We start from the raw sequence: 115,343 nt of genomic DNA, 5'->3' as shown, positions 1-115,343 counted from the left end.
GTATAAATCAATACGGTTAAATGCATAATACAATAAAAGACCAACTTGGAAGAACTACGGTTTTACCTAGTTGGCCTTTTCGTATTATATCATTAGTACCATCCGAAACTGAAACACTTGTAGATTTAGGTTTGGAAGAATACTTGGTCGGAATCACCCGATTTTGTGTTCATCCGGGCTACTTAAAAAAAACGAAAACCATTGTTGGGGGAACCAAAAAAGTATCATTTGATAAAATTGCCAAATTAAACCCCAATATTATCCTCTGTAACAAAGAAGAAAACACAAAAGAAATTGTTGAGACCCTTGAAAAAAAGTACGCAGTTCATGTCTCTGACGTAAACAATATAAAGAACGCTTTACAACTAATAAGACAATACGGAATCTTGTTCAATTGCCCAGATAAATCGGCCATTATGGTTTCAGGGATCGAACGAAAACAAAAAAGTTTTGAAGCCTTCATTCTTCATAAACCCAAAAAACGAGTACTTTATTTTATTTGGCAAAAGCCATGGATGCTTGCCGGAAAAGGTACATTCATAGACTATTTATTACAATTGAATGGCTTTATCAACATGAGCCCAGAAAACCCTCGATACCCCTTAATTGACAACGATTATCTAACTAAAACCAAAGTAGATCTGGCCTTGCTTTCTTCTGAACCGTTTCCTTTTAAAGAGCAACATATCAATGATATTGAAAATACCGGCATAGAAGGAAAGGGAATCCTTGTGGATGGCGAATATTTTTCCTGGTACGGGTCCCGTCTATCATTGGCCTTTGAGTACTTTAAAAGCCTACATTAACACTTTTCACAAACCTTTTAGATTGGCATCATTTGGCTTCCAAGCTTCAAAGTAAATATTTACCTTTGCAACTTATGATTATAGTCAAAACACCCGAAGAAATAGAGTTAATGCGAGAAAGCGCATTGATCGTTTCAAAAACTCTTGGTATGCTTGCATCAGAGGTTAAGCCAGGAGTAACAACATTGTATTTAGATAAATTAGCAGAGGATTTTATTAGAGACCATGGGGCTGTCCCCGGTTTTTTAGGACTATATGATTTTCCTAATTCTCTATGTATGAGTCCAAATGCCCAAGTGGTACATGGTATACCTAACGATACCCCATTAGTTGAAGGCGATATAATTTCAATTGATTGCGGTGCCTTGAAAAACAATTATTACGGAGACCACGCCTATACTTTTGAAGTAGGGGAAGTTACTCCTGAAGTCAAGAAGTTACTCGAGGTAACCAAACAATCTTTATACATAGGAATTAAAGAATTTAAAATTGGTAACCGAGTCGGAGATGTAGGTTATGCCATTCAAAAATTCACCGAAGCCCATGGTTATGGCGTGGTACGTGAGCTCGTAGGTCATGGTTTAGGGCAAAAAATGCATGAAGACCCTGAAATGCCAAATTATGGCAGAAGAGGCCGAGGCAAAAAATTCGTTGAAGGTATGGTTGTTGCCATTGAGCCTATGACCAATATGGGCACCAAAAGAATTAAACAGCTTAAGGATGGATGGACCATTCTTACGGCAGACGGAAAACCAAGCGCCCACTTTGAGCATGATGTTGCCCTTGTTAATGGAAAACCGGAATTACTTTCCACTTTCAAATATATTTATGACGCTTTAGGTATAGTGAGTGATGAAGAGGATGAATTTCGTCAAAAAGAAATTCAATTGTAGGTTAAATCTAACTGTTCAATCGTTCCTGTAGAAAATCAGTATAGGTTCTTCCGGAAGTGATCTTATGAAAAAAATATTCAAATTTTTCCTAAACGCCATTCCGAGACCTTTGCTTATAAAGTTAAGTTATTGGGTAAGACCTTTAGTGGCCTTATGGCTTAGTGGAAAAAGATATACCGACCCGATTGATGGAAAACAATTCAGGGCTTTTTTACCCTACGGATATGAAAACCCCAGGGAAAATGTGCTGTCCCCTTCTACCCTATCACTGGAAAGACACCGATTATTATGGTTGTTCCTTCAGAAGGAAACTGATTTTTTTACGTCGAACTTAAAGGTTTTGCATTTTGCACCTGAGCAGGCTTTCTACAAAAGATTCAGGAACCTTGATAACATTGACTATACTACCACGGATTTAAACTCCCCATTGGCCGATGTCAAAGCCGATATATGTAACCTCCCCTTTGATGATGATTCCTATGACGTGATTCTCTGTAACCATGTTTTGGAACATATACCTGAGGATGTCAAAGCCATGCAAGAATTATACCGTGTAATGAAATCTGGAGGATGGGGCATATTTCAAATACCCCAGGACCTGAAAAGGGAAAAGACTTTTGAGGACAACAGTATTACCGACCGAAAAGAACGGGCCAAGATATTTGGACAATATGACCATGTACGAATTTATGGGAGGGATTATTTTGACAAACTCCGCGATATAGGCTTCGAGGTCGAAGAAGTAGATTTCAACAAAAACCTGACGTCTGAAGAAATAGATACATATAGATTGGCCAGCACGGAAATTATCCCCTTGGTACGAAAGTCTTAGTTTACGACCAATTTCTGAAACCCTTGGGTCATGAATTCCTGGGTGTTCCCTTCTTCGTCCAAATAAATTATATAAGCCTCCAACGCCTTCTCAGCTTCCAATACTTCTTTGACCTTATCTAAGGGCATAGCCATAAATGCCGTGGCAAAGGCATCTGCCGTAGCACATGCATCGGCCAAAACGGTAACCCCCAAAGTGCTGGAATTCTTTGTAAAACCGGTTTTAGGGTCAATGGTATGTACATATTTTTTACCCGTTACTGAATCTATCCTGAACTTGCGATAATTCCCGGAAGAAGCCAAGGCCTTATCCTCTAACTGAATTAAAATCTTTAGCCTTCTACCCGTTTCGGCCTGTGGATCATCAATACCAACAACCCAAGGTTTTTGCTTTATTCGGTTAATCCCTTTTCCTACTAATTCCCCTCCGACTTCCAATAGATAGTCCTTGACCCCTTTTTCGTCCATCATTCTGGCCAAACGATCTATGGCATATCCTTTTGCGATGGCATTAAAATCCAAATAGGTATTGGGATATTGTTTTTCTATACGGTTTTCAGGAGTTATACTCACTTTATCCAATCCAACGAATTGCATCAGGCTATCTACCGTTACACTATCCATCTCCACTTTCTTCCCTGGACCAAATCCCCAAGCATTGACCATGATACCCACCGTTGGATCAAAGTAACCCTCGGTATGGGCGTTTATTTCTTTGGATAGATCAAATACCTCACGAAACATTTCTTCGACAGTTACACCGGTTTCCCCTTTATTTATTCTTGAAATATCAGAAGTTGGGATATAGGTGGATAATGATTGGTTAACTACTGCGAAAACCGAATCGATTTCTTTTTGATAATCCAATGGCCTGTCAGCTATATAAATAATACTGTAAGAGGTGCCTAAGGCCCCACCTGCATTGGAATTCTTCACATACTTCTCTGGAGTTTGACCACAAGAAATGAAGCCCAAAACAAAAATAATAGCGCATGAAAAAATAACAGATTTCCTTAACTGGAAAAACATTGCTGTTCTTTGCGGTCCCAAACTACTAAATTTCAATAAGTCCATCATATTCAACTAAATATTCCTCATTTAAGTATACAGGTAAACTGCGGTCTGACGCGTTATACAAACCTACACCTGCATAATAGACCTTTGCTTTATGCTTCTCGGCATGGTCTTTCATGTTTTGCATTAAACCCAAGTCATAAATTTTTGGGTCTTCAGGAAAAACCACATTGCGTACCACGACAAAATGCAATTCCTTATTTTTTAAACATACAAATTGGGGGTTCTTTTTAGGTTTACTGTTGACGCCCATAAATTCATAACCCTCAGCTTCGAGCTGCCGTCCCACGATGTTCATCGCCAGATTATGTAATTCTTGTGCAGTAAGAGCTTTCATGAATATACCGGTTAAATTAAAAAAACCTGACAGCTTTTGGAAACTGTCAGGTTCGGGTTTTATTTTTAAGATTCAAAGATTATGGACATTATCCTCCAAAATCATCAAATCTGATATTCTCATCTGGGATACCGAAATCCTCACCCATTTTCTGAACAGCCTTGTTCATCAACGGAGGACCACAGAAATATAATTCTATATCCTCTGGAGACTCGTGCTTGCTTAAGTAATTGTCTATAACACAATTATGGATAAACCCTACAAAACCATCCCCAGGTGCATCAATATCAGCTTTTACTTTCCAATTGTCCTCTTCCATAGGTTCGGAAAGTGCCAAATAGAATTTGAAATTAGGGAATTCCCTTTCCAACTCATAAAAATGCTCTAGGTAGAACAATTCCCTTTTGGAACGACCACCATACCAATAGGTAACTTTACGGTCGGTTTTAAGGGTTTTGAAAAGGTGATATAAATGTGAACGCATCGGTGCCATACCTGCTCCACCACCTACATATAACATTTCGGCATCGGATTCATTGATAAAGAACTCACCGTAAGGTCCTGATATAATAACCTTATCACCAGGTTTTCTTGAGAAAATATAGGAAGAAGCAATACCAGGATTCACATTCATCCAACCATTGGCTGAACGATCCCATGGTGGTGTGGCGATCCTTACGTTCAGCATGATCTCACGACCTTCCGCTGGGTAAGAAGCCATTGAATAGGCCCTTTCTACGGTCTCTGGATTTTTCATCACTAATGGCCATAGGTTGAATTTGTCCCATTCTGCCTGGAATTTATCCGGAGTCTCATGTTCCTCTGGGTGTGCCGTAATATCAATATCCGAATATTTGATCTCACATTGTGGAATCTCTATCTGGATATAACCTCCGGCTTTATAATTCATATCTTCAGGAATCTCGACAACGAATTCCTTGATAAAAGAAGCAACGTTATAATTACGTACCACGGTACCTTCCCACTTCTTAATACCGAAAACCTCTTCAGGAATGGTAATTTCCATATCCTGCTTAACTTTTACCTGACAGGCCAATCGCGCACCTTCATTCAATTCCCTTTTCGAGAAATGAGGTGTTTCCGTTGGCAAGGCTTCCCCACCACCGGACAGGACATGGCACTCACATTGTATACAGGTACCCCCCCCACCACATGCTGAAGGAAGGAATATTTTTTGATTACCAAGTGTTGAAAGTAAAGATCCACCGGATCCAACTTCAATTTTTTTCTCCCCATTAATGGTAATGGTTACCGGTCCTGAAGGTGAAAGTTTTTGCTTGGCAAACAATAGGATTGCGACCAAAGCCAATAATAGAATAAGGAACGAGATTACCGTAATAAGAATTGTTCCGCCTGTACTTGTAGCTAAAATCATTTTTACTTGTTTATAGCGTCATTATATGAGATCTCTTTTTCATCGATCTCCTTTTTATTTTCTTTTTTCCCTACTTCTTCGGTTTTAGCAGCAGTCGTTGTTTCCTCAACAGCGGCCTCTTCTTCGCTACCACCGGTCAACATACCACCAAAACTCTGGAAACCGATACCCATTAAACCGGTAATAATAAAGGTTATCCCCAATCCCCTCAGTGGGGCAGGAACATTTGAATACCTGATCTTTTCACGTATTGCAGCAATCGCCAAGATGGCCAAGAACCACCCTATACCAGAACTGACACCGTAATTAAATGCCAATCCCAATGTAGCGATCTCCCTAGACTGCATAAACAATGAACCACCTAAAATTGCACAGTTAACGGCAATCAATGGCAAAAAGATACCCAATGAGTTATATAATGAAGGTGAGAATTTCTCAACTACGATTTCCACCAATTGTACCATGGTCGCTATAGTAGCGATAAAAAGGATAAAGGATAAAAAGCTTAGGTTATAATCCGCATATTCAGGTCCCAACCAGGCCAAAGCCCCATCGCGAAGTAAATACTGATCCAATAACCAGTTCATAGGCACAGTAACGGCCAATACAAAAATAACGGCAGCTCCCAAACCTACTGCAGTTGCCACTTTTTTCGATACAGCCAAATAGGAACACATTCCCAAGAATACTGCAAACACCATATTATCGATGAATATGGATCTAAAAAATAATTCTATATGCTCTAACATGATATTATTTTTTTAAACTTATTAGTTGTCTTCTATTAACGCTTTGTTCCTAGAACGTTGTACCCAGATAATAATACCCACAACGATCAATGCCGCTGGAGGAATAATCATGAATCCGTTGTTTTCATAACCAAAGGCATATAGTCCGGTTTTGTTGATCGGGTTACCCAATACAGGAAAACCAAATAAAGTACCTGAACCTAAAAGTTCCCTAAAGAAACCTACGATTACCAAAATAATACCATAACCAAGGGCATTTCCTATACCATCTAGAAAAGACCTCCATGGTCCATTACCAAGTGCAAAAGCCTCGAAACGTCCCATAATGATACAGTTGGTAATGATCAACCCGACAAATACCGAAAGCGTCTTACTTAATTCATAAGCAAAAGCCTTTAAAACCTGATCTACTATAATCACCAAAGTGGCAACTACGATAAGCTGTACAATGATCCTTATTTTTGATGGAATGATATTTCGCATTAAGGATATAACCACGTTACCTATGCCCAATACAAAGAGAACTGAAATAGCCATTACAACCGAAGCCTTTAACTCAGCCGTAATTGCCAAGGCAGAACAGATACCCAATACCTGAATGGTAATAGGGTTATTATCCGCTAACGGGTCCTTAATTAAATTCGCATCTTTTTTTGAAAGTAGTGCCATATTATTTAACTCTAATCGTTTCTAAATAGTCCTTATAAAGATTTACACTTTCACTGATCATTGCAGATACTCCATTACCTGTGATCGTAGCCCCGGCAAGTGCATCGACTTCATTATCGTCCTTGGTTTCGTTCAAAGGATCATTATTACCCTTTGCCACGGCAATGCCCGCATATTTAGTACCATTCAAAATGGTTTCCCCAGCAAAATCATCCATGAAATAACGTTGCTTAATATTGGCTCCTAGACCAGGTGTTTCACCTGCATGATCAAAATAAACCCCTTGTACTACCATTTGGTCATCTAAGGCTACGAATCCCCAAATGGCATCCCAAAGTCCTTTTCCGCGCATTGGTATGATATAGAAAGTCTTTCCGTCTTTATCGCCAATGAACAAAGGTAATTTCCTTGTTTTACCTTCTTTGGCAGCAGTTGCTTGTTTTTTAAGGTCTATCAAATAAGCCTGATCATCTTTGGTTATCTTGTCCCCTTCTATAATCAATTGTTCTTTGATATATTTTGAAAACTCACCGGCAACCTTATCCGTAGGTACAAAGCTAACACTACCTTCGCCGACATTCTCATTGACCCCCATGGCATAAAGAATGTTCTGTTGCTTTTCCAAGCGTTTATTCTCATCGATCTTTCCACTCAAGGAAGAGGATAAATAGGCCAAAATCGTACCGACGATAACAACCATTATGGCTGCAAAAATTACCGTGTAACTGTTCTTTTCTGTATTAATTGCCATGACTAAACTGTTTCTGCTTTTAGTTCTTCCGCTTTTCCATCTGAATCCTTTGGTAAAATGGTAGCGTTCTTAAATCGTTTTAAACGTTTGTTGATATTGGCTTTAACCACATAGTGATCAATGGTCGGAGCAAATACGTTCATCAATAAAATGGCCAAGAACACCCCTTCTGGATATGCCGGATTGAAAACGCGTATCATAACTGACATAAAACCAATCAAGAAACCATAGATCCATTTTCCTTTATTGGTTTGTGAACCCGTAACCGGGTCGGTAGCCATATAGACAATACCAAAGGCCAGGCCACCTACCAATAAATGTTTCCAATATTCAAAACTCATTAAACCGTAGAAATTACTGGCTTCGGAAATGATTCCAAAATCAACTACAAGGTTAAAAATGTAACCCATAACCAAAGAACCTATAACGGCACTCAACATTATACGCCAACTTGCTATTTTACTAAATATCAAGAACAACCCTCCTAAAAGAATCAAGAATGTTGAGGTCTCCCCTACTGATCCCGGTATAAAACCAAAGAACATATCGGATATGGAATAATTTAGTTCAGCAAGATTGTTTTGGGCCAAAGCCCCTAATACCGTTTCACCGGAAATAGCATCCGCAGTCCCGGTTCTTTCAACCGCTTGGTATACCCAGACCTTGTCTCCACTCATCCATGTGGGATATGCGAAAAACAAAAAGGCACGTATAGTCAATGCCGGATTTAAAATGTTCATTCCGGTACCTCCAAAAACTTCTTTCCCTATAACCACACCGAATATAACGGCAACAGCCAACATCCATAACGGTGTATCAATAGGAACGATCAAAGGAACCAGCATCCCGGTAACCAAATACCCTTCTTCAACTTCATGGCCCTTGATGACCGCAAAAATAAATTCAACCAATAAACCTACGCCGTAAGAAACAACCACCAATGGTAGAACCTTGATGATTCCTATCCAAAAATTATCCCAGGTCAGGAAATTGCCCCAAACCGATAATTCACGTGGCACATTATTGGCAGCGTCAATTGCCGCATAATATTGATACCCAGCATTGAACATTGAAAAAAGCAACACTGGAATCAATGCCATGATCACCATATTCATAGTTCGCTTCAAATCATCCGCACCACGCACGTGGGCACCTGAATGTGTTGTATCATCCGGAGAGAACAAGAACGTATGAATCGCGTTGAACGCAGGTGCCATCTTCTTATCCCTGTAATGATGCTTTAGTATGTGCAGTCTTTTTTTAAAGGTCAGTCTTTTATCACTCATCTCTTAGCCTATTTCTTTATATAATAAATCCAATCCCTCACGAATGATTTTCTGATGGGGCTGCTTGGAAATGCAAATAAATTCAGTTAAAGCAAAATCTTCCGGAGCCACTTCGTAAAGCCCCAGTTGTTCCATTTCATCAAGATCTTTGATCATGCACGCCTTAAGCAATTGCATAGGAAAAATATCCAATGGGAAAACTTCTTCATATTGCCCCGTTACGACAAATGCCCGATGCTCACCATTGGTATTGGTATTTAGATCATATTTCTTTTTAGGGTTTAACCATGAGAATGTCAATGCCCTTGTAGTGGACACCTTATTGAAAACAGGTAGCGCCCATCCGAACATCTCATAATCGTCTCCTTCAGGAATGGCGGTTACGGTGTTGTTGTAATATCCTAAATGCCCGTCCGGTTTACTTTTGGCACCTGTCAATACATCGCCGTTGATTACCCTAAAATTATCATTGTTCACTCCACTACTATATAAGAAAGTAGAGATCTCCGCCCCTATTTTCGTTGTGTAGTATTTTGGGGACTTTACAGACGAGCCACCAAGCGCAACGATACGCTCCGCATTGAACTTTCCGGTCAAAAGCAGCTCCCCGATCATAACCAGATCCTGTGGCGAAACCGTCCAAACAACTTCACCCTTGTTGATAGGGTCCAATTTATTTATCTGGGTACCCACCAACCCTGCAGGGTGCGGACCTGAAACTTTATGTAATTCTATACCGTTCAATCCTGCCAATGGCGAATTTGAACTTGCCCCAACCGAAACATGCACTTTTCCCGGGGTTAATTTACCCAATGCAGTAATGGCAGCCTGCAGCTCTTTTTCCTTACCTTTTAAAACATAGTCACTATCAGCAGCCAAAGGGGCCGTAGTATAACCTGAAATGAAAATCGACTTTGGGTTCGCATCAGGATTCGCTATGATATCGTAAGGTCTTTGCTTAATAAACGGCCAACATCCTGTTTTTAACAAATGTGCCTTAACCTCGGCTGAGCTTGCCTTCCCGGCATCAAAAGTTCCGTGTTCAACGATTGCCTGTGTTTTATCGGCAAGTATCTTAAGAGAAAGTATTTTTCGCCTTGCCCCACGTTCAATCTCAACTAACTCACCACTAACCGGGGATACGAACAACATCACCTCATTCGCTTTATTGTAGAACAAAGGTTCGCCAGCTTTAACCTCAGCACCTTGTTTTACCAGCATTTTGGGTGTTATTCCGTGAAAATCTTCCAGGTGTATGGCATAAACGTTGCTTAAAACCGCCTTGGCTGTAGTTTGTTCGGCAGCACCGACCAAGTTAATGTTTAAGCCCTTTCGTATTCTGATGTCTTTAGACATAAATTGTAGACCTTAGGTTAACAAAATTTCGGGCAAAAATAGCATTTAATGGAAAGTAATCATAATTATCTCCTATAAATTTGGGCAATTCATCGATGTAAATTTGCTAGGTATGGTTTTTGTTTACCTTTACCATAAAATACATTGACTAATGCAGCTTTTTCTTAAACGATCCATACTACTGCTAATTACCCCATTTATGTTCGGCCAAACCATGGAGGAAGTCAATCCTCCCGAGAACATAAAATCGATCATTTTCAAAGGGGAAAACGATGACCAGTTCCCTGTTGTTCAAATCGGCGAATCCATTTTTTTGGAATTTGACGACTTATTGGCCAATGAACAGGATTATTACTATAAAATAATTCATTGTGATTATGACTGGAAACCTTCTAGGCTATTAAAATCCCAATATCTAAAAGGCATAGACAACCAACGTATCCTGGACTATGAAAACAGCTACACAACATTACAACCGTATTCCAATTACAAATTGACCATACCCAATGAAAATGTGGGGGTAAAGGTCAGCGGCAATTTTATCCTAGAAGTATACAATAGTGGCAACGACCTGCAGTTCTCAAGAAAGTTCGTAGTCTACAAAGACCTTGTTACCGTAAGTGGGGTCATAAAACGTTCAAGGGATTTTACTTTCCTCAATGAAAAACAGGTAGTTCAGTTTAATTTAAATCCCGGTAGCTTTAAATTGGTCAACCCTAAAAATGAAGTCAAAGTGGCCATCCTTCAAAACTACCATTGGCCAACGGCATTGTTCAACATAGCCCCACAATTTACCATGGGCACTGAACTTGTTTATAAATACGATCAGGAAACCGCTTTTTTTGGAGGGAACGAATATTTGAATTTCGACACAAAGGACCTTAGGGTATCAAGTTCGGAAATATCACATATTGAAATCGGCGATCTATACCAGCATTACCTTTTTCCCGATACGTTCAGGGCAGACAAACCTTACACTTACTACCCGGACATTAATGGCGATTTCGTTGTTCGTGCCCTACAAGGGGATGATTCATCACGAGAGGCCGAATACACCGAGGTTCATTTCAGCGTACCCTATAACCCTGTCGTTGGATTGGACAATGTGTATATCTACGGTAAATTCAATAATTATGCATTGACCCCTGAAAATAAAATGACCTATAACGAGAACAATGGTATGATGGAGGGCATTTTAAAGTTGAAACAAGGATTCTATAACTACAAATATGTTGTTGAACGGGATGATGAAACCGTTGACCTGAATCCTATGTCGGGTAATTTTCATGTTACGGAAAACACCTACCTCATCTTGGTTTACTACCGTAACTTCGGGGATATCTTTGATAGCATTATAGGAGTGGGGTCTACCAATTCCCAAAATATCAGCAATTGATGTATATTTATCAACTTGAGTGTTGAATATGGGCAATAAACTGATTTCTTTTACAAAAAAAAGAGACGAACTTAAATACAGGGGAACCACCTGTAAAAATTGCGGGCACCCACTTGAACTTAGTGACAAGTTCTGTCCTAACTGCTCACAAGCGAACAGTGTTAAGAAGTTGACCCTTCGTGATTTTTTCGATGAATTTTTCGCAAGTGTCATTTCATACGACTCTAAACTCCTAAAAACCCTCTCTGCCCTTTTATGCCGACCAGGAAGAATAACAAAGGATTATGTTAACGGCAAAAGGGTATCCTATACCAATCCGTTCCGGTTTTTATTGAGTTTGGCCATCATCTATTTTTTAGCCATAAGTTTTAATAGCGATTTTTCGCAGTTGGACGACTATGCCATTGACGAAAAAGCCTCTTCGTTCATTGGTGACAACGGAACCCTTAATTTAAATTTTGGGGACAACGAACAACAAAACGAGTTGTCACAAGTAATGGATTCTTTGAAAATAGCGGACAATATCCTTAAGATCTCCGAACGGATAAAGAAAAGGGACTCTATTATTCTGAGCCACCCAACGAGTAGTTTCAACACCTACCAGGACAGTACTTTTGGGAATCGTTTTTCCGGAAAGTATAAAGTCATCAGCCTCCTTATCAATCAAAAAGAGGTAAAATCGTACAGCAAGTTATTGGATGAATACGATATTGAGGACACCAATGAAAACAAGATCGTTTTCAATACGGCCAAGAGCGTAAGCAAGTTTTCCAAGCAACCAGGAAGCTTTTTGAACGAGCTGATTTCAAAACTGCCTTTCGCAACTTTTTTCTTTTTACCGCTATTTGCCATCTTCATTTGGCTGGTTTACATCAGAAAAAAATATACTTATACCGATCATCTCATCTTTAGCTTTCATAATCAGTCTTTGTTATTTATCTTGCTCATTATTAGTTTCTTGGTAGACTCTGTTTTTAAGGTGGACAGCAACGGGATCTTTATTACCATTTTTTCCGTCTATCTCTTTATGGCAATGAAAAGATTCTACGAACAAGGAACTCTTAAAACAATAGTTAAATATCTTTTTTTGAACACTATTTTTTTTATTTTAGCTGGCATTTCAGTAATTCTACTGTTCACTGGGAGCTTAATAACATATTAGAATGAGGACGATAACACAAGTAACGAAAGGCATAAAAATATCAGTGAACACAAGTTTTGAAGGTACGTTCTTCAAAAATTACAAAATGCATTTCGCTTTCGGGTATACCATTACCATTGAAAACCAAAGCAAGGACCTTGTTCAATTGAATTCCCGCCATTGGCAAATCTACGATTCCTTGAATGAGATCGAAATATTGGATGGCGAAGGAGTCATCGGCGAAAAACCAGTAATAAAACCAGGAGAGTCGCACACATACAATTCAGGATGTTTATTGGCCTCGACCATCGGAGCCATGAAAGGACATTACAACATGATGAACCTAGAATCTTCCGAAGAGTTCAGGGTTTACATACCCACTTTTAAATTCAGCGCACCTTTTGCCTTGAATTGATTCTCTTTTTACAGAATATTTAGTTTTTTATCCATTCCCAAATAAGTACCTTTGGGCAGTTTTCAATTTAAAAAATACAACTATGGGTAAAGGTTTTTTTCAGGTTCCAACGGCCATTAATGAGCCGATCAAAAGTTATTCTCCCGGAAGTCCGGAAAGAAAAGAAGTACTGGAACAGTATAAAACATATTATAACGGAAACGAGGATATTCCATTTTACATAGGCGACTTAGAAATCAAAACAGGGAAGACCAGAACTATTTCCCCACCACATGATCATAAGCATATTGTTGGCCAATATCATTTGGCAGAAAAACAACATGTTGAAAAGGCCATAAAAAATGCGTTGGCTTCACGTAAAGCATGGGCCGACCTTACTTGGGAGCAAAGAGCGGCAATATTCTTAAAAGCCGCAGAATTGATTGCCGGGCCTTACAGGGCAAAGATCAACGCCGCCACTATGATCGCCCAATCAAAAACTATACACCAAGCGGAAATCGACGCAGCTTGCGAGCTTATTGATTTTCTTAGGTTCAATGTGGAATATATGTCCCAAATCTATGAGGAACAACCAGATTCTGCCGAAGGTATTTGGAACCGTGTTGAATATCGACCATTAGAGGGATTCGTTTATGCCATAACACCATTCAATTTTACGGCTATTGCGGGTAATTTACCGGCAAGTGCCGCCATGATGGGTAACGTTGTCGTTTGGAAACCTAGTGATAGTCAAATTTTTTCGGCTAAAGTTGTGATGGATGTATTCAAGGAAGCCGGTGTACCTGACGGTGTCATTAATATGGTATATGGCGACCCTGTCATGATCTCAAAAACAATAATCGACAGTCCTGATTTCTCCGGACTTCATTTTACGGGATCCACCTATGTTTTCAAAGAATTATGGAAACAGATCGGAAACAACATCCACACTTATAAAACCTACCCAAGAATCGTAGGTGAAACAGGTGGTAAGGACTTTATCCTCGCCCATCCGACAGCAAAACCCCAACAAGTTGCAACGGCAATTACACGAGGAGCATTTGAATTCCAAGGCCAAAAATGTAGTGCGGCCTCTAGGGTATATCTTCCAAAATCAACATCGAAGGAAATTTTGGAATTGGTAAAAAAAGATGTGAATACTTTCAACAAACCCGGTTCTCCTGAAGATATGACCAACTTTATTACCGCGGTAATACATGAAGGCTCGTTCGATAAGTTGGCGAAATATATTGACCAAGCCAAAAAGGACAAAGAAGCGGAAATCGTCGTTGGGGGCAATTATGACAAATCAAAAGGTTACTTTATAGAACCTACGGTAATACTGACTACTGACCCACATTACACAACCATGGAAACCGAATTGTTCGGCCCTGTCGTAACCGTGTACGTCTATGACGATAATGATTGGTCAGAAACATTGGAGTTAATTGATAACACCTCTGAGTATGCCTTAACAGGTGCCGTTCTATCAAAAGACCGTTACGCTATTGAAGAAGCAACGAAAGCCCTGCAAAATTGCGCCGGAAACTTTTACATAAACGACAAACCAACAGGGGCAGTTGTTGGCCAGCAACCTTTTGGAGGTGCCCGCGCATCAGGTACGAACGATAAAGCAGGTTCTGCCCAAAATCTACTTCGATGGGTCTCACCTAGACTGATCAAAGAAACCTTTGTGACCCCAGAAGACTATAGATATCCATTTTTGGGATAACACCCTATAATTATATCAACAAAAAATCCCTTACCAGTAAAATCAGTAAGGGATTTTTTTTATTCCCGTTTCCCATCTTTCGAAGGGAAGAAACCGAAAAATTTAAAAAAAGGCTACAATACCTTAAATCACCAAAACACATTTTATAATCATCAGTATATCAGTTAATTAAAAATGTTTTTATAACATTTATTTGGAACTAGGACAATTTGTATGTAAATTTAACGTTAAGTAATTGTAAATTAATAGCATTTTCAATGCGATCTAACTTAAAAATGGAATTATGAAGAGAGATAATAACAATACAGCAACCTCTACAGAAAACATGTTCTCTTATTTAAGTAGAGTACAACGATACATGAAAAAATATGCGGAAAATTGCCGTTATTCTTTCAACTCCATGTTATCGATTTAAAAAATCAGCCTTTAAACTTCATAGGTAAGTATACCACCTTCTTCGTATCATAGAATTCTTCGGTAAAATAATCGGACAATTCAAATATCTCTGCATTTCTGTAGTCTTTCAGCTCCTCTGATAAATCACCACCTTTTAAATAAAGGATACCGTTACGCCTTTCGTGTACGGATTCTTTCTTTATGCGTCCTTTTACCCAATGAACAAAGGTCGGCATAGCGGCAACGGCCCTACTCACAATAAAATCGAATTGGGCGTTCAATTCCTCAACCCTACTGTTAATAGGCGTTACGTTCTGCAATTGGAGACCCTCAACGACCTCTTCAACGACTTTGATCTTCTTTCCAATCGAATCTACCAGTGTAAATTTTGATTCTGGAAAAAGAATGGCCAAAGGGATTCCCGGGAACCCCCCACCGGTGCCAACATCCAATATTTCACTACCGGGTTTAAACGATTGAACTTTAGCAATACCCAATGAATGTAGTACATGCCGCAAGTATAATTCTTCGATATCCTTCCGGGATACCACATTGATCTTTAGGTTCCAATCTTTATACAATTCTTCCAATTGCACAAACTGATGTTGCTGATTATCAGATAAATTGGGAAAATATTTAAATACTATCTCAGCTTTCATGCTTATCTTTGTATTTGGCAAAAATAGTACTTAAAGAATTCCTAATTAACCAAAAGATTATAATTAATCTATTATCATTGCCTTATATTTACGAAAAGCTTACAACAAATGGATACAAAAACATTGCGATTCTCAAGAAAAGATTCCACCCAATTTTTCAAAACTTTAAACAAGAGAGTAAACGAATATTTCAAGGAAAACCATAAGAAAAAAACCGGCGACTGGCGATTACATCTAAAAACATTGGTCATGTTCGCTATGTTCCTTACACCTTATTTTTTAATATTGACATTAGGGCTTCCCAATTGGGCCAACTTACTATTGACCGTTGTTATGGGAACCGGAATGGCCGGAGTAGGAATGAATGTTATGCACGATGGAAATCATGGATCGTATTCTTCAAAAAAATGGATCAATAAAATTATGGGAGGTAGTATATACATCCTTGCCGGAAATGTCTATAACTGGCAGGTTCAACATAATGTTCTACACCATACATACACCAACATCCACGAACATGATGAAGATCTTGAAGCAGGACGCATCTTACGATTTTCCAAACATGCGGAATGGCATAAATACCACAAATTTCAACACTACTATTCCATTTTCCTTTACGGTCTATTGACCTTCAACTGGGCCATTACCACCGACTTTCAGCAAATGTACCGATATATGAAACGTAAACTTTCTTTTGGAAAGTTCCCGAATCCGGTGATCAACTGGAGTACCTTGGTCATTACCAAGACCATTTATGTAACCATTTGGATCGTATTACCCATGCTTATTTTGGATATTGCTTGGTGGAAAATCCTGATTGGATTTTTTGTTATGCATTACGTGGCCGGTGTAATATTGAGTGTGGTTTTCCAATTGGCACATGTCGTTGATGAAGCGGAAACCCCATTGCCCGATGAAAATGGCACTATGAAAAACACTTGGGCCATTCATCAATTGTTCACTACGGTTAATTTTGGAACCAAAAACCGTATCGTGAACTGGTTTACCGGCGGACTTAACCATCAGGTTGAGCACCATATTTTTCCGAATATCAGTCATATACATTACACAAATATTTCGAAAATTGTTAAACAAACTGCAAAAGAGTTCAATTTGCCTTATAATGAATATAAAACTACTAGAAAAGCTATAATTTCGCATTTCAAACACCTGAGGGAGTTGGGAAGAAACCCCAACTTACAGATACAGTAAATTTATACATTAGATGAACAACCATTTATCAGACAGAATTAACAATATGGCCACATCGGCCACATTGGCGATGGCTGCAAAAGCCAGGGAATTAAGAGGCCAAGGCAAGGATATTATTGGATTGAGTTTGGGTGAGCCCGACTTTAACATTCCCGATTTTATCAAAGATGCAGCAAAAAAGGCAATTGACGAGAATTACAGCAGTTATTCACCGGTCGACGGTTATGCTGACTTAAAACAAGCCATATCCAACAAATTCAAACGGGACAATAATCTTGAGTATGGGCTAAACCAAATCGTTGTATCCACAGGGGCCAAACAATCCTTGGCGAATATAGCCATGATAATGTTGAATAAAGGGGACGAAGTTGTTTTACCGGCACCTTATTGGGTCAGTTACAGCGATATCGTGAAACTTGCCGAAGGCGTACCAGTGGAAGTACCTACCAGTATAGACACCGATTTTAAAATGACGCCCGAACAACTTGAGGCTGCCATTACGCCCAAAACCAAAATGATGTGGTTCAGCTCGCCTTGTAACCCTAGTGGTTCTGTGTACAGTGAGGAAGAGCTCAAAGGATTGGCTGAAGTTCTTAAGAAACATCCAAATATTTATGTGGTATCGGATGAAATCTACGAACATATCAACTTTAGGGGTGGCCATGTAAGTATTGCAGGCATTGAAGGTATGTACGACCGTACCATAACAGTAAATGGGGTTTCCAAGGCATTTGCAATGACCGGATGGCGTATTGGATATATCGGAGCTCCCGAATGGATCGCCAAGGCCTGTACTAAATTTCAAGGTCAGAACACCAGTGGCGCCAATGCCATTGCCCAAAGAGCTACGATTACCGCTTTGGAAGCACCAGTGAGTAAAATACAGTTTATGATCGATGAGTTTCATAAACGAAGAGATTTGGTTCTTGGACTATTAGGGGAAATAGAAGGTTTCAACCTCAATGTTCCTGAAGGGGCCTTTTATGTATTCCCTGATATTTCCAGTTTCTTTGGAAAAACCTTGAACGGTACTAAAATCAACGATGCATCGGATTTTGCACTTTATTTATTGGAAAATGCGAATGTCGCCACAGTAACCGGTGCCGCTTTTGGTAACCCTAACTGTATTCGAATATCTTATGCCGCTTCAGAAGACGAATTAAAGGAAGCTATCTCAAGAATAAAAGCGGTCTTATAGAAATACAATCAATATATCTACAAAAAAACAACCCGCTAATGCGGGTTGTTTTTTTATACGTCTTTCCAAAAATACGGAGTCAAGATAATCAGTACGGTAAAAAGTTCCAATCTTCCTAAAAGCATTAGAAAACCGCACCACCATTTTCCCAACATCGGTAATCCGTTAAAATTACTTAGAGGGTGTAGTGACCCCAAAGCAGGACCTACATTACCCAATGATGAAGCCGCGCCACCCACAGATGATTCAAAATCCAACCCCAAGAAACTCAATCCCAAGGAACCAATGATGAACAATAACATATACAACACAAAAAATGCGATTACATTATAAACGATATGCTCCCTCACCGTCTTGTTGTTATAGCGTACGGGAATTACCGCATTGGAATGCAAGGTTCTCTTAAACTCCAGCAAACCGTTCTTTATAATCAAAAGGTGTCGCATTACTTTTATACCACCGGCAGTTGATCCTGCGGAACCACCAAGGAAAAACAAACCAAAAAAGAAAACTTTTACAAATGGGGTCCAGTTCGTGAAATCCGCCGTAACGAAACCAGTTGTGGTAATGACGGAAACCACTTGGAAAAGAGCGTGCCTAAAAGAACTTTCCGCTTCTCCATAAGGCATAGGATGATACTCGGAAACCGGAATATTGGCCTTAAAATAAACCACTAAGGCAACAACTATTGAAAACAATACTATAAAACCGAAATAGAATTTGAATTCTTCATCCCTAAGGACTCGCTGCACCTTTCCCTTAAATGCAAAATAGCTAAGTACAAAGTTGCTTCCTGCCAAAAACATAAAGAAAATAACAATATATTGTATTAGCGGCTCATTGTTCCAATAGGCCAAACTAGCATTTTTGGTTGAAAACCCGCCGGTGGACAGGGTGGCCAAGGAATGGTTCAAAGCATCGAAAAACGACATTCCGGCCAATTTCAACAAGATGGTTTCCGCGATGGTATACCCAACATAAATATACCACAAGCGTTTCGCGGTATCGGTAATTCTAGGGTGCAGTTTATCAGCACTTGGGCCGGGTGCTTCGGCCGCGAACAACTGCATGCCCCCAATACCCAATAACGGAAGTATGGCTATCGCCAATACAATGATTCCCATTCCCCCGATCCAATGGGTTAGGCTCCGCCAAACAAGAATACCTTCCGGCAAGACCTCGATATCATCCAAAATCGTAGCCCCTGTTGTGGTATAACCCGATATGGTCTCGAAAAAAGCATTGGTAACATCAGGTATAGCTCCTGAGAACAAGTAAGGCAACATTCCGGAAATCGACATTACGATCCAACCAAAGGTTACGATAATGTACCCTTCTTTTCGTTTTACCTCCTTCTTGTGATTTCTGGTAAAGTACATAGCCGTGGTACCAACGAACATAGATGTAATCGATGCCAAGGCAATATCCAAAGTTGCCCCATCCTTATACACCCCACTCATTATGGCAGCAAAGAGCATAAAAAGACCATTAAAGAGCAACAGTAGCCCCATTAAATGGAAAATAATTTTGGAATTCAACGACATATTAAAGGAATAAACGTTCAATTTTAGGTATAGCCTCAGGAAGACTACAAACCACTACCCTATCACCTGCCATTATCTTGAACCCTCCAAGGGCAATGATCCCTTTCCCGTTTCTTACAATACCTCCGATAGTAGCTTCACGGGGAAAATCAATTTCCCGTATTACCTTTCCGGCCACCCTCGAAGATGGTTTTACCTCGAATTCAAGAATTTCGGAATTGATATTGTTCAGTCTCATAAGCTCAACGACCTCCCCTTTTCGAATATGCCTGAAAATATGGTTCGCGGCCAATAGTTTTTTATTGATTAATGTATCGATACCAATTGAGTGCGAAAGCTGAAAATAATCCATATTCTCAACCAAAGCTATGGTTTTCTTAATGTTTTTGGATTTGGCAACCAGACAGGACATGATATTGGTTTCCGAGTTACCTGTTACGGCCACAAAGGCATCCATAGAATCCAAACTTTCTTCTTCCAACAACTCAACATTTCTACCATCCCCATTAATAACAAGTGCATTGGGCAGGTCATCGGCGAGATCAAAAGCCTTTTCCTTGTTCTTTTCTATAACTTTAACATTGAACTTCTTGGCACACAAGTCCCTTGCCGTTTTAAAACCAACCTTGCTACCGCCAAGTATCATCACGTTCCTGATTTCTTCTTTCTTTTTATTGGTCAGTTTATACAATTCATCAACGCCCTCCGGAGTTGTAATGAAATACACTTGATCACCTTCCTTGAAGACAGTATCCCCTCGGGGAATTACCGTAAACTGTGTACCCAATCGTTGTAGGGCAATTGGCATAAAATGAAGCTCTGGGAATATTTGGGCCGCTTCCTTGACCATTTTACCTACAAAGGGTGCCTTTTTCTGTAAAGAGACCCCAATCATGATCAATTCGCCCCCCTCAAACTCATAGGTATCATTAAAAGCCGACTTATTCAATAACAATTGAATCTCCGAAGCAGCTAGCTGTTCCGGGGATATCAACTCATCTATTCCCAATTCGGTAAAACGAATAAGGTCTTTATTATGGATAAACTCAGTATTCGAAATCCTTGCGATGGTTCGTTTGCATCCTAACTGTTTGGCCAACATACAAAAAGTAATATTGGTCGTTTCCGAAGAAGTAACGCCTATAACCAATTCAGATTGATGAACCTCTGCTTCCTGCAATAATGAAATCGACGTAGCATCACCCCTCAACACCTTAATATCCAGATGGTTATCAGCATACATTAAACTCTCTTTCTCCGTATCTATCAGCGTTATGTTCTGAGATTCGTAGGAGAGTAATTTAGCTAAGTGAAAACCCACTTCACCTGCACCGGCAATAATAATTTTCATTGATTACATGTATTGATTTCACAGTTAAGAACATCATATCTTAATTGCTTTTCAAATAGAAATATTTTAAGAAGTAATACGCCTAACAAACAGCCCATTGAATAAATATATGCATAAAATGCGCGACAAAATTACATTTTTTTTAGGTTCATCCCCATTTTAAAGGTTGAATAGTTTAACACCTATACGGTTTCATAATAAAATAAAAGCCAAACTATTACCTAAATCGTATCTTTGCCCAAATTTTTTCAATGACCAAAAAAGTAACTCCATATCAAGATTCAGAACTTGGGAAAAAAGAGCAGGTAACCCAAATGTTCGATAAAATTTCGGGAAATTATGACGGACTGAACCGTGTCATTTCATTTGGAATAGATATTAAATGGCGTAAAAGGGTAGTGGCCATCCTGAAGAAGAAAAAACCGAATATGTTATTGGATATAGCAACAGGAACAGGGGACTTGGCCATTAATCTTGTCGATACCGGTGCAAAAAAAATTATTGGTTTGGACATTTCTCCAGGAATGTTAGAAGTAGGCAAGCAAAAAGTACTGGATAAAAAACTGGCCAAAACCATTGAAATGATAGTGGGCGATAGCGAAAACCTTCCTTTTGAGGATAATACTTTTGATGCGGTTACTGTCGCTTTCGGGGTTAGAAATTTCGAAACCCTTGAAAAAGGCCTTGAAGAAATTCGTCGGGTACTGAAACCTAAGGGCACATTCGTTATCTTGGAAACCTCGGTCCCTACCAAAACACCTTACAAGCAAGGGTATGGTCTTTACACAAAATACATACTGCCCAAGATAGGTAGAATATTCTCGAAAGATGATTCTGCCTATGCGTATCTTAGTAAATCAGCCTCAGTTTTTCCACATGGACAAGAGTTCAACAATATTTTACGTAAAATCGGGTTTATAGATGTAGTGAACAAACCGCAAACCTTTGGGGTTGCATCTATTTACATAGCCACAAAATAAACTATGAAAAAATTTATATTGATCCTGATCGGAATGACTTTCCTGAGTCAACCGATAATGGCGCAATTTAATGAGGATCCCATCATAAATTTGGAGAATGAGGATGAACCTTTCTTAAATTGGGGATATTATTTAGGTTTTAACCAATACGATTTCAAATTTGATTATAAGAATGATGCCAAACACATTTTGGTCGATAAATCATTTGGATTCAATGTGGGGCTTATTGGCGAAATGCGCATCAACGAATTCTTGGATGTTCGTTTTGAACCGGGACTATTATACAACACCAGAACTTTAGGTTTTCCGGGGTTCACCGAAGAAAGTGATGCGATCAGGGAGGTTAAATCTACCTACATCAATTTTCCTTTACTTCTGAAAGTCAACACCAGAAGATTAGGGAACTGGAAGCCATTTTTAATCGGAGGCGCTTCAGCTTCCATGAATTTAGGGAGTAACGAGGATAGCTTGGATGACAACTCGACCGGTACGTTCCGAATGAAAAAAATGGTCTACAATTATGAATTGGGTTTCGGAATAGATTTTTACTTGGAATACTTTAAGTTTACACCGTCTATAAGAGGTGTCTTCGCCATTACCGACGAACTTGTTCCCGATAACGACCCTGATAGCCCATGGACAAGTAATTTGAACGGCATTCGAACCAGAGGATTATTTATCAACTTCACTTTTGAGTAATGGTGATTATCAGAAAAGACAACTGGCCGATTTGACACCAAATCCCCCCATCACTTTTCCGATCTTCTTATTTCATTCAAAAAGATGGCAGTAGCGGTGGCCACGTTAAGACTCTCCGTTTTTTGACCACCGAATTGTGGAATGGTTATTTTATGGTTTACCAAATCTGCGATTTCCTTAGAGATACCGTTCGCCTCATTTCCCATTACCAAAATCCCTTTTTCGGGCATTTTTGTTACATGTACATTTTCCCCATCCATAAATGTACCATAAACCGGTAGTTCGGAAGATTTTATAAATTGGAGTAAATCGGTATACACTATATTGACCCGGGTAATGGAACCCATCGTTGCCTGTAATACTTTTGGGTTAAAACAATCGACCGTATTTTCCGAACACACCAGTTGCCTAACTCCGAACCAATCACAAAGCCTAATTATCGTTCCCAAATTTCCCGGGTCGCGAACATCATCCAAGGCCAAAATCCATCCTTGTTCTTCTATTGGTTTTACCAAGGGAAATTTAAATACCCCAAGAACTTTATTCGGGTTCTTCAGGTTACTTATACGTTTAAGATCGGCCTCCGAAACCAACTCAACATTTACTTGTTCGGCACTGACCAGATCATTGTCAATTGTATACACTTTATGGGCCTCGAAATTGGAGCCCAAAAGCTCCCTAACCGTCTTAATACCCTCTACCACGAACATTCCATGTTGAATTCGGTACTTTTTTTGCTGTAAGCTTTTTATAAACTTTATTTGGCTTTTACCAACCATTGAAATAATGTATTTTTGATTTCTATGAGAATAGTGTTTCGTATTAAAAACCCCAGCGCTAAAATAAGCCTATTATTTTTTGCCATAGCACTTGCCTCATGTAATACCTTGAAGCGGGTAGACGAAAATGAACTGCTTCTTACCAAGAACAATATTTATGCGGATGATGAAAAAGTGAACAATGAGGATATACATAGCCTTATAATCCAGAATCCTAACAGCACTTTATTAGGCTACCCATTAAGATTGAACCTCTATAATCTCGCAAAACAAGATCCAGATTCATCCTTTCAAAATTGGTTATATAAAAAAGAAAAAAGAAAGGACCGGTTGGTACGATTACTTTCCGAAAAACAAGTCGATAGACTAGGCGAATCTTTTTTGGTCAAAGGATTGAGCGAATGGCTTAAAAACATTGGGGAACCTCCTTCTATCATAGACACCTCCAATACCAGAAGGTCTTTGGAAAGACTAAAGGCCTATTACAGTAGCAAGGGGTACTTCAACAACAATACCACCTATGAAATCGATACACTTAGACGCTCCAAAAGAGCGGAAGTCGATTATAAGGTCACCCTGGGCAACCCATACATGATCGATGGTATAACGAATAAAATATCCTCGAAAACCATTGATTCCATTTATCAATTACATAAATCCGAATCTTTAATAAAGGACGGAGAACAATTCGACCTTGTTGATTTTGAGAATGAACGCCAAAGATTGACCTCGATTTTCAGAAATACGGGAATACGAAATTTTCAGGAAAGCTCTATCAATTATGCCATTACCAGAGACTCCACTAAGGCAGGGAACGACCAGAAAATGAGTGTCGATATGAATATTGACAACCTAAGACTTAGAAACAACAATAATGTCTCTACTTCTGAATATAAGATAGAAAAGTTCAAAAAAATAAACATTTATACCGACTTTATACTCAATGGCGAAGAAACAGGTAACAATGTTATCGACTATGACGGGTATACCATTTATTATAAAGATAAATTAAGGTATAAACCCAAAACATTGGCCGATGCCATCTTTTTTGAAAAGGACAGTATATATAGGGAAATGAACCGGTCAAGAACCTATAGACAAATTACGAACCTGAACGTTTTCAAGTACCCCTCAATAGCCTTTGAGACCGATAGTACACAAACTGGGCTTACGGCCAATATATATTTGACCGAGCGGCCCAAGTACTCCCTGGGTATGGATTTGGACGTTTCCCATTCCAACATTCAACAAGTCGGTTTAGCTTTTAGTCCGTCATTACAGGCCAGAAACCTTTTTAAAGGGGCTGAAAACCTAAGTTTAACAGGAAGGTTGAATGTAGGATCGTCTAATGATGAAAGTATAACCGCAACAGATAACCGTTTTTTAAATCTTTTGGAGTTTGGCGCAGACATCAACCTAACCATTCCCCGAATATGGTTCCCTTTTATCAATACCAATAAAATAATCCCGAATTACTCCCTACCCCAAACCAGACTCTCCCTTGGGACCAGTTTCCAGAAAAATATTGGGCTGGACAAACAAACCTTGAATAGTATTTTAGGATATAATTGGTCTCCCAACGACCTTAAGAAACATAGCATTGAACTTCTGAACATACAATATGTGAAAAATGTAAACCCGGATAGGTTTTTCTATGTTTACGAAAACACCTATGAAAGTTTGGACGAAATTGCCGATTCCTATGATGATGCGGACGAATACCCAGAACTTACGACATATTTTGAGACTTCTGACGACAGTGATGACCCCGAATTGACCATACCCAATGGAGCCAATGATTTTATAGACGCAATTATTGATGGCGATATCTCTTCTTCGAGTGATGACTATGACGATGTTAGAGGTATTAAAGAAAGAAGGGACCGACTTACGGAAAACAACCTGATTTTCGCTACGAATTATACCTACAACACGAATAATAAAGCTGGGATTACCGACAATAGTTTTCATCGGTTTCGCTGGAAAGTCGAAAGTGCCGGAAACTTCCTTTCAGCATTGACCAACATTATTCCTTTCAACGAAAACAGTGATGGGGACCGGTTGGTTTTCAGCGTGCCCTTCTCCCAATACATTAAAACTGAATTCGACTATATTAAATATTGGGACCTAAGGCAATCTAAGGTGTTGGCCTTTAGAAGTTTCTTTGGTATCGCCATACCATATGGCAATTCTGACAATATTCCCTTTGTTCGTAGTTATTTTGCCGGGGGATCCAATGACAACAGGGCATGGAACCCGTATTCCCTTGGTCCTGGAAAAACCGATGAAACCAATGATTTTAATGAAGCTAACCTAAAGTTGGCCTTGAACCTGGAATATAGGTTCCCTGTAGTAGGTGACATTAAAGGGGCGATTTTTGCCGATGCGGGAAATATATGGAACGTTTTGGACAGTGAGGATGACCCAGACAAAACTTTCAACGGTATTGAATCCTTGGCCGATATTGCCTTGGGTACCGGTTTTGGTATTCGATATGATTTTACATACTTCTTGATTCGTGTAGATTTAGGCTTTAAAACCTATAACCCTGCCGAAGAAATTTCAAAAAGATGGTTCAGGGATTATAATTTTGCAAATTCCGTACTACAAATAGGCATAAACTATCCCTTTTAGACCTAATTATTTATTACTTTTGCACTTCACTTTTTAAGAAATCTAAATACTATATAATTATGGCCCATAACATAAAGCCAGGTGTAGCCACCGGAGATCAAGTTCAGGAAATTTTTAATTATGCAAAGGAAAAAGGATTTGCCATACCAGGCGTTAACGTTATAGGTTCTGACACCATTAACGGCGTATTGGAGACCGCAGCAGAGTTAAACTCACCGGTTATCGTTCAATTCTCTAACGGTGGTGCCCAGTTCAACGCAGGAAAAGGATTATCAAACGAAAATCAACGTGCTGCTGTCCTAGGTGCAGTTGCCGGAGCAAAACACGTACATCAATTGGCCGAAGCATATGGTGCTACCGTTATTCTGCATACCGATCACTGTGCAAAAAAATTATTGCCTTGGATCGATGGTATGTTAGATGCCAGTGAAAAACATTTTGCCGAAACTGGAAAACCTTTGTTCAGCTCACATATGATCGACCTTTCCGAAGAACCTATTGAAGAAAATATCGAAATCTGCAAAGGGTACCTTGAAAGAATGAGCAAAATGGGAATGACCTTGGAGATAGAATTGGGAATTACCGGAGGTGAAGAGGATGGTGTTGACAATTCAGACGTTGACGATTCCAAACTATACACCCAACCAGAGGAAGTAGCTTACGCTTATGAAGAGCTTTCTAAAGTTAGCCCTAGATTTACGATTGCTGCCGCTTTTGGCAACGTACATGGTGTTTACAAGCCCGGTAACGTAAAATTGACTCCGAAAATCCTTAAGAACTCCCAAGAATATATCACCAAAAAATACGGTGTTGAACACAATCATATCGACTTCGTTTTCCACGGCGGTTCAGGATCTTCAGTTGAAGAAATTAGGGAAGCAATCGGTTATGGTGTAATTAAAATGAATATCGATACCGATTTACAATATGCATTCTTATCCGGGGTTAGGGATTATGTTCAAGATAAAAAAGACTATCTTCAATCCCAGATCGGCAACCCTGAAGGTGCAGATGAGCCAAACAAAAAATATTATGACCCAAGGGTATGGCTACGTGAAGGGGAAAAAACCTTTGTTGCCCGATTGAAAAAAGCGTTCGAAGATTTAAACAATGTAAATACTTTATAAAAGTAGTTCAACCCAATATGGAAGATATGTCGTTGTGGTTTAAAAGAAAGGAAAAAGGAATTCAGACAGCTACTGAACAAAAAAAGGACACACCAAAGGGCTTGTGGTACAAGTCCCCAACAGGTAAGATAGTTGAATCCGAAGAATTGGCAAAGAATTATTACGTCAGTCCTGAAGATGATTATCATGTTCGAATCGGTAGTAAAGAATATTTCGAAATTCTTTTCGACGACAATAAATTCACCGAATTGGATGCCAAATTACATGCAAAGGACCCTCTTAAATTTACGGATACCAAAAAGTACACGGATCGCTTAAAAGCGGCCCAAAAGAAAACCGGTCTTAAAGATGCAGTTCGTACGGGGTATGGCAAATCCTTAGGAAAGGATATCGTCATCTCTTGTATGGACTTCAACTTTATCGGAGGTTCAATGGGAAGTGTTGTTGGTGAGAAAATAGCAAGAGGGATCGATTATGCCATTAAGAAGAAAGTTCCTTTTGTCATGATCTCGAAATCAGGTGGCGCCAGAATGATGGAAGCTGCCATTTCTTTGATGCAAATGGCAAAGACCTCGGTGAAATTAGCACAATTGGCAGAGGCTAAGCTTCCATATATATCTTTGTGTACAGATCCAACGACCGGTGGTACCACCGCATCGTACGCGATGTTGGGTGACATCAACATTTCAGAACCCGGTGCATTGATCGCTTTTGCAGGTCCACGTGTAGTCAAGGAAGCCACAGGTAAAGATTTACCTGAGGATTTCCAAACTGCCGAATTTGTTCAAGAACATGGTTTCCTGGATTTTATAACGCATAGAAGGGATTTAAAGAAAAAAATAAATCTTTATATCGATTTGATTCAGAACAATCCAGTTCGTAAATAAAAAACCTTTTTTAACCGAAAATATTATTATCTTTGCGCCCTGATTGAAAATCAATCGGATACATAAAAATCATTAAAAACAATATTGGAATGTATTTAACGAAAGAGATTAAGGCCGAGATTTTTAAAAAACACGGCGGTAAAGAGGAGAACACAGGTTCTACGGAAGGTCAAATTGCTTTGTTCACACATCGCATCAACCATTTGACAGGTCACCTTAAGAAAAACCACAAAGATTATAATACCGAACGTTCATTGGTAAGACTGGTAGGTAAAAGACGAAGTCTTTTGGATTACTTGAAAAAGAAAGATATTGTAAAATATCGTGAGCTTATCAAGGAGTTAGGCATTAGAAAATAAAAATCAAGGGGGAAGCTAGGCTTCCCCTTTTTTATAAAACTGAATTTATTTCAGTACTTATTACCCAAAATCCCTGAATTGAAATCAGGGTAATACAAAAAGCTGCACACAGTTTTTCATTGGTCAAGACACAACAACACAACAAATCCGGCCAGAAAGAATGTCGGATAGACCATTGTATAATAAACCTGAAAGAATCAGGTTTTAAATCGAATTTATGATTCCAAAAGTATTTAAAGAGGTCATTGACCTTGGTGACGGTAGGGAAATTTCTATCGAAACCGGAAAATTGGCAAAACAGGCCCATGGCTCTGTTGTTGTACAATCAGGAAAATGTATGTTACTATGTACGGTAGTATCAAATTACAAACAATCTGATGTTGATTTCCTACCCCTAACGGTAGATTATCGTGAAAAGTTTGCCGCTGCTGGTCGTTATCCAGGCGGATTCTTTAAAAGGGAAGCCAGACCCAGTGACGGTGAAGTATTGACCATGAGGTTGGTAGACCGGGTATTGCGTCCACTTTTCCCAAAGGATTATCATTCTGAAACCCAGGTAATGATCCAGTTAATGTCCCATGACGATGAAGTTATGCCAGATGCCATGGCCGGTTTGGCAGCATCTGCCGCAATTCAATTATCTGATTTTCCTTTTGAATGTGCTATTTCAGAAGCAAGGGTAGGTCGTGTTAACGGTGAATTCATCATTAACCCTACAAGGGCACAATTAGAAGAAAGTGACATTGACATGATGATCGGTGCATCTGCCGATTCTGTCATGATGGTAGAAGGTGAAATGGGAGAGATTTCTGAAGAAGAAATGGTCGAAGCCATTAAATTCGCCCATGAAGCCATCAAAGTACAATGTGCCGCTCAAATAAAGCTAGCAGAAGCATTTGGCAAAAAAGAAGTTCGTGAGTACGAACCTGAAAGAGAAGATGAGGAATTGGCCAAGAAAATACATGATATGGCCTATGATAAGGTTTATGCCGTGGCCAAAGCCGGTTCTTCAAAACATGAAAGAAGTGCTGCTTTCGCAGAAATCAAAGAAGAAATCAAAGCTTCATTCTCAGAGGAAGAATTGGAAGATTTCGGTGGATTGGTATCCAAATATTATAGCAAAGCCGAAAAAGCCGCTGTTCGTGACCTTACCTTAAAAGAAGGTCTACGTCTAGATGGAAGAAAAACCGACGAGATCAGACCTATCTGGTGTGAAGTTGATTATTTACCTTCTACCCACGGTTCATCAATCTTTACCCGTGGTGAGACCCAAGCTTTGGCGACCGTTACTTTGGGAACTTCAAGAGAAGCTAACCAAATAGACATGCCTTCCTATGAAGGCGAAGAGACATTCTACCTTCATTATAACTTCCCTCCTTTCTCAACAGGTGAAGCAAGACCTATCAGAGGTACTTCACGTAGAGAGGTAGGTCATGGTAATTTGGCCCAACGTGCCTTAAAAGGTATGATTCCTGCTGATTGTCCTTACACCGTAAGAGTAGTATCAGAAGTTTTGGAATCTAACGGTTCCTCTTCAATGGCTACGGTTTGTGCCGGTACAATGGCGTTGATGGATGCTGGAGTTCAAATGAAAAAACCGGTTTCCGGTATTGCTATGGGATTAATTTCCGATAGTGAATCTGGCGACTATGCCGTTCTTTCCGATATTTTGGGTGATGAAGATCACTTAGGAGATATGGATTTTAAAGTTACAGGAACCGCAGACGGTATCACAGCTTGCCAAATGGACATCAAAGTAAAAGGACTATCCTATGAAATTCTTGTAAAGGCTTTAAAACAAGCCCAAGCAGGTCGTTTGCATATTTTATCCTTGCTTACCGATACCATTGCAACTCCGAATGCGGATGTTAAAGGACACGCTCCAAAAATGGTGACACGTGTTATACCTAATGAGTTTATCGGTGCTTTGATCGGCCCAGGTGGTAAGGTTATCCAAGAATTACAGAAAGCTACCAATACAACTATAGTTATCAATGAAGATCCCGTTACCGAAGAAGGAATCGTGGAGATTTTAGGTACGGGTCAAGAAGGAATCGATGCTGTATTGGCAAAAATAGACTCCTTATTGTTCAAACCTGAAGTAGGTAGCGTATATGAAGTGAAAGTAATCAAAATGTTAGATTTTGGTGCTGTTGTTGAATATATGGATGCCCCAGGAAATGAAGTATTGTTACATGTTTCCGAATTGGCTTGGGAACGCACGGAAAATGTCAGCGATGTAGTGAACATGGGTGATGTTTTTGATGTAAAATACTTCGGTATTGACCCAAGAACACGTAAGGAAAAAGTTTCTCGAAAAGCCCTTTTACCAAAACCGGAAGGTTATGTAGAAAGACCGCCTCGTAGTAACGACCGTAATCGTGGAAGGGATGATCGTCGCGGAAGGGACAACAGAGATCGTAAACCCAGAAGAGATTAATCGATAAATCGATGTAATACCAAGCCCTGACGATACAGTCAGGGCTTTTTTTATGCATTTTGGTAAATAATTTGAACCCTTTTGTAACATTTGAATCTTTTTTACGTATAAGTATATGCAGTCTATGCAAATTGAACTTAAATACAGTAGATGAGACAGCTTAAGATTACAAAACAGGTTACCAATAGGGAAACCGCATCTTTGGACAAGTACTTGCAAGAAATCGGCAAAGTGGATTTGATTACAGCAGATGAAGAAGTAGAATTGGCACAACGCATCAAGGCAGGCGACCAGATCGCTCTTGAAAAACTCACAAAGGCCAATCTTCGATTCGTGGTATCGGTCGCCAAACAGTACCAGAACCAAGGACTTACGCTACCCGATTTGATCAATGAAGGAAACTTAGGATTGATCAAAGCGGCACAACGATTTGACGAAACGCGTGGATTTAAATTTATCTCATACGCCGTATGGTGGATTCGTCAATCCATATTACAAGCACTGGCAGAACAATCCCGTATCGTTCGTTTGCCTTTGAACAAAATCGGATCTATTAACAAAATAAACAAAACCTTTGCATTTTTGGAGCAGGCGCATGAAAGAATGCCTTCTGCCGAAGAAATTGCCAAGGAATTGGATATGACCGTTGAGGATGTTAAACAATCCTTGAAAAACTCAGGTCGCCACGTATCAATGGATGCCCCATTGATCGCTGGTGAGGATTCTAACTTATACGATGTACTTCGTAGTGGGGAATCCCCAAATCCTGACAGGGAACTATTGCACGAGTCTTTACGGACCGAAATAGAGCGTGCTTTGGAAACCTTAACACCAAGGGAAGCCGATGTCATTCGTCTTTACTTTGGTTTGGCAGGGCAACATTCAATGACCTTGGAAGAAATCGGTGAAACCTTTGACCTTACTAGGGAAAGGGTGCGTCAAATCAAGGAAAAAGCGATTAGACGCCTAAAACACACTTCAAGAAGTAAAATCCTAAAAACCTATTTAGGATAAACAATTGCAATGCATACTATGTTAAATTCTCCTTAAATTGGAAAGTTGGCATATATATTGTAATTTTATAGTTAACAACAGTTTATCATGACTGTTCGTTTTTTGATTGATGAATAAACTCCGGCTGATTACCGGAGTTTTTTCATTTTACACCATTTCTCAAATCATTTCTTAGCCCAATTAACCTTGATGTCATTTTACACCCTCCCTCCATTGTTAATGAATTCATAAATCACATTTTATGTAACATTAGTAGCTTTTTACAAGCTCGCTTAGCGGCTACCTTTAAATTCAATTTTTAGTAATCCAATAAAATATATAAGAAATGGAAGAACAAATGGAACAAGCTATCAGCATGCCAAGAATTGGCGATGCAGCTCCAGAATTTAAAGCGATCACCACACAAGGCGAAATCAATTTCCCAGCTGATTATAAAGGGAATTGGGTCATACTTTTTAGTCACCCTGCAGATTTCACCCCTGTTTGCACATCAGAATTCATGACGTTCGCAACAATGGAGGAAAAATTCAATGAAGCGAATTGCAAACTTGTAGGTCTTTCTATTGATGGCCTTTATAGCCATATAGCATGGCTGCGCACAATAAAAGAAAAAATAGAATACAAGGGAATGAAGGATGTCGAGGTCAATTTTCCATTGATCGAGGATATTACCATGGATGTCGCCAAAAAATATGGAATGATCCAACCTAATGAAGATTCAACGAAAGCGGTAAGAGCCGTGTTCTTCATTGACCCCAAAGGAATCATCAGAACCATTATTTATTACCCATTAAGCCTAGGAAGGAATTTTGATGAACTTTATAGGGTAATCATAGCACTACAGACCGCTGATGAGTTCGATGTTGCCACACCTGCGGATTGGTACCCAGGAGATGATGTAATCATTGGGCCAGCCGGTTCATGCGGCACGGCCAAGGATAGAATGGAAGATGGTGATATCGACTGTAAAGACTGGTTCTTCTGTACTAAAAAAATGGATAAGGATATGGTGTTGAACAGAGTTCTTAAAAAGTAAAAAACACCATTTTATCTTAACAAACATAAGGCAACCGCTAATATTTCGGTTGCCTTTCTGTTTTCTTAAAAATAATACAATTGGATTTCGTGGGTTGAATCGCCCCTGATGGGTTTCATTTTGTACAACAAACCACTACATTTGTCTTAATCAGTCAATAAAAATGAGTAACGAGCAACCCAACAACCCCTTACACGGTGTAAAACTAACGGACATCCTAGAACATCTTACCAAAAATTATACATGGGAAGAGCTGGCCAACCAAATAAACATCAATTGCTTTAAAAACAACCCGACCATCAAATCATCACTGCGTTTTTTGCGCAGAACGCCTTGGGCCAGGGAAAAGGTCGAACGTTTTTACTTACACTCAATTCGAAAATAAATGCCATTCAATATTGTTCTTATAGAACCTGAAATCCCCAATAACACCGGAAACATTGGTCGTTTGGCCTTGGCTTCGGGCTCAAACCTCCATTTGGTAAAACCCTTCGGATTCGAAATTGATGACAAAAGATTAAAACGGGCAGGTTTGGATTATTGGCCCCATATTGCCCTCTATATTTATGATAGCATAGAAGATTTTTACAAAAAACACAACGATAAAAACCTCGTTTACTTATCCAGCCACGGCACCAAAGACCATTGGTCCATAGAATATGAAGATGACATGTTCTTTGTATTCGGAAAGGAATCGGTAGGTCTTCCTGATTCCATAACCAAAAACAATATCGACAAACTATACAGAATACCACTTTACAGTCCGCATGTCAGAAGCCTTAATTTAGCCAACGCTGTTAGCATAACCGTCTATGAAGGTTTAAAACACATATAATCCGCAACTAAAGTAAATCCTCCCAAATTAAAATAGCTGAAAAACAAGGCGATCGTTTAATTCACAAAACAATCCTAATTTAAGATAATGAAGCCCTTGTTGAATACCATGGCAAATCCTTACTTTTGCATAAATCCTTGCATAACGTATTATGAGCAACATAAAAATAGCCCCCTCTCTTTTAGCTGCCGATTTTGGCAACTTGCAACGCGACGTTGAAATGGTTAACGAAAGTGAAGCCGACTGGCATCACATAGATATAATGGACGGGGTTTTCGTACCAAATATCTCTTACGGAATGCCCGTTGTCAAAGCGATTAAGGAACACGCTACAAAACCATTGGATGTTCATTTAATGATCGTTGACCCTGACAGGTATATAAAAACCTTTGCCGAATTAGGGGCAAGTGTGCTTACCGTACATTATGAGGCCTGCAATCATCTTCATCGCACATTACAGGCCATAAAGGCCGAAGGGATGAAAGCCGGAGTTGCCATTAATCCGCATACCAATATAAGTTTATTGGAAGACACCATAAAAGACATTGACGTAGTATGCCTAATGAGTGTGAACCCTGGTTTCGGCGGACAGTCTTTCATCGAAAATACTTACGAAAAAATCAGGTCATTAAAGGCCATGATTCTAGGAAAAAGGGCAAAAACAAAGATTGAAATAGATGGAGGCGTTACCTCTAAAAATGCCAAAGCCCTCGTTAATGCCGGAGCCGATATATTAGTGGCCGGGAGTTTTGTGTTCAAAAGTGACAACCCAACACAAACCATACATGAACTTAAGGAAATCGTACACGAATGAACCATTATGATATAGTAATTGTAGGTGGCGGACCTATAGGTATTGCCTGTGGATTGGAAGCGAAAAAGAATGGGTTGAATTTCCTTATCATCGAAAAGGGACCCATTGTAAATTCCCTTTTCAACTACCCTGTTAACATGCAATTTTTTTCTTCTTCGGATTTATTGGAGATTGATGGTATTCCGTTTATCAGTAACGAAGCCAAACCGAAAAGAAATGAAGCCTTGGAATACTATCGTCGTATCGTTACGAGCAACGACCTTAATATGCACCTTTTTGAAAAAGTGGATAATGTAACCAAAACCAATGATGGTTTTAAGGTACGAACCGATAAAAATACATATACATCTTCACAGGTAATCATAGCTACCGGTTTTTATGACATACCCAATTTATTGGGAATTCCCGGGGAAGAACTTAATAAGGTTTCCCATTATTACAAAGACCCTCATTTCTACGCCAATCAAAAATTAGCCGTAATCGGAGCAAGTAACTCCGCCATCGATGCAGCATTGGAATGTTATCGAAAAGGTTCGGAAGTTACACTGATCATACGACAGAATGAAGTTGGACAACGCGTAAAATACTGGGTACGACCAGATATCATCAACCGAATTGAGGAAGGAAGTATAAAAGCTTATTTTAACTCAAGCGTTCAAGAAATAAAACCTGGATCGCTAATCGTAGATACTCCCGAAGGCACGATTGAGTTGGAAAATGATTTTGTTTTGGCACTTACCGGATACCAACCAAATTTCAGTTTTCTTGAAAAATTAGGTGTTCAACTTTCCGATGATGAAAAAAAGCTTCCTCAATACAATAAGGAGACCATGGAAACGAATGTAGAAGGACTTTATCTTGCCGGGGTCATTTGTGGCGGTATGGAAACACATAAATGGTTTATAGAAAACTCGAGGATACATGCACCGATGATCATAAAATCCATCTTGGCAAAAACAAAAATTTGAAATATATAGATTGACTTGATGGTGCCTTCCTCTAGTAAAATTCAAACACTTCTCGATAGATATCTTGGCTCTTAGCCATTAGCCATTAGCCATTAGCCGTTAGCCGTTAGCCGTTAGCCGTTAGCCGTTAGCCGTTAGCCGTTAAAATCAATAAAATTAGAATTTGGAATTGGCTCCCGCCCTTCCCTACAAGACTCCGCCTTGAAAGTCAAAAAGCCACAAAATCATACCGGGATTGGCTCCCGCCCTTCCCTACAAGGCTCCGCCTTGAAAGTCAAAAAGCCACAAAATCATACCGGGATTGGCTCCCGCCCTTCCCTACAAGGCTCCGTCTTGAAAGTCAAAAAGCCACAAAATCATACCGGGATTGGCTCCCGCCCTTCCCTACAAGGCTCCGCCTTGAAAGTCAAAAAGCCACAAAATCAAAAAAGCAAGCTTTATGATTTTGCTTGCTTTTTGACTTATTCGTGACCCCGGAGGGATTCAAACCCCCAACCCTCAGAGCCGAAATCTGATGCGCTATTCAGTTGCGCCACGGAGCCAGTAATTATTTAGTACTCGGTTAAGAGCGCGCTAAGATAGTTTATTTTTTACAATAGTAGAAATGGTTTTTCCATCTGCTTGTCCCGCCAATTCCTTTGACACCATTCCCATGACTTTACCCATATCCTTCATACTTTGTGCGCCAATGGAATCAATGGTTTGTACAACCACTTTTTCTATTTCCTCTTCGGTCAATTGCTCAGGTAAAAATTGTTCTATTATCGCAGCTTGCGCCAATTCCGGTTCAGCAAGGTCCTCACGACCTTGTTCCGTAAAGATAGCCGCGCTGTCCTTTCTTTGTTTAACCAATTTTTGAACCAACTTGGTTTCTTCAACTTCAGAAAGTTCACCTCCCGAACCTCCACTGGTCTGTTCTAAAAGTATCGCGGATTTAATAGCCCGTAATGATTCCAAAGCTACCGTATCTTTCGCTTTCATAGCAGCTTTCATCTTTTCCATTACCTGTGTTTGCAAACTCATAATCTAAAGTTTTTTAAGAGTACGAAGATAAAAAATAAACCCGAAAATATGAGCTATTTTCGGGTTTAAAGCAGGTTATTCAATTGGTGGGTTAATCCACATTATCATGTAAAAAAGAGTTATTGGAACGCAATTGTATCTCGTCATTGCTGTCCTCGCTCAAAGTAGTCCTGGATACTTTTTTCTGTACCGGATTTTCATTAAGGTTAACCCCATGTCGCTTATAAGCTGGTTCCTTTTCGATTTCATCGATATTGCTCAGGTTATTTTGAAACTTATAATTGAAATCTTTCAACTTTCTTCTACGCTCATCAGCACGTTGTTTTAATAATTCTTCTATCGGGCTATCCATCGGATCAACTTCCTCCGTTTGTTGTTCTGCCCTTTTTACCGGCTGCTGCACTGTTTTCTTTTCAAAGACCAATTCATCCTCAACGATCTTAGGCTCAAATTCCTCTGCTTTTGATTTGGCCCCTGTAAGTTGGTTTTCCAACTCCATATAATCGTCTAAACTGTAACGGGTCTCACCTTCCTTGTTATATTCCAAGACTGGGATTACTTCTACATGCTCGTTCACATCCATATCCTTAACCTCATCTTCAAGGTTAAAAGTAATGACGTTCTCCTTTTCCTCTTTTTTATTGTTCAAAGGCATGTCAAAACTAAATGCGAATTGATCTTCATCTGCCTGAGTTGGTGAAACCACTTCTTGATCTACAACCTCAATATCCTTTATCCTATCCTTGGTCTCGAAAATGACGAAATCATCTTCGGAAACGTTTTCTGCAACGACTTCGTCATAGAAAACATTGAAGTTCCTGATATAATTCGTTGTTGGAATCAAATCCAAACCATCAATTTCTTCCAATTTCGATTTTACGACCAACTCGGCAATTTCTTCCTCATCTTCCACTAATTGATGTACAACATTCTGGGGTGTTAAATCCTGAACTGCTTTTTGTTCATCTTCGAGTGTATGGATTATCTTTTTTGATTCCGTATTTACGATATCATCCTGTTGATCAATATTAAAACCCGTGGCAATAACGGTTACGGCAATGGCTTCACCTAAAGATTCATCCTCACCAACTCCCATAATGATGTTGGCACCGTATCCAGCTTCAGTCTGAATATGGTCATTGATCTCACCAATTTCATCAATGGTGATTTCCTGTGATCCGGAAACGATCAACAACAATACATTTTTGGCCCCTGCTATCTTATTATCGTTCAACAATGGCGAATCCAAAGCTTTCATTATAGCTTCATTGGCCCTTGATGAACCAGATGCCATGGCAGACCCCATAATAGCGGTACCACTATTGGAAAGAACGGTTTTAGCGTCACGTAAATCTATATTCTGTGTGTAATGATGGGTAATAACTTCCGCAATTCCACGAGCAGCGGTCGCCAACACTTCATCAGCTTTGGAAAAACCTGCCTTAAAACCTAGATTACCATAAACCTCCCTTAACTTATTATTATTGATGACTATGAGCGAGTCAACATTGGCACGTAGTTTCTCTATTCCCTGTTGGGCTTGATCACAACGCATTTTTCCTTCAAATTGAAAAGGCATGGTTACGATACCGACGGTAAGAACATCCATTTCTTTTGCTTGCTTGGCAATAACAGGGGCAGCACCAGTACCTGTTCCCCCGCCCATACCAGCAGTAATGAATATCATTTTCGTGGTGGTATCCAACATAGATTTTATGTCTTCCATACTCTCAATCGCCGCCTGTTCACCAACTTCGGGATTCGCCCCCGCACCCAAACCTTCGGTCAGGGATACACCAAGTTGTATTTTATTGGGAACCGGACTATTGTCCAAAGCTTGCGAATCGGTATTGCAGATAACGAAATCAACTCCATTTATTCCTGCCTGGAACATATGGTTTATTGCGTTGCTTCCCCCTCCTCCAACACCAATGACTTTTATCACATTGCTTTGGTTCTTCGGTAAGTCAAAAGAGATACTTTCCATTTCAGTGTTCTTGCTCATACTGTTTTTATTACTGGTTTTTATAAGTGTTCATATTTTACGCGCCGATTATTCAGCGTTGTCCAAGAAATCTTTCAATTTTTCGGACCATTTATCAAATACTGATTTCCGTTCCCCTTTATGGGTCGGTGTACTGGTTGTTTGATCATGATCGACCATTACCATTTCTTCCTGTTCTTCCACTTGTTTATGGGAAACCAAATCCTTACGATCATTTTTGACGGCATTCATCAACAAACCTACGGCTGTAGCATATAACGGACTAGCAACCTCATCATCGGAATCACCCGCCAGATGCTCGTTGGGATATCCGATCCTAGTATCCATTCCGGTTATATACTCGACCAATTGTTTCAAATGTTTTAATTGACTTCCGCCACCTGTAAGCACTATACCCGCGATCAATTTTTTCTTTTGCTCGTCATGGCCATAGTTCTTTATTTCAACATAAACCTGCTCAATGATCTCAACAACCCTGGCATGTATGATCTTTGAAAGGTTCTTCAATGTAATTTCCTTGGGCTCACGGCCTCTTAATCCAGGTATGGAGACGATCTCATTATCTTTATTTTCACCCGGCCACGCAGAACCGAACTTGATTTTCAACAATTCTGCCTGCTTTTCGATGATCGAACAACCCTCTTTTATATCTTCGGTAATTACCCCGCCACCAAACGGAATTACCGCTGTATGCCTGATTATTCCATCTTTGAAAATGGCCAAATCGGTAGTACCACCTCCTATATCTATTAATGCGACTCCCGCCTCTTTTTCTTCCTGACTTAAAACCGCATCTGAGGAAGCCAATGGTTCCAAAGTTATTTTACCCAAGTCAAGACCGGCACTTTTTATACATCTTCCGACATTCTTTATAGAAGATACCTGCCCAACGACAACATGAAAGTTCGCTTCGAGCCTTCCACCGTACATACCTATGGGTTCTTTAATTTCCGCTTGTCCGTCTACTTTGTATTCTTGGGGCAGAACATGAATGATTTCCTCTCCGGGAAGCATCACCAATTTATACACCTGATTACAAAGCCTATCCAAATCATCTTCATTGATCACTTCTTCAGAATCGGCCCTAGTGATATAATCACTATGTTGAAGGCTACGTATATGTTGACCCGCGATACCAACCACCACAGATCCGATTTTTAAACCTGAATTGATCTCGGCCTCTTCTACGGCTTGTTGAATGGATTTTATGGTTTGTGTAATATTATTGACCACACCACGGTGTACACCTAAACTTTTTGACCTTCCGATACCCAAAATTTCAATTTTCCCATATTCGTTTTCCTTACCGATTATGGCGACAATTTTGGTAGTTCCGATATCTAACCCAACTGAATAATTACCCTGTTCCATTTCCATACTTATATTTTGGTGCACACTACTTGATTGTTAAACTCTAGACTTACAACATTATAATCTTCCAAGGTTTCATCCTTGTTCGCTTTTGTATAAAATGCCTTGAAGTTGTTGAATTTTTCATCTAAACCATCTACACCCCCCAAGTTCACTACAAACTGTTCCATACGAAACTTTAATTGGTATTTCCCTTCATCCGCAATATGGATACCAATTACGTTCTTACGTAAAAAGTCATCATTGTTTATGTATTTTAAAATCTCATAAACATCTTCGAGACTTTTTCCCGTCACCTTTCCTGTAATTATAGGTACCCTAGCAGAATGACTCACGGAAAACGGCATACGTCTCCCATCTTCATCCAGATAAAACTTAGAATCCCCTTCTATTCTTCCGATTGGCCTACGCTGCTCGATTTTTGTCGTAAGCTCCCCATTTACAGTAAGATACACTTGGGCACTTTTCACCATTTCATTGGCCTCAATGACCTTCTCTATAGTATTCAAAACTAATTTTTCTTTAGGCTCATTTGTAAGGGGGCCATATTTTTGTATTAACAATTTATTAACCATGCCCTGAGTGATATACAAATTGTTATCACCAACGAATTCTATGTTCAACCCATTGACCGATCTTTGCTCACTTCTTACATTTGAAAACGCATAAAGTCCTGTTACAATAAACAGTAGAGCTATCAGTTTTATGTAGTCCCAATTAATGCGCATTTTCCAGTTCTTTTTTGATTTTTGACACTTCTAACCCAATATCCCCGGCTCCCATAGTCACCAGTACATCAGGACTTTGTGATTTTATCTCAGTTATAAGCTCTTCTTTACTTACTAATTTTTTCTTCGGATTTGTTATTTTCCCCAACAACCAAGAAGAATTGACACCTGCCAATGGCTCTTCCCTTGCCGGATAGATATCCAACAAAAGGATACTATCGAATTTTGACAAACTTTCGGCAAAAGCGTCTACGAAATCCCTCGTCCTAGAGAATAAGTGGGGTTGAAAAACAGCCAATACTTTTTTATTCGGATGCATCTCGGAAATCGCTTGATAAACAGCATTTATTTCTGTAGGATGATGTGCATAATCATCAATAAAAACAAAGCCTCCTTCTTTTATCTTATAAGAAAACCTTCGCTGCACACCTTTAAAAGTTTCCAATCCCTTTGCCAATATAGTTGGCGAAGAACCTGATTCTATCGCCATAGCAAAAGCCACAAGTCCGTTCAATAGATTATGTTCCCCCGGTTTATTGAACTTAACACCCATCAACGTTGTTTCCGGGGTTTTCAAATCAAAAATATAGGTCCCATGCTGTATTTTAAGGTTCTCGATACAATAATCGGAACCATCCTCAATACCGTATGTCAACCCACCAATCGGCAATCCTTTACGCACGAACAACTTACCATTAGGCTTTGTTTTATCAGCAAATTCTTCGAAAGATCTTACCATTTCATCATTGGTTCCGTAAATATCCAAATGATCGGCATCCATAGAGGTAATGCAAGCTACATCGGGAAACAACCTTAGAAACGAACGGTCATATTCATCAGCTTCAACAACAGAATACTCAGAACCTTTAAATAAAAAGTTACTGTTGAAATCTTCTGAAACCCCTCCTAAAAATGCGGTAAACGGAGTTCCCGACTCATTGAGCAAATGTGCCAAAATACTCGAAGTGGTTGTTTTACCATGCGTACCGGCAACTGCGAAACAAAATGTATCTTTTGTAATTATACCCAATACCTCAGAACGTTTTTTTACGGTAAAACCATTTTGTAAAAAGTACTGATATTCCGAATGACTATCGGGTACAGCCGGCGTATAAACTACCAAGGTCTTACGGGAATCCATAAAGCGCCCATCAATAGCCTTGACGTCATCGCTATAATGAATATGTATGCCCAATTCAGAAAGCTCTTCTGTTAACGGGGTCTTAGTTTTATCATAGCCTGCCACATTCTTCTTAATATACACAAAATAACGCGCCAGGGCAGACATACCAATGCCCCCTATCCCTATAAAATAAACGTTATGTATTTGTTTAAGATCCATCTATTCAGCTACCAATTTTTCAATTTCATCAACAATAGAAGCCGTCGCATTTGGCATGGCCAACTTCTTTATATTAAGCCCTAATTTTTCTTGTTTTTCTTTTGAACCGAACATCCCGGAGAAAACGGCCTCGAAACTTTCGTCCAAATCTTTTTCTTTTACCATTATCGCTGCATCCTCATTCACCAAAGCCATGGCATTCTTGGTTTGATGGTCCTCAGCGACATTGGGCGAAGGGATAAACAATACCGGTTTACCTACTATACACAGTTCGGATACTGAACTTGCACCAGCCCTGGATATGATAAAATCACTTGCGGTGTATGCATGGTCCATCCTATTCAGAAAATCGAGCACTTTTACATTTTCAGAGTTGAACTTTTCATATTCTTCGAAATAAAGTTTTCCGCATTGCCAGATTAATTGAATTCCCAAATCTTTAAAGTAATCTAGTTTTTGAGCGATCAATTGGTTAACTCTTCTTGCCCCAAGGCTTCCGCCCAATACCAACAATGTGGGCTGGTCTGCTTGCAATCCGAAAAAGTCCAAAGCCTCTTTTTTATCTTTTCCTTTGGCAACCAAATCACCTCTTACGGGGTTTCCCGTTTTCACGATTTTATCGGATGGAAAAAATGCCTCCATTCCGTCATAAGCCACACAGATCTTAGCCACCTTATCCTTCAACAATTTATTGGTTATGCCCGCATAAGAATTCTGTTCCTGTAAAACACACGGTATTCCCCTGCCTGAAGCAACCTTTAACAAAGGGCCACTTGCAAATCCGCCCGTACCAACTACGGCATGTGGCTTGAATTTCGATACTATTTTACCTGCTTTGAACAAACTACTTATCAATTTTATCGGAAACATTAAATTTTTAAGGGTCAGTTTCCTTTGCAACCCAGAAATCCATAACCCTTCGATCTTGTACCCAGCTTGGGGTACTTTCTCCATCTCCATCCTATCCTTTGCCCCTACGAACAGGAACTCAGCATTCGGATATCTTTTTTTTAATTCATTGGCGATAGCTATTGCCGGATAAATATGTCCGCCAGTACCACCACCGGAAAGGATAAACCGAAGAACTTGATCAGGGTTCTTCCCATCTGTCATAGACTGTTCTTTTGAGTTCATATCCTTTTTATAATTGTCCGCTTAATATCTCTAAGGGATTGGCGTCATCCATTTCAATATGTTTCTCCTCTATCTCTTCACTCTTTCTACTTGCACTTAGTATTATCCCGATGGCCAAACAAGTCATCCAACTAGAAGTACCACCACTACTAATTAATGGCAAGGTTTGCCCCGTTACCGGAAACAATTCTACCGCCACTGCCATATTGATCATGGCCTGGAACACGATGGGCAAGCCCACCCCTAATACCAACAACTTGCCAAATATGGTACGATTGGCATTGGCGACCACCACGATACGGAACAATAACAACATATAGAAAAACATAAGCACAAAGCCTCCAACTAATCCATATTCCTCAACAATTATGGCATAGATGAAATCCGAAGAACTTTGTGGTAAAAAATTCTTTTGAACACTTTTTCCGGCCCCCTTACCAAAAACACCACCTGATGCTACGGCAATTTTGGCCCTTTCAATCTGATAATCGGCTTCCGTATCCTCAGGATTAGCAAAATTCTCAACCCTACTTATCCAAGTATCCACGCGGTTAGGAAACAAGTCCGGAGCCGCTTTCGCCGTTAAAACAAAGAGGGTTAGGCATAATATGCCCGTACCGATTATGCCTATTAAATATTTTATGGGATACCCACCTAAGAAACACAACAACAATACCATGGAAAACATGATTGCGGCCGTAGAAAAGTTAGCAGGTAAAATCAATATTATGACAAGAAAAACCGGAAACCATAGTGGAAGGATACTCTCTTGAAAAGTAATTTCACTGTCCTTGATCTTGGTTAAGTAACGAGCAACATATATCATTAAAACAACCGCCGCAAGATTAGAGGTCTGAAAAGTAAAACCCACTAAGGGAATCCGAATCCATCTACTTGCATTGGCACCATCTATCGTAGTACCCTGAGCCATGGTGAATATCAGCAAAACCAAAACGATAGGCATGGCAATCAAAGAAAGACCCTTAAAGAAATGCACCGGTATTTTATGCACCCCGTAAATAATACCGAAACCTAAAAACAACAGAAAGGCATGTTTTACCAAATGCCCTCCGGTAGTACCGTTACCAACTACATAGACCAAATTACTACTGGCACTATAGACCGGCAAAAACGAAAACAAGGCCAACAGTGCCACAACGGCCCAAATGGCTTTATCCCCTTCGATATTTTTTAAAAATTTAAGCACTTCTATAAATTTTTAATGGCTTCTTTAAATTGATTACCCCTGTCTTCATAATTCTTGAACAGGTCAAAACTTGCACAGGCCGGTGACAACAATACGGTATCCCCGCGTTCTGCGATTTTATAGGCAACTTTTACCGCCTCTTCCATAGCATATGTTTCTACCAAAAGATCTACAACATTACCAAAAGCATCCACGATTTTGGAATTATCGCTACCTAGGCAGATAATGGCCTTTACCTTTTCACGCACCAAAGGCATCAACTCTTTATAATTGTTCCCTTTATCAACCCCACCTACGATCCAAACCGTTGGCGCGCTCATGCTGTCCAAGGCAAAATAGGTAGCATTGACATTCGTTGCCTTGGAGTCATTGATATACTGAACGTGTTGTATTTTCAACACCTTCTCCAATCTGTGTTCGGCGCCTTGGAAATTGGCGACACACTCACGAATGGTCTGCTTTCGGATTCCGACAAGTTTGGCCGCCAATGATGAAGCCATTGTATTCTTTACATTGTGTTTTCCTTCCAGTGCCAGTGTGCTCTCTTTCATTTTTATTGTCTCGTTATTAATCTTTAATACTATTTCCCCATTCTTTAAAAATGCCCCTTGCCCCATTTCCTTTTCAATAGAAAATGGCATTAATATGGATTTAACCGGGTGCTTTGCCAACCAATTCACGATTACTTCGTCATCGGCGTCATAAATAAGATAATCGTCCGACTCTTGGTTCTCCGTTATCCTGAACTTAGATGCTACATAGTTTTCGAATTTATAATCGTAGCGATCCAAATGGTCTGGTGTAATATTCGTTATAATGGCCACATGTGGTTTAAAATCCACTATACCGTCCAGCTGAAAACTACTTATCTCCAAAACATAATTTCCATACTCCTTTTCAGCCACCATCTTTGCGAAACTATCCCCAATATTACCCGCCATACCAACGCTCAGCCCACCTTCTTTCAAAATGTGGTTGGTAAGCATGGTCGTAGTGGTTTTACCGTTACTCCCCGTAATCCCAATGATTCGTGCATCGGTAAACCGCGCCGCAAATTCAATCTCGGAGATTACAGGAACCCCCTTCTCCTTCAATAAAAGAACCAAAGGAACCGTGTCAGGTATCCCTGGACTTTTCATGACCACATCCGCATTTAAGATCTTTGCTTCGGTATGTACTTTTTCTTCCCAATCAATCCCATAATGTTCAAGAACTTTTTTATACTTTTCCTTTATTTCCCCTTTATCGGAAACAAAGACCCCATATCCTTTTTTCAACCCTAAAATGGCAGTACCTACTCCACTTTCACCTCCTCCAAGGATAACCAAGCGTGCCATTTATCTTACTTTAAGGGTAACAATCGTTATAATTGCCAGCATAATACCTACAATCCAGAAACGGGTTACTATTTTGCTTTCATGATATCCCCTTTTCTGATAATGATGATGTAATGGTGCCATTAAGAACACCCTTTTGCCTTCCCCTAACTTTTTCTTGGTGTATTTGAAATACCCGACTTGCAACATTACCGAGATCGATTCGGCAAAGAAGATTCCACATAAAACGGGTATCAATAATTCTTTTCGTATAATAATGGCAATTACCGCAATTACACCCCCGATGGTCAAACTTCCCGTATCGCCCATAAAAACGGTTGCCGGGAAAGCGTTATACCATAAAAAGCCTACCAAGGCCCCTACAAATGCCGTTACGAATACCAGCAACTCGCCAACCCCAGTGATATACATGATATCGAGATAATCGGAAAAAATAATATTACCCGAGACCCAAGTGAAAATACCCAAGGTAAAAACGATTATTGCCGAGGTACCTGCCGCCAAACCATCTATGCCATCGGTTAGATTTGCGCCGTTCGATACTGCCGTAACGATCAAAATGATCATAGGAATGAAAATCAACCACACATAATCCTTGGCGCCTTCACCTGCCCAAGCTATGAGGTTACCATAATCGAATTCATTGTTCTTTATAAAAGGAACCGTTGTCCTAGTAGATTTAATATCCGCTCCCTTCACCTGTTCAACCTGATACTCTTTAGTGATAACGGTTTTATCATGGTCGCGCATCGTTACCTGGGGATGAAAGTATAAGGTAGCCCCAACGATGAGCCCCAAAACCACTTGACCTAGGATCTTAAACCTTCCTTTTAAACCTTCTTTATCCTTTTTAAAGGTCTTGATATAGTCATCAATAAAACCGATAACCCCCATCCAGACAGTCGTTACGATCAAAAGAATGATATAAATATTCAATATATCGGCAAATAACAACACCGGAATCAAAGTAGCCATGATGATGATAAGGCCACCCATCGTAGGCGTACCTGCTTTTTGCTCTTGTCCTTGCAAGCCCAAATCCCTAATGCTTTCACCGATTTGCTTTCGTTGTAACAATAAAATCACCTTTTTACCGTAAACAGTGGCAATGATCAAAGAAAACAGAATGGCCATAGCCGCCCGAAAGGTGGTGAAACCAAATAGGCTTGCCCCTGGCAACTGGTATTCTTTTTCTAAAAATTCAAACAGATAATATAGCATTCCTATTGGTCGTTATATCTTTTATTTATCTAGTGTTTTTAATACTTCCCTTACTATTTTGAAATCGTCAAAATCTACACGCTCGCCATTAGTTTCCTGATACGTTTCGTGCCCTTTACCGGCAATAAGGATAATATCATTGGGCATGGCCAGTTGACAAGCTGTCTTAATCGCCTGTTTACGATTTTCTATAGACAATACTTTTTTCACATTTTGGGGTTCTACCCCAACTTCCATTTCCTCAATAATCACAGCAGGTGATTCCGACCTTGGATTATCCGAGGTAAAAATGACCTTGCTACTCATTTGGGTAGCGATTTTACCCATTACCGGACGCTTAGACTTGTCTCTATCGCCACCACACCCCACAACGGTGATGACGTTTTCATTTCCAGTCCTCAATGTTCCGATTGTCTCGAGTACATTTTGTAAAGCATCCGGCGTATGGGCATAATCTACTATTGCCGTTATTTTTTCTTTTGATATATGGTATTGGAACCTTCCGTCAACGTTATCCAATTCACTGAGCAAACGAAGGGTCTCCAATTTTTCTAGCCCCAAAATATCTGCCGTAGCATAAATGGCCAAAACGTTGTAAGCATTGAAACTACCTATCAATTTGGTCCATAATTGATCGTCATCAATCCTTAATAATTGTCCGTCAAATTGATTCTCAAGAATCTGCCCCCTGTAATCTGCATATGATTTCAAGGCATAGGTAAACTTTCTTGCCTTTGTATTCTGTAACATGACCAAACCATTCTTGTCATCGATATTCGTTAACGCAAAAGCATTTTTCGGTAAATTATCGAACAACGTTTTTTTGGTATCCCTGTAATCTGCAAAGGTTTTATGATAATCTAAATGATCATGGGTGAGATTCGTGAAAATCGCCCCTTCGAACAACAGGCCCTCCGTCCTTTTTTGATGAATGCCATGGGAACTCACCTCCATAAAGCAATATTCTACACCTTCTTCACTCATCAAGGCCAAGTGCCTATTAATGGTCAAAGCATCTGGTGTGGTATGTGTTGTTTGGTATTCTTTATCATCGACCATGATTTTTATGGTGGATATCAATCCTACCTTAAAACCGGCTTTTTTGAACAATTGAAACAAAAGACTACTAATGGTAGTCTTACCATTGGTACCCGTAATACCTACCAACTTCAGGTTTCGTGATGGATTACCGTAATAATTGGAAGCCATGATAGCCAAGGCTTTATTCCCATTATCAACTTCAACATAAGTTACCCCGTCTACCAATTGTCCTGGCATGGTTTCACAAACAATGCAGACCGCCCCCGAATCTATGGCTTTTTCAATATACTTATGACCATCTGTCAATGTTCCCTTTATTGCAACAAAGACATCATCAAAAGCCACTTTTCGCGAATCGAAAGTTATGGTATTGACCATAATAGTGGTAGAACCACTAACCGCGGATAGGCTAACCCCGAATAATATGTCTTTTAATAAATTCACGAAAGTTCCAATATTATCTTTTCAACTTTATTTATGTCCGTTCCTTGGGAAATGGACTGTTTTTTAACCTTGCCGTTACCCTTAACCTCTACCTTTATCCCAAGGTTTTCAAGAATGGAAACGGCATCCATTCCGCTCATCCCTTTTACATTGGGCACTTTGTTGTATTTTTTTTGTGCTTCGGCAAAGTACTTTTGATACGATTGCTCCAATCGACCATCATTACCCCCCATCATTTCCACTTCATCGATCAAAGGATTGGTAGCATATACTTTTTGGGCAACGGATTTAAATACAGGTCCAGAAACATCTGCCCCATAATACCCAACACTTTTATCGGGCTCGTGTATGACTACAATACAGGAGTACTTAGGCTGTTCAGCCGGAAAATATCCTGCAAAGGTTGAAATATACCTTAGTTTATCAGGGTCCTTGGAAACGTAATTCTTTTGTGCCGTACCGGTTTTACCTGCCATGGAAAAATTCGGCGAATACAACCGATGTCCTGTCCCATGTTTTTTCTCTACCACATCTTTCAACAACTGCTGTACTTTTTTAACCGTTTCCTTAGAACATATTGACGGATTGATCACCTCTTTCTCAAATTTCAAAACCGTCCTATCCCATTCCTTTACCTCTTTGATCAACCTAGGTTTCACCATTTCCCCGTCATTGGCAATGGCATTGTAAAAGGTTAACACCTGTAAAGGTGTCATGGACACCTCATAGCCATAAGCCATCTGTGCCAAGGAAAGACCCGACCAACCCTTATCTCCTGGAGAACGCAATACCGGTTTCCCTTCACCTTTGATAGGAAGGCCGATTTCATTGCCAATCCCCATACGTAACAAACGATTTACATATTTCGAAGGCTCATCTTTATAACCATTGTGAATGGTCTTTGCAAATGCGGTATTCGAGGAAACCTCAAAAGCTTTTGCCATTGAAATTTTGCCGTACCCCCCGTGTTTGGAATCCCTGACCCTATGGTTATATATTTTCCAATACCCTTTCTCCGTATCTATTACGGAGCTGGTATCTATTACTTTATCTTCCAATGCAGCAACCAAACTCATTAGTTTAAATGTAGATCCCGGCTCATGGGATTCACCAATGGCATAGTTCAATCGCTCATAATATTTACCTTCCTTCGTTCTTCCTAAATTGGAAATTGCCTTGACTTCACCCGTTTTTGTTTCCATAACGATTACGGTTCCGTGTTCGGCCTTATAGTGTTCCAATTGTCGCAACAAGGCGTGATGGGCAATGTCCTGGATATTGATATCTATGGTTGAGATCACATCGTATCCATCTTTTGGCTCTACAATGTTATCCATTCCTATAGGTTTCCATTGGCCCTTAGCTATTTTCTGCTTTAATCGCTTACCTTCAACCCCTCTTAAATATTGGCCAAAAGCACCCTCTAACCCTACTCTGGTGTAATAACCGTTTTCATCTTTACGCTCGTAACCAACGCTACGCTCGGCAATTTTACCCAAAGGATGTTCCCGAACCGTTTTTTGTTCTACGATCAAACCTCCTTTATACGGACCTTTACGCAACAGTGGAAAATCCTTCACATCCATATAATCGGAATAATCAAGATTTCTCACCAAAAGGGTGTATCTGTTTTTATTGGCCTTGGCTTTTCGCAAGAGCTGTTGGTAATGGGAAGAAGTTTTCCCCGTAAGTTTCGACAAAGCTTCGGCCAAGGGTTTTACATTTGCCTTAAAATCGGCATCACTTACGGTCACAGCATCAAAACGAATCGTATACTTTGAAACCGAAGTGGCCAAAAGACTACCGTCATCGGAATACAGATTACCACGGTTTGGAGCAATAGTGAACATTTTTTCCGTTCTTTTATGCGCCAAATCACGATATTTATTGCCGTCGACCATCTGTATGCTTACCAGTTTAAAGAGCACGGCACATGCGAACAGGAATAGGAATCCCGCCACAACATATAACCTGTTCAATATTCTCTTTTCGGTAACCGCCATTACTCCTTAATTGATTTTACTTTTATTTTTTTTGGTGGTGTTTCTGAAGGATACAAACCCTTCCCTTCAACAATTTTTGTTATCGTAGATTCCAATTTTAAACGCTGAACATCTGACCTAAGGTCAACGAATTCGCTACGCAATTCTTTTACTTCTTCATTCAAAGCGGCTATCTGATGTACTTTTTTATCGGCACTATGCGAACTTCCTATCATCACCGTTGCCAAAAACGAGACGAATATTATGAACAACCAGTGTTTTGGGGCGTCCCCGCTCACCAAAAACTTACCTTTCAGTACATCTAATATTCCTTTTCTCATCGTATTGTTATATGCGTTCCGCTATTCGCAATTTTGCACTTCGCGCCCTATTATTCGTTGCAATTTCTTCTTTCGACGGCACTATTAATCCCCCTACTTTTTTCAAGGGCACATCTACATTCCCATAAAAATCCTTTTCCGGCTCCCCTTCGAACAACCCCGACCTAATGAAACGTTTCACCAATCGGTCCTCCAAAGAATGATAACTAATAACACTTAGCCTTCCACCTGGATTCAACAACTCAGGCACCTGCATCAAAAACTCCTTTATGACCTCGATCTCTTGGTTCACCTCAATACGGATGGCCTGATAAATTTGCGCCAGGATCTTATGCTCCTTATGCTTTGGCAAAAACCTTCCTAATACCTCCTTTAATTGGGCCGATGTCTTAATCGGAGCCTCTTCCCTACTCATTATAATGGTATTGGCCATGGCATTTGCGTTACGTAAATCACCATATTGAAACAATACCCTTCTTAGATCATCATAGGAGTAGGAATTCACCACATCATAGGCCGAAACAATTCCTTTTTGACTCATCCTCATATCCAAATCAGCATCAAAACGAGTGGAAAACCCTCGCTCAGCCTTATCGAACTGATGTGACGAAACCCCAAAATCAGCTAGGATACCATCTACTTTCCGAATGCCATAGAACTTTAAAAACTGCTTTATATATCTAAAATTCTCGTTGATAAGCGTTAACCTATCATCATCGACCTTATTTTCCAAAGCCTCTTCATCCTGATCAAAGGCGAACAACCTACCTTTTGGTCCCAATCTTTTCAATATCTCTTTCGAATGGCCCCCACCTCCGTAGGTGACATCTACATAAACGCCATCGGCCTTCATTCCAAGCCCATCAACGGATGCTTTTAGAAGTACGGGATTATGATACATCGGGAATGTTTTCATCAAAGCCACCCATCACATCCTCTGCCAAGACCTCGAATTCCTCATCTGTAATCTCAATAGCCTTTTCATAACTATCCTTATCCCATATTTCAATAATATCAACAGACGGACTCAAAGCGATCTCTTTCACTATACCCGCTATCGACATTAAACTTTTAGGAATCAACAACCTTCCCGCACTATCGATCTCTACCTCTTTGACCCCTGCCATGAAAATGCGTATGAAATCATTGTTCTTTTTAACAAAGCGATTTAACTTTTTGATCTTCAGCATCATCTCGTCCCATTGGGACATTGGCCAAAGCTCCAAACAGGCACCACTGACCGAACGCTTTAATACAAAGCCCTCTTTTAAAACAGGTAACAGCCTATTTTTAAGGGCAGACGGTATCATTACCCTACCTTTGGCATCAGCTTTACAATAATATGCTTCGTTAAAATTTATCACCCTAAACGGTTGGTTTTCCTATATAGAACTCAAATATATAGAATTTATTACCACAATTTACCACTATTTACCACTTTGTTAATAAATTCATTCCATTCAGAGCCATTTACAGTTAGGAGCTTACACAATTCCCCTACAAGTATTCAAAAAAACCTTTAGGCATTCTGCCTTTGGAACAACTAATTACTAGTGCAATCAATAGACAAATCAATAAGGAATTGCCTATATTTGTCAATTCAGACCAGAAGTATTCTCAATGGAAGAAAAGATTATCACAGAAGGCAAATACCGATATATTGAGAAAGGGGAAGGAACCCCAATTATTATTTTACACGGTCTTATGGGAGGGTTGAGCAATTTCAAAGGGGTTTCCGAGCATTTCCCTAAGAAAGGCTACAAGGTATTGATTCCGGAGCTCCCTATATATAGGATGCCCTTACTGAAAACCACCGTAAAAAGTTTTGCCAAATACCTTGAAAATTTTATAGAGTTCAAAGGCCTGAAAGATGTAATCCTCTTAGGAAATTCTTTAGGCGGGCACATAGGGCTGCTACACACAAAAATGTACCCAGAAATGGTCAAGGCCCTAGTAATTACCGGAAGTTCGGGACTTTACGAAAGCGCCATGGGAGACGGTTACCCTAAACGTGGCGATTATGAATTCATAAAGAAAAAGGCACAAGATGTATTCTATGATCCCGCGGTTGCCACCAAAGAAATCGTAGATGAAGTTTTCGAAACGGTCAATGACCGGGTAAAACTTGTAAAAACATTGGCAATCGCCAAAAGTGCGATTCGTCACAATATGTCAAAAGACCTGCCCAAGATGAACACTCCTACCTGTATCATCTGGGGGGAAAACGATTCGGTGACCCCACCGAATGTAGCTAAGGAATTTCACGAACTACTGCCCGACTCCGATTTATTCTGGATCAAGAAATGTGGACACGCCCCGATGATGGAGCATCCCGACGAGTTCAATGAAGTACTCGATGCCTGGTTAGAAAAACGGAACTTTTAAACCCGATTTAAATGAAAATAAAGTCTGCCGACTTTGTGATGAGCAATTCCGATGTTGCCAAATGCCCAAATGAGCCGTTACCAGAGTACGCGTTCATTGGACGATCCAATGTTGGAAAATCCTCTCTGATCAATATGTTGACTGAACGTAAGAGCTTGGCCAAAACTTCTGGCAGACCCGGAAAAACACAACTTATCAACCATTTTAAAATCAATGAAAATTGGTTTTTGGTAGATTTACCCGGATATGGTTACGCCCGTGTTTCTAAAAAGGATAAAAAAACCTTTCAAAAATATATTACCGATTACTTTTTAAAGCGCAAACAATTAGTAAGTGCCTTTGTTTTGGTCGATGTGCGCCATGCCCCTCAGAAAATAGACATGGAGTTCATGGAATACCTAGGTGAAAACATGATTCCTTTCAGCATCGTTTTTACCAAAGCGGACAAACTAAAACCGAAAGCAATTGAAAAAAATGTTACCGACTATTTAAATGAACTAATGACGGGAGCTTGGGAAGAAGCCCCAAACCATTTTGTCACCTCATCATCTAAAAATATTGGACGGGACGAACTTCTAGCGCATATTGATGAAGTTAACCAACTATATTTCGAAGAGAACAAATCATAATTTAATCCGTTTATTGACCAGTTGGATCAATTCCTCCGGTTTTTCCAAACCTTCAAGTTCTTCTTTGGAAATGAATACCTCAAAATTTTCATTTGAAGCGATCAATATCACTGGATATTCGAACGCATATACGAATTTTGAAGCATAATTTTTTTGAAATTCATCTTTGTGCAAGAACTCCATTTCACAGGATGCTTTTTCCCTGAAATCTTTCCAAATCTTCCTTTCGCCAAATACACCAAACGTTATGCCGCAAAGTTTACAATCATAAGTTCCAGGACTTAAGATTTTATGCGCACTGTCGATAATTGCATTTCGAATACCGGAATCGGCATTGTAAACGAACACAAGTTTTTCTTGATTTGATTCCCCTTTAAATGAAGTCTTCAACACTATGTTTCTTTTCTTTTTTTTGTCTTTATGAAACCGAAAAGCTTACATAATGAAGTATGGGTAGATCGCAGTACCGACCGATATTTAAATCATATGTAAATACCGGTCCGTAATACTTTATTGAAAATTACCTCATCTCGAAAGGTTGCCCGGTACTCTCCAAGGCAGCGAACCAAAATCCACCCTCCATATTTATTTTCTTACGTGAGGATGTCACTGCAGAAATGGGCAGATACACATATTGGTTGTTTACCCGGCCTACAACGAACTTCGTTTTACCGGCCATAGCCCCATGTAATGCATGGTAAGCCAAACCACTACAGAATACGCTATCTCCAGGATTCGCAGGTGCACTTCTGATAATATAACTAGGGTCAATGTATTTGATGGTCACTTCATAATCCTTTTTCTTAAAGAATTCAGCGATTTCATTCTTCAACAACAAACCTATATCATCATGTTGAACATTTCCTGATGCATCGGTGACCTTTTCCTTACCTTCTTTATTGAATAAATTTTGACCGGCCCCTTCAGCAACCACGATAACCGCATGCTGTTTGGCATCTAATCGTTTTTTAAGGGTTTCCAAAAATCCATTTTCACCTTCAAGTTCAAAATGCATTTCAGGTACCAAAACAAAGTTGACCACCGGCATTGAGATTGCAGCTGAGGCTGCGATAAATCCGCTATCGCGACCCATAAGTTTTACAATTGCGATACCGTTATACGCTCCCGTAGCTTCATTATGGGCATCCCTGATTATTGGGTTGGCCACATGATATGCGGTTTCAAAACCGAATGTTTTATCTATGATACTCACATCATTATCAATGGTCTTAGGAATACCAATTACTGAAATATTCAAACCTCTTTTAGCAATTTCATCACCAATGGCATTGGCACCCTTAAGCGTACCGTCACCACCAATGGCAAACAACATATCTATTCCGTTATTGTATAATGTATCGACCATTTCGCCGACATCTTGACCTCCTCTTGAAGAACCTAAGATCGTTCCTCCAAATTGATGTATATCTTTTACATACTCGGGAGTTAAATCTACAAAACCATGCCCGTATGAAGGAATTAACCCCTCGTAACCATATCGCACACCAAGTATCTCTTTGACCTCATAAAAATAATGAAGGCCCATGACCAAACTACGGATCACATTATTGATTCCGGGACACAAGCCCCCACATGTGACTATGGCCGCTTTTGTTTTTTTAGTATTAAAGTATATCTTTTCCCTAGGGCCCGCTTTCTCAAGTGCTACAGGTTCTTGTTCTCCCTTTACACAATTATTATGGTCATTCAAGGAAATGTACCGTAAAACCCTATCTTTATCGGTAACAAAATTGAAAATATCATCACCTTTTCTTTTACTTAAACCTAAAGGTGAATCATATAAAGCCTCACCTAAAACATCGATATCAAATTTCTCTACGTCTTCCATATTTCGATTGTTTATTGTTGTAACTAAAACAAGCCTCAAAAGTACTACAATTACTTAAAATTCACATACTGAATCAAGTCAATCTTATATTAAATTTTGCTATTTTTTAAGGTTTTTGGTAAGATTGGATTTACATTTCGAAAACGCTTTAGGCCTATTGTCTCTTTATGAACCTCGAAATCACCCAAACTTATTATGGGATCATTTATTCAATTCCAACTTTTCAGCAAAATACGCACAAAAATCTTTCATGGTAGCTGTCATTTTTTCATCTTGGGTGGCTTTCATAAAGGTATCTGACATGGAGACCAAGGTTTGGTGGAAAAACACCTTCATTTCATCAACGGGCATATCTTTTGTCCATAAATCAATCTTCAAGGATTCCTGGTTCTTACTATCCCATACAGAAAGCATCATTGCCTTTGCCTCTTCATTATCAATACCGCCGTCCTCAGCTGACCACGTTAGTCTTTCAGGTACCCGATTCTCATCCAACCCCACTTTTAAACTTATCTCCGATGTATGTAATTTTGCCATTTATTTATTTGGTTTGTAATTGGATTTCTTAAAAATTTCCTCTGCAGAGAGGTTCAACAGTTGTTGTAAGGACACGTCGTTGCGATCCATAAAGGAACGTATGATCTGCCAACCTAAATAACGCCCTAATCGTCCTGGGGATTCATTATCAAGTTCCAATCCGAATTTAGAAAACGGAGCAGGGTCCAAAAATCGTAATGCCAACTTATTGTCGGTACTGTAAAGTAGTTCCCTTTCTATAAAATATCTCCACATAGGCTCTTCGTTAGCATGCGCCCATGCCAATTGATCTTCTGAGTAACCTATTTTTCGACTATCGGATTGAAAAGGCATTATCTTATCCTTTAGGTACAAGATCTTACCATAGTAAATTACCTGATCCAAAAAAGTTCTTCCCCTAGGCCTTGGCACCACTTTATTGGCAAATGCATTTGCGATGTCACTTACCATAAAATCCCGATTCATGGCCGCAGCAATATATTTTTGCATTCCCGTATAATACTTATGATCGGGTCCTAAATAATTATCTAACCCCACAAGCAATAAACTATCGGCCAAAATAATGCGGTTCTCATAATCCACATCATTGGTAACGGTAATCAAAGTAGGCACCTCACTTTTAGGGAAGTAATATTTTATATACTTGAACAGCATTTCAATATCCGTTAGCTCCGCATCAAAATCACTAAACTCATTCATCACTTCCCCCCTTAGCTCTATCTGTAGGGAATCTTGTAATTTAGCTACCCAAACACTATCGGGCGCAGGAAATAAATAAGGATACGTTTTTCTTAATTTTGGAATATCGGCGGGTGTTGCTTTCGCAAATTCACTATCGAATCTGGATACCTTGAGCTGCAATGGTATTTTATTAACAGCTTCCGCTATTTTGTCCTCATTTTTGCAACCCATGAAAGTTAAGGCCAGCATCAACGATAAAAAAAATGGTTTTTTCATATAAAAAATTATCCTTTAAATTTTAATACAAAACAGTAAGGCTCTATTTTTCATCGGCAAAGTTAATTGTTTTAACCAAATAATATCCCCTTGTGAAAATCGAAAAGGTATTTGAGTATGCCCCCGACAAGTAATGAACCCCGCATGACCATATAAGTGGAACCTGATAATTTGTAATAGGCGTACCGAGAGGAATTGACCCAATGACCATAGTCGCATATCAAGACCCTTAGCATTTGACAACGCCCATTTAGCCCAACATTGTAATTGCGCACGCCAACTATGTGCCAAATACCATAGGGAACGAGCAACAAAAGAAAGGTAATCGACAATTATTGCGATACAAAAGAGGTATTTTCCCAAACAAACAAAAGTAGATTCCGTCCTCCAATTTTATTTGAAATCTTTACCCATTTACCTTAAACCAAGCCTACAAAAACAACCGCTTAACTAATAATCAAGCACATAAGACGAGTAAAATACCATATTTTCTCAAATAAATTCAAATTTGCTTATTGAATTACAGGATTTAGCCCTACATTGTGTGTCATAATTTAAATACACCTAAATGGGCAGAATTTCTCGAAAAAAAGTAACAAGATGATTAAAGTGTTAATTGCTGACAACCATCCAATTATAAGAATGGGAGTTAAACAAGTATTGAACAATGCAAGTGGATTTGAAGTTATCGATGATGTTTCAACTACCTCCGAGCTTTTCAAAAAGCTAGAAACAACTTCCCCTGATGTGGTTATGTTGGAAATGGACATCCCGGAAATAAATGGTATAGCCACTTTAAGGAGAATGAAAAAAGAATATCCTGATGTAAGGGTTTTAATGTACAGTGGACAATCTGAAGATGTCTATGCCTTAAGTACAATTAGGGCCGGTGCATTCGGCTACCTTTCAAAAGCTTCTGACATCGACTACATAATATCCGCAGTCAAGAAGGTAAGTGAAGGCAATATGTTCATTACCAACGAACTAGCTCAACGTTTAGCATTTGACGAAGGCACCCAAAAACCACGTAGATTCTTTAGAAAATTATCTACAAGGGAAGTCGAGGTCCTTAAATTATTGGCCAGCGGAAAACGTAACAAAGATGTTGCCGAAGGTCTTAACCTTAACGAAAAAACCGTTAGCACCTATAAAGCCCGTTTAATGAAAAAGTTAAATGTGGACAATATGGTCGATTTATTGCAACAAGCCAAAGCTCTGGAGTTGTATTAAATTCAAAAAAATCATAAAACTGAAAAAACCTGACCGATCGGTCAGGTTTTTTTTATCCTTACACCCTTATTCTTTTTTTAAGTTTAGGACAGCACCCTGTTCAATTTTTTATTCAACAGTTTATTCAGTTGCAAATAATTCATGATCTCTTCCAACGTCTCACTGTTATCGGTGGTATTTTCCTCCGTGCTATTTTGCAGGGCCTCCATTCTTTTCTTGATCAAGTAACAGCGTAGGGTCAATATGGTTTCGCTTACCAATTGGGATATACCGATATTTTTATCTTTGGGATATATGTCTTTACTTTCCCAATTATGTAAGGTATACTTCTCCTCTTCCATTAAAATAGAAGATATTTCAATCACCATTTCTTGATCAAGTTCAGCAATAAAGGTATTGACCGTAAAATCCTCGGCTTGGTTTAATTCCTCAATCAATTTGTAGTAAATATTCTTGAAATTCGGATTCGTCAATTCTATTTCATCATCTTGAAGATCTAAATAGATTTTCTCAAAAACCCTGGCCTCTACCGACTCGGGCTCTAAAACAAGATCACCCTCCTCATTTTCCTTCAATATCAAATCCTCAAATTTCTCTTGGTTCTTGCCGTATAACAACAACAACTCTATAATCTTCCGCTCCAATTCATATTGTACATCAACTTTTTGGGGTACGGGATCATTCTTGACTACATCGAAAGCCTTTTGTTCCTGTTTTACTTTTTTCGTGGCATCTGCAATATCCTTTTTACTGATCTGCGCCAAGGTATTGAACAGAACAGCTTCCGAAATGTTCATTATCTGGGCACATTCCTGAATATAGATCTCTTTTTGTATACGATCGGGAATCTTGGAAATACTATGTACAATATCCCTAACCGTATCGGCCCTTTTTATGGGATCATTGGCCGCTTCTTTAACCAATAATGATGCTTTAAACTGAATAAAGTCCTTGGAATTATCTTGCAGATACTGACTAAGTTCCTCTAAATCATTGTTCTTGGCAAAACTATCCGGGTCTTCCCCTTCTGGAAAAGTACAGACCTTCACGTTCATCCCCTGTTCAAGAATAAGATCTATACCCCTGAGAGATGCCCTTAGACCTGCCGCATCCCCATCAAAAAGGACCGTTATATTTTTTGTGAGCCGATTAATAAGTCGAATCTGTTCGGGAGTTAAAGCCGTGCCACTGGAAGCCACCACATTATGAATGCCCCTTTGATAAAATTGGATCACATCGGTATACCCCTCGACCAAATAACAATTATCTTCTTTGGCAATGGCCTGTTTGGCGTAATAAATGCCATAAAGCACCTTGCTCTTATGGTAAATATCACTTTCAGGGGAATTTAAATATTTGGCCGCTTTTTTATCATTGGTCAAAATTCGACCTCCAAAACCCAACACCCGTCCGCTCATGGAATGTATCGGAAACATTACCCGCCCTTTAAAACGATCGAATTTTCGTGGATTGTTAGGGTTATTGGCATCTTCTTTAACAATGGTAAGTCCCGTTTTCTCCAAATAGTGGAGTTTATACCCTTTATCCAAAGCGGCATTGGTAAAGCCATCCCATTGGTCCAGACAATATCCCAATCCGAATTTCTTGATGGTCCCATCGGTAAATCCCCTTTCTTTAAAGTAGGTCATACCTATAGCTTTCCCAAGCTCGGACTCCCATAGCATTTCCGAAAAATGGGCCTGGGCAAATTCAGAAACCAAATACATACTCTCCCGTTCATTAGCTTCTTGCTTTTGTTCATCGGTACGTTCTGTTTCCTCTATCTCGATATTGTATTTTCTGGCCAAATACTTTATGGCTTCGGGATAGGTAAAATGCTCATGCTCCATTAGAAAGGCAACAACATTACCCCCTTTACCGCTACTGAAATCTTTCCAAATCTGTTTTACGGGCGATACCATGAAACTCGGCGTACGCTCATCGGAGAACGGACTTAGCCCCTTAAAATTGGACCCCGATTTTTTTAACTGCACAAAATCACCGATCACCTCCTCTAAACGGGCACTTTCATATACTTTGTCTATGGTCGATTTTGAAATCATTCGCTGAATAAAATAGCCAATAAAAATAGGCAATTTTTAGCTTATCTTAGACATTCAATCCTACGCATATGATTCTATTCTTCGGTACCCGCCCCGGAAAGGAGCAAATACGAAAACTTACCAATGTAAAATGTAGTTTTTGCGAACAGACCAATACCCTTACCGCTTATATCCGCTCCAATTACTTTCACCTATTTTGGATCAAGCTTTTTAAAATTTCCACAAGCGAGGTTATCGAATGTTCCCATTGTAAACGAGTATATTATAAAGAGGAGTTTACAGAGGAAATGAAAGATGCTTTAAACCGAAAAGCCCTTATAGAATAAATATCGCAATTAACGGGCCAGTAAAAAAAAGCCCTTTCCGCAAAAGCTTCTAGGGCCGATTTTAATTAAAGGTCGAAACGAAGGCCAAGGGATATATTGTGCTGATCCACCAAGGCATCCTTGAATAGAGGGTTCAGATCATATTTTGCATATAATAACACCCCTTCCACACCGGCATAGGCACTTAGACCATACACCAGATCATTGGTATTGTACCCTCTTTTTAATTTGTCCTTTACACTATCCCCATTACGATTATATTTCAATTTTTGACGGGTACCCAGATTAAATCCGCCGTAAGCACCGACCCCTAAACGGAACTGGTTCCTTAAAGAATATCGTATGGTTTTATCTGTTTTATGAAGTTTTGATGGGCCGAATTCCAAATGGACCGGAAATACAAGGTTATCCATTCTCAATTTGGATTTCTTTAAATCATATTCAAACTCCTGTAATTCAACCTGCCCATTTTCCGCTACGAAATATTGATTGTCTTTAGGCTTTAATCCGTTGAATTGAAAAGAAAACCCATAATTCAATCGCACAAAATTGGTGTTTTTAAAAACCCTTGTGCGCCAAGACCAGCCCATTTCAAAAAACCGGCTGCCTCCTATTTTATATGGGGAGTCGTTTATCGACTGCCCATCGATTAGGGCATTGTTGAGACCAATTGCCAATACAAAATCGGAATAGGTTCGTCTATCATATTTCAATTCTTTCTTTATTCTTTTGTGTCTTTCCCAAATCATTGAAGACCCATCACTTCTTTTAAGGTCAAATTTAATTTCAAACGCACTAACACCAGAGCTGTCAACCACTTCTGTTTCAAGTACAACGCCATCATTCCGCTCCAATAGGAGAATTTCGTTATCCACGATCGCCATGCGGTTTTCTATGTTCAATGCCCTCTTTTTAGCTACGGACTCCTTTAGGATTTTAGCCTCTTCATAGCTTATTTGATTTTTTTCGTACCGTTTGTTGATTTCTTCAACCTCGATCTTTAATGCCTCCTTTTCCTGTTGGCCAATTTGCTCTTTTTTGGCTTTCAGCATTTCAATCTTGTGTTGATAATCCCCATTTTCCTGAGCAGCGACTTTCTGAACTGCAAAAGCGGCAAACCACACTACTAAATAGATAATAATAACTCTCATACTGATTTTGATTTTTGGACCTTCCTCTCCTGCCCCCATGGATAGAGGGCAGGCTAAAGAAGATCGTTGATTGATTGATGAATATTAATTGTTACGATCGGCGACCGCTGTTCTTACTTTAAGGAATCCCGTTTTCAAGGATTCAAAAATCTGTTCCCTGAATGTTTGGTCGAGCTCGTTTTCAACCTCATCTAATAACGCCATAGCATCGACCTTGCCCTTTTCATTGAATATTTTATCGGCTAAGATCTCCCGTTGGGCCTTCCGTAGCAAGGAATCTACCTCCGCATCTGTCACCTGAATGTCGGCACCCTCCAAAAATTGGACCTGGGTTGCCAATTCCGCGATTTTAGCATCTATAAGTTCTTCGGTTTTTGTTTTTACCTTATCTGAACTTTCATTGGTGATTTTATCTTTATCCAAAACGGCGAATTTGGGCTCATCTTTTATCGCTGTTTTCGATAGAACTTCAATGGGGGCCTTGGCTTTTTTGATTTCACTCTTTTTTACCACAACCAACTTATCCTCTTCTTTCATCGGAACCATCACATCCCTATCATTTTCAGGAACATTGATTTCTTGCGACTTTTCAACAACTTCAATTGGCATTTCGGTAGGTGCCTGATTTCTTTTGACATAAAGCGTTGATACGATCAACACCCCAATAAATGCGGCCGCCACGCTATACCAAAGGAATTTATTTTTTTTCTTCGCCCCAGCCTTTGGCAACTGTTCGGACAATGTATCCCATGCTCTTTCAGAAGGGGAAATTTCCCTTTCTTTCAAATGTTTTTTTATATGTTTTTCAAATTTATCGACTTCCATAACCTATTATATTTTGCTGTTGCAATTGTTCTTGCAACATTTTCCGTGCCTTGAACAACTGGGATTTCGAGGTGTTTTCCGAGATTTGAAGAAGCTCTGCGATTTCCTGATGTTTGTATCCTTCAACCACATATAGTACAAAAACCACTTTATACCCTTCGGGCAAGGCATCTATAAGCATTTGGATATGCTCAACATCCATATCAGTTGAAATGGTATTCCCTTCAAGCTCATTTCTTTCATATAATTCGTCATCATACACAACAAACTGTTGCTTTCTTATATACGAAATACTTTCCCGTATCATGATCTTACGAATCCACCCCTCAAAACTCCCATGAAACCCAAAGGACCCCAAGTTTTTAAAAACCTTAAGAAAACCACTGATCATCACGTCTTCGGCAAAGTGCAGGTCCTTCACATATTGCCTGCAAACCCCCAACATTTTAGGGGCGAACTTATCATAAAGTCGCTTCTGCGCTTCCGGATTACCGGCAGTTGCTTTCTTTATGAGTTGTTTCTCGTTGTTGTATATGGTTATGATCTTCAAAATGATTTAATTGGCTTCTATAAAGATAGACGCATTAAAAGAAGAGATAGTTGCCTGGAAAAAAAATATTTTCTAAAAATTACTTCAATTACTTGATTTACAGTTTATTGAAAATTATTTTTTTCTATCAACCACATAATTGACCATAAGCTCCAGGGAGTCCCGATAATTTGTTTGGGGATAGGTTAGTAGAATATCCAAAGCTAGTCGTTTAAATTCGTGCATTTTGTTTTCGGCATAATCCAATCCCCCTTGCTCTTTTACAAATTGAATTACCTCCCTCACCCTTTTTTTATCACGATTGTGGTTTTTGACCGAATTGATCAACCATTTTTTTTCAGCTTTTGAGCAGGTATTGAGTACATGGATCAAGGGCAAGGTCATTTTCTGCTCTTTTATATCAATACCCGTGGGTTTCCCGATTTGCCGATCACCATAATCAAAAAGGTCGTCTTTTATCTGAAAGGCCATACCGCAATATTCCCCGAACTTTCGAAAAGTTTCAACTTCTTCGGAATCCGGTTTTACAGAGCAGGCACCCATACTACAGCACGCCGCAATGAGCGTTGCGGTTTTTTGTCGAATTATATCATAATAGACGTCTTCAACAATATCCAATCTACGGGCTTTCTCAATTTGTAGCAATTCACCTTCGCTCATTTCACGAACGGCGACTGAGATAATTCGAAGTAAATCAAAATCGCTGTGATCCAAGGACAATAACAATCCTTTTGAAAATAGATAATCACCGACGAGTACGGCAATTTTATTCTTCCAAAGGGCATTTATAGAGAAAAATCCACGTCGTTTGTTGCTTTCATCAACAACATCATCGTGAACCAGACTTGCCGTATGTATAAGTTCGATAATCGATGCCCCACGATACGTACGCTCGTTAACCTCCCCGTTATTGAGTAATTTGGCCGTCAAAAACACGAACATTGGCCTCATCTGCTTACCTTTACGGTTTACGATGTAATAAGTGATCCGGTTCAATAGAGCAACTTTCGAAGACATGGAATCCCGGAACTTATTTTCAAAAAGTTCCATTTCCTGATTTACGGGATCCTTTATTTGGGCTACTATTTTCAAGAATTCGGTTTATTGTCTTACCTGGTTCGGTGGATAAATTTAGGCAAAATTTCGGGGTAAACTCAGAATTCGGAATTTTGACATCAAAATTGTTATGACTTATTGGCCAATTGACCACAGGCAGCATCAATATCCTTACCTCTGGATCGGCGAACGGTTACCGTAATACCCTTTCTTTCCAAAGTGGTCACGTACATTTCAATGGCCTTGTCATTTGCCTGTTGAAACTCACCATCATCTATAGGGTTATACTCGATCAAATTTACTTTTGAAGGAGCAAAACGACAAAATTGAACCAAAGCATCGGCATCTTTCTGTGAATCATTGATTCCTTTCCACACCACATATTCATAGGTAATCCTATTTTTGGTCTTTCCATACCAATATTGCAATGCTTCCCTTAGATCGGCCAAATTCATTTTGGCATTAAATGGCATTATCGAAGTACGTATCTCGTCAATGGCAGAATGTAAGGAAACCGCCAAATTGAACTTTACACCCTCATCGGCCATTTTTCTGATCATTTTTGGCACACCTGAAGTAGATACGGTGATTCTTTTAGGAGACATGCCCAAACCGTCGGGTGAAGTTATTTTTTCTATGGCCTGCAAAACATTGTTGTAATTCATCAATGGCTCTCCCATACCCATGAAAACAATGTTACTTAAAGGACGGTCAAAATACAAGCGGCTTTCATTATCGATCGCAACTACTTGGTCATAGATTTCATCGGGATTCAAATTACGCATACGTTTTAGCCTGGCCGTTGCACAGAACTTACAGTCCAAACTACAACCTACCTGACTGGAAACACAGGCCGTTGTTCTTGTTTTGGTAGGAATCAATACCGACTCGACCACTAAATCATCATGCAGACGAACAGCGTTCTTTATGGTCCCATCCGAGCTTCTTTGCATTAAATCTACCTTGATATGATTGATTACAAAATTGGCAGCCAGCAAATCCCGGGTTTCTTTTGAAATATTGGTCATAACCTCAAAAGTATGGGCAGATTTTTGCCATAGCCATTCATAGACCTGATTTCCCCTGAACGCTTTGTCACCACTTTGCACGAAAAAATCGCGGAGCTGTTCCAGGGTCAATGCCCTAATATCCTTTTTAGTTGTTTTTTCCTCCATTTCATTTAGGCAATAAAAAAATCCCACATTCAATACAAATCGATAAAGTGGGATTTTTCATTTCGGTAATTTCAATATTTCCTTCTAAACGGAAATAATTATATCGCTATAAGATCAACATGGCATCACCATAAGAATAGAACTTATAGTTTTCCAATATCGCTTCTTTATATGCCCTTTTCATCAAATCGTGACCTATAAAAGCAGAGACCATCATCAACAATGTAGATTTTGGCAAATGGAAATTGGTAATCATACATGTTGCTATACTGAACTCGTAAGGAGGGAAAATGAATTTATTCGTCCACCCATTAAAGGTATTCAGTGTATGTTCGGATGAAACCGCACTCTCTAACCCACGCATGGCCGTAGTACCAACGGCACATACCTTTCTTTTATTGGCTTTTGCCGCATTTACTATTTCAGTCGCTTTTTCATCAATGATCAACTCCTCACTATCCATCTTATGCTTGGAAAGATCCTCAACCTCAACAGGATTAAAAGTACCAAGCCCAACATGTAAGGTCACCTCGGCAAAATCGACCCCTTTAATCTCCAATCTCTTTAATAAGTGTCTGGAGAAGTGCAATCCGGCAGTTGGCGCTGCAACAGCACCTTCATGTTTTGCATAAATGGTTTGGTAACGATCCTCATCTTCGGGTGTAACTTCCCTCTTGATGTATTTAGGCAATGGGGTTTCCCCTAATTCACGAAGTTTTCTCCTAAAATCAGAATAAGACCCGTCATATAAAAAACGTAATGTTCTACCTCTTGAGGTTGTGTTATCAATAACTTCAGCTACCAAACTTTCATCTTCCCCGAAATAAAGTTTGTTTCCAATACGTATTTTACGTGCAGGATCGACCAAAACATCCCATAGACGTTGCTCCTCATTAAGTTCCCTTAGAAGGAAAACCTCGATACGCGCTCCGGTTTTTTCTTTGTTACCATATAATCTTGCAGGGAAAACCTTGGTATTGTTCAAGACCATTACATCACCTTCATCAAAATAATCGATAAGATCTTTGAACATTTTATGCTCGATCTTTCCGGTTTCCCGGTGAATGACCATTAATTTGGATTCGTCCCTGTTTTCCGCAGGATACTCGGCCAATAATTCTTTTGGAAGTTCAAAATTGAAGTGTGATAATTTCATATGGTGTACGTATTGTAAGTTTTATTAGCAAAATTTTGCGGCTGCAAATATACGACCTCGAGATAGGGGTTGTCAAGTAAAACGATGATTAAATGACAATTATAACTCTTTGGACCGAAAACCCAACTTTTTAAGGTCTTCCCAAAAATCTGGATAGGATTTTGAAACCACCTCGGCATCATTGACCACAAAAGATGTTTTCAATGCCAAAGGGGCAAAGGCCATAGCCATTCTATGATCATTATAGGTATCTACGGCCACTTCGGATTTTAATCCGTTAGAAGGCTCCAACAACAATGACCTGTCGGTTACTTGAACCTTGGCCCCGAATTTTGATAGTTCGGCATGCATGGCCAATAATCTATCTGTTTCTTTGATTTTTAGCGTATGCAATCCGGTCAACTCACAACCCATTCCCAATCCTAGGCAAGTAACCGCAATGGTCTGGGCAATATCAGGGGCGTTGGCCAAATCGCACTCCAAAATGGTCAGCTTTGGAATCCGTTCTTTTTTTAAAACAACTTTGTTCCTTTGAAAAGATGTTTCAACGCCAAAACTTTTATAAATATCCGCAAGAACACTATCACCTTGCAAACTGTCTTTTTTATAGGACCCCAATTCTATTTTGGACCCGACCTCACATAATGCAACGATACTATAGAAATAAGAAGCTGAACTCCAGTCCGACTCAACAACCAACTTAACTGGGGCAACCTGTTTTTTGGATGAAACCTTTATCGTATTACCTACAAACGAGGAGGCGACCCCGATTTGACCTAGTAAACTTAAGGTCATTTTTATATATGGGACAGAGGTGATTTTCCCGATCAACTCCATTTCAATACCATTTTCCAAACTGGGGGCAATCAAAAGCAAAGAAGAAATATATTGACTACTTATATTGGCCGGAAGACTCACTTTGTTCTCAGTAAGTTTCTTACCCTTTATTTTAATCGGAGGATACCCTTCTTCATTTACATATTCAATATCGGCCCCTAAACTACGTAAGGCTTCGACCAAAACCTTCACAGGCCTTTCGGTCATTCGCTTTGAACCGGTCAATATTACATCTTTACCTTCTTGGGAGGCAAAATACCCCGTTAAGAAACGCATTGCGGTACCTGCATGGTGAATATCCACTTCGCCTTTACTGATTTTCAGGCCTTTTTGCATCACCCTCGCATCATCAGAATTAGATAGGTTTTGAATTGAAATGGTAGGATACAAAGCCTGTAACAATAGCGACCTGTTCGATTCACTCTTAGAACCGGTTATCTGTATATTAAATGTTAATAAATGTTCTGACGGACCAGTTAGGTGTAGCTTCAACTTGATTGTTTTTTTAAAGAAGACCCAAATATACTATTATTTGAGTTTTTCGTTGTTTTGGTGCCTATCGTGGTCCCGCTTTGTTTTTATATCCATTTTCTTATTAAAAGCCGCTTCTAGATCTATCCCTGTTTGGTTTGCCAGACACAGTACCACAAAAAGTACATCGGCGAGCTCCTCCCCAAGATCCTTATCCTTATCCGATTCCTTTTCGCTCTGCTCGCCATATCTACGGGCAATGATACGTGCCACTTCCCCTACCTCTTCGGTAAGTTGGGCCATATTGGTCAGTTCATTAAAATAACGTACCCCATGCTCCTTGATCCAATTATCTACCTCCTGTTGTGCTTTCTGTATTCCCATTGCCATTTATTTTTGACAAAACTACTTTTTCTAACTGTTTTTCAATAACCGATTTATAATAATTCTTGAGAATTGGATAGTTACCAGCTTGAACAATGGGAACATTCACTTGTTCTACTGCCGAAACTTGGATGATATTCCCATTAAGCACACCTAATGCATATTTAAAACTAGCTTGTTTTTGAGGCATTACAAGAGTGATAGGTTCTGGTAAAAAATCTACCTTATAACCATCGGGAATCTTTATTTTAAACATGTATTTATTCTTGGTTGGATAAGTGAAATCTATAGGATATGTACGTTCATCCAAAGTAAATGGATTTTCCGCAGTGGTAAACCAGAGCATTGGCGACATATAAATATTATCACCTATGAACTCAACTAAATCCTCTCCATAGAAATCAAAATTTTCAACTATCGGTTTACCTATATTGAGTTTGTTTTTAATCATATATTCCTCAATCTCTATTCCGTCATACTTCTCCTCTAACTTTCCAAGATAACTATCTTCATCCATAGCTTCATATATATTCCTGAACACATAGGCCGCATAATCATCTTCCAATACCCTTCTTATTTTCCCGTTCAATTCTCCTGAATCCGATAATTCGGCATCAAGCATAACTATCTTACCAGCCCTTATTTTAGGCATTAATGAAAGTTCTTTGGAAGCTCCATTTTCAGCAACAATTCGCCCAGACCAATTTAATGCCCTGGTCGGGAGCAAGTCGGGTTTTGCAAATTTATTAGAAGCATCAAGTAAGATAGTATTACCATCAATGTTTACAGAGGCTGCAACGTAATTAAAACCTTCCAGCGTGGGGAATAAAGGTATACCATGGTTTCTGGTACTAATTAGAACTGGGTTCACTTTTAAGTTTGCCGCTCGCAGCATTCCTACCAAAATCAAATTAATATCGGCAATATTACCGGTTTTAGACTCATAAGCTTTTTTAACCCCTTCATCTGAGGTATAACCATAGTTATTATTCCAGTTCATTCTCTCTTTCACAAATTGATAAATGGCCAACATTTTATCTTGACTGGTCGCTTTACCTTGGAGAACCGTATTTAAATCATCCTTAAAATATTTGGATTTGTTCAATTGACCTCCGAAAGACTCGTGATCATAGATTTTCTTTACAACCTTTTCCCAATTACTTGTATAATTCTTTATAGACGAATTTGGGAATTTGGTGTACTGCAATTCTAATTTTAATGAGCTTCTATAATTATTTATATTATTAATGAACGGTTCAGGTTTCAAAGCCGGAACGTCTTTCATTCTAATATCAGATTCTTTTGTAAGATAATCAATCGACGAGCTTGACATTGAAGTCCGTTGAGGTTGCAAACCACTACCTGACGTTTTATTAGTAGACAAAAAGGCAATACTTCCCGAATCACTTGACCTCTTGATATCAAAATGCAAATACCCTTTAGTACGCTCTTTAAAAACAAAGTATTCGGGTATAGAGACTTTTATTTCTTGTTGTACAATAGGAATATCATACTGTAACACGATTTCATCTATGTTATAGTTAAAAGGAGAAGAAATCCCATATTTATATTCAATAACACTGCCCGCCTTTAAATTGGGCATGGTGAACTTTTTTCGAAGCCTATGCTTATTTACCTCCTCTTCGAAAATATCCCCTTTAGCCAATTTAGACTTCACGATCTTACCATTCTCTAAATTATAGGTGATTGCCTTAATAGCCCCTATGGTTTCCCTATCCGATCCCGACTTATACAAATTCTCTGAGATTGTTCCATATTTAAAACCTTCGGAAGAATATATTTTCATACGTTCATGGATATTTGTAAGTACCTTAAACCCTACCCCTTTAACGTATTCATAGGTAATGGAAACTTTACGGTAGGTTACCACGGCAGATGCCGTGGTGTCCAGGGCATATTCCTTTTGCGTCAGCTCTTCTTTGGTTATGTTACCGAATTTTGGTTCTTGTGCTAAAATATTAGTTAAAAAAAGTCCTGTGAAAACTAAAATGAAATTGATACGCATATTGTAATTAATTTTGCCTTACTAATTGTTCTTAACCAATGCCACTTTCCCCTTTTCAAGTTTGGCGACACTTTTTCTGAAATTTCTATAATCGTTATATTTATTGGGAGGGTAAACCCCTGACTTCAGTGAAAAAGTTCTAGTGTATTGAATGTTTTCTTCATCTTTTAAATCTACAGAAATAGTATAGGAACCAAATTCAGAGTTCACCTCCTTATTACCGGGTATAGCCTCAACGCTATAACCATTGGGTAATTTAACGTTGTACACTTCTTTATCTACGTATCCCCGCTGAATCTCGAAAGGCCTTATTCTTTCACGATATCTTTTAGGTATGTAGTCTATTCTATTGAACGCATTCAATTCAAAAATCATTCGATTATTACTTATAGCACCATAATTTTTTGCATTCAAGACCACTTTCTCTTGGAATGAAATCTCGTTCTTATCATTCATAAATTCGTAAGACTCTATATTAAGGTTATTAATATTACTCCAATAGTCCTTATAATGCTTTTCAACATTTTCACTAGTTTCTTTTTCTAAATGAAATCTATTATCATATTGGATACCTGTGGTTTGAATCTTCGCTTCACCGATAATCGTCCCCTCAGAAGATATTTCATAAGCAGCTTTTGTCGTTTGTTTATTTTGTTCGTTCAAATAAGATGTGGTCTTAACAATTTCACCACCACCTGGCTTAACTACCAAAACATTTCTATCATCGGTAAAATCCCCAATAAACCCAAAAGGATGAACTTGCGAGGTGCAATCAATCCAATAATACTCATCTTGGTAAGGAACGGCCAAAATAACGTGGTTCCCCTGAAGCACGGAAAAATCCTTATCAAAATCAAACTTTGTATTTCCCGCTTGTACCACGGTATAATAAGCTTCAACCCCTACTTCTTTCAAAAGAGCTTTAGTATAATTTGACAAACCTTTACAATCACCATACTTCACTTTATCTACCTCGATGGCACTTATAGGCTGCCAACCCCCTATCCCGATTTGAACACTTATATACCTAGTATTGTCTTGCACAAATTGATAAACGATTTTCGCTTTTTCAAGCGTATCATCTACCCCTCTGACCAACTCTCTAATTTTGTTTATAGTTTCCTCAGGAAGCCCATCTTGCCCTTTTAATAACTTATTATCCATCCACGCCCCTAAATCATTCCAATCAGCAACGTTGGCCTCAACCCCTTTTAGAGTAAAATTCCTTAACCTTACCTTCAATCTTGGTGCTATATCAACAAACGAAGGCCCTAATTGTTCATATTTAAAAGCAGGGATATTCTCCGCTTTATAAACGACTTTTCCTGGCGTAATGTCTTTTTGAAAATCAAATCCATCAAGGTTATACTCCTTTATCTCCGGCTTTGAGCCTTCATTTGAATAAACAATTTCATAATGGCTTTTTTCAACACTTACCTCGTATCCCGAAATAAAATACCATGGTGGAAAAAAGCCCGTATCACTGGTTTCTACTTTATATTCGTACACCAATGTATAAGGATATTGTACAGGGGTATAACGATAATACAATAACCTATCATCGTTATAAAGTGAAAAACCATCCGCTGCACTTAAATCCTGAAAATCCTTTTTTTTGATTCGCTTTATTTCTTTCCCATTTTTATCATAAACAAGCGCTTCAATACTTTTGATTCTCCTTTCCTTATCATAATACAATTGTGTCCTTGCATCACTATTACCCTCTTTATTCAAAACAGTAACCACCTGCTTAACTTCGTAAACCATTAAGTCATTGGCCAATACCTCGACCTTCATTTCGTCCAAGCGCACAACGGCGTTGGCATTTTTGGTCAAAAGCGGGTTAATTTTAGAAATTTGATAACTATTTTCTTGAGGATAGAGAGAGGTATATGCCATAAAGGCACATAGCATTAATAGAAAGCGCATTGGTTTAGTATGGTTAAATTACTACACCTCCAATTTACTAATTTTCTTACATTTATTTAAGAAGATTTTAAGAAAGTTGCTATTCTTTCGATTTAGTGTCGATAATGATCGTTACAGGACCATCATTCAATAAATCAACTTTCATATCTGCGCCGAAAACACCTGTACCCACTTCCTTTCCAAGATCTTTCTGTATGGTTTTAACAAATCCCTCGTACAAAGGGATGGAAATGTCGGGCTTGGCCGCTTTAATATAAGAAGGCCTATTTCCTTTCTTTGTTGAAGCCTGTAGAGTAAACTGGCTAACTACAATGGCATCTCCCCCGTTTTCAAGCAGAGACTTGTTCATAACCCCGTTTTCATCATTGAAAATTCGAAGATTCACGATTTTCCGGGAAAGCCATTCAATATCTTTTTCATCATCCCCATTCCCTATCCCTAATAAAATAAGTAATCCATTCCCAATATTCGAAATGAGTTCCCCCTCTACGGTAACACTGGCCTTAGAAACCCTTTGTATAACAGCTTTCATGACAATTCCGTTCTAAATAATTTAAGGTTTCTCAAAAATATCAATTCTATAGGTATCGTCATCACCGGTAACCATTTGAACATAACTTTTGTATCTGCTCCAGGCCACCTCATCATTTTCCAGCGCTTCCTTCACTGCGCATTTAGGCTCATCCAAATGCAGGCAGTTATTGAATTTGCATCCGCCTTTCAACTTGAAGAATTCAGGGAAATAGTCACCTATTTCATCTTTCTCCATATCGAAAATACCAAAGCCACGAATCCCAGGGGTATCTATTATCTGGGCATCGAAACTTAAATCGAACATTTCAGCGAAAGTCGTGGTATGTTGCCCTTGAAGATGTTGTTCGGAAATTTCAGTGGTCTTAATCTGTAATGAAGGCTCCAAAGCGTTGATCAGGGTTGATTTTCCCACTCCCGAATTTCCTGAGAACATACTGGTTTTCCCTATCATTAATTCCTTTACCTTATCAACGTTTTTGCCTGTCGTTGCAGAAATCCCGATGCAGGTATACCCGATTTTACGATAAAGGGCCGCCAAATACTTAACCTCGAGCAACTCATTTTCATCATAACTGTCTATCTTATTAAAAAGTAAAATGGCCGGAATGTCATAGGCCTCGGCAGTAACCAAAAAACGATCAATGAAAATCGTATAGGTCTTGGGGTTCTTAATGGTGACCAACAGGAAAACCTGATCCAGATTAGATGCGATTATATGTGTCTGCTTCGAAAGTTTAACCGATTTTCGAACAATATAATTCTTACGATCTTCGATTTCGGTAATAATCCCAATGGTCTTTTCGTCGGCATTCTCAACTTCGAATATAACGTGATCCCCTACAGCGACGGGATTTGTGCTTTTTATCCCTTTTATACGAAACTTGCCTTTTATGCGACATTCGTAAAAATCCCCATCTTCCGATTTAACGGTATACCAACTCCCTGTCGACTTATAAACTATGCCTTTCATTAATGAACAAATTTCACGATTTTACAAAGTAACTGTTTTTATTAACATAAAATACTATAAATTTGGCTCAGTTCCCATTAACACAATAACCAATAAACAAAGCAAAAATGAATCTAGTAAAGAAAACTATTTATCTCTTATTATTTACCTTTTCGGGCGTATTGGTGGCGCAAGAAACCATTACCAACGAATCTGTGGTACAGATGATGGAACTTGGTTTCGATGATTATATGATCATCGACAAGATCAATACCTCAGATGTGAAATTCGACGCTTCTATTTCAGCATTGGGCAATTTAAAAAAAGCCGGTGTTTCTTCCGAGGTCATTTCGTTGATCATGGATAAATCCAAACAAAATACAAAATCGAAAACCGGTATATATTACTTGGCAGAAAATGGAGAGGATAAGTTAATACATCCAAGTGTTTTTTCAGGTTCAAACTCAAATGCAGTTGCCCAAAAATTGGTCTCTGGATTAATCAATTCAAAGAAAAAAGCACAACTACCAGGTGTTCACTCGAACAATGTGCTTAAAACCAATTCACCTGAATTCACTTTTATATTCGACCCAAGTGTAACGGAAGTTGACAATATGCAGAACAACCAAGGTGGAGATACCGGCATTTTCAATTGGTGGTTTAGAATGGCCAGCAACCCTAATGAATTCGTTCTGGTTAAACTAACGGTTAAGGAGCGTAAAAATTTAAGGGAAGTAATTACAGGTAAGGATAGTTGGATTACAAGCAGTAGTGGTATCGACCCTAAATATGCCCTTAACTTTTCAATGGAAGAAATAGAAGGAAATAAATTCAAAGTGACTCCAGATGCCTTAGAGCCAGGGGAGTATTGCTTTATTTACCAAGGGCAAGTACCGCAAGGAAGGGAAAATCAATCTGTTTTTGATTTCTCTATTCAATAACCCGGATACTTAAATGATTTTTAACTTAGACCCAGCTAAACAGTTGGGTCTTTTTGTTTTGAACAACCCGGACACCCAATTAAAAAAATATCAATCCAAAACCTTAAAAACACGTATTATGAAAAAACCAGTAGTATTAGTTTGTCTTCTTTTAAGTCTAATCTCTTTAGACCTAAGTGCACAAGAGTACACCGTAATCACAAGCGTTGAATCAATTGTTCCCAGTGGCATCGGAAGGTCTCGTTTGATCAGCACCTTGGAAGAAAAAGATTATAAGGAATTCACAAGTGTACAATCTGAAGAGGACAAGACACGAAATAAATCTAAACGGGATGAAATCAGGGTGAAGAATTTTGAAGAGACCAAACTATTGAACTTTTTCAATATTGGTGGAATCCGTTTTCAGAACATCGCTGCAAATGATGCTGTAATCACTTCGAAATTGAATGCCATGGTTGCCGAGGGATGGGAACTGGCTTTCGTGACCAGTGCCGTGGAAAGCGATGGCGGCAAAGGTGATGGGCAGGGCATATTCATTACCCGCTACATTTTTAAGCGATAAAAAAAGCCGGTCTTGGACCGGGTTTTTTTATTTTCAATCTATTATATGAACCCTGCCACCGGCCAGGGTTTTTTTATTGACTTCCCGTGGATTACCATAGACATAAACATCGCCACCGGCCCTCACTTTGATATCTACTTTTTCAGAGGCAAAGACCTCGGCCTCACCTGCTGCGGTAATTTTAACATCTGTATACGATGTTTGCAATTCCTTTCCTTCAAAAATACCACCAGTATTCAATACGATCCATTGGTTTTTTGCCAAACCTGAAGCTTCCACGATTCCTCCGGTCACTGCCCTGACCTCCAAATCAACGACATTCAATCCTGCCTTTATCTGGGCCCCTTCTTGGGAACGGATTTCAAGATGGTCTTGCTCTATCAATTCATTACAAACGATCTTGGCACCTTCGTTACCATCAATAACGTCTAAATGTTTGTAAAACACTTCAATAAAGGTATCTTCCCCGGTGAATTTTTTCTCCAATTGCATTCGTAATTTCAAAGTACCATCCGTATTTACAAATTTGATATCATAAACATTCTCACCTTTAATGATAATCCTATTTTCGTCGGATTTTATAAGATTCACCTCTATAAGATCAAAAACCTTTATTTTATTGAAGTCCCCGACTTCCTTGTCTATCATTCTTTGGGCCGATGCCGTAATGGAACCCATTACCACTAAAAGGAAAAGTATTTTCTTCATCATTACTCGTTTAGATTTATCTAAAGATGGTAAACAAATAAAAGTGTTACAGTTTTCAAAAAAAAATCCCGATTTAAATCGGGATTTTAATTCTAGCCTTGCATTATCTTTTCTTGATGATTGATTGACTCTTGGTGAATCGCTTTGAACATCCGAAGTATAAACTCCTCGCTCAACCCTTTAGATTCCCCTTCTAGGATCATACTTCCTAAAATCGAATTCCATCGATTACTTTGAAGTATAGCCACGTTCTTTTGTTTCTTAAGACTGCCAATACCATCAGAAATCTTCATTCTCTTACCTAACATATCGATCAATTGATTATCTATGATATCAATTTGTGTCCTTAGGTTACTCAATTTACTATTGAATTCCGCTTCTTCATCGGTTTCTTTACGTATACGAAGATCTTTCATGATCTGCACCAGGGTCTTTGGTGTTACCTGCTGGGCAGCATCACTCCAGGCATTATCTGGATCAAAATGGGTCTCAACAATGAGTCCGTCAAAATTAAGATCCAATGCGGTTTGGGAAACATCAAAGATCATGTCCCTATTGCCTGTAATATGCGATGGATCGTTGATCAATGGTAAATCAGGGAATTTGGTCTGTAATTCAATGGCCAATTGCCATTCCGGAATATTTCTATATTTAGATTTTTCATAGGTTGAAAATCCCCTATGGATAACACCCAACTTCTTGATATTCTTGCTATGCAGTCTTTCTACAGCCCCTAACCATAAAGATAAATCCGGATTTACCGGGTTCTTCACCAATACGATTTTATCGGTACCTTCCAAAGCATCTGCGATTTCCTGTACTATGAACGGACTAACCGTTGAACGGGCACCGATCCACAATAGATCGATGTCATGTTCCAAAGCCAATTCCACATGGGCCTTATTGGCCACTTCGGTCGCGGTCTTCAATCCTGTTTCTTCCTTTACCCTCTGTAACCATTTAAGGCCCAAAGCACCAACACCTTCAAAATTACCTGGGCGTGTTCTTGGTTTCCAGATACCTGCCCTAAAGTAATTAACATCTGTGTCTTTTAGCTCATGGGCTATTTTCATGACCTGCTCTTCTGTCTCTGCACTACATGGCCCTGCAATTACCAAAGGATGATCTAGTCCCAAATCATCTAACCACGTTCTCATTTCTTTTGAATTCTCCATTTTACTTTCCTCTTATTTGTTCAAAGGTATTCCTTTTAATATTTCCTTGATTTTATTCGTATTGTTCATTTCATCATAAATGCCCTCATAATCGTTCTTGACCAACAATTCTTTAAATGCTTGAAGATTTTCGATATACTCATCCAAACTGTCAACGACATTTTCCTTGTTCTGTTCAAAAATAGGGGCCCACATGGCCGGTGAACTTTTTGCCAAACGTACGGTGCTTTCAAATCCACTTCCCGCCATGTCAAATATATCCCGTTCATTTCTTTCTTTATCAATTACCGTCTTACCTAACATAAAAGAACTTATGTGTGATAAATGGGATACGTAGGCGATATGCTTATCATGCGCTTCAGGATTCATGTACCGTATTCGCATGCCCAATTGTTGAAATAGTGCCAATGCCCTTTCCTGAAGTTTAAAAGCGGTCTTTTCAACCTCACAGATAATATTGGTCTTTCCTTGGTACAAATTTTCTATTGCTGCTGAAGGGCCTGAAAATTCAGTACCCGCAATAGGGTGGCATGCTAAAAAATTTCTTCGTTTCTTATGGTCGTCCAGACTTTTGCACAAAGCCGCTTTGGTAGAACCCGCATCGAGCACAACGCAATCATCATTAATTTGATCCAATATTTTCGGAATCTCGGTAAGCATGGCGTTTACCGGAATACTTACTATGACAACATCTGCCAAACCCAAATCTTCATAACCCGCCTTGGTATCAATCAAATCTAGGGCCATTGCCTCTTCTAAATGGATAACATTGGTGTCTACACCATAAATCTTGGCTTCAGGATGCAACCGTTTAATATCCTTGGCCATACTGCCCCCAATCAAACCTACACCGACTACAAATACATTCATCTTAAAATCTATCTAATGCTTCTTTAATTTTTTCCTCTTTTACGCAAAGTGAGAATCGAATATAACCCTCCCCATTACTACCGAAAATAGTTCCTGGAGCTATGAATATATCCTTATCATACAACACCTTATCAATAAAATCCTCGGAAGCCAGTGAATTTTCGGGCAATTTTGCCCAAACGAACATTCCCACTGCATTTTTATCATAGGTACAATTCAGTGCTTTGGCCAATTCGAAAATCAATTCTCTCCTTTTTTGGTAAACTTCATCCAAAGACCTGAACCAGTCTTCCCCGCTTTTCAAAGCTGCGATCGCGCCTTTTTGAATACCGTAGAACATTCCAGAATCCATATTACTCTTCACTTTTAAAATAGCGTCGATATGGGCGGCATTGCCCAATACCATACCAACACGCCAACCTGCCATATTAAAGGTCTTGCTCAACGAATTCAGTTCCAACGCGACCTCTTTTGCCCCTTCGATAGCCAAAATACTCGATGGATCATTGTTCAATACAAAACTATAGGGGTTATCGTTTATCAGTAGTATATCGTTTTCTTTGGCAAAACTTATCAATCTTTTCAATTGATCCTTACTTGCGGTAGCACCTGTAGGCATATGTGGATAACTGACCCACATTAATTTTACTTTGGACAGATCTTGTTGTCTCAATGTATCTAAATCAGGAAACCACTCCCCTTCAGCATTTAGGTCATAAAGCTTAGGAACCCCACCGACCAATTTAGTTACCGATGTATATGTTGGATAACCAGGATTTGGTATTAAAACCTCATCACCGGCATTCAAAAAGGCCATGCTTATATGCATGATTCCTTCCTTGGAACCCATTAAGGGCAAAACCTCTGTATTGGAGTGAAGTATTACACCGAATTTTGTTTTGTAAAAATCCGCAAAACTTTCCCTAAGTTCCGGCAGTCCCTGATAACTTTGATATTGATGTGCCCCGTCATCCGCCAAGGATTCGGTAATGGCATCTAGGACACTTTTCGAAGGAGCCAGGTCCGGACTTCCTATTCCCATATTTATTATGGGCTTTCCTGCTGCGATAAGTCCACGCACTTCCCTTAATTTTTTAGAGAAGTAGTATTCTTCAACCGTTTTTAATCTATCCGCAGTAACAATCATATTCTTGCATTTTTATATTCCCCCAAAACCTTAAAATCATGGGTCATGATTCTCAAAAGTGATTTTGCCTTGGCAAAATTATCATATTCATCAAATGTAACATCAACAAAAAAGGCATATTTCCAAGGAGATTCAATAATGGGCAAGGACTGTATTTTGGTTAAGTTCAAATTACAATCGCTCATTACATTCAAAACCGTAGCTAGACTACCTCTTTTATGATCGGTAACGAAACGTATAGAAGCCTTATTGATTTCACTTTTCGGCAATTCTTTATTGGTGGTCTTTACGATAATAAATCGGGTGGAGTTATCTTTAATGGTCTGTATATCAGGTGAAATAATATTCAGATCATATAAATCTGCCGCAACCTTAGGTGCAATCGCCGCAATTCCTTTTAATTGCTTGTCATGAATCTGTTTAGCGGTCTCTGCGGTATCTACATCTTCAACCATTTTAATATGGGGGTAGGTCTTTAAAAACTCCCTACATTGTAAAAGTGCCATAGGATGCGACCGCACTTCCGATATATCTTGGATCGTTTGCCCTCTTAGCCCCATTAAATTATGGTGTATATTTAAATAATACTCTCCTATAATGTGCAGGTTTTTATCATTTACAAGGGCATAATTAGGTATTATCGATCCTGCAATAGAATTCTCAATAGCCATTATACCTTTATCTGCCGTGGCATCCAATAAATGATCTACCAAGCTATGGAAAGACATACACTCTACCAGATCAACCTCATTTTCAAAATAATCCAAGGCCACTTGATGATGGTTAGACCCCTTGATTCCCTGTATGGCTATTTTTAAACCCATTTTTACTTTGGTTATATTAAACCGATATTTTTTCAACAAAAAAAGTCCCGTTTTTCACGGGACTCAATGTTATATTTTAGTACTAGCAATACACTACAACAGTCCCGTTCCTCCTTTATAAAAGAAGAAAAAATAAAAACTGTTAAAGAAATACTGCTTGCTCATTATCTTGTAAATCTGGGACTAAGGTAATTATTAAATTTAAAAAACAAATCCAAAGTCGGTCTTTTTTTGAATTTTTCTAAAAAAACCAATTCCGTTGTTTATTTTTCTCTAAAAACATACTTTTTATTGGGAATCAACAAGGAAAGTATTTACCGCCGCATCCAAAACATCTTGAATACGTGGGTTGGTGCAATTGGTCAAAATAGAAAAAACCATTTCCTCTTTAGGGTAAATGAAGAGATTGGAATACCCTCCAACACCATTCCCTACATGACCAAAATAAGATCTTCCGCTTGCATCAAGGCTAACTTGCCACCCCAGACCATAATAGGTAGATTTTCCTCCAATCTTCTCCGCAGTTAAAAATTCGGAAATCACCTTATCTTTTAAAATACCATCTTTCAAATATGCCTGACCGAAATTCGCAATATCTTCAGAAGTTGACAAATAGCCACCCCCTGCTAATTTATAATGGTTATTTACAGGCATTGCCTTTCTAAATCCTGATTTTCTTCTGGAATAAAAAGTAGCCATATGCCCGGCAACCTCCTCATCGATTTCGATTTTATCAGATTCAATGGGTTCCCCAAAGGTATTCAAGAGCCCCATCGGCAACAATACTTTTTCGCGAACATAATTTTCAAAGGAAACACCGCTGGCTTCTTGCATTGCCAAGGAAATCAATACCCAATCAAAACTATTGTAATGATAATCCGTACCAGGTTTAAAAAGCAGGTCATCATCTTTGAATATCCGTAAGCTTTCCTTTATGGAAAATGGTTGGTTCAATCCATATTCCATTCCTTTGTATCCCCGTATGCCTGCAGTATGGTTCGCCAATTGCCGAATAGTAAAATCATATTCCTTCTTCGGAAAATAAGGAACGTAGTCATATAAAGAGGCATCCAAATCTATCCCGTTTTCCTTTACCATTTGAGCCAGTGCAGTGGCCGCTATGTTCTTTGAAACACTTGCTATCCTGAAAACCGTACGCTTTGGATCTACTTTTATATTTGCTTCAATATCGGCAAAGCCATAGCCTTTTTGAAATACCTCCTCTCCCTGTTTACGTACGGTAATGGCCAATCCTGGCAACTTTTTTTCTGCAATAAGGGTATTCAGTAAATCATCAACCTTTGCTTTACCTTTTAAACTTGGTTGTTGGTGTAATTCACTTTCAGAAGTAAATATGCTTTTCAGATATGTAAGGAAGGAATTCAACTATACCACACTTTTATAGGTATTAAAATGATAGTTTTAAGTATTGATCATTCATTGGAAATCGGAAAACACCTTTTCCTTGGAATCAATCCTTAAAAATAAGCTTTCCTGTATACAATTCCCCAACATCGACCGTATCAGGTCGGTTATAACTGATCACATCACCAGTACCACGGATAGTTCCGGAAATAGATTCTTGTGGATTAACTTGAATATCATTGGTGCCACGATGGTTCAATTGTACCGAATTGGCCACAAGGTTTTCCGCTTCAATCCTAGAATCCCCTGCGGCAACGAGTATATTAAGACTATTTGTGGCTCCTTTTAATTTGAAGTATGCAATGCCATTTGTAGTTATAGCCAGACCATTGGTGTCCACATCCAAATCAAACTCCCCATCAGTGGTTTCTGCTTCTGGGTCTGAAAAACTTTCAGAAAACAGCGTAAGGTTTGAATAACCTAATACACCATCACTTTTAATGGCCAAACCCGTATTACTTTTAATTTCTGTGATTTTCGGGGCCGTTACATAAACCGTTGTAAGCGCATAGTCCCTAAAAAGGTTACAACCAATATCGTTGCCCAACACCAATCTACCATCAACGACTTCCGCAGTAACCTCATCCAGCAGAAACTCCCCTGTTTCAATTTCAACCTTCTGTGTATCACCTTGTTTCAAAACCAGACCAACCTTTTCATTGACCGTTATCTTGGTAAAAGCAGGCAAACTGAATTCGGAACGAACAATATCTCCCGCATCTTGAAGGCAATCCGGGGCATTTTCACTATCACACGAAAGAAAGAAAAACAAACAAACAATCATGCAACCCTTGAACATATTCAAGGGTATCTTGTTTTGATAATTAAGTGTTCTTTTTATTTTCAATTTAACATCTTTTATAACCTTATGCCTATTCCAAACTCTACGGCCTCTGCCTTGGCTCCGTGCGATTTTAAAGTGACAGCACCGAACATCTTTTTACCAAAATAACGCTTAAGGCCAATTCTATTGTACATACGCCCTTCAAAATCAAAAGGATAGTATACATAATAACCCAATTGTGTAATTACGGACATTCTATTGATAAAAAGCTCATGCCCTAAAAATACCCCGACCCGTTTATAATCGTCATCAGCCGAAACCCCGTTTTCAGGAAAAGCGATGGACTGGAAACGAATCAGCTCCTTCAAAAAGCGGGAAAAATAAACATCGGCCCCTATTTGGATGGCACTCTTTCTTCCGATGCGTTTATCGGCATATGCCGAAACTATATAAAATGGATATTGTCCCATATCAATTACATCACTTTCATTCAACCCGGCCCTAAAAACCAAATTGTATTTAACAGGTTCTGTAATTTTCACCTTTTCACGTGTCGGCAAAAAAGCTATTTCCTGACCTCCGTCCAAATCATACGTTAAACCGGCATTAAAAGCAAAAGTATTGGTCGATGTATTGGGAGCCTTGAAATTGGCATTTGAATAATGGATCAATGTAATACCAGCCTTAAAACCCAGTCCTTTAAATATATTCTCCTTATGATAATTCAACATTAAATAGGTAGAACTCAGTAATCGGGAGCCATAGGCATTGTTCCTGAAGTTCTCATATTTATCATATGGATTGGTATTATAGGCAATTCCTTGCCCTATTCTAAACTGCATTAATCGCTGAAAGAAATAAAAATTATAATGGGCATATAGTCCATAATTTTCACCCAAAGTACTATTGTTCATGTTTTGATAGATGAACGAACCACCGATATCTGGATAATTGAAATCTTCTTGCCAAGCCTCATCCCCGTAGGTCTTGTGGTTATAACTAAGAATCAATCCGGCAGGGTGGTTAGAAATCAGGTGGGATATATCGGTGTTATGAAGCAACACCGAACCGTAAAACTGGTTGACATCAATGGTATGTTTTTTAACCTCCACATTTTCGGTTTGGGAAAAACCAATACTGAGTACCAAAAGAAAAACGGGGAGCAACCTAAAATTCATGAAGTGCCTAAAAATTATACAATGCTAACGCAGGGCGCGAAGTTAATACTTTTGAACGCACTATACACAACCTTCCCCTATTGAATTAATTTCAAAAAGATCAAAACACCTCTTTTGCAATGGCATGTATATTATCAGATTTACCCATGGAATAGTAGTGCAAAACCGGGACACCGGCCGCTTTCAACTCCTTTGATTGTTGAATGGCCCACTCAACACCAACCTGACGAACTGCTTTATTGTCGGCACACCCATCAACGGCATCTATCAAATCCTGGGGTAGGTCTATACGGAAAACCTGAGGTAATAATTGTAAATGCCTTTTAACCGCAATGGGTTTAATACCAGGAATAATAGGCACGGTAATGCCCATGTTCCTTGCTGCTTCCACAAATTGAAAATACTTTTGATTATCGAAGAACATTTGGGTCACAACATAATCGGCCCCGGCATCAACTTTTTGCTTCAATCGTTTAAGATCTGACTGCAGGGAAGGTGCTTCCAAGTGCTTTTCAGGATAGCCGGCCACTCCGATACAAAAGTCCGCATTATCATCATTCTCTATCATTTCGTGCAAATATTTACCTTTATTCAGGTCATTTATCTGCTCCACCAAATTCAATGCATAGGCATGCCCCCCTTTAGTGGGCTCAAAATATTTCTGTTCCCTACGGGCATCTCCACGTAAGGCCATCACATTCTCAATTCCCAAATAATGGCAATCGATCAACACATATTCGGTTTCCTCTTTGGTAAATCCACCACATAAGATATGCGGAACGGTATCTACCTGATATTTATGCTTTATCGAAGCACAAATACCGACCGTACCTGGCCGCATACGTGTCAATTTTTTATCCAGCAGACCGTCTCGATCAATATAGATATACTCCTCCCGGGAAGTGGTTACATCAATGAATGGAGGTTTAAACTCTATCAACGGATCGATATTATTATACAACTCCTGTATATTTCTTCCTTTTACCGGCGGAATCAACTCAAAAGAGAACAACGTCTCGCCTTTGGCATTTTTTATATGGTCTGTTACTTTCATATATGCTGAACTTGTTTCAGTATGTATTCTTATTTCATTTTTTGGCGTTCCCCAAAATGGGTCGGGCTATTCGCTATATTTTTTTCGTAAAACAATTTTACCAAACACAATTGAACGGTCCCGAAAAAAGATGCCGCTGCTATCCCTAACGCAAATCCTTCTTTAATCCTCACTAATATTCGGTGCCAACCACTTTTTGGCATCCGCAATCGGCATTCCTTTGCGCGCTGCATAATCCTGTACCTGATCTTCTTTTATTTTCCCTAATCCAAAATACCGGGCCTCAGGGTGTGCAAAATAATAACCACTTACACTGGCTGCAGGCCACATGGCCAAGCTCTCGGTCAGTTCTACCCCGATTTTTTCCTTTACACCCAATACTTCCCATAAGGTTAATTTTTCCAAATGGTCCGGGCATGCAGGGTATCCTGGTGCCGGTCTAATACCTTTATACCCCTCATTGATCAGATCCTCATTGCTCAATTGCTCTTCCTTGGCATATCCCCAATAATCAACACGAACCTCCTTGTGTAAATATTCCGCAAATGCTTCGGCCAATCGATCGGCCAATGCCTTGATCAAAATAGCATTGTAATCATCATGGTTCTTTTCATATTCCGCGGCCAATTCCGCAGTACCAAAACCAGCACTTACACAAAAACATCCTATATAATCCTGTAAACCTTGGTTCTTGGGAGCAATGAAATCGGACAGCGCAAAATTAGGCACTCCATCCCGTTTTTTCAATTGTTGGCGTAGGGTTCGGAATATATAATTTTTTCCATCGGCCTCTATTTCTATATCATCTTCATTAATAGTGTTGGCTTTGAACAAACCGAAAACTGCTTTTGCCTTCAATAATTTCTTTTCTACCACCTCTTTCAACATTTCCTGTGCATCTGCAAAAAGCTCTGTGGCTTGTTCCCCAACAACATTGTCCGTAAGGATATCGGGGAATCTACCATGCAATTCCCAGCTTCTGAAAAACGGGGTCCAATCAATGAACGGCAGTAATTTATTCAGGTCCAGATCATCGATAACCTGAATACCCATTGAATTTGGATTAACAAGATCGGTACCTTTCCAATCTATTTGAAACTTGTTCGCCCTAGCATCTTCGATAGATCTATATTCTTTATGTTTTGCCCGGTTCTTAAACTTATCACGGAACGTTTCATAATCGAGTTTTATCGATTGCTTGTAGGTTTCGGAGGTTTCTTTTTGCAAAAGATCACCAACCACCGTTACGGCCCTAGAAGCATCATTTACATGCACTACCGCATTCTGGTATTCAATATCTATCTTCACGGCAGTATGGGCCTTGCTGGTCGTGGCTCCCCCTATGAGCAAAGGCACGTTGAAATTCTGACGTTGCATTTCCTTAGCCAAAAACACCATTTCATCCAATGAAGGGGTAATCAAACCACTTAAACCGATTACATCTACATTTTCTTTTTTGGCAGCCTCGATGATTTTTTCCGGAGGCACCATTACCCCTAGGTCAATAATATCATAATTGTTACAGGCCAAAACAACACTTACTATATTTTTCCCTATATCGTGTACATCGCCCTTAACAGTTGCCATTAAAATTTTTCCAGCCGAACCACCAGAGACCGCATCGGGATTGTTTTTCTTTTCTTCTTCAATATACGGCAATAGATACGCTACCGCCTTCTTCATGACACGGGCAGACTTTACAACTTGAGGCAAAAACATTTTACCACTTCCGAACAGATCACCCACAACGTTCATACCCGTCATTAAATGACCTTCGATGACCTCAATAGTATTATCTACACTTTTACGGGCGGTTTCTACATCTTCAACGATATACTGGTCGATACCTTTGACCAAAGCCCTAGTAATCCTATTCTGCAGAGGTTCCTCTCTCCATGAAAGATCGATTTTATTCTCTTTGGCCTTACCAACCACGGATTCTGCAAAATCGAGCAATCTCTCGGTTGCATCGTCCCTACGATCAAGAATCACATCTTCTACATGTTCCAACAAATCTTTCGGAATATCATCATAAACCTCTAACATCGTAGGGTTTACGATTCCCATATTCATACCTGCTTTTATGGCATGATACAGAAAAACCGAATGCATGGCTTCCCTTACTGGATTATTACCGCGAAAACTAAAGGAAACATTACTAACACCACCACTTACACTACAGAAAGGAAGGTTTTCCCGCACCCATTTGGTGGCCTCGATAAAGTCAAGGGCATTTCGTCTATGCTCATCCATTCCCGTAGCAACGGGGAACACGTTCAAATCGAAAATAATATCCTCGGGGGCAAAATTCACTTCATTGACCAAAATGTCATACGAGCGTTTTGCTATCTCAACCCTTCGTTCAAAGTTATCCGCTTGGCCTACCTCATCAAAAGCCATTACGATAACCGCAGCCCCATAACGCCTTATCAATTTGGCATGTTGAACGAATTGTTCCTTACCCTCTTTTAGACTAATGGAATTCACAACGGATTTACCTTGTACCACTTGAAGACCTGCCTCGATAATCTCCCATTTAGAACTATCTATCATAATGGGCACCCGGGCTATATCGGGTTCTGCCATTAAAAGGTTCAAGTACTTTACCATGGACTCTTTCCCGTCTATTAGTCCGTCATCCATATTAATATCAATGACCTGTGCACCACCTTCTACTTGATGACGGGCAACATCAAGGGCTTCTTCGAATTTCTCCTCTTTGATAAGACGAAGGAATTTCCTTGATCCGGCCACATTGGTACGTTCCCCAACATTAATGAAATTACTTTCAGGAGTAACTATCAATGGCTCTAGACCGCTTAATTTCAAATATTTGGATTCCTGACTATGATCAACGGTGGTTCTTATGTTGGATGCATCACTCATTACCGAAAATTGTTTTTAAAATTGACAAATCCATCATGCAATTCTTTGCGTTTTTTCCCTGTCCCTGAAAATCCAAAGAACTATTTCTATTTAAAGAATCCTGACCCATAGCTAGGAATAACGGTGTATTCAATTCAATATATGCCATATACTTCTACTCTAAACTATTTGCCAAAGATTTTCTTGGCTTAAAGCCCTTGACCAAACTTGCCATTGCCGAAATATGTTCCGGGGTAGTTCCACAGCATCCGCCAACGATATTCACCAATCCTTTTTCTAAATATTCTTTTATCTGTTCCGCCATTTGTTCGGGGGTTTCATCATATTCCCCAAAAGCATTAGGTAAACCGGCATTAGGGTGTGCCGAAACCGCGAAATCGGTTTTTGAAGACAAGACTTCTAAATGGGGCACCAACTGACTGGCCCCCAGTGCACAATTGAAACCTACGGATAGTATTGGAATATGCGATACGGAAATCAAAAATGCCTCTGCCGTTTGACCCGACAAGGTTCGTCCTGAAGCATCTGTAATGGTACCGCTTACCATAACCGGCACATCAACTTTACGTTCTTCTTTTACCTCTTCAATTGCGAATAGGGCCGCCTTGGCATTTAATGTGTCAAAAATAGTTTCGACAAGAAGAAGATCAACTCCCCCATCCACTAAAGCCTCAACCTGCTGTTTATAAGCAATTCGTAGTTCGTCAAATGATACAGCCCTAAACCCTGGGTCATTAACATCCGGGGACATACTTGCCGTTTTATTGGTAGGGCCTATGCTGCCAGCAACAAAACGTGGTTTATCAGGCTCTTTTGCCGTGAATTCATCTGCGACCTTTCTTGCAATCCGGGCACTTTCATAATTAAGTTCATATACCAAATCTTCCATATGGTAATCAGCCATGGCTACGGTAGTACCCGAAAAAGTATTGGTTTCAATAATATCGGCACCCGCTTCAAGATACTTTGCATGAACCGCTGCTATGGCCTCTGGTTGGGTAAGTGAAAGAAGGTCATTATTACCTTGTAAGGGACTCGGCCAGTCCTTGAATCTTTCCCCACGAAAATCCTCTTCGGTAAATTTATAGCGCTGCAACATGGTACCCATGGCACCGTCTAAAACCAAAACCCTCTCTTTTAATATACTCCTTATGTCTTTCATGTTTTCGGATTGCCAAAAATATCTTTAATTTCCTTTTTTTTCATAAACCCCTTTTTGAATGCCCTTCTTCCGGTATTCTTGGAGCATTAAATGCACGTTTTTTTTGCTCCTCAAAGGTTATGAAAACCATTTTGTGAGACATGATAAAACATGATAAAACACCAAAGCATCTTCATTTTTTCTATATGATAACGCTCTATTATTTTAATTGATCAAGGAAAGGGCTAAGACAGATGTCCTTTTTATGGGGTTATCTTTCACGCCCATGGCCTGATAGAATTTAGCACCTTCTTATTCCCGTAACGGACTGGAAAAAAGGGTTGCCAAGGTTTCATAGGGTCTAGTCCCTCCGCCTTTCTTGATAACTTCTTCAATGTATTAAAGAACTCGTTGCAAATTAACGGCACTGTTTGCTCAAAAACAAGGAATAACCTTAGTTTTAGGCTATTGCTTTAAATTTCACCTCTTGTAGACAAAAACTACATGACCCTTCCCTCATCTTTACAACCTTTTGCTCAAAGTTCCCCTAAAATGCACCCTTAAAAGCATTTAGACCGTGTATTACATGATTTTTTATTACCGAAGGAATTCTGGAAAAACCACCGCGAGCTTTTTGCTTTTGTCTTATTCATTGAATTTGTCGGAATAGCCATTCAAACATTACCTTTTCATAGCCATGACAACCTTTCTACATTCACAATATGAAAGACAATCGACCATTGTATCGCTGATAACAAGTACCTAATACAGGTGATTAAAGAAATTTAGGGTTTCGGAATGCCTTACTATCATTCCCAAACAAAGTTTTTAAGAATAAAGCAATCAATGACCTTGAATACCTATTTTATGAAATTGATTCCGTTAGGCAAATCTGCTTGTACATCACTTTCTGAATAATTATTTTGAAGCTCCGAAATACGTTCTCGATGTTTAACCACATCCCCGATAATAATGATCGCGGGATTTTTCAATTCCTTCTTTTCAACCGTCTTAACAATGGTACTTATGGTCCCTACACCGACTTTCTCATTTTTTCGAGTGCCGTTTTGAATAATGGCAATGGGCATATTTGACTTTCCTTCTTGTTTAAAAAGATCAACTATCGCACCTAATTTACTCATCCCCATAAGAATCACCACGGTAGCATTGGATTTTGCCGCCAAACGAACATCTTCAGATAATTTATGTTCCTTTGTTGTCCCTGTAATTACCCAAAAACTTTCCGATGAACCCCTTTTGGTTACAGGAATCTGTTGGGAAGCCGGTACGGACACCGAGGAGGATATACCCGGAACCATAGCTACTTCTATTCCTTGAGCAGCTGCATATTCCATTTCCTCAGCACCTCTACCAAAAACAAATGGATCACCCCCTTTTAATCGTACAACATGACCATGGCTCAATGCCCTACTTACAATAAGTTCATTTATTTGGTCCTGTTCATAGGAATAACACCCTCTTCGCTTACCCACAAAAATATGTTCGGCCTTTGGCGCATAACCCAGCAAGACATCGTCTACCAAAGCATCGTACAAAATAACATCGGCACTTGCCAAGACCTTGACCCCTTTTACGGTAATCAAATCCACATCGCCTGGCCCTGCCCCGACCACTGTTAATTTGGGTTGCTTAAACATTGGATAAATCTAATTTTCTATATGCATCAATACTCTCAAGAAAATCTTGAGCCTCCTTCAAGTAATTCTTGGCAAACGTTTCAGTAGGCTCATTTGACTTTATTTGAAGTACCATATCGGTAAACCCACCTTCGACCTTTAATCGATTGGATTGTACAAAGATTTCATCAAAATCCTCTATTATACTAATATGGGTATTCGTTTTCGTATTTTCCGAAGTCAATAGTGCCTTTGCCGCATTTACCATTGCAGTATACGAATGATAGATACTGGCCGCCCATTTTTGTTCATGAATAGCTGAAATCGCATTAACGATTTTTTCCTCGCTTTCGTAGAGTAAAGTCGCTACTAAATCTATGACCACTCCTGCACACTCGCCTACCCCGATCGCTTTTTGATATTTTTCCTCTGAACCCCAATCGATATAATCACTAGGGGTGATCGTATCTAAATTGCTTAAATGTTTTAATAGGTCATAAAAATAGGATTTTCCTTTTTCTGCATAGTATGTGACATAAGAAGCCCCATTACCATTGGCCTCAAAATCGTTCAGAATAATGCGGAGGGCTTCCGGTCCTCTTTTACTTGGCACTTTTAAAACTTTATCCGCAAAGGCCGCATTACCATCGCCTAAATTTCCTCCGCCCAATAAAATCTGTAATGCAGGGGCAACCAATTTATCCTTGGTTTTTATAGACATCCCTTGAAAACCAATGTTTGCCATGCTATGCTGCCCGCATGCATTCATACAACCACTAATTTTGATAAGTACATCGGGGTTATTAATATATTTTGGATATTCTGCTTTGATTACCCTTTCCAATTCCGTGGCGATTCCCGTACTACTTGCAATTCCCAAATTACAGGTATCGGTTCCTGGACAAGAAGTAATATCAACTGCCTTATTATAACCAGCATCCGCAAATCCCATTTTCAAGAGTTCTGAATAAAAGAAAGGTACCAATTCTTCTTTCACATAAGGAATCAAAATATTCTGACGTAGGGATAAACGTAATTCCCCAGCCGCATATTTTTCGACCAATGTTGCCAATAAACGAGCTTTATCGGTATAGAAATCACCTAAAAGTACCTTAATACCGATTGCCACATACCCTTCTTGTTTTTGAGGGACAAGATTCGTTGATTTCCACGTTTCAAAAGCAGCTTTATCAGCTATTTCAACTTGGGGCACATCGGTTATTGTTGAAATACTAGGTTTTGGATACGTTTCGGCAACTATAGCATATGACTTTAAAGGTACTGCTTTCTTCTCATCTTCGACCAATTGTTTAAAACCTTCCAAACCAACATCTTTCAACAAGAATTTTAATCTTGCCCTAGACCTACTCTTACGTTCCCCATAGCGATCAAAAACCCGCACAACACCTTCCATTAAAGGAATAATCTTATTTGTAGGTAAAAACGGGAACAACTCATCGGCATGTCGGGGTTGTGATCCCAGACCACCGCCCAACATGACCTTAAATCCGCGTACCCCATTTTCCACTTTGGCAATGAAGCCTAAATCGTGCATATAGGACAATCCCGTATCTGCATCACTTGCCGAGAAAGAAACCTTGAATTTTCGTCCCATTTCCTGACTAATGGGATTTCGAAGAAAATAATCGAAAAGGGCATGTGCATACGGTGAAACGTCAAAAGGTTCATCAACATCTATCCCGGCCGTTTCGCTCGCCGTTACGTTTCTTACGGTGTTACCACAAGCTTCCCTTAATGTTATATCATCCTTTTCCAATTGGGCCCAAAGCTCAGGTGTCCTATCTAAATCCACATAGTGTATCTGAATATCTTGTCTTGTAGTAATATGCAATCTACCGGTTGAATATTCATCGGAAACCTCACAAATTCTTCTAAGTTGGGTCGATGTTACCTTACCATAGGGCAGTTTAATGCGAATCATCTGAACACCGAACTGTCGCTGTCCGTATACACCGCGGGCCAAACGAAGGCTTCGGAATTTCTCTTCATCAAGCTTTCCATCTTTAAACTGACGGATTTTCGCCTCTAACTCGATGATATCCTTTTCTACCACCGGATTTTCTATTTCTGTTCTAAAACTTCGCATATTCTATTATTGATAAATTTTAAGCAAAATACCCTGCCATATTCTTCTATTTTGCCCATAGTTTTAATAGGTAATTAAAACCACAAGCGATTGAATTTTGGTCAATTCGCTATGTGTTCAAAAAATTAATTTATAAAACCGGCACCCACCGTGTTGTTGGATTGTGTATCTATTAAGATAAATGACCCATTTGTTCTATGATCTTTAAAAGCATCAAAGAAAATTGGTTTGTTCAATTTAAAAGATACCTTGGCAATATCATTGATCTTTAGGGAATCCACTTCTTCAATACCCGAATAATCAGGATTGATCTTGTGGTGAATACTATCAACTTTGGCCAAGACCTTGTTTACCCCATGCTGAATGATATATTTACCACCAGCATTCATGTTTTTGGCATCCATCCAAGATATGGTAGCGGTAAATTGTTTGTCTATTTTCGGCATATCACCGACTTTAACCAACATATCCCCACGACTTACATTGATTTCATCTTCTAGGGTAATGGTCACAGAAGAACGTCTAGAAGCCGTCTCGAACTTCTTATCGTAAAAATAAATGTCCTTGATTTTTGATTTTGTCTGGGAAGGTAAGGCCACGACCTCATCCCCTACACTCAATTCACCACCATAGACTTTACCTGCAAATCCCCTGAAATCATGGAATTCATCTGTTTTTGGTCGAATAACGTATTGAACTGGAAATCTTGGTGTACCCACGTTGAACACATCCTTTTTATCCAATTGTTCTAAATGCTCCAATAAGGTCTTACCATCATACCAAGAAAAATTCTCACCTTTATGAACTACATTATCCCCTTTAAGGGCACTAACCGGAATAAAGGTGATATTCTGGTCTTGATAATCCCTTTTCTCCATCAAAGTCTCAAAATCGGCCTTAATCGCATTATAGGTTTCTTCGGAATAGTCAACCAGATCCATTTTATTAATCGCAACGATAACATTCTTTATCCGCAAAAGGTTATTGATGAAAAAGTGGCGATTCGTCTGTTCAATCACTCCTTTTCTAGCATCGATCAAAATAATCGCTGCCTGTGATGTTGATGCCCCTGTTACCATATTCCTAGTATATTCCACATGACCGGGAGTATCCGCTATGATATAACTTTTCTTGGGTGTTGAAAAATAGATATGGGCAACATCAATGGTAATTCCCTGTTCCCTTTCGGCTACCAATCCGTCAGTAGCCAAGGAAAAATCCAAATAATCATATCCTTTCTGCTTACTGGTTTTTTCAATGGCCTCCAATTTATCAGTAGTCAACGATTTCGTGTCATATAAAAGCCTACCGATCAAGGTACTTTTACCATCATCAACACTACCGGCTGTCGCAATTTTTAATACTTCCATTCTATTTTGCTATTCGCCATTAGCTATTCGCTACTGGCTAAATTTTAATGATTTGATTAAGCTGATGACCAAACGTCAAAAGCAAATTTTAAATTTTGAAAAATTTAAAAATATCCTTGTTGTTTTCTTTTCTCCATGGCCGCTTCGGACCTTTTATCATCTATTCTCGCCCCTCTTTCCGAAATTGTGGACTCCCTGATTTCCTGAACCACACTGGAAATATCCGCAGCTTCCGAAAAAACGGCTGCCGTACAACTCATATCTCCTACCGTTCTAAAACGAACCAGCTCTTCCAACACCTCTTCATGATCTTCTTGATACACATAATCAGAGTGCGACCAAATCATCCCGTCCCTCAAGAAAACTTTTCTTTTATGTGCGAAATAGATTGATGGTATTTCAATATTCTCCTTTTCAATATAGGACCATACATCCAACTCGGTCCAGTTACTTATTGGAAAAACACGAACGTTTTGACCCAAATCAATTTGCCCGTTCAACATATCGAACAATTCCGGTCTCTGATTTTTTTCGTCCCATTGGCCAAAATCATCCCTTACTGAGAAAATACGTTCTTTGGCCCTTGCTTTTTCCTCATCACGTCTTGCCCCACCTATACAAGCATCGAACTTGAATTCTTCGATGGCATCCAATAAGGTAGTGGTCTGCAACGCGTTTCTACTGGAATAACGACCTGTCTCCTCTTTAACCTTTCCTTGGTCTATAGAGTCCTGGACATTCCTTACGATAAGCTCCAAGCCTAATTCTTTTACCAATCTATCGCGAAACTCAATGGTTTCGGGAAAATTATGACCGGTATCTATGTGCATCAGTGGAAAAGGTATCTTGGCAGGGTAAAACGCTTTCTGCGCCAAACGTACCAAGGTTATCGAATCCTTTCCACCGGAAAACAAAAGAACAGGTTTTTCAAACTGCGCCGCCACTTCCCTAATAATGTAAATGGCCTCATTTTCCAATGGGTTTATGTGTGATGTATCTTTCATTAATTCCATACTAAAAATCTAATTTAGATGTGTAATCCACACTCACGGTTCTCAAGAACCTTCGTAGGATCAAAATATCTATGTTCATTCGGAAGTTTTCTTTCCTCCAAATATTTATCCAACTGCTCATCTGTCCAGCTATAAAACGGACTAACTTTTAAAATACCGTCTTTACTTAAGCTGAAAATATCCAATGTATCCCTAAGTGCGGTCTGCCCTTTTCTTAAATTGGTAAACCAAACATCGGGTTTTATCTCTGCCATGGCCCTTTTAAAAGGTTCTAATTTAACCTGATCGGTGAACACGGCATGTCTTGGATCGTCTATTCCAGGTATACCCATAACAACATCCCGATGTGCCGCGGTCTGTCTGGGTACATATAATTTCACATTCAATTTTAATGTACCGATCAGCTCCTCTGCATGGGCATAAGTCTGGGGCGTGTTATATCCCGTATCGCACCATACAACAGGAATATCCTGTTCTACTTTGGTGACCGCATTGAGAATAGCAACCTCGTAAGGTCTGAAATTCGTTGTCACCACAGCATTTTTTGAATGCTCAATGGCCCAAGAAATAATTTCCTCGGGCTTTGCATCCTTAAATTCTATATTTAATTCTTTGATTTGATCTTCAGTAAAAGCCATAGTCCAATTTTTATCGATTTACTTTTTTCCCCAATTCACAAGGTTCCATGCCCTTTCATGAAAAAAGTACAAAATCATCTTTGTGATAAAATCTATTGAAGCTATAGACGCAGCTATGGTGATTTCCCCCGTCAAAAGATACGATATAACCAACGTATCCAAGGTTCCTACAACTCTCCAGCTCAATGCTTTTGCTATACTGCGTACTGGACTTTCTGATTTTTTATCCGTGCCAAAATCACTCTTGGTCGTTTTTTTATTTAAAATCAATTGGTCTGCAATCATTATGTTTCAGTTTAATACCCTATCGATTTGATAGACTATGCAAATTTAGAATTATATATGAAATTGACACGTTAATTTTTTATAAATATTAGATTTACCCTATTGATTTAGTAGATTTTTAAATTTTAAGCTATTTATCAAAAGAATTATCGATCAATAATTGGTATCATTGACGAATCTTTTAAATAATAGGTAAATCGTTAAACCTTAAGTACAATCGAGATTTACTTAATTAAATCCGCCAAGGTATTATGCCTATAAACGGTCAAAGCGCTATCCCTGACCTGCAGCATTAATTTATGTACCGAGCAAGTTGCCTCATCTGGGCAGTCTTCACATTTTTCATAAAAATTAAGGCTTACGCATGGTACTAGGGCAATTGGCCCTTCAAGAATACGCATGACGTCGGTCATTAAAATATCTTTGGGATCTTTAATGAGGTAATACCCACCACCTTTACCTTTTTTAGAGCCCAGCAATCCTGATTTACGGAGCGTAAGTAGAATACTCTCCAGAAATTTCTGGGAAATGTTTTCATGCTTCGCAATTTCAGCGATCTGTACAGGCTGTCTATCTTCTAATGAAGCGAGGTAACTTAAAGCCTTTAAACCGTATTTCGTTTTCTTGGAAAGCATTTTGCGAAGATATGCAAAATCTTAGATTCATTTTATCTATTATGGTAAAACTAACCAAGGGCTTGTTCAATATCTTGAATAATATCGTTAATGTTCTCAAGGCCTACCGAGATCCGAACCGAACCATCACTTATACCCACCGATGCCCTTTCTTCGGCCGACAACTTACTGTGGGTCGTTGATGCAGGATGGGTAACGATACTTCTTGAATCTCCCAAATTGGCCGATAAAGACAGTAATTGTATCGCATCGAAAAATTTACGTCCTTCTTCCAATCCGCCTTTTACCTCAAAGGCCACTACACAACCACCAGCTTTCATTTGCTTTTTGGCTATTTCATATTTTGGATGGGATTTTAAAAAGGGATATTTAACCCAATTCACTTTTTGGTGCTGCTCTAAGTATTGGGCCAATTTCAAAGCATTTTCACAATGCCGATCAACCCTTAACGCCAACGTTTCAAGACTTTTCGACAGCACCCATGCATTAAAAGGAGATAATGCAGGCCCCGTAATCCTGGAAAAACGATAAACTTTGTCTACCAATTCCGAACTACCTACGGTAATACCTGCCAGTACCCTACCCTGGCCATCCATTAATTTGGTACCTGAGTGAATGACCAAATCGGCACCAAATTTTATAGGTTGTTGTAAATAGGGGGATGCAAAACAATTATCAATAATCAAGATCAAATTATGTTTCTTGGCTATTTTGCCGAGCTCTTCGAGGTCCAAAACATCCACACCGGGATTGGTCGGGGTTTCCGCATAAAGTATTTTAGTTCGTGGAGTCACCATTTCCTCAATGGTATGCAACTCATCTATCTTAAAAAAACTATGTGAAATGTTCCACTTGGGGAAAAAATTCGTAAACAAACTATGTGTTGAACCAAAGACACTCCGGGCAGAAATGATATGATGACCACTGTCTAACAAAGCTGCTAAGGTGGAAAAGACAGCCGCCATTCCCGAAGCAAAGGCAAAACCATCCTCTGCACCTTCCATCTTGCACACCTTTTCAATGAATTCTGATGAATTGGGATTGGAATATCGGGAATAGATATTCCTTTCTTTTTCTTCCGCAAACGAAGCGCGCATATCCTCGGCATCTTCGAACACAAAACTGGAAGTTAAATATAATGGAGCCGAATGTTCCAAAAATTGCGAACGTTCTAACTGTGTTCTAATAGCTTCCGTTTCAAACTCATACTTTTTATTCATAATCACCCTTTTTCCGCGATTCTTAAAATATCCCCGAATACACCCCTTGCCGTTACCGCCGCACCTGCTCCTGCGCCTTGTATGACCAATGGATGTTCCCCATAGGATTCCGTGTATATTTCTATAATGGAATCCGAACCTTTTACCTGTCCTAAAGCACTTTCTTTTGGGACCGATATCAATTTCACTTCCAATGTACCTTTTTCCTTTGTTAAATCACCATGTAAATCACCAACATAGCGCAACACATGATCTGGTTTTTGATTTTTCTTCAACTCGTTGAAGGTTTCGTTCAACACGTTTAACTTACTTAAAAACGTATCGGCCGTTCCTGTTCGCAATTCCTCCGGAATAAGATTTTGAATATGTATATCAGAAAACTCGTTCCTTAGATCCAACTCACGCGCAAGAATCAAAAGTTTACGACCTACATCATTCCCAGAGAGATCCTCCCTAGGATCGGGCTCAGTGAACCCTTTGTTCATGGCATCTTCAACTATGGTCGCAAATGAGGCGTCGGCTTCTGAGAAAGTATTGAAAATATAGCTCAACGAGCCTGAAAAAACCCCTTTGATCCGTGTTATGTTCTCTCCCGATAAATGTAATAATTTAATGGTATCGATCAAAGGTAGGCCAGCCCCTACATTCGTCTCATATAAATACTGTTTTTGGTTTTTATCCAATTCCTCTCTCAGCAATTGATAATAATCGAACCCAAGGGTATTTGCTATTTTGTTCGAGGAAACCAAATCGAATCCATTTTCCACCAAGTCAAAATAATGGGCGACAAAATCCTGGCTAGCGGTGTTGTCCACAGCAATTAAATTCTCTAAATGGTTCTTTTTGGCATACTCGAAAATATCCCCTATTTCATAGGGTACACCCTTGTCTTCCAAGGCCGTTAACCAATTCTTTGAAACGCCCTTTTTATTCAAAAGAACCTTTTTCGAATTTGCTACGGCAAAAACATTCAAATCGATGCCTTTACGTTTTTCTATGGTTTTCGAAGATTTAAGAATCTGGTCTATTAACGTTCCACCAACATTACCATGCCCAAAAACAACGATGTTGACTTTTTTGCTAATTCCGAAAATCTGTCCGTGCATAACATTTAGCGCTTTGTTCAAATCAGTTTTTCGAACCACCAAACTTACGTTCTTACCCGATACCGTATTATTGAAAAGCAACGGCACTATTTGATTCTTTATTAAAGCGTTATACGGTTTATGGAAGGTACTTAGGTCTTGGCCCACAATGGAAATAACGGAAACATCTTCTGCAACTGTTATCTGATTAATGTCTTTCGACTGAAAGTCATGGGCAAACTCGCGCTGCAGGGCCAGCTTGGCCTTTTGTGCTTTATCCGCATTCACTACCAAACCGATCCCCCGTTCCGAAGAGCCTTGTGCCACAATGCTTACACTAATATTATTATCCCCCAAGGATCTGAATATTCGGGCATCTACACCTACTTTGCCCAATAAGCCCCTACCTTCAAGATTGATCAAAGCTACATTTTCTATGACCGATAAGGATTTTATCCCCTCTTTATTGGATTTGGCACTTATCAATGTTCCCTCATTATCGCTCTTGAACGTATTCAATATTCGTAAAGGAATATTTTTCTCAATCAAAGGGATGATGGTCTTTGCATGTAAAATGGTTGCCCCGAAATTTGCCAATTCATTGGCCTCACTATATGAAAGTTCCGAAATTCGTTTTGCCTCTGATACATAATCAGGGTTCGCTGTAAATATACCATCGACATGCGTATAGTTCTGAAGCTCTACCGCATCGAGGTAATTGGCCATCATGGCCGCGGAATAATTACTGCCGTTTCTTCCCAAGGTTGTGGTTTCATCATCTTCCGTAGATGCTATAAAACCAGTTATAATAGGAACAGTATCATGATCCAAACGTGAAAATTCGCGCAATACGTTTTCTTTGGAAAGAGCTTCGATTACATGGGCATCGCCAAAAGTATTATCTGTTTTGATCAATCTACGGGAATCCATCAACTTTGCCTTAATCCCCCTTCCTATCAAAAGCTTGGTAACCAGTTTTGCGGAAATAAGCTCACCAAACGCCAAGACTTGATCCCTAATTTTAGGACTGTAATCCCCTAAAAGGGAAACACCTTCGAACAATTTGAACAATGCTTCATAATCCTTTTCCAGGTTCACGTTTTTAAAGGTATGCGTCTGGTAGTTTTCAAAAGCTGTGAAGTCCTTTGAATAATCTTCTCCCCGTGCTGCCTTTTCCAGCATGGTCTCTAACTGATCGGTAGCTTTCTCCCTAGCCGAAAGTACCACTGCAATGTTCTCTCCGTTTTCGACTTTATTGACAATAATATCCAAAACATGGCCCAAACCTTCCCCGTTGCTCAATGATTTTCCTCCGAATTTCAATATGGTAACCCGGTCGGTCTTTCCATCTGCATTAAAGATTCCGTTAAGGAGTTTTTGCATTTGTTCAAACTCGATAAGAAAGGCATCATGCCCATGTAACGATTGTACCTCACCATAGGTAACATTGCTTTTGGCCTGTGCCAATTGCTTAAACGTTTCCTTGTTTTCCTTTGCCGTGAAGAACAAATCGGAATCAACCCCGATGATGTGTATATTGGTATCACTGTTCTGAAGATCCACGAAGGCAGATTCCCCATTCCGAGTAATATCGATAGTTTTCAGCAATTGGTTCATCAACTTATAAGCGGATAGTTGAAAACGGTCTTTCAACTTTTCCCCATGGTGCATTAACCAACTTTCCACATTAAAGACCTGTAACTCTTCATTGGTACTTCTCTTAAACCTTTCTTTGAAAGATTCTGGCGTTCTATAGCAAAGCATGGCATGCATACGGGCATCGTGTACCGGCTGTTTGGAGTTGACCAAGAACTGTTCTTGTATTTGGCAATTACCTATTAACCAATCGGTAGATTTCCAGTCAGAAGCAACCGGAATCAAATGGGTCGTTAAACTGGGGTCAATCGCAGCCATTTCCCAAGCAATACCCCCACCTAAGGAACCTCCCAATAAAGCAAAGAGTTTATCTATTTTCAATGCCTTCAATCCCGATAAAAAAATACGGGCAATATCACCTGCTACAAAATCCTTATAGTTTTCAATGACAAAACCGTCATAACCATTACCGGGTATATTGAAGGCCATTATCGTATACTTATTGGTATCGATACATTTTCCTTCCCCGATCAGGGCAGACCACCACCCGTCGGGCCCAGTTACATTGGAGTTTCCCGTAAGCGCATGATTGACCAAGACAATAGGTGCCTCATGAAGTGGTTTCCCAAAAAGCTGGTAAGACAGTGAAATATCCTGGGACACTCCGCTTATTGTCTTAAAATCTTTAATTTCTAATTGATGTAGCATTCTATAAGTTCTGTATTAATTTGAACACCTCCTAACCTAACTGTTGAAAAGTACTCTAAATTTAAGATAAATCCGATTATCCAATTGTCGAAAAAGCTTGTTCTAAATCAGCCTTAAGATCTTCTATATCTTCCAATCCCACAGATAAACGAATCAAATCCTGACCTACCCCTGCGGTTTCTTGTTGCTCTTCCGTCAATTGTTGGTGTGTTGTACTCGCAGGATGGATGATCAAAGATTTCGTATCACCGATATTGGCCAATAAAGAGAATATTTTAGTCGCATCGGTGACTTTTTTTGCAGCTTCGAACCCACCTTTTACACCGAATGTTACCAAACCGCTTTGACCTTTTGGCAAATATTCCTGGGCCAAATCGTAGTACTTGCTACTTTTCAGACCTGGGTAATTTACCCATGCGACCTCTTCCCGTCCTTCTAACCATGTAGCCAACTCCAACGCATTCTCACTATGCTGCTTTATACGAACGGATAATGTTTCCAAACCTTGAATGATCTGAAAAGCGTTAAACGGACTAAGTGCACCTCCGAAATCGCGTAATCCTTCCAAAATCAATTTAAATGTAAATGCCGCTGCTCCTAAGGCTTCGCTATATACCAAACCGTGATAACCTGCAGAAGGTTCGGTGAATTCCGGATATTTGCCGTTTGCCCAATCAAATGTACCTGCATCGATTACAGCACCACCCAAAGAAGTTCCTTGGCCACCGATATATTTCGTCAGCGAATGGATCACAAGGTTCGCACCGTATTCAATAGGATTCAACAAAGCTGGCGATGCAACAGTATTATCGACAATGAAAGGCACTTGGGCTGTTTTGGCTTGTTCTGAAATAGATTTTAGATCCAACACATCTAATTTTGGATTTCCCAACGATTCCACAAAAATTGCCCTTGTATTATCTTGTACCGCTTTTCCGAAATTTGCAGGTTCTGAAGCATCGACGAACGTGGTCGTAATTCCCAACCTTGGTAAAGTAACGTTCAATAAATTAAAAGTACCCCCATATAAACTACTGGAAGCCACAATATGATCTCCCGCCTTTAACAATGTCAATAAAGTTGTGGAAATAGCGGAAGTCCCTGAAGCAAAGACCACAGCACCTACACCACCTTCTACAGCAGCCAACCTATTCTGTAAAATTTCATTGGTCGGGTTGTTCAACCTTGTATAGATAAAACCCAGCTCTGCCAACGAAAATAAGTTAGCGGCATGATCGGTATTATCGAATACATACGATGAAGTTTGATAAATAGGCACTGCTCGTGTTCCACCCGTTTTCGTGGTGTCATGACCGGCATGCAATGCGTTTGTTGTAAATTTTTGATTACCCATGATTTTAATTTGTTTATGTTGTTAATAAAATAAATCAAAACACTAGTACCTGTGCTGCGATTCGCAACTAGGAATAATCAAAAAGTTAAAAAGAAAGAGACAATTACAAAAATGTAATTCGTTTCGTTATCTATTCTTGCCTAAATTAAAGGATACTGAAAACATTCAGCCTCAAGATAGAATTTAGCACCTTCTTTGCACAGGAGGCAAAGGGTTGCTAAGGCTTCACAGGGTCTATTCCCTCCACCTTTCTTGATAACAATTCAATATGTGTTTGAACTTTTGAACGGCAAATATAAGGCCGTGTATTTGGTTTTTCCTAATCTTTTTAAAAAAAATCACATTTTAAATGCGGATTTTACCGCATCTACCATATCCAATTTTTCCCATGTGAACAACTCCACTTCTTTTTCAATCCTACCATTATAAGGGGATTCAAAAATCTTTGTTATTGTCTGGGGCTCTTTACCCATATGACCGTAAGCTGCGGTTTCCAAATAAATAGGGTTACGAAGCTTAAGTCTTTCTTCTATGGCAAAAGGACGCATATCGAACAATTGCGATACTATGGTCGCTATTTCCCCGTCTGAATATGAAATTTTAGATGTACCATAGGTATTCACAAAAATCGATGTTGGCTCTACAACGCCTATGGCATAACTTACCTGTACCAATATTTCATCAGAAACTCCGGCAGCCACTAAATTTTTTGCAATATGACGTGCCGCATAGGCTGCACTACGATCCACTTTACTAGGATCCTTGCCACTGAAAGCACCACCGCCATGTGCCCCTTTACCACCATAAGTATCTACTATGATCTTTCTTCCCGTAAGTCCTGTGTCACCGTGCGGACCTCCTATTACAAATTTCCCGGTCGGATTTATATGATATTTTATTTGATCATCGAATAAAGCTTGGTCGCTTTCCGGTAATTGCTCAATTACCTTAGGCATTAAGATTGAAATAATATCGTCCTTGATCTTCGCAAGCATCTTATCATCATCGGCATCAAAAGCATCATGCTGTGTAGATACAACGATGGTATCGATACGCTGCGGAACATTATCGTCGGAGTACTCAATAGTTACCTGGGCCTTGGCATCAGGCCTTAAATATGAAATCTCGGTCCCTTCCCTTCTAATGGTTGCGAGGGTCTGTAATATCCTATGGGAAATATCCAAAGCCAAAGGCATATAATTTTCGGTTTCCTTGGTGGCATAACCGAACATCATTCCTTGATCCCCTGCTCCTTGCTCTTCTTTAGACCCACGGTCAACACCTTGGTTAATGTCTTGTGATTGTTCATGAATCAAAGAAATAACACCACATGAATCGCCACTGAATTGGTATTCCCCTTTCGTGTATCCTATTTTATTTACGACATCGCGTGCTATATTCTGTACATCTAGATATGTATCACTCCTAACTTCACCGGCCAGGACTACCTGCCCAGTAGTTACCAAGGTTTCACAAGCTACTTTACTTTCGGGATCGAAAGCCAAAAAACTATCCAATAATGCATCACTGATTTGATCGGCAACTTTGTCCGGATGCCCTTCACTAACAGATTCTGAGGTAAATAAATATGCCATTTTTATAAAAATAGATAGGAGGAAATAAAAAAAGATTGCGAAAAAGGCGAATAAACTGAATGAAATCAGTTATCACTGCTTTAGCATTTTTACAATACCGAACTTAGTCCAGTATCCAGTTCCCTTAAGAACCAGGCCCTAATTTAAATTTTAGGCTATGAGGTTGCAATCAGTCAAATCTTTCCTCTCAAGATTGGGGACAAAAGTATAAAAAATGTTTTTCTTATATAATATAAACCGATTGTATTTTATCAAAAAAACACCAAAATATTCAATTGTATTCGCAATCAATACCTCAGCGTACTATATATCATATTTAACCGTAAATAGCACATATCTCGGCTGCACAAAGTAAGATTGTGTGGTAAAGTACAAGTCGCTTGTACTATCCCTATTAAGGATACTGGTATTTAACAGGTTAGTCCCCTTGATTCCGAATTCCCATTTACTATCTTTCTGTTGGTAGGTTAAATCCGATTCCAAGAAGCTATACTTATTATCAATAGTACCTTCTTTATCGGTGTAATCGTAATAATCATAATCTACGGTCAAGATAAAGTTCTTAAGGAAAGCCGTATCGAACCTGGCATAAGGTCTTTTAGTGAAATAGGTGGTTTCCCGCCCGCCGTTGTCATAATTGTTCACACTATAGCGATACCCTACTTCAAGATTGGGTGCATTTTTAAAATTTGTAGACACAGCCCCCTGATAATTTTGGGTAAATGCATTGGAAGTGAGTTGTGCATTGTCTACCAGGTTATTGGTGGTCGACCATGCCAAACTACCTCGCACCGAACCCTTAATTTTACCAAAAGTACGCTCATAGCGCCCATTGGCCGAAAACGATTCATCTTCGAAGTTTGAATTGATTGTGGTACTGATACGGTTAATCCCCACAATTTCAGCACTGCTTTTCAGGGCGTCGATTCTTTTCGTATAAGTGACATTCCCGAAAATATTCGTGAAATTGAACATATTGAAACTGAAAAAATTCAATGAGAGATTATGGTTCAAGGCACTTTCCAGACCTCTATTCCCTTGATAAACAGAGTTGTAGTTATTAAGTACATACCCCTGTGCAAATTTATTGACATCAGTAAACGACCGGGTTACCCTATAATTAAACCTAAGGTTTTCCGATTTTTTCAATTGGGCATTAATATAAACATCTGGCAACAAGGAAGTAAGATCATCTTTTACCGTAGTTCCCAATTGTTCGTTCTTTACATTAAACTGATGCAAGGTAACCCCAGGGTTGAACGTGAAAATCCCGGATATAACCTTATAATGAAAACCTAAATAAAGATCAGAAACACTATAGGTCACATCGTTTTCATAGTCCGAGCCTTCAATATCCAAAATATTATCCCCGTCCAATATCTGATATATAGCGGAGTTGAAATTCTGATGGCTTTGTGTTGTCCCCAAAGTAAAGTTCAAATTACTTTTGTCTCCCAACACATAGTAATAGTCGACCTTCGCATCAACCTTATTGGTTACCGTATTCTTTATTTGATTCAAATTATAAATTTCTTGATCTTCATCTACCGGAAAAATTTCGGTAAAAGCGAATTCACTTCGAATAGCCTCATAAAATGGATCCTCATCTTGATACAGATACTGGGCCTCCACAGCAAAAATATTCCTGTCGTTCAAGGTGTAATACAAGTTGGCATTTTGGTTTATGGATAATGGTTTCTGCCGTTTTTCTTCTGAGATCTCATCTGTAATATCCGATATGGACAATACACCAACCACCTCATTATCATTGGATTGCTTTAATAACACATCATAATCTACCTGAAGATCGACACTAGGCTTATACCTTGCACTTAATTTCGCAAGCCCCAATTGCACCGTTTGATCGGTATTGGTTGTTGCATTCTCAATATCGTTACTGGCAATATAGGTAGTAGTGCTTTGTGACTTCATCAAGGTGCCTGTGTAAGAATAAATTCCAAAACCGCTTAAATCCAATGATTTGGTCGGGGCATAACTAAAATTAACCGCGGCAAATTTGGTATCAATATCGTTCGCCCTATTATTTTGGGCCGTAGTAAGACCCAGACCATCTGATCCAATATCAATTGAGCTACCTCCGCGTACATTTATACTCCGAAATCCTCCTGTGAAATTCCTATAATCACTACGGGTGAAGGGTACCTCACCCAAATTATTTAAATCGGTTATGATATTTATACTATATTCAGGACTATAGTAAAACAGTTTTGGATGTGCCAGATAACGATCATCAGGCCCATAACCCGCTGTTAGCTCCCCGAACCAAAATTTCTTTTTACCTTCTTTTAATCGAATATTCAAGGCTACATTGTCATCATCATTGGTGAGACCTTTCATTTGTGAAACCTCGTTGTAATTTTTAAGTACCTCTACCTTACTTAAAGCATTGGCGGGAATATTCTCAACGGCAATTTTGGAATCCCCATCGAAAAAGTCCTTTCCTTCGACCATTACCTTGGTCACGGTCTTCCCTTCAACTTCTATTTTTCCGTCGTCATCGATTTCTATTCCCGGAAGGTTTTCGAGCACATCCTTCAATTTTTTCTCTGTCCCCGAAACAAAGGAATCGGTATCATAAACGATCGTATCCCCCTTGACCGAAACGGGCATTTCATAGGTAACCTCAACCTCATCTAACTGATTGGCCTGTTCCTCCATTACAATATCCTTTACGGCATCCGTTTGCTGTGCGGTAAATGTAAAAGACTCGGTCTTTAGGCCTAAATAACTAACCTTGACCGTATATTGACTCCCGGTTTTTAAATTTAATTTGTATTGCCCGGAGTGATTGGTGATACCATAAGACTCCAAACCTTTTGTAGCCGTATTTATGGCAATCACATTGGCCATATCAACACCTGTTCCCGTGCTATCTTTAACCGTTCCCGTTAATGTAATCTCTTGGGCCGAAACAAAAAATCCCAAGGCCAAAAAGACCAGCATATTCAACGTAATTTTCATCTAAATATATTTTTTAGGGAAGAAATAATGGATTCTGTCAATTGTCTGCACTAAAATCTTGCACCTCCACGTCCGCCTCCGCCACTTCGATTGTTACGAAAGTTCTCCCTCATTTCTATCATTTTCTCGCGAGATATCTCATCGTATTCGGCTTGTGTGACCTTCTTTCCTTTTTTTGGAGCTTTGATTTCAATTTTATCCTTAGGGTTCAAGGTGATCTTGGAACAAATTATGGTAGTAACATCATCACTAACGGCCAAAATAAGTCCTGGTAATCCCCAATATTCAGAAGGACCATGATTTATAGGGACTTCCGGTGTATACCATGCTTCTACGACAACCTCCTTCTCTATAAATTCGGGCTCGTTATTTTCTTTTTCCTTATTATCGGCGTTATCATTATCCCTTCTTCTACCACGGAACAATGCCTGCATATTGGGGCGTTTAACCGTTTTAACCGCAGTAGCTTTATATGCCGTGTAATTACCTATTTGTTTAGTATCGCTACCCAATTGCCAATTTAATCTTTCAAGAGTATCGTCTATTAAAAAAATCTTGCCAAAAAGTTCATTCTTAATAAGGTACTTTTCTTCTTTAATATTTTTATATAAATCACCTCCTGCTGATCCCATAGCCCCAAAGCGCATTCTTCTTGGCCCTGAATTACCGGGTTGTTCCAATTTTTCAACTTCTTCATATATTGATTCCGTGGCATTGAAAGAAAGTTCAAATGTCTTTTCATTTGCCTTCTTCATCCGTTCCATGATTTCCTTCTTTCGGTCTTCGGGAATTTGCCTATTACCAAAATCTATATTCACTTGGGTCTTACTCTCATATGTGGCCTTTCCCTGAAAGTCCTGTGCAAAACCAGCATGCATACCAATGACCATTACAAGAATGAATAAAATATTATTCCTTATTTGTTGGACAATTGTATCTTTAAAAGAATTTCTGCATCCAGGTCGATGTACTGAACTATGGTTTATTTTGGTCATGGTGAAATGTAAATCGAATTATATAGTGTAGGACTATAGGATAGGCATAAGGTTTAATCTGTAATTCAAAAAAAAACACCTTTCAACTATTTTTTTTTCGATATTAACATAAAGGTTTTTTCATCCTGTAGTTATCTTGTATATTGTACTCCCCTAAACTCAATTGAAAAACACAAATCTGAATACCCTATGCATATTGCCGTTGCAGGAAATATTGGCGCCGGAAAGACCACTTTAACTAGACTATTGGCAAAACACTATAAGTGGGAAGCCCATTTTGAAGACGTTGTTGACAACCCGTATTTGGATGATTTTTACAACCAAATGGAACGGTGGAGCTTTAACCTTCAAATCTATTTCTTAAACCATCGATATCGTCAAGTACTCAGCTTCAGGGAAAGCGGCAAAGACATTATTCAGGATAGGACCATTTATGAGGATGCTTATATCTTTGCACCTAACCTCCACGCTATGGGACTGATGACCAATAGGGATTTCAATAACTATTCGAGTCTTTTTGAACTAATGGAAAGCTTGGTGCAACCCCCGGATCTTTTGATCTATTTAAGAAGCACTATACCTAATCTGGTATCCCAAATACATAAACGTGGCCGGGATTATGAAAACACCATTTCCATTGACTACCTAAGTCGGTTGAACGAGCGTTACGAAGCTTGGATCTATGGATATGAAAAAGGCAAACTCCTGATTATTGATGTCGACAACCTGGATTTCGTGGATAATCCTGAGGACCTTGGTGAAATTTTGAACAAGATAGATGCAGAGATCAACGGTCTGTTCTAATAAAGGTCGACTATGGTAAACTGCCTGCTTGCCAGTACATCTACAATATTCGGAGGTACTTATTTGGATTATTTGTTCGATAGCTTAGAACAATTATTTCAGAATACCGATGAAGTAGTTTTCATTCCGTATGCAAGACCGGGTGGCATATCACATGATGAATACACTAAAATCGCCAAAAAAGGATTCAAGAATATAAATAAGTCAATCGTTGGCCTTCACACTTTTGAAAACCCTATTGAAGCAATAAAAAAAGCCAAGGGTATATTTACTGGTGGAGGAAATTCGTTCGTACTGGTCAACGGTCTTTATCAAAACGGGATCATTCCAATTTTAAAGGATAAAATCAATTCCGGAACGCCTTATTTGGGCACCAGTGCCGGAAGTAATATTGCCGGCCCTACCATTAAAACCACCAATGACATGCCCATTGTCTATCCACCAAGTTTTGATAGTTTGGGAATAATTCCATTTAACATCAACCCGCATTACCTTGACCCAGACCCAAATTCAACCCATAAAGGGGAAACGCGGGAAACACGTATCAAAGAATTTCATGAATTCAACAACACTCCGGTTATCGGTTTACGGGAAGGCAGTTGGATCCGAGTTCAAAACGAAGAAACAACACTTCAAGGTAGTCAGCTTAATGCCCGGATTTTCGAGAAAGGAAAAGATGCTTACGAAATACCGGAAGGTACATCCCTGAAATTTCTAAGATAAAGGAGAAGTCCATTGGTTTTATTCCTACATAAAAGGAGGTAATACCACTTTTAACAAACACGTTACTCTTTCAAAGGTATATTTCACTCAATAGAATAGACCCTTCACTCAAAATTGATTTGGGGAACACCGAATAAGATGTAGATTCATTCAAAACATTCGTCAAGCCTAGAAACCGATTATATCAATTCCGGACACCGATATAGTAGACTTGTAACCATTGTATAACCGCTCCTTTCAATGGAAGGACCTAAAATTTTGAATGATGAAACCAAAAAAATATCCCCAGAGGGATTTAAACAAGAACAGCGGACTTTATTTTGTAATAGGACTAATCATGGTCATGGTACTGACCTATGTAGCTTTTGAATGGAAAACCTACGACAAACCCCATTACTTCACCGAAGCCATTAACAATCCTGATGAACTGCCTGGAGAATTACCGCCAATCATTACGTTGAATATACCGCCTCCACCTCCCGCTCCGGTAATTCCGGAAATAATCCAGGTTGCGGAAAACGATGACCCAGTAATTGAAACTGTAATAGAATCTTTGGAAAGCGACACGGAAAAAGAAATTCTGGATGTCAACGATATTGATGTCATCGACGACCCTGTTGATTTGCCTCCCGTTCCTTTTTCTGTAATAGAGGATGTGCCTGTTTTTCCAGGATGTGAAAATGCAACCGATAAACGGGCTTGCTTTCAAGAACAGATGAACAAACACATTCGAAAAAACTTTAAATATCCCGATATTCCTTTGGAAATGGGAATCCAGGGCAAGGTTTACATGCAATTTATTATTGAGATCGACGGTAGTATCGGACACATTCAAAAAAGGGGACCGGATAAATATCTAGAAGCTGAAGCCGTACGCATCATTGAACTATTACCAAAAATGCAGCCCGGCAAACAAAGGGGAACAGCCGTAAAGGTTCCTTTCAGTATTCCTATTAATTTTAAACTTCAATAAATCAATAAAAAAACAAACCCTGACAACTTTTATCAGGGTTTGTTTTTATTTATATAAAGAACTTGGGTTATTATTTATTTATAACCTCTTCAACTTCTTTCTTTACTTTGATACTTATATCGGAATCAGCTCCTTTATAAGCCTCTATTTTAGCTTTTACATCTTCCTCACTACCTGTGAACACTTCTTTAGAAACAGTCTTTTCACCGTTTAAGGTTTCAGCAGTAGTTACAGTTGCATTTACCGTTCCGTCATCATTCTTTTTCATTTCTACCCTGACCTCTTTCCGAACTTCCTGTGCCACCATTTCGGTAACCGCTTTCTGTTCATTATAGGCCGTCAAAGTATCTGCCGATATAGCTATACTAGGTGCGATCACCAATGCAACGACTGACATTAATTTCAAAAGAATGTTCAATGAAGGTCCTGAAGTATCTTTAAATGGATCACCAACGGTATCACCTACAACAGCCGCTTTATGTGCATCCGAACCTTTTCTACCATCCGATTCGATCATCTTTTTGGCATTATCCCATGCACCACCTGCATTGGATTGGAAAATTGCCATGAGCACCCCACAGGTAGTAACCCCGGCAAGTAGTCCTCCTAACATTTCCGCACCTCCTATAAAACCAACTGCTACAGGAACGGCAATTGCCAACAAGCCAGGCAATACCATCTCTTTAATCGATGCTTGTGTGGAGATGGCCACACATTTATCATACTCGGCCAAACCATCAGCTTCATCAAAAATAGCCCTTTGTTCTGGAGTTGCTTTTGTCATATCGGAATCAACGGCCCTCATGACTTCCAAAGCAGCTTTCAATTGTGGTATATCCCTAAATTGACGTCTTACTTCTTCTATCATTGCCATAGCGGCACGCCCAACGGCATTCATTGATAGGGCCGAAAATACGAATGGCAACATACCCCCTACCAAAAGTCCGGCCATCACAGTCGGTTTAGAAACATCGATAGCAGAAACATTTGCGACTTTCATAAATGCTGAGAATAAGGCTAAAGCTGTCAAAGCTGCCGAAGCAATTGCGAATCCTTTCCCAATTGCGGCGGTTGTATTACCTACAGCATCCAATTTATCGGTACGTTCACGAACTTCGCTTGGCAATTCGGCCATTTCCGCAATACCACCGGCATTATCGGATATAGGTCCGTAAGCATCTACGGCCAATTGAATTCCAGTATTGGCCAACATACCAACGGCGGCGATGGCGATACCATATAAACCGGCAAAATGGAACGAAACCACAATCGCGATCGCGATCAATAATATAGGAATCATTGTAGACATCATACCTACTCCTAAACCAGCGATAATATTAGTCGCTGCCCCAGTTTCTGATTGTCGCACAATAGAGTTTACGGGTTTTGTACCTGTACCAGTATAATATTCAGTTATTTTACCTACGCCCAAACCGGCTATCAAACCGGCCAAAGTAGCCCAGAAAATACCCATAGCCCCACTTGGCAAACCGTCAACTGATTCAGGAATCATTGCGGTAATAATAAAATAGGATGCCACAACCATTAAACCGGCCGAACCAAATTCCCCGATATTCAAAGCTGTTTGAGGGTTCCCCCCATCTTTAACCCGAACGAAGAATGTTCCTATAATCGACATTACTATACCTACTGCAGCTAGTACCAATGGCAAATAAACCGCTCCTAAACCAGCGAAATCAGGAGTAATGATAAAAGCCCCCAAGACCATTGTACCAATGATAGAACCAACATAAGACTCGAATAAATCGGCCCCCATCCCGGCAACATCACCAACATTATCACCCACATTATCGGCAATAGTAGCTGGATTCAATGGGTGATCTTCAGGAATTCCCGCTTCTACCTTACCTACCAAATCAGCACCGACATCAGCAGCTTTGGTATAAATACCGCCACCAACTCTTGCGAACAAGGCGATGGAAGATGCCCCAAGTGAAAATCCTGATAGCACATTCAACACCAATCCCAGATTGTCTGCACCAGGCCAAATATTCTGATAAATTATAAATAAACCACTTAATCCTAAAACCCCAAGACCTACGACCCCAAGACCCATAACAGCACCCCCGGCAAAAGCAACTTCAAGGGCTTTGCCCAATGAGGTTCTAGCCGCTTGTGTAGTTCTAACATTTGCCTTTGTAGCCACTTTCATGCCTATAAAACCGGCTAATGCGGAGCAAATGGCCCCAACAACGAAAGAAATTGCCACCATTCCATGGGATCCGGTTTCATTACTTCCTTTAAAGTAGAGGAGAATCGCCACTGCGATCACGAAAATTGACAATATTTTGTATTCAGCTTTTAAAAATGACATTGCACCATCAGCAATATTCTTGGCAATTCTTGCCATTTTTGCATCACCAACTTCTTGTTTTGAAACCCACATGTTCTTGATAAACACGAACATAAGAGCCAAAACTCCAAAGGCCGGTAAAAATTTCACTATTAAATCCATTTTTCAGTTATTTAGGTTTTTAAAATACGCGCTAAAGTAAGAAAATCAAATAGATAAAAAAAGTGGCTTTTCAATATTGAAAAGCCACTTTTGATACCTTTAAATTCAGATTTAAATAGTGAACGTACGTTTTTTCTTATGCTCACTGTTCTCATAACGCTCAACGCATTCATGATAAATTTGAACAGCTTCTTTGGAATCTCCCCATCCGCCAACATCTACTTTCTTCTCTTCCAAATCTTTATATACTTGGAAAAAATGTTCTATTTCTTTTAATCTATGTGGGTTCACGTCCATTATATCATTTCTTTTACTCCATATAGGATCGGAGATGGGCACACATATTATTTTTTCATCCGGTCCCTTCTCATCTGTCATATGAAAAACCCCTATAGGTTTTACCTCTACCACCACCATAGGAAAGGTAGGTTCCGTACACAACACCAAAACATCCAAGGGATCTTTGTCCAAGGCCAAGGTTTCTGGAATAAACCCATAATCACCCGGGTACATCATTGACGAGAACAAGGTTCGGTCGAATCGGATCTTATTCAATGTAAAATCGTATTCATATTTATTTCTACTTCCCTTAGGTATTTCAATAAGTACATCAAAAGTGAGGCTTGGTTTTTTACTCATAATTTATTTTTTTTGTATTACAAAGATATTGAAAAGATTGAATTAGCTTTTCCTGTTTCCCCAAAATCCCTTTAAAAATGGAATCCGAATTCCCCGGTAACGCTAAAACGTCTGGCATCGGGATTCTCAAAATAATTCCCCCTGAAATTAAAGTCAATCCTGAAAAACTTCAAGATATTACCCACACCTACCGAATATTCATAATAAATCTTCTTATTCGGGGCTTGTAATGGAATATTGGTCGGGGCACTCAATGCCATATTTTCTTGGGACAATTCTCCCCAAACACCTCTTAACCCAACAAATTCCCGTAAGTTCAATTTTCGAATCAATGGTATTCTGGAAAACAGCCTACCGTTAAAGTTGTGCTCTAAATGCAAGGAGGTATAGGTGTCCGTAACGAACTCATAAAAATCAAGATTAGGAAAAGTATTATAAATCGTGAACAAGGTCTGGTTTCCTGGAACCACATTCAAAAGACTTAAGGGCACTTCACCAAAGGTCTTACCTACCTCAACCGTACTCATTAATCGCCCAAAACCTCCCAATTGCCAGGGTTGACTATAGGAAAACTGTAGTTTACTATAATCAAAATCACTTTCAAGAAACCCCTCGAAACCCCTTGTATAGTTCAACAACAAGGTACTATAAGTATCGTTTATACTTCTTCTTTCGACTCCATACCCAATGGTTCTTTTACCGGGAGTATAAACGATCATAGTACTAACATCGAACTGTTTTACTTCTGAGGAAATACCTGTTGGGGATTCCGGATCAATGTAGTTAAGGTTAAATGCTTCCGGCAATGCAGAACTTAACGTTCGCAAAGAACTCCCCACCCGAACCCGGAAATTGGTCAAGGGCTCAACCTCCAAATTAAAGGTACTTAAATTAATATTCGTTAATCTATCATTGGAACCCACGGTCAATACCGAAGATGAGGCTATGCTACGACCAAGTACATCATTCGTCGAGGTTAAACTTAAGCCCAATTGCTCCACATCCCGCCGATTGCCACCGGAGATGATCAAGCGACTTTTTTTATCTAACAGCCACTTAGCGGAAAAGCCGTGTTTCACTTTTTTATCCATGAAACCGTAGGCCATATAACCTTCCAAACGCCACGGGTCATTTTGGCCAAAATAAGTCCTCGCCCCTCCTCGAAGCCGAACACCCTCGGCATCATTATAGCCGAATACGCTATAGATATCCCCAAGATCAACGTTCCATTTGTCAATTTCAACATATCCTGAACCCAAAATACTGACAATATTATAGAACGATTTAAATTTAGGGACTGTTTTTAGGGTATCTAACAACTGATAAACACCCTTTTCGTCCTTATTCAATGCTTCCAACCTATTATTCTGCCAAAAAATGCTGTCCCTATTCAACACTAAAGGATCATATTCATTACTCTTGACCCTGTAAAACTCCTTAGGTTTGGGTATATTGAATCGATAATCATTATAAACCGTTGTTCGTTTACCGTAAACCCCTTTGGACTCCTCTTTTTTCCTCAAACTGAAGTCGGTCAACATATAATCTCTCTTCAGCAAGAAGACCGAATCGCTAACGACCTCAAAATCCTGTTCTATATATATTTCCTTGACCCAGTTGATATTGGCACTTTTGGTAACTTCAAGGTTTATGTTCTTAATGGCGTAGGTAGAATCGTTCACCCAAAAATCGCCCTTAAAGGTCAATTCATTTTTACGCCTTGGATAATAGGTAATATTATAACACCACTTATTATCTATAAAAGCACTGTCTCGAAGTACATAATTATAAGTATCTATCCCTGTTTTTGAAAGCGGACTTGTAAAACTTTTATCGAAGAATTTCAGGTAATTATCGTATACATCGTAATCTTGA

104 protein-coding genes, 1 tRNA gene and 2 riboswitches (2 of these 107 cut by a window edge) are annotated in these 115,343 nt (G+C 39.3%); of the genes, 34 read left to right on the top strand and 71 right to left on the bottom strand.

Annotation, left to right across the window (positions count from 1 at the left end; all coding sequences use genetic code 11):
• The 4 genes from gpmI to R3X28_RS17485 all read left to right on the top strand — a co-directional run.
• A protein-coding gene (gene gpmI, locus R3X28_RS17500) for a 2,3-bisphosphoglycerate-independent phosphoglycerate mutase (RefSeq protein WP_317666044.1) crosses the window boundary here: on the top strand, nucleotides 1-6 show its end. It extends 1,497 nt beyond the left edge of the window; the window shows 6 of its 1,503 coding nt (coding positions 1,498-1,503); its start codon lies beyond the left edge, outside the window; the stop codon is at nucleotides 4-6.
• A 14-nt stretch (nucleotides 7-20) separates the two neighbouring features.
• On the top strand, nucleotides 21-806 hold the full coding sequence (locus tag R3X28_RS17495) for a helical backbone metal receptor (RefSeq protein ID WP_317666043.1): 786 nt from the start codon (nucleotides 21-23) through the stop codon (nucleotides 804-806).
• A gap of 74 nt (nucleotides 807-880) precedes the next feature.
• Nucleotides 881-1,699 carry a type I methionyl aminopeptidase gene (map, locus tag R3X28_RS17490; protein WP_154368849.1) on the top strand — a complete coding sequence of 273 codons (819 nt, stop codon included), beginning with the start codon at nucleotides 881-883 and terminating at the stop codon, nucleotides 1,697-1,699.
• A gap of 64 nt (nucleotides 1,700-1,763) precedes the next feature.
• On the top strand, nucleotides 1,764-2,531 hold the full coding sequence (locus R3X28_RS17485; protein ID WP_317666041.1) for a class I SAM-dependent methyltransferase: 768 nt from the start codon (nucleotides 1,764-1,766) through the stop codon (nucleotides 2,529-2,531).
• Here the strand turns inward: R3X28_RS17485 and R3X28_RS17480 are convergent.
• The 8 genes from R3X28_RS17480 to R3X28_RS17445 all read right to left on the bottom strand — a co-directional run bounded on the left by R3X28_RS17480 (nucleotide 2,528) and on the right by R3X28_RS17445 (nucleotide 10,148).
• A complete protein-coding gene (locus tag R3X28_RS17480; protein ID WP_317666040.1) occupies nucleotides 2,528-3,466 on the bottom strand; it encodes an FAD:protein FMN transferase in 939 nt (312 codons plus the stop codon). The two genes, R3X28_RS17485 and R3X28_RS17480, sit on opposite strands and share 4 nt — an antisense overlap.
• 118 nt (nucleotides 3,467-3,584) lie before the next feature.
• The gene (locus tag R3X28_RS17475; RefSeq protein WP_154368853.1) at nucleotides 3,585-3,941 is read right to left on the bottom strand and encodes a Na(+)-translocating NADH-quinone reductase subunit F; all 357 of its coding nucleotides are present in this window, start codon (nucleotides 3,939-3,941) and stop codon (nucleotides 3,585-3,587) included.
• An 88-nt stretch (nucleotides 3,942-4,029) separates the two neighbouring features.
• A complete protein-coding gene (gene nqrF / locus R3X28_RS17470; RefSeq protein ID WP_154368855.1) occupies nucleotides 4,030-5,337 on the bottom strand; it encodes an NADH:ubiquinone reductase (Na(+)-transporting) subunit F in 1,308 nt (435 codons plus the stop codon).
• Nucleotides 5,338-5,339: 2 nt separating this feature from the next.
• On the bottom strand, nucleotides 5,340-6,086 hold the full coding sequence (gene nqrE / locus R3X28_RS17465) for an NADH:ubiquinone reductase (Na(+)-transporting) subunit E (protein WP_154368857.1): 747 nt from the start codon (nucleotides 6,084-6,086) through the stop codon (nucleotides 5,340-5,342).
• 21 nt (nucleotides 6,087-6,107) lie between these two features.
• Nucleotides 6,108-6,755 (bottom strand): NADH:ubiquinone reductase (Na(+)-transporting) subunit D, encoded by a 648-nt coding sequence (locus tag R3X28_RS17460; RefSeq protein WP_154368859.1) that lies wholly within the window; start codon nucleotides 6,753-6,755, stop codon nucleotides 6,108-6,110.
• A gap of 1 nt (nucleotide 6,756) precedes the next feature.
• On the bottom strand, nucleotides 6,757-7,506 hold the full coding sequence (locus R3X28_RS17455) for a Na(+)-translocating NADH-quinone reductase subunit C (RefSeq protein WP_317666038.1): 750 nt from the start codon (nucleotides 7,504-7,506) through the stop codon (nucleotides 6,757-6,759).
• Between the two features lie 2 nt (nucleotides 7,507-7,508).
• Nucleotides 7,509-8,792, bottom strand: coding sequence for an NADH:ubiquinone reductase (Na(+)-transporting) subunit B (locus R3X28_RS17450; protein ID WP_154368863.1), 1,284 nt, complete (start codon nucleotides 8,790-8,792; stop codon nucleotides 7,509-7,511).
• Nucleotides 8,793-8,795: 3 nt separating this feature from the next.
• Nucleotides 8,796-10,148 carry a Na(+)-translocating NADH-quinone reductase subunit A gene (locus tag R3X28_RS17445; protein WP_154368865.1) on the bottom strand — a complete coding sequence of 451 codons (1,353 nt, stop codon included), beginning with the start codon at nucleotides 10,146-10,148 and terminating at the stop codon, nucleotides 8,796-8,798.
• A gap of 151 nt (nucleotides 10,149-10,299) precedes the next feature.
• Here R3X28_RS17445 and R3X28_RS17440 point away from each other — a divergent pair, with 151 nt between their 5' ends.
• From R3X28_RS17440 to R3X28_RS17420, 5 genes are all read left to right on the top strand, one after another.
• On the top strand, nucleotides 10,300-11,544 hold the full coding sequence (locus R3X28_RS17440; RefSeq protein ID WP_317666035.1) for a DUF5103 domain-containing protein: 1,245 nt from the start codon (nucleotides 10,300-10,302) through the stop codon (nucleotides 11,542-11,544).
• 28 nt (nucleotides 11,545-11,572) lie between these two features.
• Complete coding sequence (locus tag R3X28_RS17435) at nucleotides 11,573-12,706, top strand: DUF3667 domain-containing protein (RefSeq protein ID WP_154368869.1); 1,134 nt, start codon at nucleotides 11,573-11,575, stop codon at nucleotides 12,704-12,706.
• A 1-nt stretch (nucleotide 12,707) separates the two neighbouring features.
• The gene (gene apaG, locus R3X28_RS17430; protein WP_154368871.1) at nucleotides 12,708-13,100 is read left to right on the top strand and encodes a Co2+/Mg2+ efflux protein ApaG; all 393 of its coding nucleotides are present in this window, start codon (nucleotides 12,708-12,710) and stop codon (nucleotides 13,098-13,100) included.
• An 82-nt stretch (nucleotides 13,101-13,182) separates the two neighbouring features.
• Nucleotides 13,183-14,811: an L-glutamate gamma-semialdehyde dehydrogenase gene (gene pruA, locus R3X28_RS17425; RefSeq protein ID WP_317666031.1), complete on the top strand. Its 1,629-nt coding sequence runs from the start codon at nucleotides 13,183-13,185 to the stop codon at nucleotides 14,809-14,811.
• A 283-nt stretch (nucleotides 14,812-15,094) separates the two neighbouring features.
• Nucleotides 15,095-15,226, top strand: a complete 132-nt coding sequence (locus R3X28_RS17420; protein ID WP_281351271.1) for a hypothetical protein — start codon at nucleotides 15,095-15,097, stop codon at nucleotides 15,224-15,226.
• 4 nt (nucleotides 15,227-15,230) lie between these two features.
• On the opposite strand, the gene rsmG is transcribed toward R3X28_RS17420, so the two are convergent.
• Nucleotides 15,231-15,866, bottom strand: coding sequence for a 16S rRNA (guanine(527)-N(7))-methyltransferase RsmG (gene rsmG / locus R3X28_RS17415; protein WP_317666029.1), 636 nt, complete (start codon nucleotides 15,864-15,866; stop codon nucleotides 15,231-15,233).
• Nucleotides 15,867-15,974: 108 nt separating this feature from the next.
• Between rsmG and R3X28_RS17410 the strand changes: the two genes are divergently transcribed.
• Complete coding sequence (locus R3X28_RS17410; RefSeq protein ID WP_317666028.1) at nucleotides 15,975-17,078, top strand: acyl-CoA desaturase; 1,104 nt, start codon at nucleotides 15,975-15,977, stop codon at nucleotides 17,076-17,078.
• A gap of 13 nt (nucleotides 17,079-17,091) precedes the next feature.
• Nucleotides 17,092-18,276, top strand: a complete 1,185-nt coding sequence (locus R3X28_RS17405; protein ID WP_317666027.1) for a pyridoxal phosphate-dependent aminotransferase — start codon at nucleotides 17,092-17,094, stop codon at nucleotides 18,274-18,276.
• Nucleotides 18,277-18,329: 53 nt separating this feature from the next.
• Here the strand turns inward: R3X28_RS17405 and R3X28_RS17400 are convergent, their stop codons facing one another.
• On the bottom strand, nucleotides 18,330-19,820 hold the full coding sequence (locus R3X28_RS17400) for a TrkH family potassium uptake protein (RefSeq protein ID WP_317666025.1): 1,491 nt from the start codon (nucleotides 19,818-19,820) through the stop codon (nucleotides 18,330-18,332).
• 1 nt (nucleotide 19,821) lies between these two features.
• Nucleotides 19,822-21,171 (bottom strand): Trk system potassium transporter TrkA, encoded by a 1,350-nt coding sequence (gene trkA / locus R3X28_RS17395; RefSeq protein WP_154368883.1) that lies wholly within the window; start codon nucleotides 21,169-21,171, stop codon nucleotides 19,822-19,824.
• A 251-nt stretch (nucleotides 21,172-21,422) separates the two neighbouring features.
• On the opposite strand from trkA, the gene ubiE reads away from it, so the two are divergent.
• A complete protein-coding gene (ubiE, locus tag R3X28_RS17390) occupies nucleotides 21,423-22,151 on the top strand; it encodes a bifunctional demethylmenaquinone methyltransferase/2-methoxy-6-polyprenyl-1,4-benzoquinol methylase UbiE (RefSeq protein WP_317666023.1) in 729 nt (242 codons plus the stop codon).
• Between the two features lie 3 nt (nucleotides 22,152-22,154).
• Nucleotides 22,155-22,850, top strand: a complete 696-nt coding sequence (locus tag R3X28_RS17385; protein ID WP_154368887.1) for a porin family protein — start codon at nucleotides 22,155-22,157, stop codon at nucleotides 22,848-22,850.
• A gap of 50 nt (nucleotides 22,851-22,900) precedes the next feature.
• On the opposite strand, the gene R3X28_RS17380 is transcribed toward R3X28_RS17385, so the two are convergent.
• A complete protein-coding gene (locus tag R3X28_RS17380; RefSeq protein WP_317666021.1) occupies nucleotides 22,901-23,629 on the bottom strand; it encodes an RNA methyltransferase in 729 nt (242 codons plus the stop codon).
• A 24-nt stretch (nucleotides 23,630-23,653) separates the two neighbouring features.
• Between R3X28_RS17380 and R3X28_RS17375 the strand changes: the two genes are divergently transcribed.
• From R3X28_RS17375 to R3X28_RS17320, 12 genes are all read left to right on the top strand, one after another.
• Nucleotides 23,654-26,263, top strand: a complete 2,610-nt coding sequence (locus R3X28_RS17375) for a BamA/TamA family outer membrane protein (protein WP_317666020.1) — start codon at nucleotides 23,654-23,656, stop codon at nucleotides 26,261-26,263.
• A 59-nt stretch (nucleotides 26,264-26,322) separates the two neighbouring features.
• Nucleotides 26,323-27,390, top strand: a complete 1,068-nt coding sequence (fbaA, locus tag R3X28_RS17370; RefSeq protein ID WP_154368891.1) for a class II fructose-bisphosphate aldolase — start codon at nucleotides 26,323-26,325, stop codon at nucleotides 27,388-27,390.
• A gap of 26 nt (nucleotides 27,391-27,416) precedes the next feature.
• Complete coding sequence (accD, locus tag R3X28_RS17365) at nucleotides 27,417-28,277, top strand: acetyl-CoA carboxylase, carboxyltransferase subunit beta (RefSeq protein WP_154368893.1); 861 nt, start codon at nucleotides 27,417-27,419, stop codon at nucleotides 28,275-28,277.
• Between the two features lie 89 nt (nucleotides 28,278-28,366).
• Nucleotides 28,367-28,636, top strand: coding sequence for a 30S ribosomal protein S15 (gene rpsO, locus R3X28_RS17360; protein ID WP_154368895.1), 270 nt, complete (start codon nucleotides 28,367-28,369; stop codon nucleotides 28,634-28,636).
• 217 nt (nucleotides 28,637-28,853) lie between these two features.
• Nucleotides 28,854-31,076 carry a polyribonucleotide nucleotidyltransferase gene (locus tag R3X28_RS17355; RefSeq protein WP_282056846.1) on the top strand — a complete coding sequence of 741 codons (2,223 nt, stop codon included), beginning with the start codon at nucleotides 28,854-28,856 and terminating at the stop codon, nucleotides 31,074-31,076.
• A 150-nt stretch (nucleotides 31,077-31,226) separates the two neighbouring features.
• On the top strand, nucleotides 31,227-32,090 hold the full coding sequence (locus R3X28_RS17350; RefSeq protein WP_013304569.1) for an RNA polymerase sigma factor RpoD/SigA: 864 nt from the start codon (nucleotides 31,227-31,229) through the stop codon (nucleotides 32,088-32,090).
• A 325-nt stretch (nucleotides 32,091-32,415) separates the two neighbouring features.
• Nucleotides 32,416-33,126 carry a peroxiredoxin gene (locus R3X28_RS17345; protein ID WP_154368899.1) on the top strand — a complete coding sequence of 237 codons (711 nt, stop codon included), beginning with the start codon at nucleotides 32,416-32,418 and terminating at the stop codon, nucleotides 33,124-33,126.
• 163 nt (nucleotides 33,127-33,289) lie between these two features.
• A complete protein-coding gene (locus R3X28_RS17340; RefSeq protein WP_282056845.1) occupies nucleotides 33,290-33,511 on the top strand; it encodes a VF530 family protein in 222 nt (73 codons plus the stop codon).
• On the top strand, nucleotides 33,512-33,961 hold the full coding sequence (locus R3X28_RS17335; protein WP_317666017.1) for a tRNA (cytidine(34)-2'-O)-methyltransferase: 450 nt from the start codon (nucleotides 33,512-33,514) through the stop codon (nucleotides 33,959-33,961).
• A gap of 151 nt (nucleotides 33,962-34,112) precedes the next feature.
• On the top strand, nucleotides 34,113-34,775 hold the full coding sequence (rpe, locus tag R3X28_RS17330; protein WP_282056843.1) for a ribulose-phosphate 3-epimerase: 663 nt from the start codon (nucleotides 34,113-34,115) through the stop codon (nucleotides 34,773-34,775).
• Complete coding sequence (locus R3X28_RS17325; protein ID WP_317666015.1) at nucleotides 34,772-35,743, top strand: YpdA family putative bacillithiol disulfide reductase; 972 nt, start codon at nucleotides 34,772-34,774, stop codon at nucleotides 35,741-35,743. Before rpe ends, R3X28_RS17325 begins: the two co-directional genes overlap by 4 nt.
• A 201-nt stretch (nucleotides 35,744-35,944) precedes the next feature.
• A complete protein-coding gene (locus tag R3X28_RS17320; protein ID WP_317666014.1) occupies nucleotides 35,945-36,214 on the top strand; it encodes a hypothetical protein in 270 nt (89 codons plus the stop codon).
• Here the strand turns inward: R3X28_RS17320 and R3X28_RS17315 are convergent.
• The 15 genes from R3X28_RS17315 to R3X28_RS17245 form a co-directional block, all read right to left on the bottom strand.
• Nucleotides 36,212-36,285: transfer RNA gene (locus R3X28_RS17315), tRNA-Arg, on the bottom strand. The two genes, R3X28_RS17320 and R3X28_RS17315, sit on opposite strands and share 3 nt — an antisense overlap.
• A gap of 31 nt (nucleotides 36,286-36,316) precedes the next feature.
• The gene (locus tag R3X28_RS17310) at nucleotides 36,317-36,766 is read right to left on the bottom strand and encodes a GatB/YqeY domain-containing protein (protein ID WP_317666013.1); all 450 of its coding nucleotides are present in this window, start codon (nucleotides 36,764-36,766) and stop codon (nucleotides 36,317-36,319) included.
• A gap of 91 nt (nucleotides 36,767-36,857) precedes the next feature.
• A complete protein-coding gene (ftsZ, locus tag R3X28_RS17305; RefSeq protein WP_317666012.1) occupies nucleotides 36,858-38,771 on the bottom strand; it encodes a cell division protein FtsZ in 1,914 nt (637 codons plus the stop codon).
• Between the two features lie 48 nt (nucleotides 38,772-38,819).
• On the bottom strand, nucleotides 38,820-40,142 hold the full coding sequence (ftsA, locus tag R3X28_RS17300; protein ID WP_317666056.1) for a cell division protein FtsA: 1,323 nt from the start codon (nucleotides 40,140-40,142) through the stop codon (nucleotides 38,820-38,822).
• Nucleotides 40,143-40,150: 8 nt separating this feature from the next.
• Nucleotides 40,151-40,870, bottom strand: a complete 720-nt coding sequence (locus tag R3X28_RS17295; RefSeq protein WP_317666011.1) for a hypothetical protein — start codon at nucleotides 40,868-40,870, stop codon at nucleotides 40,151-40,153.
• Nucleotides 40,860-42,212 carry a UDP-N-acetylmuramate--L-alanine ligase gene (gene murC / locus R3X28_RS17290; RefSeq protein ID WP_317666009.1) on the bottom strand — a complete coding sequence of 451 codons (1,353 nt, stop codon included), beginning with the start codon at nucleotides 42,210-42,212 and terminating at the stop codon, nucleotides 40,860-40,862. Before murC ends, R3X28_RS17295 begins: the two co-directional genes overlap by 11 nt.
• Nucleotides 42,213-43,346: an undecaprenyldiphospho-muramoylpentapeptide beta-N-acetylglucosaminyltransferase gene (gene murG, locus R3X28_RS17285; RefSeq protein WP_317666007.1), complete on the bottom strand. Its 1,134-nt coding sequence runs from the start codon at nucleotides 43,344-43,346 to the stop codon at nucleotides 42,213-42,215. It lies immediately after the preceding gene.
• Between the two features lie 7 nt (nucleotides 43,347-43,353).
• Entirely contained in the window at nucleotides 43,354-44,553 is a 1,200-nt protein-coding gene (locus R3X28_RS17280; RefSeq protein WP_317666005.1) for an FtsW/RodA/SpoVE family cell cycle protein, read from the bottom strand.
• Nucleotides 44,554-44,555: 2 nt separating this feature from the next.
• Nucleotides 44,556-45,890 (bottom strand): UDP-N-acetylmuramoyl-L-alanine--D-glutamate ligase, encoded by a 1,335-nt coding sequence (gene murD, locus R3X28_RS17275; RefSeq protein WP_317666004.1) that lies wholly within the window; start codon nucleotides 45,888-45,890, stop codon nucleotides 44,556-44,558.
• Nucleotides 45,891-47,111: a phospho-N-acetylmuramoyl-pentapeptide-transferase gene (mraY, locus tag R3X28_RS17270; RefSeq protein WP_154368941.1), complete on the bottom strand. Its 1,221-nt coding sequence runs from the start codon at nucleotides 47,109-47,111 to the stop codon at nucleotides 45,891-45,893. It lies immediately after the preceding gene.
• 21 nt (nucleotides 47,112-47,132) lie between these two features.
• Nucleotides 47,133-48,596, bottom strand: a complete 1,464-nt coding sequence (locus R3X28_RS17265) for a UDP-N-acetylmuramoyl-L-alanyl-D-glutamate--2,6-diaminopimelate ligase (RefSeq protein ID WP_317666002.1) — start codon at nucleotides 48,594-48,596, stop codon at nucleotides 47,133-47,135.
• Nucleotides 48,593-50,599, bottom strand: a complete 2,007-nt coding sequence (locus R3X28_RS17260; RefSeq protein ID WP_317666000.1) for a penicillin-binding protein — start codon at nucleotides 50,597-50,599, stop codon at nucleotides 48,593-48,595. Before R3X28_RS17260 ends, R3X28_RS17265 begins: the two co-directional genes overlap by 4 nt.
• Nucleotides 50,599-50,919: an FtsL-like putative cell division protein gene (locus R3X28_RS17255; RefSeq protein ID WP_154368944.1), complete on the bottom strand. Its 321-nt coding sequence runs from the start codon at nucleotides 50,917-50,919 to the stop codon at nucleotides 50,599-50,601. The genes R3X28_RS17260 and R3X28_RS17255 overlap by 1 nt, the downstream gene beginning before the upstream one ends.
• A gap of 7 nt (nucleotides 50,920-50,926) precedes the next feature.
• The gene (gene rsmH, locus R3X28_RS17250; protein ID WP_317665998.1) at nucleotides 50,927-51,820 is read right to left on the bottom strand and encodes a 16S rRNA (cytosine(1402)-N(4))-methyltransferase RsmH; all 894 of its coding nucleotides are present in this window, start codon (nucleotides 51,818-51,820) and stop codon (nucleotides 50,927-50,929) included.
• On the bottom strand, nucleotides 51,810-52,283 hold the full coding sequence (locus R3X28_RS17245) for a division/cell wall cluster transcriptional repressor MraZ (RefSeq protein ID WP_317665996.1): 474 nt from the start codon (nucleotides 52,281-52,283) through the stop codon (nucleotides 51,810-51,812). Before R3X28_RS17245 ends, rsmH begins: the two co-directional genes overlap by 11 nt.
• A gap of 256 nt (nucleotides 52,284-52,539) precedes the next feature.
• On the opposite strand from R3X28_RS17245, the gene R3X28_RS17240 reads away from it, so the two are divergent.
• Nucleotides 52,540-53,304, top strand: a complete 765-nt coding sequence (locus R3X28_RS17240) for an alpha/beta fold hydrolase (protein WP_154368948.1) — start codon at nucleotides 52,540-52,542, stop codon at nucleotides 53,302-53,304.
• An 11-nt stretch (nucleotides 53,305-53,315) separates the two neighbouring features.
• Complete coding sequence (gene yihA, locus R3X28_RS17235) at nucleotides 53,316-53,933, top strand: ribosome biogenesis GTP-binding protein YihA/YsxC (protein WP_317665995.1); 618 nt, start codon at nucleotides 53,316-53,318, stop codon at nucleotides 53,931-53,933.
• Here the strand turns inward: yihA and R3X28_RS17230 are convergent.
• From R3X28_RS17230 to gldB, 4 genes are all read right to left on the bottom strand, one after another.
• Nucleotides 53,928-54,323 carry a GTPase gene (locus R3X28_RS17230; protein WP_154368952.1) on the bottom strand — a complete coding sequence of 132 codons (396 nt, stop codon included), beginning with the start codon at nucleotides 54,321-54,323 and terminating at the stop codon, nucleotides 53,928-53,930. The genes yihA and R3X28_RS17230 overlap by 6 nt on opposite strands.
• Nucleotides 54,324-54,453: 130 nt before the next feature.
• Nucleotides 54,454-55,782 carry an ATP-dependent 6-phosphofructokinase gene (locus R3X28_RS17225; RefSeq protein ID WP_154368954.1) on the bottom strand — a complete coding sequence of 443 codons (1,329 nt, stop codon included), beginning with the start codon at nucleotides 55,780-55,782 and terminating at the stop codon, nucleotides 54,454-54,456.
• Between the two features lie 201 nt (nucleotides 55,783-55,983).
• Nucleotides 55,984-56,319: a gliding motility protein GldC gene (gene gldC, locus R3X28_RS17220; protein ID WP_317665993.1), complete on the bottom strand. Its 336-nt coding sequence runs from the start codon at nucleotides 56,317-56,319 to the stop codon at nucleotides 55,984-55,986.
• Nucleotides 56,320-57,276, bottom strand: coding sequence for a gliding motility lipoprotein GldB (gene gldB, locus R3X28_RS17215; protein WP_317665991.1), 957 nt, complete (start codon nucleotides 57,274-57,276; stop codon nucleotides 56,320-56,322).
• Nucleotides 57,277-57,876: 600 nt separating this feature from the next.
• On the opposite strand from gldB, the gene R3X28_RS17210 reads away from it, so the two are divergent.
• The gene (locus R3X28_RS17210; protein WP_154368960.1) at nucleotides 57,877-58,506 is read left to right on the top strand and encodes a response regulator transcription factor; all 630 of its coding nucleotides are present in this window, start codon (nucleotides 57,877-57,879) and stop codon (nucleotides 58,504-58,506) included.
• An 83-nt stretch (nucleotides 58,507-58,589) separates the two neighbouring features.
• Here the strand turns inward: R3X28_RS17210 and dnaG are convergent, their stop codons facing one another.
• On the bottom strand, nucleotides 58,590-60,569 hold the full coding sequence (gene dnaG / locus R3X28_RS17205) for a DNA primase (protein WP_317666055.1): 1,980 nt from the start codon (nucleotides 60,567-60,569) through the stop codon (nucleotides 58,590-58,592).
• Nucleotides 60,570-60,637: 68 nt separating this feature from the next.
• Between dnaG and R3X28_RS17200 the strand changes: the two genes are divergently transcribed.
• Nucleotides 60,638-60,895 carry a zinc-ribbon domain-containing protein gene (locus R3X28_RS17200; protein ID WP_317665987.1) on the top strand — a complete coding sequence of 86 codons (258 nt, stop codon included), beginning with the start codon at nucleotides 60,638-60,640 and terminating at the stop codon, nucleotides 60,893-60,895.
• Nucleotides 60,896-60,960: 65 nt separating this feature from the next.
• Here the strand turns inward: R3X28_RS17200 and R3X28_RS17195 are convergent, their stop codons facing one another.
• The 12 genes from R3X28_RS17195 to rsgA all read right to left on the bottom strand — a co-directional run bounded on the left by R3X28_RS17195 (nucleotide 60,961) and on the right by rsgA (nucleotide 73,959).
• On the bottom strand, nucleotides 60,961-62,046 hold the full coding sequence (locus tag R3X28_RS17195; RefSeq protein WP_317665985.1) for a hypothetical protein: 1,086 nt from the start codon (nucleotides 62,044-62,046) through the stop codon (nucleotides 60,961-60,963).
• 84 nt (nucleotides 62,047-62,130) lie between these two features.
• Nucleotides 62,131-62,871 carry a hypothetical protein gene (locus R3X28_RS17190; protein WP_317665983.1) on the bottom strand — a complete coding sequence of 247 codons (741 nt, stop codon included), beginning with the start codon at nucleotides 62,869-62,871 and terminating at the stop codon, nucleotides 62,131-62,133.
• Complete coding sequence (locus R3X28_RS17185) at nucleotides 62,858-63,421, bottom strand: RNA polymerase sigma factor (RefSeq protein WP_317665981.1); 564 nt, start codon at nucleotides 63,419-63,421, stop codon at nucleotides 62,858-62,860. Before R3X28_RS17185 ends, R3X28_RS17190 begins: the two co-directional genes overlap by 14 nt.
• 114 nt (nucleotides 63,422-63,535) lie before the next feature.
• Nucleotides 63,536-64,513, bottom strand: coding sequence for a polyprenyl synthetase family protein (locus R3X28_RS17180; RefSeq protein WP_154368972.1), 978 nt, complete (start codon nucleotides 64,511-64,513; stop codon nucleotides 63,536-63,538).
• A gap of 92 nt (nucleotides 64,514-64,605) precedes the next feature.
• Nucleotides 64,606-65,652 (bottom strand): 23S rRNA (adenine(2503)-C(2))-methyltransferase RlmN, encoded by a 1,047-nt coding sequence (rlmN, locus tag R3X28_RS17175; protein ID WP_154368974.1) that lies wholly within the window; start codon nucleotides 65,650-65,652, stop codon nucleotides 64,606-64,608.
• Nucleotides 65,653-65,758: 106 nt separating this feature from the next.
• Nucleotides 65,759-66,808: a tRNA preQ1(34) S-adenosylmethionine ribosyltransferase-isomerase QueA gene (gene queA, locus R3X28_RS17170; protein ID WP_154368976.1), complete on the bottom strand. Its 1,050-nt coding sequence runs from the start codon at nucleotides 66,806-66,808 to the stop codon at nucleotides 65,759-65,761.
• Between the two features lie 99 nt (nucleotides 66,809-66,907).
• The gene (locus tag R3X28_RS17165; RefSeq protein WP_317665978.1) at nucleotides 66,908-68,137 is read right to left on the bottom strand and encodes a 3-phosphoshikimate 1-carboxyvinyltransferase; all 1,230 of its coding nucleotides are present in this window, start codon (nucleotides 68,135-68,137) and stop codon (nucleotides 66,908-66,910) included.
• Between the two features lie 36 nt (nucleotides 68,138-68,173).
• The gene (locus tag R3X28_RS17160; RefSeq protein WP_154368980.1) at nucleotides 68,174-68,500 is read right to left on the bottom strand and encodes a nucleotide pyrophosphohydrolase; all 327 of its coding nucleotides are present in this window, start codon (nucleotides 68,498-68,500) and stop codon (nucleotides 68,174-68,176) included.
• Nucleotides 68,466-70,526 (bottom strand): DUF3857 domain-containing protein, encoded by a 2,061-nt coding sequence (locus R3X28_RS17155; protein WP_317665975.1) that lies wholly within the window; start codon nucleotides 70,524-70,526, stop codon nucleotides 68,466-68,468. The genes R3X28_RS17160 and R3X28_RS17155 overlap by 35 nt, the downstream gene beginning before the upstream one ends.
• Before the next feature lie 21 nt (nucleotides 70,527-70,547).
• On the bottom strand, nucleotides 70,548-72,455 hold the full coding sequence (locus R3X28_RS17150; RefSeq protein ID WP_317665973.1) for a DUF3857 domain-containing protein: 1,908 nt from the start codon (nucleotides 72,453-72,455) through the stop codon (nucleotides 70,548-70,550).
• 79 nt (nucleotides 72,456-72,534) lie between these two features.
• Entirely contained in the window at nucleotides 72,535-72,987 is a 453-nt protein-coding gene (gene dtd, locus R3X28_RS17145) for a D-aminoacyl-tRNA deacylase (RefSeq protein ID WP_317665971.1), read from the bottom strand.
• A gap of 21 nt (nucleotides 72,988-73,008) precedes the next feature.
• The gene (gene rsgA / locus R3X28_RS17140) at nucleotides 73,009-73,959 is read right to left on the bottom strand and encodes a ribosome small subunit-dependent GTPase A (protein WP_317665969.1); all 951 of its coding nucleotides are present in this window, start codon (nucleotides 73,957-73,959) and stop codon (nucleotides 73,009-73,011) included.
• A gap of 107 nt (nucleotides 73,960-74,066) precedes the next feature.
• Between rsgA and R3X28_RS17135 the strand changes: the two genes are divergently transcribed.
• Both R3X28_RS17135 and R3X28_RS17130 read left to right on the top strand, forming a co-directional pair.
• Nucleotides 74,067-74,879: a hypothetical protein gene (locus tag R3X28_RS17135; RefSeq protein WP_154368986.1), complete on the top strand. Its 813-nt coding sequence runs from the start codon at nucleotides 74,067-74,069 to the stop codon at nucleotides 74,877-74,879.
• 118 nt (nucleotides 74,880-74,997) lie between these two features.
• A complete protein-coding gene (locus tag R3X28_RS17130; protein WP_154368988.1) occupies nucleotides 74,998-75,441 on the top strand; it encodes a hypothetical protein in 444 nt (147 codons plus the stop codon).
• A 33-nt stretch (nucleotides 75,442-75,474) separates the two neighbouring features.
• Here R3X28_RS17130 and R3X28_RS17125 read toward each other — a convergent pair whose 3' ends face one another.
• The 24 genes from R3X28_RS17125 to R3X28_RS17010 all read right to left on the bottom strand — a co-directional run bounded on the left by R3X28_RS17125 (nucleotide 75,475) and on the right by R3X28_RS17010 (nucleotide 107,853).
• Nucleotides 75,475-76,149, bottom strand: coding sequence for a head GIN domain-containing protein (locus tag R3X28_RS17125; protein WP_317666053.1), 675 nt, complete (start codon nucleotides 76,147-76,149; stop codon nucleotides 75,475-75,477).
• Between the two features lie 92 nt (nucleotides 76,150-76,241).
• Nucleotides 76,242-77,324, bottom strand: a complete 1,083-nt coding sequence (locus tag R3X28_RS17120; RefSeq protein WP_154368990.1) for a bifunctional 3-deoxy-7-phosphoheptulonate synthase/chorismate mutase type II — start codon at nucleotides 77,322-77,324, stop codon at nucleotides 76,242-76,244.
• 12 nt (nucleotides 77,325-77,336) lie between these two features.
• Nucleotides 77,337-78,194 (bottom strand): prephenate dehydrogenase, encoded by an 858-nt coding sequence (locus R3X28_RS17115; RefSeq protein WP_317665966.1) that lies wholly within the window; start codon nucleotides 78,192-78,194, stop codon nucleotides 77,337-77,339.
• A 1-nt stretch (nucleotide 78,195) separates the two neighbouring features.
• Nucleotides 78,196-79,341 carry a pyridoxal phosphate-dependent aminotransferase gene (locus R3X28_RS17110; RefSeq protein ID WP_317665964.1) on the bottom strand — a complete coding sequence of 382 codons (1,146 nt, stop codon included), beginning with the start codon at nucleotides 79,339-79,341 and terminating at the stop codon, nucleotides 78,196-78,198.
• Nucleotides 79,338-80,165, bottom strand: a complete 828-nt coding sequence (locus tag R3X28_RS17105; RefSeq protein WP_154368996.1) for a prephenate dehydratase — start codon at nucleotides 80,163-80,165, stop codon at nucleotides 79,338-79,340. Before R3X28_RS17105 ends, R3X28_RS17110 begins: the two co-directional genes overlap by 4 nt.
• 288 nt (nucleotides 80,166-80,453) lie before the next feature.
• Nucleotides 80,454-81,551, bottom strand: coding sequence for a serine hydrolase domain-containing protein (locus R3X28_RS17100; RefSeq protein WP_317665961.1), 1,098 nt, complete (start codon nucleotides 81,549-81,551; stop codon nucleotides 80,454-80,456).
• 85 nt (nucleotides 81,552-81,636) lie between these two features.
• A complete protein-coding gene (locus R3X28_RS17095) occupies nucleotides 81,637-82,437 on the bottom strand; it encodes a head GIN domain-containing protein (protein ID WP_317665959.1) in 801 nt (266 codons plus the stop codon).
• Nucleotides 82,438-82,448: 11 nt separating this feature from the next.
• Nucleotides 82,449-83,552 (bottom strand): acyloxyacyl hydrolase, encoded by a 1,104-nt coding sequence (locus R3X28_RS17090; RefSeq protein ID WP_317665957.1) that lies wholly within the window; start codon nucleotides 83,550-83,552, stop codon nucleotides 82,449-82,451.
• A 100-nt stretch (nucleotides 83,553-83,652) separates the two neighbouring features.
• The gene (metF, locus tag R3X28_RS17085; protein ID WP_154369001.1) at nucleotides 83,653-84,606 is read right to left on the bottom strand and encodes a methylenetetrahydrofolate reductase [NAD(P)H]; all 954 of its coding nucleotides are present in this window, start codon (nucleotides 84,604-84,606) and stop codon (nucleotides 83,653-83,655) included.
• A gap of 162 nt (nucleotides 84,607-84,768) precedes the next feature.
• Complete coding sequence (metH, locus tag R3X28_RS17080) at nucleotides 84,769-87,492, bottom strand: methionine synthase (protein WP_317665954.1); 2,724 nt, start codon at nucleotides 87,490-87,492, stop codon at nucleotides 84,769-84,771.
• A gap of 154 nt (nucleotides 87,493-87,646) precedes the next feature.
• Nucleotides 87,647-88,654, bottom strand: a complete 1,008-nt coding sequence (locus R3X28_RS17075) for a homocysteine S-methyltransferase family protein (RefSeq protein WP_317665952.1) — start codon at nucleotides 88,652-88,654, stop codon at nucleotides 87,647-87,649.
• 247 nt (nucleotides 88,655-88,901) lie between these two features.
• Nucleotides 88,902-89,022, bottom strand: a riboswitch (SAM riboswitch).
• Nucleotides 89,023-89,493: 471 nt separating this feature from the next.
• Complete coding sequence (gene cobA / locus R3X28_RS17070; protein WP_317665949.1) at nucleotides 89,494-90,291, bottom strand: uroporphyrinogen-III C-methyltransferase; 798 nt, start codon at nucleotides 90,289-90,291, stop codon at nucleotides 89,494-89,496.
• The gene (locus R3X28_RS17065) at nucleotides 90,284-92,377 is read right to left on the bottom strand and encodes a nitrite/sulfite reductase (RefSeq protein ID WP_154369009.1); all 2,094 of its coding nucleotides are present in this window, start codon (nucleotides 92,375-92,377) and stop codon (nucleotides 90,284-90,286) included. The genes cobA and R3X28_RS17065 overlap by 8 nt, the downstream gene beginning before the upstream one ends.
• Nucleotides 92,378-92,502: 125 nt before the next feature.
• Entirely contained in the window at nucleotides 92,503-93,747 is a 1,245-nt protein-coding gene (locus R3X28_RS17060) for a sulfate adenylyltransferase subunit 1 (protein ID WP_154369011.1), read from the bottom strand.
• Nucleotides 93,748-93,851: 104 nt separating this feature from the next.
• Nucleotides 93,852-94,751, bottom strand: coding sequence for a sulfate adenylyltransferase subunit CysD (gene cysD, locus R3X28_RS17055; RefSeq protein ID WP_154369012.1), 900 nt, complete (start codon nucleotides 94,749-94,751; stop codon nucleotides 93,852-93,854).
• Nucleotides 94,752-94,774: 23 nt separating this feature from the next.
• Nucleotides 94,775-95,398 (bottom strand): phosphoadenosine phosphosulfate reductase family protein, encoded by a 624-nt coding sequence (locus R3X28_RS17050; RefSeq protein ID WP_317665945.1) that lies wholly within the window; start codon nucleotides 95,396-95,398, stop codon nucleotides 94,775-94,777.
• Between the two features lie 18 nt (nucleotides 95,399-95,416).
• Entirely contained in the window at nucleotides 95,417-95,683 is a 267-nt protein-coding gene (locus R3X28_RS17045) for a DUF2061 domain-containing protein (RefSeq protein ID WP_154369016.1), read from the bottom strand.
• A gap of 224 nt (nucleotides 95,684-95,907) precedes the next feature.
• Nucleotides 95,908-96,318 carry an RrF2 family transcriptional regulator gene (locus R3X28_RS17040; protein ID WP_154369018.1) on the bottom strand — a complete coding sequence of 137 codons (411 nt, stop codon included), beginning with the start codon at nucleotides 96,316-96,318 and terminating at the stop codon, nucleotides 95,908-95,910.
• Nucleotides 96,319-96,368: 50 nt separating this feature from the next.
• The gene (locus R3X28_RS17035) at nucleotides 96,369-97,538 is read right to left on the bottom strand and encodes a trans-sulfuration enzyme family protein (protein ID WP_317665942.1); all 1,170 of its coding nucleotides are present in this window, start codon (nucleotides 97,536-97,538) and stop codon (nucleotides 96,369-96,371) included.
• Between the two features lie 2 nt (nucleotides 97,539-97,540).
• A complete protein-coding gene (thrA, locus tag R3X28_RS17030) occupies nucleotides 97,541-100,927 on the bottom strand; it encodes a bifunctional aspartate kinase/homoserine dehydrogenase I (RefSeq protein WP_317665940.1) in 3,387 nt (1,128 codons plus the stop codon).
• A gap of 76 nt (nucleotides 100,928-101,003) precedes the next feature.
• On the bottom strand, nucleotides 101,004-102,281 hold the full coding sequence (locus R3X28_RS17025) for an O-acetylhomoserine aminocarboxypropyltransferase/cysteine synthase family protein (RefSeq protein WP_154369024.1): 1,278 nt from the start codon (nucleotides 102,279-102,281) through the stop codon (nucleotides 101,004-101,006).
• Nucleotides 102,282-102,404: 123 nt separating this feature from the next.
• A riboswitch (SAM riboswitch) is annotated at nucleotides 102,405-102,543 on the bottom strand.
• Between the two features lie 76 nt (nucleotides 102,544-102,619).
• Complete coding sequence (gene metK, locus R3X28_RS17020) at nucleotides 102,620-103,876, bottom strand: methionine adenosyltransferase (RefSeq protein ID WP_282056778.1); 1,257 nt, start codon at nucleotides 103,874-103,876, stop codon at nucleotides 102,620-102,622.
• 303 nt (nucleotides 103,877-104,179) lie between these two features.
• Complete coding sequence (locus R3X28_RS17015) at nucleotides 104,180-106,858, bottom strand: TonB-dependent receptor (RefSeq protein WP_317665936.1); 2,679 nt, start codon at nucleotides 106,856-106,858, stop codon at nucleotides 104,180-104,182.
• Nucleotides 106,859-106,908: 50 nt separating this feature from the next.
• On the bottom strand, nucleotides 106,909-107,853 hold the full coding sequence (locus R3X28_RS17010) for a GLPGLI family protein (protein ID WP_154369030.1): 945 nt from the start codon (nucleotides 107,851-107,853) through the stop codon (nucleotides 106,909-106,911).
• A 189-nt stretch (nucleotides 107,854-108,042) separates the two neighbouring features.
• Here R3X28_RS17010 and R3X28_RS17005 point away from each other — a divergent pair, with 189 nt between their 5' ends.
• The 3 genes from R3X28_RS17005 (at nucleotide 108,043) to R3X28_RS16995 (ending at nucleotide 110,353) form a co-directional block, all read left to right on the top strand.
• Complete coding sequence (locus R3X28_RS17005) at nucleotides 108,043-108,657, top strand: deoxynucleoside kinase (RefSeq protein WP_154369032.1); 615 nt, start codon at nucleotides 108,043-108,045, stop codon at nucleotides 108,655-108,657.
• Between the two features lie 12 nt (nucleotides 108,658-108,669).
• Entirely contained in the window at nucleotides 108,670-109,380 is a 711-nt protein-coding gene (gene pepE / locus R3X28_RS17000) for a dipeptidase PepE (protein WP_317665933.1), read from the top strand.
• A gap of 262 nt (nucleotides 109,381-109,642) precedes the next feature.
• Entirely contained in the window at nucleotides 109,643-110,353 is a 711-nt protein-coding gene (locus tag R3X28_RS16995; RefSeq protein ID WP_317665931.1) for an energy transducer TonB, read from the top strand.
• A gap of 70 nt (nucleotides 110,354-110,423) precedes the next feature.
• On the opposite strand, the gene R3X28_RS16990 is transcribed toward R3X28_RS16995, so the two are convergent.
• From R3X28_RS16990 to R3X28_RS16980, 3 genes are all read right to left on the bottom strand, one after another.
• Complete coding sequence (locus R3X28_RS16990) at nucleotides 110,424-112,829, bottom strand: sodium-translocating pyrophosphatase (protein WP_317665930.1); 2,406 nt, start codon at nucleotides 112,827-112,829, stop codon at nucleotides 110,424-110,426.
• 111 nt (nucleotides 112,830-112,940) lie between these two features.
• A complete protein-coding gene (locus tag R3X28_RS16985; RefSeq protein ID WP_154369037.1) occupies nucleotides 112,941-113,468 on the bottom strand; it encodes an inorganic diphosphatase in 528 nt (175 codons plus the stop codon).
• A 71-nt stretch (nucleotides 113,469-113,539) separates the two neighbouring features.
• A protein-coding gene (locus R3X28_RS16980) for a DUF5686 family protein (protein WP_154369039.1) crosses the window boundary here: on the bottom strand, nucleotides 113,540-115,343 show its 3' portion. It continues 692 nt past the right edge of the window; 1,804 of the gene's 2,496 nt are visible here — the last part of the coding sequence; its start codon lies off the right edge, out of view; it ends in the stop codon at nucleotides 113,540-113,542.

It is taken from the genome of Maribacter sp. TH_r10, assembly GCF_033101095.1.
Taxonomy (GTDB): Bacteria; Bacteroidota; Bacteroidia; order Flavobacteriales; family Flavobacteriaceae; genus Maribacter_A; species Maribacter_A luteus.
The sequence above is the reverse complement of the archived record's forward strand: the minus strand, read 5'-3'. Positions and strand labels throughout refer to the sequence as shown.

Coding starts and splice junctions, on each gene's coding strand:
- R3X28_RS17495 (WP_317666043.1), top strand. CDS start 21: ATGCATAATACAATAAAAGACCAACTTGGAAGAACTACGGTTTTACCT.
- map (WP_154368849.1), top strand. CDS start 881: ATGATTATAGTCAAAACACCCGAAGAAATAGAGTTAATGCGAGAAAGC.
- R3X28_RS17485 (WP_317666041.1), top strand. CDS start 1,764: ATGAAAAAAATATTCAAATTTTTCCTAAACGCCATTCCGAGACCTTTG.
- R3X28_RS17475 (WP_154368853.1), bottom strand. CDS start 3,941: ATGAAAGCTCTTACTGCACAAGAATTACATAATCTGGCGATGAACATC.
- nqrF (WP_154368855.1), bottom strand. CDS start 5,337: ATGATTTTAGCTACAAGTACAGGCGGAACAATTCTTATTACGGTAATC.
- nqrE (WP_154368857.1), bottom strand. CDS start 6,086: ATGTTAGAGCATATAGAATTATTTTTTAGATCCATATTCATCGATAAT.
- R3X28_RS17460 (WP_154368859.1), bottom strand. CDS start 6,755: ATGGCACTACTTTCAAAAAAAGATGCGAATTTAATTAAGGACCCGTTA.
- R3X28_RS17455 (WP_317666038.1), bottom strand. CDS start 7,506: ATGGCAATTAATACAGAAAAGAACAGTTACACGGTAATTTTTGCAGCC.
- R3X28_RS17450 (WP_154368863.1), bottom strand. CDS start 8,792: ATGAGTGATAAAAGACTGACCTTTAAAAAAAGACTGCACATACTAAAG.
- R3X28_RS17445 (WP_154368865.1), bottom strand. CDS start 10,148: ATGTCTAAAGACATCAGAATACGAAAGGGCTTAAACATTAACTTGGTC.
- R3X28_RS17440 (WP_317666035.1), top strand. CDS start 10,300: ATGCAGCTTTTTCTTAAACGATCCATACTACTGCTAATTACCCCATTT.
- R3X28_RS17435 (WP_154368869.1), top strand. CDS start 11,573: ATGGGCAATAAACTGATTTCTTTTACAAAAAAAAGAGACGAACTTAAA.
- apaG (WP_154368871.1), top strand. CDS start 12,708: ATGAGGACGATAACACAAGTAACGAAAGGCATAAAAATATCAGTGAAC.
- pruA (WP_317666031.1), top strand. CDS start 13,183: ATGGGTAAAGGTTTTTTTCAGGTTCCAACGGCCATTAATGAGCCGATC.
- R3X28_RS17420 (WP_281351271.1), top strand. CDS start 15,095: ATGAAGAGAGATAATAACAATACAGCAACCTCTACAGAAAACATGTTC.
- rsmG (WP_317666029.1), bottom strand. CDS start 15,866: ATGAAAGCTGAGATAGTATTTAAATATTTTCCCAATTTATCTGATAAT.
- R3X28_RS17410 (WP_317666028.1), top strand. CDS start 15,975: ATGGATACAAAAACATTGCGATTCTCAAGAAAAGATTCCACCCAATTT.
- R3X28_RS17405 (WP_317666027.1), top strand. CDS start 17,092: ATGAACAACCATTTATCAGACAGAATTAACAATATGGCCACATCGGCC.
- R3X28_RS17400 (WP_317666025.1), bottom strand. CDS start 19,820: ATGTCGTTGAATTCCAAAATTATTTTCCATTTAATGGGGCTACTGTTG.
- trkA (WP_154368883.1), bottom strand. CDS start 21,171: ATGAAAATTATTATTGCCGGTGCAGGTGAAGTGGGTTTTCACTTAGCT.
- ubiE (WP_317666023.1), top strand. CDS start 21,423: ATGACCAAAAAAGTAACTCCATATCAAGATTCAGAACTTGGGAAAAAA.
- R3X28_RS17385 (WP_154368887.1), top strand. CDS start 22,155: ATGAAAAAATTTATATTGATCCTGATCGGAATGACTTTCCTGAGTCAA.
- R3X28_RS17380 (WP_317666021.1), bottom strand. CDS start 23,629: ATGGTTGGTAAAAGCCAAATAAAGTTTATAAAAAGCTTACAGCAAAAA.
- R3X28_RS17375 (WP_317666020.1), top strand. CDS start 23,654: ATGAGAATAGTGTTTCGTATTAAAAACCCCAGCGCTAAAATAAGCCTA.
- fbaA (WP_154368891.1), top strand. CDS start 26,323: ATGGCCCATAACATAAAGCCAGGTGTAGCCACCGGAGATCAAGTTCAG.
- accD (WP_154368893.1), top strand. CDS start 27,417: ATGTCGTTGTGGTTTAAAAGAAAGGAAAAAGGAATTCAGACAGCTACT.
- rpsO (WP_154368895.1), top strand. CDS start 28,367: ATGTATTTAACGAAAGAGATTAAGGCCGAGATTTTTAAAAAACACGGC.
- R3X28_RS17355 (WP_282056846.1), top strand. CDS start 28,854: ATGATTCCAAAAGTATTTAAAGAGGTCATTGACCTTGGTGACGGTAGG.
- R3X28_RS17350 (WP_013304569.1), top strand. CDS start 31,227: ATGAGACAGCTTAAGATTACAAAACAGGTTACCAATAGGGAAACCGCA.
- R3X28_RS17345 (WP_154368899.1), top strand. CDS start 32,416: ATGGAAGAACAAATGGAACAAGCTATCAGCATGCCAAGAATTGGCGAT.
- R3X28_RS17340 (WP_282056845.1), top strand. CDS start 33,290: ATGAGTAACGAGCAACCCAACAACCCCTTACACGGTGTAAAACTAACG.
- R3X28_RS17335 (WP_317666017.1), top strand. CDS start 33,512: ATGCCATTCAATATTGTTCTTATAGAACCTGAAATCCCCAATAACACC.
- rpe (WP_282056843.1), top strand. CDS start 34,113: ATGAGCAACATAAAAATAGCCCCCTCTCTTTTAGCTGCCGATTTTGGC.
- R3X28_RS17325 (WP_317666015.1), top strand. CDS start 34,772: ATGAACCATTATGATATAGTAATTGTAGGTGGCGGACCTATAGGTATT.
- R3X28_RS17310 (WP_317666013.1), bottom strand. CDS start 36,766: ATGAGTTTGCAAACACAGGTAATGGAAAAGATGAAAGCTGCTATGAAA.
- ftsZ (WP_317666012.1), bottom strand. CDS start 38,771: ATGAGCAAGAACACTGAAATGGAAAGTATCTCTTTTGACTTACCGAAG.
- ftsA (WP_317666056.1), bottom strand. CDS start 40,142: ATGGAACAGGGTAATTATTCAGTTGGGTTAGATATCGGAACTACCAAA.
- R3X28_RS17295 (WP_317666011.1), bottom strand. CDS start 40,870: ATGCGCATTAATTGGGACTACATAAAACTGATAGCTCTACTGTTTATT.
- murC (WP_317666009.1), bottom strand. CDS start 42,212: ATGGATCTTAAACAAATACATAACGTTTATTTTATAGGGATAGGGGGC.
- murG (WP_317666007.1), bottom strand. CDS start 43,346: ATGAACTCAAAAGAACAGTCTATGACAGATGGGAAGAACCCTGATCAA.
- murD (WP_317666004.1), bottom strand. CDS start 45,890: ATGGCACGCTTGGTTATCCTTGGAGGAGGTGAAAGTGGAGTAGGTACT.
- mraY (WP_154368941.1), bottom strand. CDS start 47,111: ATGCTATATTATCTGTTTGAATTTTTAGAAAAAGAATACCAGTTGCCA.
- R3X28_RS17260 (WP_317666000.1), bottom strand. CDS start 50,599: ATGGCGGTTACCGAAAAGAGAATATTGAACAGGTTATATGTTGTGGCG.
- R3X28_RS17255 (WP_154368944.1), bottom strand. CDS start 50,919: ATGAGAAAAGGAATATTAGATGTACTGAAAGGTAAGTTTTTGGTGAGC.
- rsmH (WP_317665998.1), bottom strand. CDS start 51,820: ATGTATCATAATCCCGTACTTCTAAAAGCATCCGTTGATGGGCTTGGA.
- R3X28_RS17240 (WP_154368948.1), top strand. CDS start 52,540: ATGGAAGAAAAGATTATCACAGAAGGCAAATACCGATATATTGAGAAA.
- yihA (WP_317665995.1), top strand. CDS start 53,316: ATGAAAATAAAGTCTGCCGACTTTGTGATGAGCAATTCCGATGTTGCC.
- R3X28_RS17225 (WP_154368954.1), bottom strand. CDS start 55,782: ATGGAAGACGTAGAGAAATTTGATATCGATGTTTTAGGTGAGGCTTTA.
- gldC (WP_317665993.1), bottom strand. CDS start 56,319: ATGGCAAAATTACATACATCGGAGATAAGTTTAAAAGTGGGGTTGGAT.
- gldB (WP_317665991.1), bottom strand. CDS start 57,276: ATGAAAAAACCATTTTTTTTATCGTTGATGCTGGCCTTAACTTTCATG.
- R3X28_RS17210 (WP_154368960.1), top strand. CDS start 57,877: ATGATTAAAGTGTTAATTGCTGACAACCATCCAATTATAAGAATGGGA.
- dnaG (WP_317666055.1), bottom strand. CDS start 60,569: ATGATTTCAAAATCGACCATAGACAAAGTATATGAAAGTGCCCGTTTA.
- R3X28_RS17200 (WP_317665987.1), top strand. CDS start 60,638: ATGATTCTATTCTTCGGTACCCGCCCCGGAAAGGAGCAAATACGAAAA.
- R3X28_RS17195 (WP_317665985.1), bottom strand. CDS start 62,046: ATGAGAGTTATTATTATCTATTTAGTAGTGTGGTTTGCCGCTTTTGCA.
- R3X28_RS17190 (WP_317665983.1), bottom strand. CDS start 62,871: ATGGAAGTCGATAAATTTGAAAAACATATAAAAAAACATTTGAAAGAA.
- rlmN (WP_154368974.1), bottom strand. CDS start 65,652: ATGGAGGAAAAAACAACTAAAAAGGATATTAGGGCATTGACCCTGGAA.
- queA (WP_154368976.1), bottom strand. CDS start 66,808: ATGAAATTATCACACTTCAATTTTGAACTTCCAAAAGAATTATTGGCC.
- R3X28_RS17160 (WP_154368980.1), bottom strand. CDS start 68,500: ATGGGAATACAGAAAGCACAACAGGAGGTAGATAATTGGATCAAGGAG.
- R3X28_RS17155 (WP_317665975.1), bottom strand. CDS start 70,526: ATGCGTATCAATTTCATTTTAGTTTTCACAGGACTTTTTTTAACTAAT.
- R3X28_RS17150 (WP_317665973.1), bottom strand. CDS start 72,455: ATGCGCTTTCTATTAATGCTATGTGCCTTTATGGCATATACCTCTCTC.
- dtd (WP_317665971.1), bottom strand. CDS start 72,987: ATGAAAGCTGTTATACAAAGGGTTTCTAAGGCCAGTGTTACCGTAGAG.
- rsgA (WP_317665969.1), bottom strand. CDS start 73,959: ATGAAAGGCATAGTTTATAAGTCGACAGGGAGTTGGTATACCGTTAAA.
- R3X28_RS17135 (WP_154368986.1), top strand. CDS start 74,067: ATGAATCTAGTAAAGAAAACTATTTATCTCTTATTATTTACCTTTTCG.
- R3X28_RS17130 (WP_154368988.1), top strand. CDS start 74,998: ATGAAAAAACCAGTAGTATTAGTTTGTCTTCTTTTAAGTCTAATCTCT.
- R3X28_RS17125 (WP_317666053.1), bottom strand. CDS start 76,149: ATGAAGAAAATACTTTTCCTTTTAGTGGTAATGGGTTCCATTACGGCA.
- R3X28_RS17120 (WP_154368990.1), bottom strand. CDS start 77,324: ATGGAGAATTCAAAAGAAATGAGAACGTGGTTAGATGATTTGGGACTA.
- R3X28_RS17115 (WP_317665966.1), bottom strand. CDS start 78,194: ATGAATGTATTTGTAGTCGGTGTAGGTTTGATTGGGGGCAGTATGGCC.
- R3X28_RS17110 (WP_317665964.1), bottom strand. CDS start 79,341: ATGATTGTTACTGCGGATAGATTAAAAACGGTTGAAGAATACTACTTC.
- R3X28_RS17105 (WP_154368996.1), bottom strand. CDS start 80,165: ATGGGTTTAAAAATAGCCATACAGGGAATCAAGGGGTCTAACCATCAT.
- R3X28_RS17090 (WP_317665957.1), bottom strand. CDS start 83,552: ATGAATTTTAGGTTGCTCCCCGTTTTTCTTTTGGTACTCAGTATTGGT.
- metF (WP_154369001.1), bottom strand. CDS start 84,606: ATGAAAGTAACAGACCATATAAAAAATGCCAAAGGCGAGACGTTGTTC.
- metH (WP_317665954.1), bottom strand. CDS start 87,492: ATGAGTGATGCATCCAACATAAGAACCACCGTTGATCATAGTCAGGAA.
- R3X28_RS17075 (WP_317665952.1), bottom strand. CDS start 88,654: ATGAAAGACATAAGGAGTATATTAAAAGAGAGGGTTTTGGTTTTAGAC.
- cobA (WP_317665949.1), bottom strand. CDS start 90,291: ATGTTTAAGCAACCCAAATTAACAGTGGTCGGGGCAGGGCCAGGCGAT.
- R3X28_RS17065 (WP_154369009.1), bottom strand. CDS start 92,377: ATGCGAAGTTTTAGAACAGAAATAGAAAATCCGGTGGTAGAAAAGGAT.
- R3X28_RS17060 (WP_154369011.1), bottom strand. CDS start 93,747: ATGGAAGTATTAAAAATTGCGACAGCCGGTAGTGTTGATGATGGTAAA.
- cysD (WP_154369012.1), bottom strand. CDS start 94,751: ATGAAAGATACATCACACATAAACCCATTGGAAAATGAGGCCATTTAC.
- R3X28_RS17050 (WP_317665945.1), bottom strand. CDS start 95,398: ATGGCTTTTACTGAAGATCAAATCAAAGAATTAAATATAGAATTTAAG.
- R3X28_RS17045 (WP_154369016.1), bottom strand. CDS start 95,683: ATGATTGCAGACCAATTGATTTTAAATAAAAAAACGACCAAGAGTGAT.
- R3X28_RS17040 (WP_154369018.1), bottom strand. CDS start 96,318: ATGCTTTCCAAGAAAACGAAATACGGTTTAAAGGCTTTAAGTTACCTC.
- R3X28_RS17035 (WP_317665942.1), bottom strand. CDS start 97,538: ATGAATAAAAAGTATGAGTTTGAAACGGAAGCTATTAGAACACAGTTA.
- thrA (WP_317665940.1), bottom strand. CDS start 100,927: ATGCTACATCAATTAGAAATTAAAGATTTTAAGACAATAAGCGGAGTG.
- R3X28_RS17025 (WP_154369024.1), bottom strand. CDS start 102,281: ATGGGTAATCAAAAATTTACAACAAACGCATTGCATGCCGGTCATGAC.
- metK (WP_282056778.1), bottom strand. CDS start 103,876: ATGGCATATTTATTTACCTCAGAATCTGTTAGTGAAGGGCATCCGGAC.
- R3X28_RS17015 (WP_317665936.1), bottom strand. CDS start 106,858: ATGAAAATTACGTTGAATATGCTGGTCTTTTTGGCCTTGGGATTTTTT.
- R3X28_RS17010 (WP_154369030.1), bottom strand. CDS start 107,853: ATGACCAAAATAAACCATAGTTCAGTACATCGACCTGGATGCAGAAAT.
- R3X28_RS17005 (WP_154369032.1), top strand. CDS start 108,043: ATGCATATTGCCGTTGCAGGAAATATTGGCGCCGGAAAGACCACTTTA.
- pepE (WP_317665933.1), top strand. CDS start 108,670: ATGGTAAACTGCCTGCTTGCCAGTACATCTACAATATTCGGAGGTACT.
- R3X28_RS16995 (WP_317665931.1), top strand. CDS start 109,643: ATGATGAAACCAAAAAAATATCCCCAGAGGGATTTAAACAAGAACAGC.
- R3X28_RS16990 (WP_317665930.1), bottom strand. CDS start 112,829: ATGGATTTAATAGTGAAATTTTTACCGGCCTTTGGAGTTTTGGCTCTT.
- R3X28_RS16985 (WP_154369037.1), bottom strand. CDS start 113,468: ATGAGTAAAAAACCAAGCCTCACTTTTGATGTACTTATTGAAATACCT.